Source organism: Nonomuraea sp. NPDC049637, assembly GCF_040675235.1.
In the GTDB taxonomy this organism is placed as follows: Bacteria; Actinomycetota; Actinomycetes; order Streptosporangiales; family Streptosporangiaceae; genus Nonomuraea.
In genome coordinates this window covers 57,495-152,433 of record NZ_JBFAOM010000023.1, presented here as the reverse complement: position 1 = coordinate 152,433, position 94,939 = coordinate 57,495, and the positions used below count along the sequence as shown (strand labels likewise).

Here is a 94,939-nt window from a genome sequence, read left to right as displayed (position 1 = left end):
TTAAGCACGCCGCCAGCGTTCGTCCTGAGCCAGGATCAAACTCTCCAAACAATGCTTGGAAAAGTGGTTGAATCCCAACCAAAAAGGAATCCGTCTTGGTCCGAAGACCTGACGGGGTTATGCATGTGTTTCATGCACTGGCTTTTAACACACTGTTGAGTTCTCAAGAAACGGACGCGTACTTCCTCACCAGAACCCGTTCCCGGATCCCCGCTCGGAGGCGTTCATCTCGTCTTGCGTTCTTTCGTTGTGTCTTAATTCTTTCAGCCGTTCAAGTCTCTGTCAAATTGACCGGACTTGCTCGACCTGCTGGAATTAAGTCGCGCCCCGCTTCCGGGACAACCCCTCTAACTTACTCCCAAGCCCGACTCTTGTCGAATCGACCTTCCGTTGGACGCGAACGTCCGCCGGAGTGGCAGTGTCTGGAGGTGGCCCCCGAGTGAGTCCGGCGATCAACGCCTTCCCCGTGGGACTGGTGAACTCTATGTACGGTCCCCAGAACCGTCAAATCGGCGGCCCGCCACACGCCGGCAAGGCATGGTGGGTAGGTATTCCGCCGTGCGAGATCAATCCGTGCCGAGAGCACTCATCCTCCTGGTGGGCATCGCCGGCGCGGTGATCGCCCTGTTCGGGCTGCGCGAGGTCAATTCCATCGTCGGGCCCGTCGTCCTGGCGCTCGTGCTGGTCATCGCCGTGGCGCCGGTGCGCAGCTGGCTGACGGCGCGGCGGGCGCCCATATGGGTGCAGGTGGCGGTGCCGTTCCTGATCGTGGTGCTGGTGCTGCTCGGCATGGTGGGGATCCTGACGATCTCCGTCACCCAGCTCGCCTCGCTGCTGCCCACGTACGCCAAGCAGTTCGAGGAGCTGCTGGCGGCCTCGCAGCACTGGGCCGCCACCCACGGGCTGGGCAACGACGTGCTGGCCAAGGCGGTGCAGGCGTTCGATCCCGGCCGGATGCTGGGGCTGGCGCAGAGCCTGCTCGGGAGCCTGATCGGCGTGTTGTCGAGCCTGTTCCTGATCGTGGTGCTGTTGCTGGCGATGTGCATCGACGCGCCGGTGACGGCGCGCATCCTCACCACCGGCGAGGGGAACCGGCCGCAGCTGGTGACGGCGCTGGCGACGTTCGCGCACAAGACGCGGCGGTATCTCATCGTCTCGACCGTCTTCGGGCTGATCGACGCGGTTCTCGACGTCATCGTGCTGTCGTTGCTGGACGTGCCGTTGCCGCTGTTGTGGGGGGTGCTGGCGTTGATCGCCAACTACATCCCGAACATCGGGTTCGTCATCGGGCTGCTGCCGCCCGCCCTGCTGGCGCTCCTGCACGGCGGCGTCAAGACGATGGTGCTGGTGGTCGTGGCCTACATCGTCATCAACGTGGTCACGCAGTCGTTCATCATGCCGAAGTTCCTGGGGGACGCGGTGGGGCTCTCGACCACGATGACGTTTCTGTCGCTGATCGTGTGGACGTTCATGCTGGGGCCGCTCGGCGCGATCCTGGCGATCCCGCTCAGCCTGCTGGCGCGGGCGGTGCTGATCGACAGCGACCCGAGCGCGAAGTGGGCGCAGGCGCTGGTGTCAGGCAAGATGCCGGACGGGTGAGAGCAGGCGGCCCAGCGGTACGCCGCTCAGCCGTTTCACGTCGTGGGACAGGTGGGCCTGGTCGGCGTAGCCGGCGCGGGCCGCCGCCTCCGCCGCTGGCACGCCCGCGCGGGCCAGGGTGAGCGCGTGCTGGAAGCGGACGACGCGCTGGAGGGTCTTGGGCGAGTAGCCGAAGGAGGCGACGCTGCGGCGGTGGAGCTGGCGTTCGCTGAGGCCGATGGCCCAGGCGACGTCACGCACGCTGCGGCCCATGCGCAGCGCCCCGGCGATGGCGGGCGCGGCCGGGTCGGGGGCGGGGGTCTCGCGCAGGCGGGTCAGGACGGCGGCGCGCATGGCCGCGAGCCGCGCCGCCGGGTCGGGCGCCATGGCCGCGTCGGCCAGCGGGGGCGGGACGGCGGGGGCGGGCAGGGCGGCGAGCGGGACGCGGCGGTCGCGCAGCTCGTGGACCGGGACGCCGAAGACGGCGCCCGCCGCGCCGGGTTTGAAGCGGATGCCGACGTAGGCGTCGCCCGCCGCCATCGGGGTGGGCACCGGGCCGGTGTCGGGGCCGGCCACGAAGAGGCCGCCGGGCCCCCAGATGAGGTCGACGCAGGCGTCGGGCACCACGAGCTGCGTGGTCTCGCCCTCGCTGACCTGGTGCCACACGCAGGCGACACGGCCGGAGAGAGCGTCGCCCGGGTGCCGTTCCGCGTACATGCCTCCAACGTACGCGACCCGGCCGACACAATCGGCTCAGGCGGGCAGGCGGCCGTACGCGTGCAGGGTGCTCAGGCGCGCCAAGGTCAGGTGGCCCGCCCATTCGTGGGCGGTCAGCGGGGTCCAGGTGTTCCAGTTCGGGTGCCAGCCGCCGTCGGGGGACTGGGCGGCGGCCAGGGCGTCCAGGTGGAGGTCGAGGGTGGCGACGTCGAAGAGGGGCAGGGCCGACGGCGCGGGCGCGAAGTCGAGGGGGTGGTGCACCGCGCCTTCGGCGTGCGGGTCGAAGGCGACCGTGGCCAGGACGGCTTCCCGCAGCCGGGCGAACTCGGCCAGTGCGCGATCCCGGTCGGGGACGTGTTCGAGGAACACGAGCAGGGCGCGGGCCTCGTACGGAGTGGTCTGCGTGAGCCCGGCGATGCGCGACCAGCAGAAGTCGGTGGCCGGCCCGAGCCAGGGGTGGGTGACGCCGTGCTTGTGCAGCAGTCCGGCGAGCGCGGCGGTGGGGTTGAGGTCGCCGGGCGGGTCGTCGGGGGCCTGCCACCAGGGCGCGCGCGGCATGTCGCGGACGGACGGCAGCACGAACGGCACCCCGCCCCCGGCGGCCGTGATGCCCGCCAGGTAGTCGCAGGCGGCGGCGACCATCGGCGAGTCGAAGGCGTCGAGCTCGTCGAGGATCCAGAAGGCGACCTCGACCGGTTGCGGCTGGCTGGCGGCGCCGCGCAGGTCGGGTTCCAGGGCGTTGCCGAAGCCGCCGTCGGCGTTCTGGTAGCAGCGCAGGGCGTCGAGCACGCGGGCGCGGGAGCCGCCCGCGAACAGGGCCTCGAACCTCAGCCTGTCGATGAGCCTGCCGTGGAGTCGCAGGAATTGTGCCGCTCGGTCGAGTGTGTCCATGTCCGCTTCCGTCGAGAGAGCCGTGTCCGGCGACGCTACCGCCGAGGGCGGGGACGGGTCTTGTCGGAATCGGACGCGTCCGCGGGTCACTTCATGAAGAAGACCGGGCCGCGCGGCCGGAAGGGCAGCGGCGCGCCCTGGGGCACCAGGAAGGCGTGCTCGCGGCGGATGCGCAGCACGTCGCACTGCCCGTCGGTGATCAGCAGGATGGGGCCGGCGGGCGGGAAGTCGTCGGCGCGTTCGAGCAGCTTGACGCCGGGCTGGAGGATCGTGCCGCCCCGGCCGCGCACCCTGACCCGGCCGGCGATGTCCTCGACCGGCAGGTAGCCGGCATCGTAGGCGGTGGCGTCGCAGAAGACGACCCTGGCCCGGGGCACGTCGCGGGCGGCGGCGTAGGAGGCGATGGCGCCGAGTGCCTTGCCGAGCAGCTTGACGTCCATGGAGCCGGAGGTGTCGAGGACGACGCCGAACGTCTTCCTGCGGACGACCTCCTCGGGCCGTACCCGGCCGGGGCGCGGGATGCCGGGGCTGGCGGCCTGGCGGCGGGAGGCGCGGGCGTACGAGCGGCGCGACTCCTCGGGCTGGAAGTGCTCGTCGAACCAGCGGGCGAGCTGGGCGTCCCAGGGCAGGGGCGGCTGTTCGAGCGCGCGGATCTCCTGTTCGAGACCTGCGGGCAGCAGGCCGCGCCCGCTGGAGTGGTGGTAGGCCAGGCCGGTACACAGGGCGTTGCGGTAGTAGTCATCGAGGTCGACGTAGCCGCGGGCCTGGCGTGCCGGGCGGTCGAGCACGTCGCCCACGCCGCGGCCGCGCAGGGTGGCCAGCTTGCGCAGGCGTCGCAGGTCGCCGGCGATCCGGTCGTAGACGGCCTCGGCGGACATCGCGCCGAGCGACTGGTCGAACAGCAGCCCTTCGGGCATCTCGCCGACGCCCATCTCGACCAGCCAGCCGTTGATCACGTAGTCGCAGGCGACGTTCCACAGGTACGGGTCGCGCATGCCGGCCCGTTCGCCGTGCCGCAGGGCTGCGTGCAGCATCTCGTGGGCGAGCACGAAACGCCACTCGTGCTCGGTGTGCGTGGCCAGCGGGTTGACGTAGATCTCGGCCGCCTCGGCGCTGACGGCGGCGATCGAGATGTCCCAGGCCCTGGCCAGCTCGGCGTCCGCGACGATCTTCATGCCCGCGGCCAGCGCGCCGAGCAGCGGGTACGACGACATGAACCAGCGAAGAGCGCCGTCCCAGGGGCCTTTGACGTGGCCTTCGACGGGGGTGCGCGGCGCGCCGGCCCGGTCGAGCGCGGACGTCGCGGACCAGGCGACGCCGATCGCGAAGCCGCGCTGGAAGTCGAAGTGCTCGGCGTCCTCCTCGGTGCCGATGTGGAAGTCGGGCGGGCCGAGCGGCTGGAACGGGGGCGGGACGCCGGCCCTGCGCCACCGTTCGGAGAGCGTGACCTCGTCCTCCTCGGGCAGCTCGGCGGGCAGCGGCGCGGGACAGTGTCCGATCTTGACCGTGCGCAGGAAGCGGTCGACCGCCAGGCAGCAGGCGGCGTGGTAGGCGGGGTCGGGCAGGTCGCCGTCGACGTCCTTGGGGGCGCAGGTGCGCGGGTCGGCGTGGCCGAAGCCCAGGTGGAGCAGCAGGTGGGCGAAGACCCATGCCCACTCCGCGGCGGGGGCGCGGCGTTTGGGGTGGAAGGTGACGTCGCCGTCCTCGCTGACGACGGCCCACGTCTCGGGCGGCAGCCGGCCGTCGGCCGCCTCCAGCAGGGTGCCGTGCAGGCCGGCGAACAGCGGGTGGCCCTTGACGGCGGCCCAGCCGTTCATGACCTCGGCCCGCCAGGGGTCGGCCTTGGGCTTGCGGCGGCTCACGAGCGGGCCGCCATGAGCCGGGGCACGTCCCTGCCGATCTCGACGAGGAACCAGGTGGGCAGCGCGGGCGCGCCGTCGGCGTCGTTGGCGATGACGAGCTGGGCGCATTCGAGGGAGATCTCGGCCAGCTCGACGAGCAGTGTTTTGGCGCGGAAGCCGAGGTCGCGGCCGCGGGCGGAGGCACCGCGCTTGTCGGCGGGCAGCTCCTTGATCAGGCGGGCGCGGAAGGTCTCGGCCAGGAAGTAGAGCAGGTCGCGCTCCTCGGGGCGGCGCGGCCAGGGCGCCTCGCCCTTGAGCACGGCGTCGAGGTCGTAGGCGTGCCGGACGGTCCTGACGTAGGCGCGGAAGGCGGAGGCGTGGGCGGTGGTGAGGGTGCCGAAGGCGAGCATCGCGAGGGTCTCGTCGCCGACGTCGTCGCCGTAGGAGGTGAGCACGTCGGAGAGCATGTGCCAGGCGCGCGGCGAGGAGAACGGCTCCTCGGTCTTGGGCGGCGGGCTCCACAGGTGGTCGGGGCGCTGGACGAGGTAGTCGACGATCCAGGGGTGGATGCCGTGGGCCGCCGCCCACTTCAGCCAGTCGTCGGCCGAGGCGCGCAGGTGCACGTGGACCAGGCGGTTGATCAGGGCCGAGGCCATCGGGCGGGCCAGCGCGTTGTCGGTGGCCCGGTTGCCGGCGCCGATCACGACCGAGCCGGCGGGCAACTCGTACGTGCCGATGCGGCGGTCGAGGATCAGCGAGTAGAACGCCTTCTGCACCTCGGGCGCGGAGGCGTTGAGCTCGTCGAGGAACAGGCAGTAGGGCTCGTCGCGGGCGATGGACTCCGGCGGCGCGAACCGGCTGCGCCCGCCGACCAGCTCGGGCACGCCGATCAGGTCTTCGGGGGCGAGCTGGGTGCCGAGCAGGGTGACGCAGTCGAGGCCGAGCGAGCCGGCGAACTCGCGTACCAGCGAGCTCTTGCCGATGCCGGGGGCGCCCCACAGGAAGACCGGGCGGACCACGGCGACGTGCAGCAGCACCTCGGGAAGCTGCGCAGGGGTGACGGTGACCGTTGCCTGCATGCCTCCAAGGGTGACGAACCGGGCGTTCCCCCGCATCACATTTAATCCTTTGCCCTGGTGGCGCCGTCCGGCCTACTGTCGGCGCCATGTGTTCCATGTTCTGCACCGTGTTCATCCGCATCCGCCGCGGCCGGGCTCTGGCCCGCTAGCGGACGGCTGACACCGCGCGTCCGCCGGCGCGCCCGGGGCCCTTCGAGACCTGTTCATCTCGAGGACCCGAAAGGGCAGTGCTGTGGCGCAGAACTTCGCGCACGGAAACTATTCACACACCCAGAAGAACGTCAGGAACGGCGGCGGCGGTCGTACGCCCGCCGACCGGCTCAGGCGTGAGCTCTCGCAGAACTTCCTGGCCGACCGGCATGCCGTGGAGCTGATGATCAAGGCAGCGGCGCCGGAGGGGCTGGTGCTCGAACCCGGCTCCGGGCCGGGCGTGCTCACGCTGGCGCTGGCCGAGGCCGGGGCGCGGGTGATCGGCTGGGAGCTCGATCCCCGGCTCGCCGGGCGGCTGGCCTCGCGTACGCGTGACGATCCGCGGATCGAGGTGGTCAGGGGCGACTTCACGGCCGCGCGGGCGCCGCGTGAGCCGTTCGCGGTCGTGGGCAACATCCCGTACTCGGTCACGTCGAGGATCGTCGACTGGTGCCTGCGGGCGCGCGAGCTGACCTCGGCGACGCTGCTCACCCAGCGGGAGTACGCGCGCAAGCGCACGGGCGACTACGGCCGGTGGAGCCTGGTCACGGTGTCGTCGTGGCCGTGGTTCGACTGGCGGCTCGGCGACACGATCGGCAGGGAGAGCTTCCGTCCGGTGCCGTCGGTGGACTCGGCGATCCTTCGCGTGCAACGGCGGCCCGAGCCGCTGGTGAGCGATCGTGGAAGCTACCTGGAGCTGGTCGAGCTGGGGTTCGGCGGGGTCGGCGGCTCGGTGCGCGCCTCCCTGCGCCCGCGCTACCGGGGGGTGGACGCGGCGCTCGGCGAGGCGGGCGTGGCCCGCGACGCCGTCGTGGGCCACGTGCACCCGGACCAGTGGGTGAGCCTGTGGCGGCGGCTAGAGCGCCGTTGAGGTGATCTTCGCCGGGACGGCGGCGACTCTGTCCTGGGCCGTCGAGACGCGGCGGACCCAGGGCATGGCCAGCAGCAGCACCGGCAGCAGCACGATGGAGGCGCGTGACCAGTCGCGGTGGAGGTACCACCAGTCGTTGACGCCGAACTGCGTCATGTAGAGGTAGCCGTAGGCGGCCCAGAACGAGGTGCCGACGATGGCCGGCCAGGCCCACCTTGTGGGCCTGGCCACCAGGAACGGCATGAACCACAGCAGGTACTGGGCGCCGAGGCGGGGCGTCATGACCATGAAGACCAGCAGGATGGCCGTGGTCAGGTCGATCGGGTCGGCCCGCCGCCACAGCAGCAGGACGGCGACGACGCTGACGTAGATGAGCTTCGTGCCGAACGAGGCCAGCCCCGGCATCAGGGCCCAGTCGCCGCCGGTGAACCACGGGCTGTAGCCCCATTCGCCGACGATCGGGCGGATGTCCTGGATGGTACGGATGACGGCGGGGATCTCGTCGAGCGTGGTGCCCGCGAAGATCGGCGAGGTGAGCAGGAAGAACACCGGGACGATGCCGGTCATGACGAGGGCGGCGATCCTGGCGCGCAGGTGGGGCAGGAGCAGCAGCATGCCGGGGATCAGCCAGATCGGCCAGCTCTTGGCGCACAGCGCGAGGCCCATGAGCAGCCCGGCCAGCATGGCGCGCCGCAGGTCGGCGCGGTCGTCGGAGCCGGGCGTGAGGGCGCGGCGCAGCGTGGCGACAGGGCGGCGCGCCGCGGCGCGAAGGCCGGCGACGTCGACGGTCGCGCCGGGACGGTCGGGCGCGCCGGGCCCGCGGGCAACCACGAACGCGGCCACGCCGAACACCAGCGCGACCGGCTCGACCTGGCCGTGCACGCTGGCGATGAGCACGGCCAGCGGGTTGAGCGCGTACTGGAAGGCGCGCAGGGACGCCTTGGGGCCGCCGGCCAGCTTGCCGACCAGCGGCACCAGCACGATGTCGGCGACGACGGTGACCAGGCGGCCGGCGTACTCCCACGGGATGCCGAGCCACAGCAGGATGCCGTAGACGTAGGGGATGGTGGGCAGGAAGTGCCAGCCGCCCTCGCTGGCCAGCACCGGGTCCTTGCCCTGCAGCACCGCCTCGCCGGCGGGCTTGAAGCTCTCCATGAAGTCGACGGGTTGCCATGAGTCGATCGCGGAGGTGTACATGATCAGCACGCGGACGGCGATGCCGACGAGCACGGCGACGTAGAGTGGCGGCCGCCAGTCGCGCCACTGGGCGACGAGGGCGAGCACGACACCGGTGACGAGGACGACCCCCGTGAGAACTGCGTAATCCATGGCGGCCCCTAGCCTGCCGTAACAATCTGAGTGCCGCCACCTGGGCTTCCAATTCTTATCCCCGACATGCGGACACGTAAGGCGATAGAACATGACTGTCTGTGTTGAACTTTTTCCATGGGGGGATCGCAGGTCAACCAGGCACTGGTCAGGCTCTACTTCGAGGTGAGGGACGGGGTCCGTGACCCGGTCGCGGCCTGGGCGAAACTCACAGGCAACTCTCAGGTCTACCAGGCGCGGCGCGGCGAGCGGCGCGTCCCGCTGGACGACGCCACGGCGGCCGAGCTGGCGGCGGCGGCGATCGTGCACACGGCGGCGGAGCACGGCGCGGACCGGGTCGCGGCGCTGGCGACGTCGCCGCTGGCGGGCGTGGTGGACGGGCTGGGCGGCGCGCTGCTGACCGAGCATCCGTGCGCGTCGGAGCAGGTGCTCGGGCCGCGGTTCACGGGGCCGGGCGCCGATGACTGGGCGCGGGCGGCGTACGTGCTGCTGTGGGGGGAGAACAACCGGCTGGCCCGGACGGCGGACACGCCCTGGGTGATCGCCGGGCGGTACAAGGGCCAGAAGGTGGTGGCGATCGGCACCCACCCGACCCGGTTGTCGGACGAGACGCTGGTCGTGCGGCCGGGCACGGACGGCGCGCTGGCGATGGCGATGGGGCACGTGCTGTTGAAGGAGTTCTTCCTGGACCGGCCGCCGTTCGCCGCGCACGCGATGGAGCGGACGGACCTGCCGTTCCTGGTGCGGCTGCGCGAGCGCGAGGACGCGTACGTGCCGGGCGGGCTGCTCGGCCGGTCCTGCGACCGGCTCAGCGTGTACGGCGGCGAGGCGGTGCAGGTGCTGCTGCCGCGCTTCGACTTCGGGCCGGGCGTGCTGCGGCGCGGCGTGCCGGTCGTCAGGGACGGCGGCGAGCTGGTGACCACGGTGTTCGACCTGCTGCTGGCCGCCTACGGCGTGGCGCGGGACGGGCTGCCCGGGGTGTGGCCGCAGGGGTACGGGGACCGGGAGCCGTACACGCCGGGCTGGCAGGAGATCTACACCGGGGTGGCCGCCTCGCGGACGGTGAAGACGGCGCGGGAGCTGGGCGTGACGGCGGAGAAGACCGGCGGGCGGTGCATGATCGTGCCGGGCCGGCTGGAGACGCCGCACGCCGACACCGCCTACCGGGCGATGCTGGCGCTGCTGGTGCTGACCGGGTGCGGCAGCGGGTGGGCGCAGCCGGCGGGCGGTGCGGGGATCCCGCTGGTGCCGTACCTGTGCCTGCACGCCTGCGGCGAGGACCGCGCCGACGTGGGCGCGCTGAGCTGGGCGCTGTGCGAGGGCCTGTTCGCGCGCCGCACGTCGCGGTCGGTGCTGCTGGAGGCGGTGCGCGACGGGTGGCCGATGGCTCCCTCGCCGCGCGTGCTGGCCATCCCCCGGCCGATCTACCCGCTGCCGCCGGAGGTCGATCTGCTCATCGGCCCCGACGAGCAGTGCGACCTCGCGCCGCCGGACGCGGGCCTGGTGGCCGAGGCGGTGGCCCGGCTGGCCGGGCGGACGTCCCGGGCGGACCCGGACGGCACGCCGGCGGACGGGCGCATGCGCCTGCTGGTCGACCACGCCTGGATGCACGAGTACGGCGAGGCGCTGCCGACCTACCGTCCGCCGGGGTTGGGGGTGCCGCTCAAGCCCACCCAGCTCGTCCGGCCGTTCACAGGCCGTTGAGGTAGGCCCGGTGGCTCCTTGAGAACTCGAAGGCGTTGTACCTGTCCCAGTTGATCGACCAGGTCATCAGGCCGCGCAGGTTCGGGTAGACGCCGCGTGGCCGGTAGGTGCCGCAGTTGCTGCCCTTGGCCAGGCAGTCGAACGCCTTCTGGACCTCGGCGACGGTGGTGAACCCGTTGCCCGCGTTGGGCGAGGCGGGCAGGCCGATGGCCACCTGGTCCTGGCGCAGCGGCGGGAACACGTTGTTCGGGTTGCCCATGATCGGGAAGCCGGCCAGCAGCATGTCCGTCATGGCGACGTGGAAGTCGTGGCCGCCCATCGTGTGGTACTGGTTGTCCAGGCCGGTGATCGGGCCGGAGTTGTAGTCCTGCACGTGCAGCAGGGTCAGGTCGTCGCGCAGGGCGTGGATGACCGGCAGGTAGGAGGCGGCCCTGCTGTCGGCCGAGCCGTTCGGGCCCGGGCCGTAGAACTGGTAGCCGAGCTGCACGAAGAACGTCTCGGGCGCCATGGTGAGCACGAACTTGGCGCCGTAGCGGCTCTTGAGCGCGCGCAGCGCGGAGATCAGGTTGACGACGACGGGCGTGGTGGGGCTGGCCAGGTTGGTGTCGCCCTGGTTGAGGTAGAGGGAGTGGCCCTCGAAGTCCACGTCGAGGCCGTCGAGGCCGTACCGGTCGATGATGGCCGCGACCGACTCGACGAACTTGTCCCTGGCCGCGGTGGTGGTGAGCTGCACCTGGCCGTTCTGGCCGCCGATGGAGATCAGCACCTTCTTGCCCTGGGCCTGCTTGGCCTTGATGGCGGCGACGAAGTCCGCCTCGGGTTCGACGTTCGGGCACTCGGCGACCGGGCACTGGCGGAAGCGGATGTCGCCGGAGGTCACCGAGGTGGGCTCGCCGAAGGCGAGGTTGATGACGTCCCATTCGGCGGGCACGTCGGCCATGCGGATGTATCCGGAGCCGTTGGCGAAGGAGGCGTGCAGGTAGCCGACCAGGACGCGCTTGGGCAGCCCGCCTCCCCCGCCGCCGCCGGCGGTCGTGGTGCCGGTGGCCTCGGCGGTGTAGGGCGAGCAGTTGCCGGCGGCGTCGCAGGCGCGGACCTTGAAGCGGTAGGAGGTGGAGGCGGCCAGGCCGGTGGCGGTGTGGCTGGTGGCGGTCACGGCGGCCGGGGCGCCGCCGTCGCGGGAGACCTCGTACCGGTCCACACCGACGTTGTCGGTGGAGGCCGACCAGGTGGCGGTGAGCGAGCTGCTCGTCGCGCCGCCCACGGTCAGGTTGCCGGGGACGGTGGGGGCCTGGGTGTCGCCGCCGCCTCCGCCGCCGGGCGCGCCGTCCAGGACGACATCGTCGGCGACGTAGGCGCTCTGGCCGTACCAGGAGTTGAGGTAGACGGTCACCGACGTGGTGGTGGCGCCGGTGGTGAACGTGGTGCGCAGCTGCGTCCAGGCCGAGCCGGGCGAGCCCCACGTCTGGGGGTCGGTGCCGCCGGTGCCGGTGGCGCCGAGGAAGACGTACCCGCCCTGCACCCAGGCCGACAGCGTGTACGACGACGACGGCTGCACCTTGATCTGCTGCTGGCAGCGGGCTAGGTCGGCGCCGGCCGGGGTGGCCTTGAGCGCCTTCGTCCCGCCGTGGACGGGCGAGGTGACGGCGGCCGCGCCGGCGGAGGCGCTGCAGGTCCAGCCGGTCAGCCCGTCCTCGAAGCCGGGATTGACGGCGATGTTGGCCGCCAGGGCGGGGGTGGCGGACAGGCCCGCCGTGCCGAGGGCGAGCGCGAGCGCCGCGACGGCGGTGCGCCACCTGAAGATGCCGGTCATCCGGTGAACCCCTTGAAGATGTTCGTGAACTCGTAGCTGGACTGGGAGATCCCGCTGCAGGTCGGGGAGACCTGGCCGTTGGGGCAGCCGCCGTTGTCGCGGGCGGCCGACCAGAAGCCGACGAATCCGATGTGGTTGCTGTTGGCCCAGGTCAGGAGCTTGCGGGCGTCGGCCTGGGTGGTGGTCATGCCGGTGTCGTTCTTGCCGATCATGGGGGTGACGCCGAGCGCGCGCCTCAGCTGGGCGTCGCTCCTGGCCGGCCAGACGCCCTTCATCTGGCCGAGCGTGGCCTGGGCGGCGGCGGTCATCGCGTCGCCCCAGTTGCCGGTGTAGCCGAAGTTCATCAGCATCGGGTTGACGATCACGTCGAGGCCCTTGGCGGCGGCGTCCTGGAGGATCTGCAGCGAGAACGGGTCCACGCCGTAGTCCTGGCCCTGGACGCGCAGCGTGTAGCTGATCACGGTGCCGCGCTCGGTCTGGAGCTGCTTGAGCGCGGTGTTGACCTTGTTCGCGTCGATGCTCGCCTCGACGTCGACGTCCAGGTGGTTGGTGCCGACGGTGTCGAGCACCTTCTTGTAGGCGGCCAGCAGCGCCGCCGAGGTGCCGCAGGCGTGCTCCAGGTACGGTCCGACCGCGCCGCCGCTGGCCACGACGACCTGGCCGCCCTGGGCCTGGAGGGCCTTGACGTCGTTGAGGATCCGGGTGTCGGCGAGCGGGATCGTGCCGCCCCAGGCCGGGTTGCAGCCGCTGCTGTCGCCGAGCACGAACGCCAGCGTGTAGTTCTTCACGCCGGTCGCGGCCGCCGCGCCCACCAGGGACGGGCTGGTCATCGTGATGTCGATGTAGGGGGCGTACCTGATGTCGCCGGCGGGCGGGACGGTGTCCTTGGAGGTGCGGCCGCCGGCCGGGGGCGAGTAGGCCGAGCAGTTGCCGGCGGCGTCGCAGGCCCGCACGCGGAAGGAGTAGGAGGTGTCGGGGGTGAGGCCGGTCGCGGTGTGGCTGGTCGTGGCGACGGCGACGGGGGCGGCCTCGTCCCTGGAGACCTCGTAGCGGGCGACCGAGCCGGAGTCGTCGGTGGAGGCCGACCAGGTCACGGTCAGGCTGGTGCCGGTCGGGCCGCCGACGGCCACGCCGCCGGGGACGGTCGGCGCCTGCGTGTCGGGCGGGCCGCCGGGGCCGTCGAGGACGATGTCGTCGGCGGTGTAGGCGCTCTGGCCGTACCAGCCGTTGACGTAGACGGTCACGGAGGTGGTGTTGGCGCCGGTGGTGAAGGAGGTTCTGAGCTGGCCCCACTGGTTGCCGGGGGCGCCCCACGTGCTGGCGTTGACGCCGGCGCCGGTCGCGCCGAGGAAGACGTAGGAGCCCTGGGCCCAGGCCGAGAGCTGGTAGGCGGTGCCGGGCTTGACGGTGACGGTCTGCTGGCAGCGGGCGAGGTCGGAGCCCTGCGGGGTGGCCTGGAGCGCCTGCGTGCCGCCGTGCGCGGGGGTGGTGACGGCCTGGGCGCCGGCCGGGCAGGTCCAGCCGCTCAGGCCGGACTCGAAGCCGGGGTTGGACAGGATGTTCGCGGCGGCGGCCGGGGTGGCGTGCAGGACGGTGAGTCCCAGTGCGGCCAGGGCCGTGGCCGCCGGTCCGCGCAGTCTCGTGCGGGGTCTCATGCGGGTCCTTTCGGGGGGTGCGGACCGCGCGCCGGTGCGGCCCGCCACCCGGAGGTGGCGGGCCGCCTCAGCGGGTCAGAAGCCAGCGGTGATCTTGGTGAACTCCCAGTTGTCCTGGGCGATGCCGCTGCAGTTCTCCGCGACGCCGCCACCCGGGCAGGGGCGGTCGCGGTTGACCGACCAGAACGCGAGCCTGGTCAGGCCGTGGGAGTTGGCGTAGTCGCGGATCTGGGTCCAGGTGCTCTGGTTGGTGAGCTCCTGCTGGTCGGACAGGCCGTTCATGCCGGAGATGCCCATGTGGGCGTACGCCTGGGCGTCGGTCCAGCCCTGGGCGGTCTTCAGGGCGTTCTTGAGCCCTTCGGCCGCGTTGACGGTGTTCTGGTACATGTTGGCGCCGCCGCCGAAGTCGAACGGCATGATCGTGTAGTTGTCGATCGGCACCGCCAGTTCCTTGGCGCGGTTGATCAGGCGGGTGCCGTAGTAGGTCGGGCCGGTGGTCGCGGTGCCGAAGGTCACGGCGATCTTGACGTTCGGGTTGGCCGCCTTGACGATCTTGAGGGCGTTCAGGATGCGGTCCTGGACGGTGACGTTCTCGAACTCGTCGGTGTTCTCGATGTCGAAGTCCACCACGGCCGGGCCGACGGCGTTGATGACCTTCTGCACCGCGCCGGCGAACAGTTCGGGCGTGGAGCAGTTCGGGCCGAGCTTGTTGCCCTGCCAGCCGCCGAAGGACACCTGCACGCTGCCGCCGGCCGCCTTGATGGCCGAGATGGCCTGCGCGTCCTGGCCGCCGGTGAGCGGGCGCTGCCCGTCCCAGGCCGGGTTGCAGCCGTTGCTGGCCAGGATGAAGGCCATCGTGAACGACTTGATGCCGGTCGCGCTCATCACCGTAGTGGGAGAGGGCGGGTCGCCCCAGCCGGTGTAGAGGTAGGGGGCGCCGGGCATCTTGCCGCCGGTCGGGCAGCCGGTGGTGGTCGCCGAGACGTCACGCCCGGCCGACTCGCCCACCGAGTTGTACGCCTTGACGGTGTAGGTGTGGCTCTGGCAGGCGCTCAGCCCGGAGATCGTCGTGCTGGTCCCGGTGACGTCGGCCTTCTGGGTCGCGCCCTCGTAGACGCGGTAGCCGGTCACCGTGCCGGAGGAGGCGCCCCACGACAGCGCGATGCTGGTGTCGGTCACGGTCGTGGTGACCGTGCCGGGCTGGCCGGGCGCGCCGGTGCCGCCGGGGGTGGTCACGCTGAGCGCGTTGCTGGCGCCGGACAGGTTCCCCGCGGCGTCGCGGGCCCGGACGGTGTAGCTGTAGGTGGTCGAGGCCGTCAGCCCGTTGTCGGTGTACGTCGTGCCGGTCGCGGTGCCGACCTGGGTGCCGCCGCGGTAGACGTTGTAGCCGGTCACGCCGACGTTGTCGGTGGAGGCGTCCCAGGCCAGGCCGGCGCTGGTGGCCGTGACGCTGGTCGAGCGCAGGTTGCCGGGCACCGACGGCGGGGTGGGGTCGCCTCCGCCGCTGCCCTGCTTCCACAGCGCGGGCACGTTCGGCGGCTCCCAGCCGGGCTGGGAGGTGTGACCCTGGAGGGCCACGTAGTCCACGCCGTTGTAGGTGACGGCGGCTCCGGTGGCGTAGGCGGTCCACGGCGCCCAGGCGGCGGCCAGCTGCTGCTGGGCGGCGGCGCCATAAGCGGTGGGGACGCCCGTGGCCAGGCCGGCCCCGGTGAGGGCGATGGCCAGGCCGGCCACCGAGCTGATCAGTCTGGTGCGTAATCTCATGGCATCCCCTGAAGGTGCGGCTTGACGGTCTTGGAGAAGGACCAGTTGTTGCTGGCGTCCCAGTTGATGGACCAGGTCATCGCGCCCCGGATGTCGGGGTAGGCGCGCGGCGGCACGAAGGATCCGCAACTGGTGCGCTTGGCCAGGCAGTCGAGCGCCTGGTTGACGAGGGAGGGCGAGACGACGCCGCCACCCGCGGCGCCGGGCCCGGCCGGCAGGCCCAGTGCCACCTGGTCGGGGCGCAGGCCGTTCTCCAGCTGGATGCAGGCCAGGGCGGTCATGAAGTTGACCGTCCCCTGCGAGTAGGCCGCGGACTGGTCGCAGCCGAGCATGGAGCCCGAGTTGTAGTACTGCATGTTGACGACCGTGAGGATGTCCTTGATGTTCAGGGCGAGCTTGAAGTACTCCATCCCGGTCGACTGCATGTCGATGGTCTGCGGGGCCATCATGATGATCAGGCCGCTGCCCGCCTTCGCGCGCAGCGCCCGCAGGGCCTGGCCCATGTAGGTGGCGTTGAGGCCGTTCTCCAGGTCGATGTCCACGCCGTCGAAGCCGTAGCTCTGCATCAGCGCGTACACCGTGTCGGCGAACTTCGTGGCGGCCGCGCCGCTGGAGACCTGCACCCGGCCGGCCTCGCCGCCGACCGACAGGATGACCTTCTTGCCGCGCTGGTGCAGGGCCTGCACGTCGGCCTTGAACTGGGCGTCGGTGTAGCCGCCGAGCGCGGTGGAAAGGCCCGGGTCGACCGAGAAGACGACCTCGCCGGCGGTGGAGGTGGCCTCGCCGAAGGCGACGGCGACGACGTCGTACTCGTTGGGCACGGCCGACAGCTTCAGCTCGGTCGCGGCGTTGACGAAGTTGTGCCAGTAGCCGGTGAGGAAGTGCTTGGGCAGCGGGTCGGTGGTGCAGCCCGGGGTGGTGAAGGCCGCGGCGTCGCTGGGCGGGCCGTCGCCGGCCGCGTTGGAGGCGGTGACCGTGACCGAGTACGAGGTGCAGGCGGTCAGGCCGGTGAGGGTGTGGGAGGTGCCGGTCACCGTGGCGACCTGCGAGCCGTTGAGGCGGACCCCGTAGCCGGTGGCGCCGTTGACCGCCGGCCAGCTGAGCGTGGCGCCGGTCTGGGACGTGCCGGACACGGTGATCGGGCCGGCCTTGCCGGGCACGCCGGTGCCGCAGCCCGTGGTCGTCGCGGTCACGGCGTCGCCGGCGGCCGACTCGCCCGCCGAGTTGTACGCCTTGACGGTGTAGGTGTGGCTCTGGCAGGTCCCGAGGCCGGAGATCGTCGCCGTGGTGCCGGTGACGGTGGCCTTGACGGCGCCGCCTTCGTAGACGCGGTAGCCGGTCACCGTGCCGGCGGAGGCGCCCCAGGACAGGGTGATGCTGGTGTCGGTGCTGGTCGCGGTGGCCGTGCCGGGCTTGCCGGGGACCTCCACGGTCGTGCCGCCGCACGAGGAGCCGTTCAGGGTGCAGCCGGTGATGCCGGGGAAGTTGCCCGGGGCGCCGTTGAAGCCGAAGCTCGTGCTCGCCCCGGCCGCCAGCGGTCCGGCCCAGCTCGGCGCGGTGAACGTGTAGTGCTGGCCGCTCCTGGTCAGGACCGCGTCCCAGGCGGACGGGATGGAGAACCCGGCCGGCACGTCGAACTGCACGTTCCAGGCCAGGGGGGCGGTGGTGCCGTTGACGACGGTGACCTTGCCCTCGAAGCCGGACCCCCAGTCGGCGACCTTGACGAAAGTCGCGGTGGCGGCGGCGGCGTGGGCGGGCAGGGCCAGGAGACTCAGTGCGAGGGTCGCGAGCGTTAAGAAGATCGCGCGAAATCTCACTGTCGATTTCCGTTCTTCTGGCGTGCCGTACGGCTTGCACCGGGGGGTGAGAGCGCAAGCCGTACGGCACGGCCCGTGGAGATGAGACACGGGCCTTTTCGGGGGGTGTCGGCGCAGGCCGGTGGAAAGGCAGGCGCGCGCGGAGCTTGCAGCGGCAGTCAGGGCCGGTGCGTCCGGCCGGGCCGCGTGACCGCTCCAGCGGCTGGGAAAGGTGGGGGGTGTGCACGCCCGCAGCACCGGGGGCGTGGGAGAAGGGGTCGTTCGGGCGGATGTCTCCGCAGCTCAGCGATGAGTCATGCGGGCGGCGAGCGAGTCATGGGCCATCCGATCCATGATTTCTTTTAGGAAAGTTTCCTAAGAGTTGTCGCGATCGTAGCCTTGACACCCTGTGCTTACAAGACCCAATCACGTGACGGCCCGTGACGTGCCGAAACGCGGGGTGCCGGAGCCGACGGCAGCGCCCCCTCGCCCGGACCGGGGTCCGGACGAGGGGGCGCGACGATCGGGTCAGGGCTGCTGGGTGATCTTGACGTCGTCCACGCCGGCCTCCACCAGGGAGGCCCCGGAGGCGTCGGCCGCGTCGATGAGGATGCGGACCGTCTGGCCCGCGTAGGCGGTCAGGTCGGCCGTCGCCACGGCCCAGGCGCCGTTGCGGTTCGTGGCCGCGCCGGCCTGCTGCAACACGGTGGTCGTGGTGCCGCCGACCACGCGGACCCGGAAGTAGTCCGCGCTGGAGGCGTTCGAGCCGTGCGCCAGGTACCACGACAGCGACAGGCTCAGCGTGCCCGTCGAGGGCAGCGTGATCGGCGGCGACTGGATCGAGCTGACGCCGCCGTCGAGGTCGTAGTCACCGGCCGCGGCGCCCGCCAGGCGGCCGGTCACCAGGTCGTTCGTGCCGCTGACCGTGGTGCCGAGCTGCTTGGCGCCCGAGGAGGTGGTCGCCTCGGGGTCGCCCCGCTCCCACGCGCCCGTGGTGGCGGTGTCGGTGCCGGACGGGTTCACCGTCCAGCCGGTCGCCGTCTCGAACGTGTCGGACCAGACCGTCACCGGCGGCGTGCCGGTGCCGCAGTACTGGGACTCCTTGCCGATGATCCGGTAGACGCAGTCGGAGTACTCCAGGAAGCGCAGCACGGCCTCCTTGTTGCGGGTGGTCTGCGGGACGATCTGCTCGTCCGGCGGGTAGAAGCCGGGGCTCGCGCCGACCGGGTACATCTCGAACGTGAAGCTGAAGATCTTGTACTGGCCCCACATCCAGTCGTCGATCGTGCCGTCGGTGATGTAGAGGTCGCTGGACTGCTCGGGCGTGTAGCCGTTGGTGCCGGCCATGTTCTGGCCGAGGGTGGCGTGGGCGTCCCGGTCGTCCTGGGTCAGGCCGGGCGCGGTGTCGTCGTAGGTGAAGCCGTAGGGCCACAGGACCAGCTCGCTGTAGGTGTGCCAGTCGAGGTTCGTCCTGATCTGCTGCACGCCGCCGACGACCCGGCTGCGCACCCAGTCGGCCGCCGCCTTGACCTCGGGGGCCGACTCGGCGCTCGCGCCGCGGTAGGTCTCGCTGGAGGTCGAGCCCGAGGAGCCGCCGCAGCAGCCCCACTGGTAGGCCCAGTTGCGGTTGAGGTCGGTGCCGACCGAGGAGGAGCCGGAGTTCGGCTGCCGGTTCTTGCGCCAGGAACGGTAGGTGCCGCTGGCGATGTCGTACTCGCCGCCGTCCGGGTTGAGGTCGGGCATGATCCAGATCTCACGGGTGTTGACCAGGTTCGTGATCCTGGCGTCGGTGCCGTAGTTGTCGGTCAGCAGGTGCATGATGTACAGCGCCATCTCGACCGTGAGGTGCTCGCGGGCGTGCTGGTGGGCGGTGAACAGCACCTCGGGCTCGGCCTCGTCCGTGCCCACGTTGTCGCTGATCTTGACCAGGCGCATCGGCCGGCCCTCGTACGAGGTGCCGAACGTGCTCTGGCTCATGATCCCCGGATGCGCCGCGACCAGGGTGTTGATCTCGGCCGTCATCTCCGCGTAGTTGTGGTAGCCGGAGTCCGACGGCGGGAAGTCGAACGTCCCGACGGCGTCCGGCGGCGCCGGGCGCGGGGCCTCCGTCACCCGGTAGCCGAGCCGCCTGATGGCCGCGACCTCGGCCGCCGTGGCGGTGACCAGCACCGAGTTCGGCTGCACGTCCTCGATGGCGGCGCCCGTCGCCGCCACGGCGCTGCGCTGGCGCGCGTCGGCCGGGCCGGCGACCCGGTACTGCTTGTTCGCCGGTGGTTCCGCGCCGGCCCCGGCGCCGGTCATGCCGGTCAGGCTGACCATGCTCAGGACCGCCAGCAGAATGAGTAATCGGCGTTTCACCTCGTCCTCCTCGCCCGCGCGGGACTGGGGGTTTGACCCGCGCCTGAACTGAGAGTGAAGACGATGGGTGCCCTAGGAAAGGCCCAATTTTCCGTCGAACCGGACCAGGGCCTCTTCCAGCGGTTTCCTGGCAAGATCCGGCACCTCGGCGTCGGGGGCGGCGTACCCGACGGGGAACAGGATGTAGGGCCGCTCGTTGGCCGGGCGTCGGCAGATCTCGCTGAGGAAGGCCATCGGGTTGGGGGTGTGGGTGAGCGTGGACAGGCCCATGGCGTGCAGGGCGGTGATGAACAGGCCGCAGGCGATGCCGACGCTCTCGTTGACGTAGTAGTGCTTGACCCTGCGGCCGCCGGGGCGCACGCCGTACTTCTCGGCGAAGCACACCACCAGCCACGGCACGACCTCCAGGTAGCCCTTGTCGGAGGTCGTCTCCAGCGGGGCCAGCGCCTCGCGCCACTCCTGCGGCAGCCTGCCGCCCTCGTAGTTGCGGCGTTCCTCCTCCTCGGCGGCCTCGCGGATGCGCCGCTTGACCTCCGGGTCACCGATCACCACGAACTTCCACGGCTGCTGGTGCGCGCCCGACGGCGCGGTGTTGGCCGCCCGCACGGCCAGCTCGACGCACCGGTACGGCACCGGCTCGTCGCTGAAGAACCGCACGCTGCGCCGCCGGTCGGCCAGCGCGTGGAACTCCTCCCCGCGCTTGATCATCTCGTCGGCGTCGTAACGTTCGGGCCGGTAGGGGACGAACGGAAACTGGTGCTCCATAAGATCCGCAGTCTCGGCACGACCGGCGGGTCTGACAACACCGCTCGCCGTATGCTGCCGATCTGACAGCCGAATCGGCTTTTGGGAGGCGAATATGCCGGCACGTCGCCGCGGGCTCGACGATCTGGATCTGCGCGTCCTGCGACTGGTCGCCGACCGGCCGCGCAGCGGGCTGCTGGAGATCGCCCGGCTGCTCGGGGTGGCGCGGGGGACCGTACAGGCCAGGCTGGACCGGATGGCCGCGGACGGCGTGATCATCGACTACGGCCCGAACCTGTCCCCCGCCGCGCTCGGCTACCCGGTGCAGGCGTTCACCACCCTGGAGGTCGAGCAGGCCGCCCGCGAGCACATCTCCAGGACCCTGGAGTCCATCCCCGAGCTGCTCGAAGCCTGCATCGTGACCGGTCCCGGCGACGTCTGGTGCCGCGTCGCGGGCCGCGACAACGAGCACGTCCAGCGGGTGATCGACCGGATGCTGACGATCCCCGGCGTGCGCCGGAGCACCACCGTCATCGCGCTGTCCACCGTGGTGCCGCACCGGGTGCAGCCGCTGGCGGCGGCTGACAGGCAGCTGCCAGGCGGCTGCCAGCCCCCTCCGCGACCGTAGGGGCATGACTTACGCGATCGAAGCGGAAGGGCTCGTCAAGCGGTACGGCGACAAGACCGCGCTGGACGGCGTCGGCCTGCGGGTCAGGACCGGCACCGTGCTCGGCGTGCTCGGCCCCAACGGCGCGGGCAAGACCACCGCCGTCCGCATCCTGGCCACCCTCGCCGCCCCCGACGCCGGCCACGCCACGGTCGGCGGGCACGACGTCGTCACCCAGGCCCGCCGGGTCCGCGAGCTGATCGGCCTGACCGGCCAGTACGCCTCGGTCGACGAGAAGCTGACCGGCACCCAGAACCTCGTGCTCGTCGGCCGCCTGCTCGGCCTGTCCAGGACGGCCGCCCGGGCCAGGGCCGCCGAGCTGCTGGCCAGGTTCGGCCTGGAGGAGGCGGCGGGCCGGGCGGCGGCCGGCTACTCGGGCGGCATGCGCCGCCGGCTGGACCTGGCGGTCAGCCTGGTCAGCCGGCCCCGGATCCTGTTCCTCGACGAGCCGACGACCGGCCTCGACCCGCGGGCCCGCGGCGAGCTGTGGGACGTGGTCAGGGAACTGGTCGCGGACGGGGTGACGGTCCTGCTGACCACCCAGTACCTGGAGGAGGCCGACCAGCTCGCCGACGACCTGCTGGTCATCGACCGCGGCCGGGTGGCGGCGAGCGGCACGCCGGCCGAGCTCAAGTCGCTGGCCGGCGGCCACCGGCTGGACGTCCGGCCGCTGCACGCCGCCGACCTGGAGAAGGCCGGCTCGATCCTCGGCGCCACGGCCGTGGACGGGCTGCTCAGCGTGCCCGTGCACGACCTGGCCGCGCCGCCCGACCTGCTCAGGCGGCTGGACGACGCCGGGATCGTGCTGGCCGAGCACGCCCTGCGCCTGCCCTCCCTCGACGACGTCTTCCGCACACTCACCGGAGCAAGCTCATGACCACCGCGATCTCCCAAGGGCTGACGCTCGCCTGGCGCAGCCTGATCCCCCTGAAGAACAACCCCGGCCAGCTCGCCGGGCTGCTGCTCCAGCCCGTCTTCATGATCGTCATCTTCGTCTACCTGTTCGGCGGGGCGGCCGGGGGCGACCGGGCGGGCGCGGTGTCGTACATGCTGCCCGGCGTGCTCGTCCAGGTGGCGTTGATGGCGACGATCACGACGGGCATGAACCTGGCCACCGACATCGGCAACGGCGTGTTCGACCGGTTCAGGACCATGCCGATCGCCAGGTCGGCGCCGCTGGCCGGGCGCATCATGGCCGACCTGCTGACCCTGCTGATCACCATCGCCATGTCGCTGGCCGTGGGGTACGCCGTCGGCTTCCGCGTGCGGACCGATCCGCTGAGCGCGCTGGCCGGGATCGGCCTGGTGCTGCTCATGGTGACGGCCCTGAGCTGGGGATCGGCCTGGATCGGGCTGGTGGCCAAGTCGGTCGCCTCGATGCAGGGCATCGCCACCGCCGTGCTGCTGCCGCTCACGTTCGGCAGCAGCGCCTTCGTCCCCGCCACCGACCTGCCGGGCTGGCTGACCTGGTGGATGGGCGTCAACCCGGTCTCGCACCTGGCCGGCGCGCTGCGCGGTCTCCTGGTGGGCGGCCTGGCGGCGTCCGACGTGTGGATCACGCTCGGCTGGGCCGCCGCGCTGCTCGCCCTGTTCGCCCCCTTCGCCCTCCGGGCCTACAACAGGAAAGTACGATGATCGCGCTCTCCTACGTGGTGCTGCCGACCATCGAGTAGAGCTCGGCCGGCGGCAGGGCGGCGCCCTCGGCGAAACGGCGTTCGAAGAGCTCGTCGCCGAGTGCCCTCCTGGCCGCCGCGCGTCCTTCCGTGGTGTCGGGCGAGGTGTCCTGCGGGACGGCCGCCGACGCCGCGCCGAACAGCACCGCCGCCCGTTCCTGGTCGCCCGCGGCCTGCGCCGCCAGCGCGAACCCGGCCAGCGTCATCGACAACAGCGGCCGGTCCGGGCTGACGTCGCCGAGGACGTCGAGCGCCTGGCGGTGCCGGGCCAGCGCGGCGTCCAGGTCGCCGGCGCGGGCCAGCGCCCGGCCGTAGGAGGTCAGGTACACCGCGGTGATCTGCGGCACCCGGGGAGCCGCGGCGACGACGCCGTCCATGTCCCGGTAGATCGCCAGGCTGCCGTCCAGGTCGCCGAGCCGCTCCTGGTAGGCGGCCTCGCCCAGGCCGAGCATCACCAGCGTCCACGGCGAGGTCTCCTCGCCCACCCGGGACCTGGCCATGGCGAGGTCGGCGCCCGCGCCGTCCAGGTCGTCGACCCGCAGGCGCAGCTGGGCCAGCCGGATCAGGGTGGAGATCGACTCGTCGTCGCTGATCCATTCGCTGGTCAGCGACCTGGTCTCGGCGATCAGGTCGTCGGTGCCTGCGCCGCGCTCGGCCCGCAGGTCGGCCAGGCCCAGCAGCGCCTCGCTCAGCCCCCAGCGGTCGCCCAGCCGGCGGAACCCCTCGACCGCCCGTTCCAGCTCCCGCTCTCCCCCCGCCTGCATCCGGCCGCCGATCATCAGGGCGGCGGACGACAACCACAGGTCGTCGCTGCGGGCGTAGTCGCCGATCAGCGCGGCCGCCCGCTCGTCCTGCCCGGCCGCCGCGGCCATGACGACCCTGCTGATCAGCAGCAGCGGGTGCACCGGCCCCTCCTGGACCGCCCGCTCCACCAGCTCCTCCATCCGGGTCGACAGCTCCAGCATGGCCGCCCGGTCGTTGCTGATCGTCCCGAACACGTCGACGCCGTAGGCGAACATGCAGGACGTGTACGCCCCCGCGAGCCCCGGCGGCGGCGTGTCACCCGCCAGGTCGAGCGCCTGCCTGGCCCAGGCCGCGCTCTCGCGGCGGTAGCCGCACATCCACCAGTACCAGTTGAGCGCCCCGCACAGCCGCAGCGCGGGCCCGGCCTCCCGCCGGTCGATCAGCCAGCGCAGCGCCGCCGCGAAGTCGTCGCGTTCCGCCGCCAGCCGTTCGATCCACTCCACCTGCGTGGCGGTGCGCAGCTCGGGCACCGCGCGTTCGGCCAGGTCGAGCAGGTGACGGGCGTGCCGGTCGCGGTACTCGGCGGTCTCGTCCGCCTCGGCCAGCCGTTCCAGGGCGTAGGCGCGGATGGTCTCCAGCATCGAGTACCGGCCTTCGGGCGACAGGCGCACCAGGGACTTGTCCGCCAGCACGCCGAGGACGTCGGCCGTGCCGCCGCACACCTCCTCGACGGCCTCCAGGGTCGCGCCGCCGGCGAACACGCCGAGCCGCCTGGCCAGCACGCGTTCCCGCTCGTCGAGCAGGTCCCAGCTCCACTCCACGACCGCCCGCAGCGTCTGCTGGCGCGGCAGCGCGGTACGGCTGCCGCCGTCGAGCAGCCTGAACCTGTCGTCCAGCCGGTCGGCGAGCTGGCGCGGCGTCATCGTGCGCAGCCGGGCGGCGGCCAGCTCGATGGCCAGCGGCATGCCGTCGAGCCTGCGGCAGAGCGCGACCACGGCCGGCGCGTTGCCCTCGTCCACGGCGAACGACGGACGAGCCGCCGCCGCCCGGTCGACCAGCAGCCGCACCGACGGGTACGCCGCCGCCTCGGCGGGCCCGGCCCCCGACGGCGGCGGTTCGAGCGGCGGGAGGGGCAGCAGCCGCTCGCCCGGCACGTTGAGCGGCTCCCTGCTGGTGGCCAGCACCCGCAGCTCGGGACACTCGTCGAGCAGCCGCTCGACCAGCACGGCCGCGGCCGTCACCACGTGCTCGCAGTTGTCCAGCACGACCAGCGCGGGCCGCTCGCCCAGCGCCGCGGCGACCTGCTCGACCACGTCCTTGGCCGCCTCGGGCGGGCGGTAGCCGGGGCCATCGTCGCGCAGGCCGAGCGCGTCGAGCACGGCTCCCGGCACGCCGGCCGGGTCGCTGACCGAGGCCAGTTCCACCATCCACGCCACGACCGCCCGCCGGTCCCCGGCCTCTGCGGCCGTCAGAGGTGTGGCGGGTTCGGTGGACAGCTGGAGGGCCGCCTCGGTCGCCAGCCTGGTCTTGCCGGCGCCGCCGGGCCCCACGAGCGTGACGAGCCGGTCGTCGCGGAGGAGGCCGGTGAGCCGTGCGAGCTCGGCCTCCCGGCCGATGAAGCTGGTGCGCGGCTTGCGTACGTTGCCCTTCGGCCGGCTCTTCGGCCGGCTCCTCGGCCAGACGACCGGAGGCTGCTCCGCGGACAATACGGCCAGGTGCGCGGCCCGCAGCTCGGCGCCGGGATCGACGCCCAGCTCGTCGGCCAGCCGGTGGCGGGTGCGTTCGAACAGCTCCAGCGCCTCGGCCTGCCGTCCGGACGCGGCCAGCCCGCGCATGGCCAGCCCGACCAGCCGCTCGCGCAACGGGTGGGCCGTCACCTCGACGGCGAGCTCGACCGGCCGCCCGGCCGCCAGCAGGCGCTCGGCCCTGGCCTCGACCGCCGCCAGCCGCTCCTGCTCCAGCGCGGTCGCCGCGTCCGCCAAGTAGGGGACGGACGTGAGATCCGCCAGCGCCGCCCCACGCCACAACGCCAGCGCCCGGTCGGCGTCCTCGCCCGCCAGCCGCCGGAACGCCAGCGCGTCCACCTGCTCGGCGGGGAGCGTGAGGGCGTACCCGCCGGGACGGCTGTCGATCACCTCGTCCGGCCTGAGCGCCGCCCGCAGGCGTCTGACCAGCGTCTGCAGCGCGTTGGCCGCGTTGGCGGGCGGCTCCTGCGGCCAGAGCACGTCGATCAGCCGCTCGGCCGTGACCGTACGGCCCGCTTCGAGCGCCAGCACGGCCAGCAGCGCGCGCAGCCGGAGACCGCCGACCACGACCGGTCCCCCGTCGTTCTCGACCTCCAACGGCCCCAGGATGGATATCCGCACCCACCACATCCTGCCCTGCCTGCGCACATGCTCCGGTAGAGATCTTTCCCCCGCCCGTTTCCTCCCATGGATGAACTCTTTCCACCGTCGCGCACCCGCCGTCCTGTTTTCGCGGACACGGAACGTCATCGGTCGCTAACGTTCCGCCCGTGATCTCCTCCCAGCACGAGGCGCTGCACCGCGTCTTCCGTGACAATCCAGAGCTCTGCACGAGCGTCTTCAAGGTGCTCGACATCCCCTTCCCGTCACCGACCGAGGTCGCGGTGGTGGACACCGACCTGACCGAGATCAAGCCGATCGAGCGGCGCGCCGACACGATCATGATGTTCACGTCCTTGAGGGACGGCACGTGGTCATCAGCGAGTCGCAGTCCAAGCCCGACGACCGCAAGACCGCGGCCTGGGCGCACTACATCAGCCACGTGCACGTCAAGTTCGGCTGCCCGGTGACGCTGCTGGTGATCTGCCAGGACGAGGCGACCGCCAGGTGGGGCCGCCCTCCCGAAGACGATCGGCCTGCCGGACTGGCCGACGCTGTCCGTCCGCGCGGTCGTCGTGGGCCCGCACAACATCCCCGTGATCGACGACCTCGCCGAGGCGGTGAACGACGTGGTGCTCACCATGTTCTCGGCGCTGACCCACGCCCGTTCCAAGGAGGTCACTGCCATACTGGAAGTCCTGGCAGACGCCTTGGACACCACCGACACCACCGACACCACCAGCGCGGGACACATCGCCGAACAAACGGAAGTAGGCCTCGGAAACACCGACGCCCGACGAATCTGGAGAGACTGATGGCGACCAAGACCTACCGCTACCAGTCCGAGTACGCCCAGATGCTGCGCGCCGAAGGCGAAGCCAAGGTGCTGCTGATGATCCTCGACGGCCGTGGAGTGGTGATCCCCGACGAGGTGCGCCGGCGCATCACCTCATGCACGGACACCACCGTCCTGGAAGCCTGGATCGAAAGGGCCGTTCACGCCGACCGGCTCTGTGAGGTGTTCGGGTCAGGCCTGGAGGAGGGTGAGGAGGCCGGCGGCGATCAGGGCGACGGCCCACATGCGGTCCACGTTGAACCAGGCGCGGCGTAGGATCGTCAGGCCGAGCACCTCGTAGACCACCAGGGCCACGACGCCGGCCACCACGAACATGGCCAGCGTGTGCAGGGCCGCCACCGCCAGTCCCCCTGAGACGGCGTGGCCCGCGTGGCCCTCCGCGCGCAGCCCGGTGAGCACGGGCAGCAGCATGAGCCCGGCGCCGTGCGCCGACGACATCAGGAACGACCAGCCGGCGAGCTGGGCGAGCGACAGGCGCATGCCCACCCACCGGAAGTGGCGGGTGGACAGCAGCCGCCACAGCCCGAACGCCACCAGCACCAGCCCGCCGACCACCGGCAGCGCCGCGCCCGTCACCAGGGAGCCGGTGGCGGCCACGACCAGCGCGACCAGGGCCACCGACGCCAGGTGGCCCAGGGCGATCACGGGGATCGACTGGAGCAGCAGGTCGCGGCTGCGCTCCTGCAGGCCGCGGGCCACCGCGAAGAGCCAGCCCATGGCCGGGTTCAGTCCGTGGAAGGCCCCGAGCAGCAGGACCGTCGCGGTGCTCATGGCGGGCATGTGGCGGTGCTCCTGGCGGGCATGGTGGCGGGCACGGTCACGGGCATGGTGGCGGGCATGGTGGCGGGCATGGTGGCGGGCAGGGTGGCGGGCACGGTCACGGGTAGCAGTAGGAGTCGGAGGAGGCGTCGCCGCCCTGGAGGCGTACCTGGTGGGGGCGCAGGCCGCGGAAGGCGTCGCCGTGGGGGAAGAAGGCGGTGTCGAAGGTGAAGGAGTCGGCGTCGACCTTGGCGAGCCAGGCTCCGACGCCCTCGGGGTAGAACTGGTCGTCCCAGGAGCCGTACAGGGAGTTGGTGAGGTAGACGCGGCGGCCGTCGCGGCTCACCTCGACCATCTGGGGGCCGCCGCGCAGCGGGAGGCCGGGCTCGGCGGGGTGCGGGGTGCGCCGGGTGATGCCGCCGATCCGCAGGGATCCCAGCTCGACCGGCTTGTACGGGTCCGACACGTCGTACTGCTTCAGCTCCCCGGTGCCCCAGCACGAGACGTACAGGCGCTGGTCGTCCACGGACAGGGCGATGTCGGTGACCAGCGGCGGCACGGCGGCGAACGGCTGCAGCACGGGCGGCAGCAGGGCGGGGTCGGCCGGTTCGGCGGGGATGGTGATGACCTTCCGCGCCTGCCAGCGGCCGTCCTCGTGGAACCACAGCCAGACGGAGGCCGACAGGTCCTCGACGCTGGTGACCACGCCGACGAAGCCGTACAGGCGGGTGGGGTCGTGGGCGGGGCGCAGCTCCAGCGGCATCTGGTGCTGGTCGCCCAGGTCCACCTCCTGGACGTGCCGGCGCTTGCGCAGGTCCCAGAAGTGCAGCTTGTGGCCGTACTTGCGGCCGAGCAGCAGCTCGCCGACCACGCCGTCCTCGATCATGGACGGCGTGCCCCACTCGGAGGTGATCAGCACGTCGTGGTTGATGTGCCACCAGAAGTCGTAGGCGAGGTACTGCGGCCCGCGGTCCAGCTCCCACCGGCCGAGCACCTCGAAGGAGGTGTGGTCGAGCACGGCGATGCCGCCGGGGCCCTCGGCTCCGTCCGCGCCGCCGAGCGCCGAGACGTACAGGCCCTCGGGGCCGCAGTGGACGGTGTGCGGGCGGGAGTAGCCCGCCCGCCTGGCCAGCGACTCGGCGTCGATCACCTTGACCAGCTCGGGGCTGATCCGGTCCTTGGTGTCGTAGATGTGGATGCGTGAGGAGCGCAGGCCGGGGACCACCAGGTAGCGCCGCTCGACGTGCGGGTGCGGCGCGTTGGGGCACAGGGCGCTGCTGCAGGCGTTCCAGCCGAAGTGGTGCAGCTCGTCGCCGGTGCCGGGCAGGTCGGTCCAGCCGATGACCGTGCCGTAGGCCGGGGAGGCGGGGTCGGTGTCGAGCACGGCCAGCGCGTCCGGACGGTTCGCCGACCGGTCGAAGGCGGCGACGTAGGCCAGCTTCTCCACGGGGGCCTCGACGGCGTCGCGCGGGGAGGGGTAGAACGTGGGGTCGGGGGTCCAGAGAGCCATGACACCAGATATTCACGAGTATCCCTACTGGGTCAATAGGCATCAGCGCCGCAAAGCACAGCCACCGACCGACTGAATCGGCACATATCGCGCGATACCGTTAAGTGTGTTCTTCGGTATCACGGACATCTGGACCTACGTCGTCGGCGCCTTCTTCATCGTGCTGCTGCCGGGCCCGAACTCCCTGTACGTCCTCAGCTTCGCCGCCCAGCACGGCGTCCGGCAGGGCTACCGGGCCGCGGCGGGCGTCTTCCTCGGCGACACCGTCCTGATGGTGCTCGCCGCCGCCGGGGCCGCGTCCCTGCTGCGCGCGACGCCCGCGCTGTTCACCGTCGTCAAGTACGCCGGCGCCGCCTACCTGGCCTGGCTCGGCTTCCAGATGATCCGCGGCGCGGTAAGGGCCTGGCGGGCCCGTCCGGGGGCGGCGGACGAGTCCGGGGCGGCGCCCGCGCGGCAGGCCCGGCCGTTCCGCAAGGCCCTGACGATCAGCCTGCTGAACCCGAAGGCGATCCTGTTCTTCCTGTCGTTCTTCATCCCGTTCGTGGACCCCGGGTACAGCGCCCCCTGGTTGTCGTTCCTCATCCTGGGCGCGGTGATCCAGATCTTCAGCGTGCTCTATCTCACCACGCTGATCTTCTCCGGCACGTTCCTGGCCGGCCAGTTCCGCCGGCACCGGAAGCTGAGCGCGGGCCTGACCTCGGGCGTCGGCGCGCTGTTCCTCGGGTTCGGCGCCAAGCTCGCCACGGCGTCACTCGGCTGAAAGCCAGGTTCAAGGGTGAACTGGTTTCGTATGGAACAGATGGAACGCGGCAAAAGCGGCAGTCCTACTCGCCGGGCTCCGGTACGGTAGGCCACCGGCCTTCGGGGTCGCACCGGGCGGAGTCGCACCCGGCGGTGACGACGACCGGTCCATCCGGCAAGCCTGGACCCCCGAAGCCCGGGTAGACGCTGATCGTCGGCCTATCTGCGGAGCAGCCTTGAACCACCATCCGGTCGCACTCCCCCGTCTGACCGCGCTCGCCCGTCAGGCGGCCCCCCGCCTGCTCGAAGGCGTGGTCGCCCCCCTGCTGGTGTTCTACCTCGCCATGGTCGTGCTGGGCTTCAAGTGGGCCCTGGTGGCCACGGTCTCCTGGGTGTACCTCGGCGTGGCCTGGCGGCTGGCCAGAGGGGTCAAGGTGCCCGCCACCATGTTCCTGGCCGCGTTCGCGGTCACGGTGCGGGCCCTGGTGTCGTTCTGGACGGGCACCTGGATGTGGTTCTTCATCCAGCCGGAGCTGGGCACGATCTGCATCAGCATGGTCTTCCTGGCCTCCGTCCGCTTCAACCGGCCGCTGGTGCAGAAGCTCACCCTCGACTACATCCACCTGCCGTCGGCCGTGCTCAAGCACGAGCGGGTGCGCAGGTTCTTCGCCAGGATCACGCTGCTGTGGGCGTTCGTGCTGCTGGCCAACTCGACGCTGAGCATCTTCCTGGCGGTCTACGAGAAGCTGGAGGGCTCGCTCGGCGCGTTCATGGTGCTGCGCACCTCAGCGGTGGCCGTGATCAGCGGGCTGGCGATCACGTTCTCGATCCTGGCGTTCAAGCGCGTCCTGGCCAGGCTGCACGTGGCCCACGCCTGACCGTTCGGCCAGCAGGAACGCTCCACACATCCCCATCACCAGCCCGGTCAGCATGCCGAACAGCTCGGCGAAGTCCGCGACGCCCGTGCCGCCGTAGGCCAGCGGGCCGCCCGTGGACCTGACGATCATCGAGAACAGCCCCCAGGCGAACAGCGAGCCCGACCCCAGCCAGGCCAGCGCCAGCGGCCGCCAGAACGGGCCGTTCCCGCGCCGCCTGACCAGGGCCACCAGCGCGGCCGCCCCGCCCACCGCGAGCAGCGCCTTCAACCCGTTCTGGACGGCCTGCACGGTCCCGTCGAACGCCATGACGACGCGCAGCACCGCGACGGCGGCCGCCACCACGAGCGCGCCCCACGCCACCACCTCCTGGAACGACCTGGTCGCGCTCGGGAACGGCAGCCTGACCGGGGTGGTGAAGACGGCCGGCCAGCGGTCGCGGGCGTAGAGGGCGAAGGCCGCCATGAGGGCGACGCCCAGGGTGATGAAACCGCCGTAGACGACCAGATAGACCCAGGTCTGGATGGGACCGCCGCTGAAGATCGCCAGGCCGCCGATGAGCACGATCAGCGGGGTCGTGGCGGCCAGCACCGACAGCAGGCCGGTGCCCACCCAGAGCGGCAGCAGCACCAGCCAGGCGGGCAGCCGCATGCCCCAGCGCATGGTGAAGGCCAGCGCCAGCAGCAGCCCGGCGGCCTCCATGGCGAAGGTCAGCGCGTTCATCCCGAGCATCTGCCCGCTGTCCATGAGCGCCGGGTCGGAGACGCCGACGGGGTCGCCGGTCAGCCAGAGCGTCTTGATCGTGAGGTAGGGCAGCGTGGCGGCGACCGCCACGATCGCGGCGGTGAGCCGGCCGATGCCCGCTCGCTGTTCTGTCATGCCCCCGATCGTGCGCCTCAGGCGGGCCGGTCCCCTCCCGAGCGGCGGGGATCCGCCTCCCCCTCGTGGGGGAGCTCGACGGCCAGCTGGAAGCCGTCGCCGTCGGGGCCGGCCGTCAGCGTGGCGCCGGCCAGCCGTACGCGCTCGCGCAGCCCCGCCAGGCCCAGCCCGCCGCGCCGGGCGCTGGGACGCGAGCTCGGCGGGCCGTTGCGCACGACCACCCGGTGCGGCGCGACCGACACGGCGACCGCCGCGCCCGGCGCGTGCTTGGCCGCGTTCGTCAGCCCTTCCTGGACGACGGCGTGCGCCAGCTCCGGCGACGCCCCCGGCGCCACCTCCAGGGTGATCGACATGCCGGAGTCCCTGGCCCGGCCGACCAGCTCGGCGACGTCCTCGCCCACCGGGGACAGCGGGGCCTCCTCGGCGTCCTCGCGCAGCAGGCCGATGATCTGGCGCAGCCGCTCGGTCGCGTCGGCCGCCGCCATGCGCAGCTCGCCGGCCGCCTTGACCTGGGCCGGGCCGAGGCCGGGGGCGAGTTCCAGCCCGCCGGCGCGGACCGCGATCAGCGCAAGGTCGTGGCCGAGCGAGTCGTGCATCTCGCGGGCGATCCTGGCCCGCTCGCGCAGCCGCGCCTGCGCCTCGACCGACAGCCGCGCCTGCCGCCGCTGCTGGAGCACACCCCGCCGGAGCAGCCCCAGCAGGTACGGCAGCACGTACGTGCCGACCAGCCCGGTGCCCATCGACACCCACAGCGCCAGGTCACCGCCCTGGAGCAGCACGGCCCCGCAGCCGATGGCCGTGATCAGGCAGAACACGGCGCCCGCGGGCCACAGCCGGGTCGTGCGCCGGCCGGTGAGGTAGGCGTACCAGATGATGAACGGCGAGGTGGCGAGCAGCGGCAGGATCTTCACGCCGCGCCGGGGCAGCAGCCACGTCAGGTCCACCGTCGCGAAGCCCTCGGTGAAGGTCCACGGGCCGAGCGGCAGCAGCAGCACCAGCGCCGCCAGCGGCCAGGGACGGCCCACGAGCACGGCCAGCGCGGCCAGCCCCACCCTGGGCAGCGTCACCAGCACGAACCCGGCCGGATCGGCGAACGGGTCGGGGCCCATGGCGGTCACGAAGATGCCCAGGACGGCCCACAGCAGCAGGTCGAGGACGACCTGACGGCGGTTCTCACGACGCAGACGGTTCACGCACCGACGTTATCCGCCGCCGGGCGGGGCCGGTCCCGCCCGAAGGTCAGGCGGCGCCCCTGACGAAAGTCAGGGTGGGGCCTGGTCCAGTGATCACGGTGGTGCTACCCCCACCTGAAAGGCGGATACCTCCTCTCCTGTGTCCGGGGCGCGCAACCGGTTTGATCGTGGGTGTCACGCGGAAGTCGCACTCCCGCCCCTGACGAAAGTAGGGGGTGGCGCGGGTCGATGGGCCGATGTGCCATGACCTGCGGAATTTCTACCTTCATGGGGTAGGCGGCCCTGACCCTCCTAGGGGACGGGCCCGCGTTCGACCGGGGGCATCCCCGATGTCCCCGGTCCGCTCACGCCGACAGGCTTGGTGAGTGCCCTGACGATCGGAGTCCACGCATATGTCGCACGCCATTCTCGACCTCGTCCAGCAGGTGATGTCATCGCCATGGCTGTACGTGGCGCTGTTCGCCCTGGCGCTGCTCGACGGGTTCTTCCCCGTCGTGCCCGCCGAGACGTCGGTCATCACCGCGGCGGTGTTCGCCGCCTCCGGCCAGACCAACCTGGCCCTGGTGATCCTGGTCTCGGCGCTCGGCGCGTTCGCCGGGGACCACGTGTCGTACCTGATCGGCAACAGGTCGGCGGGGCGGCTGCGGGGCAAGAAGGCGTTCGTCTGGGCGCGCGGCGCGCTGGCCGAGCGGGGCGGGCTGGTGCTGGTCGTGGCCAGGTACATCCCCGGCGGGCGGACCGCGACGACGCTGACCATGGGCGCCGTGGGGCATCCGCTGCGCTCGTTCACGTTCTTCGACGCCATCGCGGCGAGCTCGTGGGCCGTGTACTCCGGGCTGATCGGCTTCTTCGGCGGCATGGCCTTCGAGAACGACCCGATCAAGGGCCTGCTGCTGGGCCTCGGGATCGCGCTGTCGATCACCGGCCTCGTCGAGCTGGTGCGGTGGGCCAGGAAGCGGCGCGCCACCCAGCCTTCCCCGGAGCGTCTTCCGGTGGACACGTCCGTTTGACCCTGTCGGGCAACCATCCGTCTGAAAGGAGTGCGCATGAGTGTGCTGGCCGCGGCGATCGCGCTGGTCGGTTCGCTGTTCTTCGCGCTCGGGGCCGCGCTGCAACAGTTCGAGGCGGCGGGCTCGGCCAAGCCCGCGCTGCTGACCCTGCTGCGCAGGCCGCGCTGGCTGCTCGGCGGCGTCTCCATCGTGACGGGCGGCGGCCTGCACATCGTCGCCCTCGGGCTCGGCCCGCTGACCGTGGTGCAGCCGATGGGGGTGGCCAGCCTGCTGTTCGCGCTGCCCATCGCCGCCGCGCTGCACGGCCGCCGGCCCTCCCGCAAGGAGCTGGCCGCGGCGGGCGTGGTCGCGGCCGGGCTGATCGGCCTGGTGCTGCTGGTGCCCGAGTCCGACGGGCCGACGTACCTGGCGCCCACGGGGGTGCTCACCCTGCTCGCCGTGGCCGGCGTCGCGGCGGTGCTGCTGTGGGCCGGCTCGAAGGCGGCCTCCCCCGCCGGCCGGGCCGCGCTGCTCGCCACGGGCTCCGGCGTCCTGTACGGCGCGACCGCCACGCTCATGCGCGTGCTCGTGGACGGCGGCTGGAACTGGTGGTACCTGCTGGCCCTGCCGGTCCCGCTGCTGCTGGCGCTGGTGATGCTGCAACGCGCCTACGCCGTCGGGCACTTCGGCGTCTCCTTCGCCTCGCTGCAGATCGCCGACCCGCTCACGGCGGTGGCCTTCGGGGCGCTGCTGCTCGGCGAGCCGCTGCCGTCCGGCCTCGCGCCGATCGCGGCCGCCGCCCTCACCGCGGCCGGCACGTTCGCCCTGGCGCGGACGTCCCCGCTGGAGGCGCGCAACGACCTCGCCTGACCCCCTCCCCTGACCGAAACCCCCTGTTCGTCCCTCGGCCCTCCCCCAGCCGTCCCCCCTTGTGAAAGCGGAGTCACCGTCATGGCCATGCCCCTGCGCAACGTCACCGACCACGCCCAGCTCGCCCCCGCCCCCGAACGTCCCCGCCGCGTCCTGATCTCGACCGACACCTATCCCCCCGACGTGAACGGCGCCGCCTACTTCACCCACCGCCTGGCCACCGGCCTGGCCGCGCGCGGCAACGAGGTGCACGTGGTGTGCCAGTCGGAGGCCGGCCCGGCCAGCGCCGACGTGGTGGACGGCGTGATCGTCCACCGGCTGCGCTCGGCTCCGCTGCTGGTGCACCCGACCATGCGGGTCACCGTGCCGACCAGGCTCGACCGGCTGGTCGCCGACATCGACCCGGACGTCCTGCACACCCAGGGCCACTTCGTGGTCGGCCGGGCCGCCATCGCCGCCGCCCGGCGCCGCGGCGTGCCGGTCGTGGCCACCAACCACTTCATGCCCGACAACCTCTTCCAGTTCGGGCACGTCCCCGAGGCGCTGCGGACCAGGGCGGGCCGGCTGGCCTGGCGGGACTTCAGCCGCGTCTTCAAGCGCGCCGACCACATCACCACGCCGACCCCGCTGGCCGCCAAGCTCCTGGCCGACCAGGGCTTCTCCCGCGACGTCGAGGCCGTCTCGTGCGGCATCGACCTGGCCAGGTTCCACCCGCACGCCGAGCCCAAGTCGTGGGCGCGCCGGCGGTTCGCGCTGCCCGACCGGCCGACCGCCCTGTTCGTGGGCCGCCTGGACGAGGAGAAGCACCTCGACGAGCTGATCCGCGCGCTGCCCCTCGTCCTCAACGAGACCGACGCGCAGGTGGCGTTCGTGGGCCGCGGCAACCAGCGGATGGAGCTGGAGAAGCTGGCCAAGCGCATCGGGGTGGGCGACCGGGTGTTCTTCGTCGGGTTCGTGCCCGACGAGAGCATGCCGCAGGCGTTCGCCGCCGCCGACGTGTTCGCCATGCCGGGCGTCGCCGAGCTGCAGAGCATCGCCACGCTGGAGGCCATGGCGTCCGGCCTGCCCGTCGTGGCCGCCGACGCGATGGCCCTGCCGCACCTGGTGGACGGCAACGGCTACCTCTACCAGCCGGGCGACGTGGTCGCGCTGGCCAGGCACCTGACCGCCGTCCTCACCGACGACGACCTGCGCGCCCGCCTGGGCAACGCCAGCCGGGCGCTGGCGCTCACCCACGACGAGCAGGTGTCGCTGGCCCGCTTCGAGCAGATCTACGACGAGGTGACACGATGACCTGGCGTGCCGTTCTGGCTCCCGTGGCCGGCGCCGTGACCGCAGTGGCCGCACTCGGCTACGCGCAGGTGAGCCTGCCCGAGCAGCCGCTGATCAGCGACTACGCGCTCGTCCCCGGCGGCATGCTGCCGGTGCTGGCCGGGACGCTGGCGCTGGCCGCCGCCTGCCTGTCGCTGGCGTACGGGCTGGCCGCCCGCGAGCCGGGGCGGACCGCCGCGACCCGCGTGCTGCTGCTGGCGGGGGCGGCCGGGCTGATGCTCAGCGCCATCTTCCCCACCGATCCCGGCATGTCGGACATCAGCACGCTCGGCGGGGAGATCCACCGCTGGTCGGCGGCCGTGGTCTTCACCGCGCTGCCGGTCGCCGGCTGGACCCTGGCCAGGGGACGGGCGGCGGCCGCGCGCTGGAGCGCGGTCAAGGCCCTGAGCGTGACCTCCGGGCTGACGCTGGTCGCCTACCTGGCGGCCCACCCGGCCGCCGTCACCTCCTCACTGATCGGCGGCACGGCCTACTACGGGCTGCTCGAACGGGGTCTGGTGCTGGCCGAGATCGTGCTCGTCGTCACCATGGCGCTGGCCTGCGCGCCGGGCCGCGCCGCCGTACGGACGCAGGGCACGCGGGCCACCGGGGCGCCCGCGCAGCCCGAGAGCCCGCAGCGGCTGGCGGCGTGACCGGGCGTGACCGGCGGCGCCGCCACACTTCGTCCGCCGTCGAACGGTCGGCGGCCTAGCGTGGACCCATGCTCATCACCCACCACGCCGAAGCCCGGGCGGTGCTGTCCGACAGCCGGTACGTGCCGCCGCCCGTCCCGCAGGACGGCGAGCCGGGGACGCTCGCCTGGCTGCGGGCCCACGTGTCGCGCTTCAGCACCGGCGAGACGCACGCCGAACGCCGCCGCCTGGTCGTCGAGCGCCTGTCCGCCCTGGACCCGGCCGCGCTGCGGACGGCCGCCAGGGCCGCGACGCGCGACCGCCGCGGCGACAGTGACGGCAACGGTGACGGCAACGGTGACGGCGACTGGCGCGGCGTGCCGACGGCCGTGCTGGGGGCCGCGCTCGGCGTGCCGGACACCTCGGCCGTGCCCGCGGCCGCGAGCGGCTACCTGTCGGGCGAGGGGAGCCCGCAGGCCGACGCCGCCGTCGCCGAACTGCTCGCCCTGACCGACCTGCCGGCCGTCACCCTGCTGCTCCAGGGCCACGCCGCCACCGAGGCGCTCATCGAGAACGCGCTCGCCCACGCCGCGCCGGGCGACGACCCCGAGGCGGTGCTGCGCGAGACGCTCAGGCAGGACCCGCCGCTGAAGGCCAGCCGCAGGCTCGACACCCGCACCGGCGAGGAGGTCACGATCGACCTGGTCGCGGCCAACCGCGACCCCGAGGTGTTCGCCGACCCCGACCGCTTCGACGCCTCCCGGGCCCCCGCCCCCCACCTGACGTTCGGGGACGGCCTGCGCCCGTGCCCCGCTCCCGCCCACGCCCTCGCGCTGGCCGCCGGCGTGCTCGACGAGCTCCTCGAAGGGACCCGCCGATGAACTTCCACGACCTGCACAAGCCGGGCGACCCGCTGCTGCTGCCCAACGCGTGGGACTACGGCTCGGCCGCGATCCTGGCCGCGCACGGCTTCCCCGCGATCGGCACCACCAGCCTCGGCGTGTCCGCCGTGCACGGCAAGCCGGACGCCGCCGGCGCGACCAGGGCCGAGACGATCGAGCTCGCCGAGACGGTCAAGGACCTCGGCGTGCTGGTCACGGTGGACATCGAGGGCGGCTTCAGCGACGACCCGCAGGAGGTGTCGGACCTGGTCGCGAGCCTGGCCGCGCTCGGGGTGGCGGGCGTGAACCTGGAGGACGGCCGTCCCGACGGCACGCTGCGCCCGGTCGAGCTGCACCGGCGGATCATCGAGGCCGCCAAGGGCCACGGCGTGTTCGTCAACGCCCGCACCGACACCCACTGGCTGGGCACCGGCGACTGGCGCGAACGGGTGGACGCCTACGAGCACGCCGACGGCATCTTCGTCCCCGGGCTGTCCGATCCGGCGGAGATCGCCGAGGTCGTCGCGCGTACGCGGCTGCCGCTCAACGTGCTCTACCAGCCGGGCGGTCCGACGCTGGACCGGCTGGCCGATGCGGGGGTGGCCCGGGTGAGCACCGGCTCGCTGCTCTACCGGGCCGCGCTCCAGGGCGCTCTGGCCGCCGTGCTGGGCGCGCAGGGCAAGGACGCCCCGCCGCTGCCGACATACGGAGAAATCGCCGCGCTCCTCCCGCAGACCCGATAATCGGGGCATGCGCTTCGAGATCCTCGGACCCACCAGCGTGCTGGACGAGGACGGCGCGCCGGTGGCGCTCGGCGGGCCGCGGGTGCGCGCCCTGCTCACCCTGCTGGCCCTGAACGCCGGCCGCGTCGTCGGCGCCGGCCAGCTCGTGGACGACCTCTACGGCCCCCACCCGCCGGACGGCGTGGCCAACGCGCTGCAGTCCCAGGTGTCCAGGCTGCGCCGGGCGCTCGGCCGGGACCTGATCGAGTTCCACCCGGCGGGCTACCGGCTGGTCGCCGACCCGCACGACGTGGACGCGCGCCGCTTCGAGCTCCTGGCCCTGGACGGGCGGCGGGCGCTGGCCGCCGGGGACGCCGGGCGGGCGGCGGCGCTGCTGGGCGAGGCGCTGGAGTTGTGGCGCGGCGCGCCGCTCGCCGACGCGCCGCACGCGGTGTCCGCCGCCGCCGGGCTGGAGGAGCTGCGGCTGGCGGCCGTCGAGGACCGCCTCCAGGCCGACCTGGCGCTCGGGCGGCACCGCGACCTGGTCGCCGAGCTGCGCCGGCTCACCGCCGCCCACCCGCTGCGCGAGCGCCTGCGCGCCCAGCTCATGCGCGCCCTGTACGGCAGCGGCCGGCAGGCCGAGGCGCTGGCCGTCTACGACGAGGCGCGGCGGCTGCTCGACCGGGAGCTGGGCATCGAGCCGGGCGCCGAACTGGCCGCCGCGCACCTCGCCGTCCTGCGCGCCGACCCGTCCCTGGCCCCGCAGATCACCCCGCAGATCACCCTGCCGACCACCGCACCGACCACCGCACCGACCATCGCACCGACCATCGTGCCGACCGCGGCGCCGAACCCCGCACCGATCCAGCCGCCGGTTCCCCCGTCCCTTCCCGGGCCAGGAGGGCCCGCCGGGTCGCCGCGCGGCGGGTTCAAGCAGGGGTTGCGGGCGCAGCTGACCAGTTTCGTGGGCCGGGCGGAGGAGCTGGCGCAGGTGGGCGCGCGGCTGCGGGACAGCAGGCTCGTCACGCTGATCGGCCCCGGCGGCGCGGGCAAGACCAGGCTGGCGCAGGAGGCGGCCGCCCAGGAGCCGGGCGACGTGTGCTTCGTGCCCCTCGCCCACGTGGCCGGCGCCGCCGGGGTGCCCGGCGCGGTGCTGGTCGCGCTCGACATCCGCGACGCCCTGCTGCCCGCGCCCCAGCGCGCCGCGGTCGGCCCCGTCACCCGGCTGCTCACCGCGCTGGCCGAGCGCGACCTGCTGCTCGTCCTGGACAACTGCGAGCACCTGGTCGCCGCCGTGGCCGAGCTCGCCGACGCGCTGCTGGCCTCCTGCCCCGGGCTGCGGGTGCTGACCACCAGCCGCGAGGCGCTGGGCATCACCGGGGAGTCGATCCTGCCGGTGTCCCCGCTGCGCCTGCCGCCGCCGGAGCCGGACGACCCGCTGGCGTACGCCGCCGTCCGGCTGTTCGCCGACCGGGCCGCCGCCGTGCGCCCGGGGTTCGCCGTGGACGCCGGGAACACCGCGGACGTGGTGCGCATCTGCCGGGCGCTCGACGGGCTGCCGCTGGCCATCGAGCTGGCCGCGGCCCGCCTCCGTACGCTGTCGGTCGCCGACGTGGCGGCCCGCCTGGACGACCGGTTCCGGCTGCTGACCCGCGGCAGCCGTACGGCGCTGCCCCGGCACCAGACGCTGCGCGCGGTCGTCGCGTGGAGCTGGGACCTGCTCGACGACGCCGAGCAGCGCCTGGCCGCCCGCCTGAGCGTGTTCGTCGGCGGCGCCACCCCCGAGGCGGCCGAGCGGGTGTGCGGGCTGCCGGAGGAGGTGCTGTTCTCGCTGGCGGAGAAGTCGCTGGTGGAGTACGTCGGCGGCCGGTACCGCATGCTCGACACGATCCGGGCGTTCTGCGCCGAACGCCTGGCCGAGTCCGGCGGGACCGCCGCGATCAGGGACGCCCACACCGCCTACTACCTCGACCTCGTCCTGACCGCCGACCCGCTGCTGCGGACCGCCGAGCAGCTCGCCTGGCTGGCCCGCCTCGACCAGGAGAGCGACGACCTCGAAGCCGCCATGCGCTGGACGACCACGTCCGGGCAGCCGGAGACCGGCCTGCGGCTGCTGGCGCACAGCGCCTGCTACTGGTGGATGCGCGGCCACCGCGGCGTCATCGCCGGGCTGGCCGCCGCGCTGCTGGCCAGGATCGGCGACGCGTGCCCCGCGGGCATGGAGGAGGAGTACGTCATGTGCCTGCTCGTCACCGCCTGGACGGGCGTGGCCGACGACGTCGTGCGCGAGCGGCTGGCCGAGGTGCGCGAACTCCTGCCGATCACCCACCTGCCGGAGCGGGTGGAGTTCCTGATGATGATGCGGTCGATGTTCACCGGGCCGCCGGGCGACGTCGAGGAGATCTACCACGAGTTGCAGGCCCACACCGAGGGGCTGCCGCCCTGGCAGCGGGCGTTGTCGTACAGCGGCGCGGGGTTCGTGCTGCAGATCCTGGGGCGGGTCGAGGAGTCGCTGGCCGCCTTCCGGCGCGCCCTGGCCGCCTTCCGGGCCATCGGCGAGCGCTGGGGGGCGGTGCTGGTGCTGTCGGGTCTCGGCGAGCTGGCCTCCCGCGAGGGGGACTACGCGGCCTCGTACGCGCTGTCGGACGAGGCGCTGACGCTGGCCCGCGAGCTCGACGCGCGGGCGGAGATGGCCGAGGCCCTGTGCCGGCGCGGCGACGCGCTGCTCGGCATGGGCGAGCCGCTGGGCGGGCGGGCCGACTACGAGGAGGCGGCCGAGCTGGCCCGTCGCGTGGGTTCCATGGACATGCTGGCCTGGGCGCACCTCGGGATGGCCGAGGTGGCGCTGATCGGCGGCGAGCGGGACGCCGCGCTGTCCCTGCTGGCCCAGGCCCGCGCGGAGTGCCCCGACGACTGGTACAGCACCGAGGACATCCGCAACCGCATCGACGAGGCCCTCGGCCGGGCGGTCAGCGAACGGTAGGCGGCCCGTCAGCCGCCCTCGCCATCGTGGACGGCATGACGCGCAAATGGGCCTGTCTGGCCATCGCCTGCCTGGCGACGCTGCTGCTCTCGGTCGATCTCACCGTGCTGCACCTGGCGCTCCCCCGGCTGGTCGCCGACCTCGGCGCGAGCTCGACGCAACTGCTCTGGATCGGCGACATGTACGGGTTCGCCCTGGCCGGGCTCCTCGTCACCATGGGCAACCTCGGGGATCGCGTGGGCCGCAAGCGGCTGCTGCTGATCGGCGCGGCCGGCTTCGGCGCCGCCTCGGTGGTGACCGCCTACGCCCCGAACCCGGAGCTGCTGATCGCCGCCAGGACGCTGCTGGGCGTGGCGGGCGCGATGATCATGCCGTCCACGCTCTCGATCGTCAGGAACGTCTTCGCCGACCCGCGCGAGCGGACCGCGGCCATCGGGATCTGGAGCGGGATGAGCGCGGCCGGGTTCGCGCTGGGGCCGGTCGTGGGCGGCGTGCTGCTGGACCACTTCTGGTGGGGGTCGGTGTTCCTGATCAACGTGCCGATCATGGCGCTGGTGCTGGTCTGCGGGTTCCTGGTGCTGCCGGAGTCGCGCGGTCCCGCCGGGCGGGTGGACGGGCCCAGCGTGGTGCTGTCCTTCGCCGGTGTCGTGACGGCCGTCTACGCGGTCAAGGAGGCCGCCCACCAGGGCCTGGCGCACGCCGACGTGCTGGGGGCGGCCGTGGTGGGCGCGGTGTGCCTGGTGCTGTTCGTCCGGCGGCAGAGCCGGCTGGCCACGCCGCTGATCGACGTACGGCTGTTCCGGCGGCGGGCCTTCAGCGCGTCCGTGGGCACGAACCTGCTGGCGATCTTCGCGTTGTCGGCCATGAACCTGCTGTTCGCCTGGTACCTGCAGCTCGTCCTGGGGTGGACCCCGCTCCAGGCCGGGCTGGCCCAGCTTCCCGGCGGTCTCAGCGGCGCGGTGGGCGGGGTGCTCGCGGCCCGGCTCATCGGCCGGCTCGGCAGGAACGGCGTGGTCGCGCTCGGCCTGGCGCTGAACGCCGCCGCGTTCGTCCGGTACGCCATGCTCGGCACCGAGCTGGACTATCTCACCCTGCTGCCGGTGATGATGATCGGCGGGCTCGGGGTCGGGCTCACCTTCACCGTGAACAACGACAACGTCCTGGCCACCGCGCCCAAGGAGCGGGCGGGGGCGGCGGCCGCGGTGTCGGAGACGGCGTTCGAGCTGGGCGGGGCGCTGGGCATCGCGGTCCTCGGCACCGTGCTCAACAGCGTCTACCGGGCGAACCTGCTGGTGCCCGCCGGGGTGCCCGGCCAGGCGGCGCGGGAGTCGATCGCCGGGGCCACCGCCACGGCGGCGGAGCTGCCCCCGCAGGCGGCCGGGGAGCTGATGCGCGCGGCGCGCACGGCGTTCGTGTCGGGGATGCAGGTGACGACGCTGGTCACGGCGGTCCTGCTGGCCGTGGTCGCGGTGTTCGCGCTGGCCTGGCTGCGCGGCGTGCCGAAGGTCATCCAGGAAGAGCAGCCGGTCCCTCGGTGAGCGAGCTGGCCTCGCTCGCCGGCCGGGCGGGCAGCGGGCGCAGGCTGCGGATCCTGGCCAGCACGAGCAGCGCGGCCACGCCCGTCGCGACCGGCGCGACGACGAACGCCAGGGAGGCGCCGAAGTGGTCCACGAGCTGCCCGGCGACCGACGACCCGGCCGCGATGCCGAGGGCGATGCCGCCGTTCAGCCAGGTGAACGCCTCGGTACGGACCTCCGCCGCGACCAGTCCCTCCACCAGGGTGTAGCCGGTGATCACCACGGGGGCGATCACCAGGCCGGCCAGGGCGGCGGCGACGTACATGTGGGGGACGGCTGCGGCCAGTGTGAACGCGCTGGTCGCGACCGCGAGCAGGGCCAGCCCGGCGACCAGCCGGGCGCGGGCGGAGGACCGCCAGCGGACCGCGCCGTACAGCAGGCCGCCGAGCATGCTGGCGCCGGAGAAGACGCCGTAGACGGGTCCGGCGGCGGCGGGCGCGTGCAGGGCGGTGGTGAGCGAGGTGACGCCGACCTGGAGGCTGCCGAAGACCGACCCCATGGCCAGGAAGGCGGCGGCCAGCAGCGCCACGCCGCGCCGCCGCAGCACGCCCTTGGAGGCGGCGATCCGCACCGGCACCGGCTCGGGCAGGCTTGTCCGGACGGCGGCGAAGACCACCGTGCCCACCAGGATCAGCACGAGCCCGCCGAGCAGCGCGACCACCGGCGAGTACGCCGTGGACAGCCCCACCAGCAGCACCGGGGCCAGCGTGAAGGTCAGCTCGTCGGTGATCGACTCGACCGCGAACGCCGTGTTCAGCCGGCCGGTGCCGCCGAGCCGGTGCGCCCAGCGGGCCCGGACCATCGAGCCGACCTGCGGTCCCGACGCGCCGACGAGCGCGGCCACGGCGACCAGCAGCGCGAGGTGGGCGTGCGCGGCGGCCAGGGCCAGCAGGCCGCCCATGGCCAGGGCGTGCAGGGCCACCTGCGGGAGCAGCACGCGGGCCTGGCCGTACCGGTCGGCCAGGCGGCCCGTCTGGGGGCCGATGAGGGCCTGGAAGACGGCGGAGGCGGCGGAGGTGATCCCGGCCGCGCCGTAGGAGCCGGTGGACCACTGGACCAGCAGCAGGATGCCCATCTGGGTCATCGCGAACGGCACGCGGGCCAGCAGCGCGGGCACGAGGAAGCGCCAGGCGCCGGGGGTGGCCAGCACGTCGAGGTAGGACTTCAAGGGTCTCCGTCCAGATCATGACGGAGTCCTCCCCCGGGGGAGCGCACCGTCGGAGGTGGGCTTCGACCGGGGTAGATACCGGCGGGTGCCGGCCGCCGAGCGGTCAATCAGTCACTTCAGTCAAACGCGACGAGAGCCGATCCTATTGCAGGAATCGGGCGACTTAATTCATTTGTCGTTGACTTCAACGATGTTGAGATTTACCGTCGGCAGTCTGGAGGCAGTGACATGGATGCGATCCTGAAATTTCCTGACATCGACGGCTCGATGCTCGCGCTGGTGGGCGGCAAGGCGGCCAACCTCGGCGTCCTCACCAGGGCGGGGCTGCCCGTCCCGCCGGGATTCTGCGTCACGACGGAGGCGTACCGCGCGATCACCGCCGGCCTCGGCGACGTGACGCACGCGGCCGCGGCCCGCAAGCACATCCTCGACGCCACGATCCCCGCCGGCCTCGCGCGGGCCGTGCTCGATGCCCTGTCCGAGACCCTGCCCGAGCCCCTGTCCGGCGGCCCGGTGGCGGTGCGCTCGTCGGCCACCGCCGAGGACCTCCCGTACGCCAGCTTCGCCGGCCAGCAGGACACCTTCCTCAACGTGACCGGACCGGAGGCGGTGCTCGACGCGGTACGCCGCTGCTGGGCCTCGCTCTGGACCGATCGCGCGGTCGCCTACCGCGAGTCCAACGGCATCGACCACCGGGCGGTCAGCCTGGCCGTGGTCGTCCAGCGCATGGTGGACGCCCGGACGGCCGGCGTGTTGTTCACCGCCGACCCTGTCACCGGACGCCGCCGGCGGGCGGTCGTCGACGCCGCCCCCGGCCTGGGCGAGTCCGTGGTGTCGGGCGCGGTCAACCCCGACCACTTCCTGATCGACCCGGACAGCGGGCGCGTCCTGGAGCGGCGGATCGGCGACAAACGCCTGGCCGTGCGCCCCCTGCCGGACGGCGGCGTCGTCCACGAGACGGCCGACGCCGGCGCCGAGCCGTGCCTGACCGACGACGAGCTGCGCGAGCTGGCCACGCTCGGCGCCCGGGTCGAAGAGCTCTACGGCGTGCCGCAGGACCTCGAATGGGCCTTCGACCAGGCGGGCACGCTCTGGCTGACCCAGGCCAGGCCCATCACCACGCTGTTCCCGCTGCCCGCCGGGCATCGGGGCGAGGGGCTGCGCGCCTACTTCTGCTTCAGCGTCGCCCAGGGCGTCCTGCGACCGTTCACGCCGATGGGGATGGCGGCGGCGCGGGCCGTGTCCGCCGGGGTGTCCGGCCTGTTCGGCTTCCCCGTGGCCGCGCCGCTGGCCGGCGCCCCGGCCTTCGCCGAGGCGGGCGGGCGGCTGTTCGTCGACCTCACCGGGGTGCTGCGGAGCAGGGTGGGCCGGGCGATCGTGCCGCGCGTGTTCGACGTCATGGAGGCCAGGTCGGCGCGGTTGCTGCGCGGCCTGTTCGACGACCCGCGCCTCGGCGTCACCCGGCGCTCGGTCTGGCCGTTCGTCCGCCGGCTGGCCGCGATCACGGTGCGCCATCGTCTGCCGGTCACGTTCGTCCGGGCGCTGGCCGATCCGGCGGGCGCGGAGCGGCGGGTGCGCCGGCAGGCCGACGCCCACCTGTCCAGGCTCGCCCCGCCGCCCGGCGCGAGCCTGACCGAACGCGTGGACCACGTGGCCAGGACGCTGATCCGCGAGGTCGTGCCGATCGCGCCGCGGGTCTTCCCGGTGGCCTCCGCCACGCTGCCCATGCTGCTGCTGGCCGCGCGGCTGCTGAAGGGCAGGGCCGCCCCGGGCGAGCTGCAGACCGTCCTGCGCGGCGCGCCCAGGAACGTGACCACCGAGATGGACCTGGCATTGTGGGCGCTGGCCCGGCGGCTGCGCGAGGACCCGGAGGTGGCCGCCCGCTTCCTGGCCGAGCCGCCCGAGCTACTGGCCCGCGAGCCGCTGCCGGCCCCCGTCCGCGCCTTCCTCGACGAGTACGGCCACCGCGCGGTCGCCGAGATCGACCTCGGCCTCCCCCGCTGGTCGGAGGACCCCACGCAGGTCATCGGCATGCTCGCCAACTACCTGCGCCTGGAGGATCCGGCCCTGGCCCCCGACGTGCTGTTCGCGAAGGGCGCGGCCGAGGCCGAGGCGATGGTCGAGGAGCTGGCCGGGCGGGTGGGCGGCCTGCGCGGCCGGGTGGTGCGCTTCGCGCTGGGCCGGGCCAGGCAGCTGGTCGGGGTGCGGGAGCTGCCGAAGTTCCTCATCGTGCGGATCTTCGCCGCGCTGCGCGCCCAGTTGCTCGACGTGGGCCGCGAGCTGGCCGGCCGGGGGCTGCTCGACGCGCCCGGCGACGTGTTCTTCCTGACCCTGGCGGAGGCCAAGTCCGGCCGGGACCTGCGCGGGCGGGTCGCCGTCCGGCGCGAGCGCCACGAGCGGGAGCTGCGCCGCCGGCACGTGCCGCGGCTGTTGTTATCGGACGGCACCGAGCCCGAGGCCGTCGCCTCCGGGCAGCCGGCCGAGGGCGCCCTGACCGGCTCGCCCGCCTCGCCCGGCCAGGTGACCGGCGTGGCCAGGGTGGTGCTCGATCCCGTGGGCGCGCGCCTGGAGCCCGGCGAGATCCTGGTCTGCCCGTCCACCGATCCCGGCTGGACGCCGCTGTTCCTGACCGCGGGCGGGCTGGTCATGGAGATGGGCGGGTCGAACTCGCACGGCGCGGTGGTGGCCCGCGAGTACGGCATCCCGGCCGTCGTCGGCGTCGCGCACGCGGTCGAACGCCTCCGTACGGGCCAGACCGTCACGGTGGACGGCACCGCGGGCACGGTCGCCTGAGGAGGCCGGGCCTTCCGGCGGTCCGGGAGGGCGGGAGGGCGCCGTCAGGGACGCGGGTTCCTCGGGCAGGACCGGATCATCGTCGGCGACAGCTCGTCGAGGCGGGAGCCGATCATCCGGGCCACCCCCTCGATGGTCTCGATGCCCGCCCCCTCCCCCGGCTGCTCGTCGGTCTGCACCGCCAGCAGCAGGTCGCGCCCCGGCCCGACGACGCGGCCGTAGCTGGTCACCGCCCAGGTGTTGTGGATGAACGGGCGTGGCGTCCAGCCGTTCTTCAACGCCACCCGGTCCACCGGACGGGCGGCCGCGCTGATCCCCCACGACTGGTCCTTGACCACGCGTCCCATCAGGCCGAGCACGAGGTCGCGGTCCCGGCCGGACAGGCCCTCGGCGCCCTCCACCAGCGCCCGGAGCAGGCGGATGCGGTCGGCGGGGCTGGTGTTGGTGCCGCCCCAGAAGACGCCGGGCCCCGGAACGGTCTCGGTCAGGCCCATACGCCGGTAGAACTCGCCCATCGCGCCGCCGACCCGGCCCCACAACGCGTCGGCCGCGCCATTGTCGCTCTCGGTGATCATGCGCTCGGCCAGGTCGCGTTCCTCCTCGCCCAGGCCGCCGCGGCCGAGCACGAGCGCCGTCAGGATGTCCACCTTGACGCCGCTGGCGGTGATCATGTCGTGCTGATGCTCGCCGCGGCCCAGGGTGATGCCGCTGTCGAGCTCCAGCATGCTGTAGGCGACCCGTCCCGGGCGTCTGGACAGGTACTGCTCGATGTCGTGGGCAAGCCGGTCGCGGGCCGCCCTCCCCGCCCTCTTGTCATGAAATTTCAGGACGCAACGGCCGACCGCCACCGGCGCCTTCCGCACACCGGGCACCTCCGGCAGCCGTCCGGTCGCGCACCCGGCCGCGCCTCCGGCCGCGAGCCCCCAAACCACCACGACAGCCGGCCATCTCCACCACACGCGCAAACCCCCGTGATCGTCACGTCCCGGGGGTTTTGATCACTTTCTGCCCAGTGGCGGCATTGGTCACACCCCGCCCGTCAGGGCAGGAGCACCACCTTGCCGACAGTTCGCCGTCCGGCCAGGTCGGCCACGGCCCGGCCCGCCTCCGCCAGCGGGTACTCGCCGCCCACCAGCGGCCGCAGCCGCCCGGCCGCGGTCAGCGCGAGCAGCTCGCCCAGCGGGGGCCCTACCATCTCCCGCCGCCCCCGCAGCGGACGCAGCCAGAACCCGAGGACGGCGAGGTTGCCCGCGGTGAGCCGGCCGACCTCGACCGGCCGGGCCTGCTCCCCCGACGACGACCCGTAGCTGACCAGCCGCCCGAAGGGGGCGAGCACGGTCAGCGCCGCGTCGAAGACCGCGCCGCCCACGGCGTCGAGCACGACGTCCACCGGCCGGTCGCCGTTGGCCTCGATGACGCGCTCGGCGTACCCGTCGGCCGCGCCGTCCACGGCGGCGTCCGCGCCGAGGTCGAGGGCGAGCGAACGTTTGTCCTCGGTGGAGGCGGTGGCGATCACGCGTCCGGCGCCGAACACCTTGGCGAGCTGCACGGCCAGGCTGCCGACGCCGCCTGCGCCGGAGTGGACGACCACGCTCTCGCCCTCCCTGAGCCGCGCCGACGAGCGCAGCAGGTGCCAGGCGGTGAGCCCCTGGACGAGCAGCGCCAGCGCCTCCCCCGCCCGCAGCGAGCCGGGCACCACCACGACGTCGCCCTCGTCCAGGACGGCCCTGGAGGCGTAGCCGTTGGCGGTGAAGCCCATCACCCGCCGCCCCCGGGGATCGAGCCCGACGACCTCGCTGCCGGGGATGTGCGGCAGGCGGTCGGGGGCGGAGTAGTGGCCGGAGATCTGCCGCACGTCGGCGAAGTTCAGCCCGGCGGCCTCGACGTCGACCAGCACCTGGCCCGGTCCCACGACCGGGTCGGGCACCTCGGCCTCTTCGAGCACCTCCGGGCCGCCGAAGCGGGTGAACTGGATGGCACGCATGAATCCCCCCATTCCGCGCGATACCCCCCAGCGTAGACGTCAGTCTCCGGAGCCGCCCGGCCGGAGGTGCTCGGCGAGGAAGTCCGCGGTGGCGTCCACGGCCTGCGACACGTACGGCTCGCGGTCGTAGAGGTCGATGTGCTGCTTGGCGTCCACCCAGACGAGCCTCTTGGGCTGGTCGAGCCGCTTGAACGCCTCCTCGGCCCCCTCCGGCGGGCAGAACCTGTCGATCACGCCGTGCACGATCAGGGCGGGCTTCGGCGACAGGAAGTCGGCGCCCATCATGTTGTCCATGGTGATCAGCTCGCGCAGCCCGGCCCGGGTCACCGCGTTCCGCCAGGAGGCGGAGGCGCCGCGCTCGGTGCCGTAGTAGGCGAACGGCTCGTCGCCCGGCATCGCGGCCTCGCCCTCCTCGGCCACGGCGGGCAGGTACTCGACCGGGCCGCCCCGGTCCTGCCGTTCCAGCACGCCGGCGAACCCGGCCAGCGCCGCCTGGTAGTCCATGCCGGACCGCATCGTGTACGGGTTGTTGTAGGCCCCGGCGATGCCCGCGAACGCCCGTACGCGCGGGTCGAAGGCGGCGAACCTCAGCGCGTACCCGGCGCCCAGGCAGATGCCGACCGCGCCGATCAGGTCGCCGTCCACCTCGGGGCGCGAGCGCAGCAGCGACACCGCCGCCCGCAGGTCGGCCAGCTTGCCCTGCGGATCCTCGTGCCCGCGCGGCTCGCCGCCGGACTCGCCCCAGTTGCGGTGGTCGAAGGACAGCGTCACGTAGCCGCGCCGGGCCAGCCGTTCGGCGTACAGGCCGGTGACCTGGTCGCGCACCCCGGTGAACGGCCCGGTGAGCACCAGCCCCGGCCAGGGGCCCGTGCCCTCGGGCGTGCGCAGGTCACCGGTCAGGCGCACGCCGTCGGCGGCGAACTCGACTTTCATGGTGACAAGTGTGCGCCAGGCCCGCGGCGGGCGGGCCCGGCGCCCCCTCGGATCACCGGATCAGGAGTCGAACCCGAGGCCCATCCTGTCGAGCGTGCGCAGCCACAGGTTGCGCCTGCCCTGATGCTGGTCGGCCTGGGCGATCGACCACCGGGTGAACTGGATCACCCCCGACCGGACCGGCTCGGGCGGGAACGGGACCGGCTTCTCCTTGACCATCCGCAGCTCGGTCCGCTCGGTGGCCTCCCCCGACAGCAGGTCCAGCATCACGTTCGCGCCGAACCTGGTGGCTCCGACGCCCATGCCGGTGTAGCCCACGGCGTAGGCCAGCCGGCCGCCGTGCGCCGTGCCGTAGAAGGCGCTGAAGCGGCTGCAGGTGTCGATCACGCCGCCCCAGCGGTGCGTGAAGCGCACCTCGGACAGCTGCGGGAACGTGGTGGCGAAGTGCTCGGCGAGCTTGACGAACGTCTCGTCGCGCTGCTCGTACTCCGGCTTGACCAGGCCGCCGTTGTAGTAGACCGCGTCGTAGCCGCCCCACAGGATGCGGTTGTCGTCGGTGAGCCGGTAGTAGTGGAACTGGTTGCCCGAGTCGCCGACGCCCTGCCGGTTGTGCCAGCCCACCTCGGCGAGCTGGGCCGCGGTCAGCGGCTCGGTCATCAGGGCGTAGTCGTACACCGGGACGACGAAGTGCTTGAGCCTGCGCAGCAGGGGCGGGAAGACCCCCGTGCCCAGCGCCACCCGGCGACCCGTCACCGACCCGTACGGGGTGCGCAGGGTGATCGTCGTGCCGTCGTCGCGCAGCGAACGCACCGGACTGCGCTCGAAGACCCGTACGCCGAGCCGCAGGCACGCCTCGCGCAACCCCCAGGCCAGCCGCGCCGGGTCCAGCATGGCGCAACCGCTGCGCTCCCACAGGCCGCCCAGGTAGGTCGGCGAGTTGACCTCGGCCCGCACCTGCCGCTCGTCCATGGGCACGTAGTCGAGCCCGAGCTCGGAGATCAGGTCCAGGTGTTCGCCCAGCGAGTCGAGCTGCCACGGCTCGGTGGCCACGTGCAGCTCTCCGGTGCGCTCGAAGGAGCAGTCGATGCCGTGCCGCTCCAGCGTGCGCTCGATCTCGTCGAGGTTGTCCACGCCCATGCGTTCGAGGCGGCCGATGTCCTCCGGCCACCGTTCCAGGCCGTTGGCCAGGCCATGGGTGAGGGTCGCCATGCAGAACCCGCCGTTGCGGCCGGTCGCCGCCCAGCCGATCCTGCGTCCTTCGAGCAGGACCACGTCCAGCGAAGGGTCACGTTCCTTGGCCATCAGGGCCGTCCAGAGCCCCGAGAAGCCTCCGCCGACGACGACCAGGTCGGCGTCGGTGTTTCCGATGAGCCGCGCGCGCGGCTCGGGTCTGGCCGGGCTGTCCAGCCAGTACGGCTTGCGCTCCGCGTCAGCCAGCGCCTTCAGCGGATCCACAAATCCCACTTCCCTACGAAAGTCTCAGTTGTTCTTTGTTGATTGCGGGATCCAAAAGCATGATGTGATCACGCGCGGGTTCCCCCCGCCGAAATCCGATCTCGCCTCCCTGTTCTTGGTCGGAATACACCAATCCCCCCGCCGGATCGCGGGGGGAAAGCCTGTTGGAGCAGATCCTAGGCGCGGCGTCTTGCGGCCACGGCGTTCGCCACGGCGATCAGCACACCGATCCCGAAGATGAGCGTACCCATCACGTTGACCTGCGGTGGAATGCCGGTCTTCACCGCACCCACGATCCACAGGGGGAAGGTGACGGTCGAGCCGTTGACGAAGCTCGTCACCACGTAGTCGTCGATCGACAGCGCGAAGGAGAGCATCGCGCCCGCGAGCACGCCCGGCATGATCGAGGGCAGCGTCACCTGCCGGAACGTGCCCCAGGCGGTCGCGCCGAGGTCCTTGGCCGCCTCCTCCAGCGACGGGTCGAGCGTGATGACCCGCGCCCTGACCGTCACCACGACGAAGGAGAGCGAGAACAGCACGTGCGCGACGATGATCGTGTTGCCGTCGCGCGGCACGTTGCCGGAGACGAACAGCGACAGCAGCGAGGCCCCCATCACCAGCTCCGGCGTGGAGATGGCGGCGAAGACCAGGAAGTTCGTGGCGCCGAGGCCGCGGAAGCGGTGCCGGCCGACGGCCAGGCCCAGCATCGTCCCGATGACGACCGTGATCACGGTGCTGACCAGGGCGATCACGATGGAGTTGCGCAGCGCCGTGGTCAGGTCGGAGATCTCGAAGAGCTCGCCGTACCACTTGAGGGTGAAGCCCTGCCAGCTCGTGTTCGACTTGCTCTTCTTGTCGTTGAAGCCGAACAGGATCATGACCGCGATCGGCGACGACAGCCACAGGATGATCAGCCAGGTGTAGACGTGCAGCAGGCGGTCGCCGAACCTGCCCCGCGCGCCCCTGCTCATTGCTCGCTCGCCGCTCATCGCGCCGCCGCCTCCAGGACGTTCTCGGTGCCGAGCGCGCGGGCGTAGACGAAGATGCCCACCAGCAGGATCGCCATCAGCGTGAACGACAGCGCCGAGGCGGTCGGGTAGTCGAGGTTGGTCAGGTACTCGGTCTGGATGATGTTGCCGATCATGGTGTTGGCCGTGCCGCCGAGGATCTGCGCGTTGACCGGGTCGGCGGTCGCGGGCACGAACGTCATCAGCACCCCGGCGAAGACGCCGGGCAGCGACAGCGGCAGCACCACCCGGCGGAAGGCCCCGGCGCGGGTGGCGTACAGGTCCTGGGCCGCCTCCACCACCCGCGGGTCCACCCGCTCCAGGGCCACGTAGATCGGCAGGATCATGAACGGCAGGAAGTTGTAGGTGAGCCCGCCCACCACGGCCACGGTCGTGGCCAGCACGTGGAAGCCCTCCGGCAGCAGCCCCCAGCCCTTCAGCGTCCCGAACAGGATGCCGTTGTCGGCCAGCAGGAAGTTCCACGAGATCGTCCGCAGCACGAACGAGACGAAGAACGGCAGCAGCAGCAGGAACAGGTACACCGACTTGCGGCTGCCGCCCTTGAAGGCGATCCAGTACGCCACCGGGTACCCGATCACCAGCATGGCCACCGTGGCCAGGCCGCCGTACAGGAGCGAGCGCAGCAGCTGGTCGCTGTACCTGCCGAGCGCGTCGGCGTAGTTGGAGAAGCTGAACGTCATCGCATAGCCGTCGATGGCGTTGCCCGTCTGGAGCGAGACCGACGCCATCGCCACCATGGGCACGATCAGGAAGATCGCCAGCCACAGCCAGCTCGGCAGGGCGAGCAGGTAGGGGGTGAGCCGTTTCATGGCTATGCCTGGGTGATCGACTGGAAGATGGAGTTGAACACCTGCTCCTGCTGGGTGGTCAGCGTGGTGTAGGTGCGCAGCTTGGCGTAGTCGGCCTCCGAGGGGAACATGAGCGAGCTGTCCACCATGTCCTCCAGGGCCTTCTTGTCCTCGCCCTTGGCCGTCTTGGCCTTCTCGCGCATGAGGTCCTGCACGGCCGGCACCGGGGTGACGAACTGGATGAACTCGTCGAGTTCGGCGGCCACCGCGGGCTGGTACAGGTAGTCCATGAGGGTGAGCGCGTCCACGGGGTTGGCCGCGCCCTTGGGGATGAGCATGTTGTCGGTCCAGATCGTGCCGCCCTCCGCCGGCACCACGAACTTGACCGGCTCGCCGGCGAGCTGCCGCTGGAAGACGTCGCCCGACCAGGCCATGGTCAGCCAGACGTCGCCCTTGGAGACCGCGTCGATGTAGCTCTGGTCGTAATATTTCCGGACGATTCCCGCGTCACGCTGCTGCTTGAGCTTCTCCCCGGCCTTCTTCCAGTCGGCCTCGGTCGACTTCTCCGGATCGACGCCCAGCGCGAACATGCCGAAGTTGCCGATCTCCTGCGCGTCGGCCATCATCCCGACCCGCCCCTTGTACTTGGGGTCGAACAGGGCCTCGATGCTGGTGATGTCGTCCTTGACGTACTTGGTGTTGTACGCGATGCCGGTCACGCCCGAGGAGTAGGGCATCGTGTACTGGTTGCCCGGGTCGTAGGCGCGTTCCTTGTACTTCTCACCGGCGTTGGCCAGGAAGTTCGGCATCCGGCTGTGGTCGAGCGGCACGATGTAGCCGAGCTCGACCATGTGCTGGAGCTGCACGCCGTTGGTCATCACGATGATGTCGTAGCCGAGCGACTGGCCGGCGCGGAGCACGGGGTCGGCCTTGCCGAAGAACTCCGCGTTCTCCTGGATGACCTCCTTGTACTCCACGGAGATCCCGGTGGTCTGGGTGAACTTCTTCAGCGGGGCCTGGTCCTCGGGCATGTACTCGGGCCAGTTGGCGAAGACGAGCTTGCCGTGCTTGCTCTGCTTGGACCAGTAGTCCTGGACGGCGTCGGCCTTCGGAGGGGCGGCCTTCTGGCCCTGGACGCCGCAGGCGGCGAGCGCGAGGCCGGCGGCGGACAGGCCGGTGACACGGAAGAAGTCGCGGCGGGTGCGGGGCTGGGTCATGCCCCTCAGGAGGGCGGGGGTGATCTGGCGGGGGTTCATGGGGTGCTATCAACTTCCAATCACATAAGAGTGCTGCGCCTCCCACGACAGCCACACGGAGTCGCCCCGCTCCGCGGTCGCCGTCGCGTCATGCGCGTTCTGCTCGAACACGGTGATGTCGGCCCCGTCGGCGAGCTTCACCGCGTAGCTGTTGGAGGTGCCCAGGTAGACCATCTCCGTGACGGTCCCGGGGACGGCGCTCAGCCCGGGTCCCGGCTCGTCCGCGCAGATCGTGATCTTCTCGGGGCGGACGGTCACCGTCACGTCGCCCTCGTGGTCCGGCACCAGCACCCGGCCGCCGCCGATCGCCAGCACCCCGCCGGTCACCGTCCCGGTGATCAGGTTGGAGGTGCCGATGAACCCCGCCACGAACGCGGTGGCCGGCCGTTCGTAGATCTCCCGCGGGCTCGCCAGCTGCTCGACCAGCCCGTCGTTCATCACCGCGATCCTGTCGCTCATGGTCAGAGCCTCGTTCTGGTCGTGCGTCACGTACACGAACGTGATGCCGACCTCGCGCTGGATGCGCTTGAGCTCGATCTGCATGGCCTGGCGCAGCTTGAGGTCGAGCGCGCCCAGGGGCTCGTCGAGCAGCAGCGCCCGCGGCCGGTTGACCAGCGCGCGGGCCAGCGCCACGCGCTGCTGCTGGCCGCCGGACATCTCGCGCGGCCGGCGCTTCTCCCGGCCGGTCAGGTCGACGATCTCCAGCATCTCGCCGACCCGCCGCCGGATCTCCTCCGGCGGCGTCTTGCGCTGCTTCAGGCCGAACGCCACGTTGTCCCACACGCTCATGTGCGGGAACAGGGCGTAGGACTGGAAGACCATGTTGACGTCGCGCTTGTTCGGCGGGACGTCGGTGACGTCCTTGCCGTGCAGCCTCACGAGCCCTTTGGTGGGCTCCTCGAAGCCGGCGATCATCCTCATGGTCGTGGTCTTGCCGCATCCGGACGGGCCGAGGAGGGAGAAGAACTCCCCCTCGGCGATGTCCAGCGACACACCCTTGACCGCCTGGACGACCTCGCCGTGCGAGAGGTACTCCTTGACGACGTCCTCAAGCTGAATTGCGGATAGCTCGGTCATGTCCAGGGTTCGTCCTTATTCGCCGATGTAGTGCATGACGTGCTTGACCCTGGTGTAGTCGTGCAGACCGAACACCGACAGGTCCTTGCCGTACCCGGAGTGCTTGAAGCCGCCGTGCGGCATCTCCGAGACGAACGGGATGTGCGTGTTGACCCAGACCACGCCGAAGTCGAGGCGGTTCGACATGCGCATGGCGCGGCCGTGGTCGGAGGTCCACACCGAGCTGGACAGGCCGTACTTCACGTCGTTGGCCTTGGCCAGCGCGTCGGCCTCGTCGGTGAACGTCTGGACGGTGATGACGGGGCCGAAGACCTCGTTCTGCACCATCTCGTCGTCCTGCCGCAGGCCGTCCACGACGGTCGGGGCGAAGAAGTAGCCCTTGTCGCCGACCCGGTTGCCGCCGGTGAGCACCTTGGCGTGGCCGGGGACCCGGTCGATGAAGCCCTGGACCCTGGCGAGCTGGTTCTCGTTGTTGAGCGGGCCGTAGAGCGCTTCCTCGTTGTCCAGGTCGCCGGTCACGGTCGCGGCGGCGGCCTCGGTCAGCGCGGCCACGAACTCGTCGTGCACGCTCTCCTGGACGAGCACGCGGCAGGCCGCGGTGCAGTCCTGGCCGGCGTTGTAGAGACCGGCGCCGGCGATGTCGGCGGCGGCCTTGGCGAGGTCCTTGACGTCCTCGAAGACCACGACCGGCGCCTTGCCGCCGAGCTCCAGGTGCACCCGCTTGAGGTCGTCGGCGGCGCTCTTGGCGACCGCCATGCCCGCGCCGACGGACCCGGTGATCGCCACCATGGCGGCGGTCGGGTGGCCCACGACGAGCGCGCCGGTCTCGCGGTCGCCGGTGACGACGTTGAAGACGCCGGGCGGCAGCACCGAGCCGACGATCTCGGCCAGCTTGAGCGTGGAGGCCGGGGTGGTGTCCGACGGCTTGAGGACGATCGTGTTCCCGGCGGCCAGCGCCGGGGCGATCTTCCACACGGCCATCATCATCGGGTAGTTCCAGGGGGTGACCTGGCCGACGACGCCGATGGGCTCGTGCCTGATGACGCTGGTGTGCTCGGCGAGGAACTCCCCGGCCGTGGGCCCCTCCAGGGTGCGCGCGGCGCCGGCGAAGAAGCGGAAGTGGTCGGCCGCTACCGGCGTCTCGTCCTCGGCCATGCGGGCGCGGGGCTTGCCGGTGTTGAGGCACTCGGCCTCGTTGATCTCGTCGGCCCGGGCGTCGATCGCGTCGGCGACCTTGAGCAGCAGGTTCGCCCGCTCACCGGGGGTGGTCCGACCCCACGACTCGAACGCGGCGGCCGCCGCGGCGTAGGCCGCGTCGACGTCCTCGACGCCGGAGATCGGGGCCTGAAGGTAGGCCTCTCCCGTGCAAGGGTCGATGATGTCGGAGAACCGGCCGCTCTGGGCGTCCACGAACTCACCGTTGATGAAGTTCTGCAGACGGGTGGTCAATGCACGACCTCCTCGTTGAGGTGGCTGAGATGCCGCGACTCTTACAGAGCAGATGCATCTGGACAAGGGATTTCGTGGTGAAGATATCAAATTGCTACGAATTCGCTTGACACACCGCCAAGAACTGACAACATGTCGCACCAGGACGGCAATCGAGCGGGAACGCCCCCGTAACGCCGGACCGCTAGGAGGATTCCTCTGACATGACGACGCCGCCCCGCGTACGACGAAACAACGCCAGTTCCGGGCCCGTCGTGCTCGACGATCTCTCCAAGCAGATCATCGAGCAGCTCCAGTCAGACGGGCGCATGCCCTACGCGGCGATCGGCAAGGCCGTCGGGCTCTCCGAGGCCGCGGTCCGTCAGCGCGTCCAGCGGTTGCAGGACGCCGGGGTGATGCAGATCGTCGCGGTCACCGACCCCCTCACCCTCGGCTTCCCCCGCCAGGCGATGATCGGGGTCAACTGCGAGGGCGACCTGGAGTCGGTGGCCGACGAGCTGTCGGCCATCGAGGAGATCGACTACGTGGTGCTCACGGCGGGCTCCTTCGATGTGATCGTCGAGGTGGTCTGCGAGGGCGACGGGCACCTGCTGGAGATCCTCAGCAAGATCCGGGCCATCCCCGCCGTCCGGGCCACGGAGTCGTTCGTGTACCTGAAGCTGCGCAAGCAGTCGTACTCCTGGGGCACGCGCTAACCGATCCGCGCCACGGCCCGCACGGGCGCGCCGTCGGCGCCGTCGAGCCGCAGCGGCATCATCCAGACCTCGATCGGCCGCCCCCGGGCCTGGGCGTCCAGCAGCCGGTCGAGGCCGGTGAGGTTCTCGGCGATCACGGCGTGCGCCCCGCACAGGACGCGGTGGGCCGGGAAGTCGTCGGCTGGCGTGGGATCGACGCTCAGCGCGTCGATGCCGACCGTGCGCACGCCCCGCTCGACCAGCAGCGTGGCGGCCTCCTCGGTGAGGAAGGGGTGGCCCAGGTACGACTCGCCACCCCAGTGGGCCGACCAGCCGGTCGCGACCAGCACGATCGGCGCCTGGCCGCCGGACGGCCGGGCCGGGCCGTCGAGCAGCCCGGCCCCGATCGGCGACCGGGGCGCGAGCCCCCGGGCGTCGGCCACCACGGCGGGCCCGGCGAAGCGGGACAGCGGCAGGGCGCCGAGCGCCGGCAGCGCGTCGTCGATGTGGAAAGGGGCGTCGACGTGGGTGCCCGACTGCGAGCCGAGGTGCAGGCCCAGCACGTTGACGCCGTCGCGGGCGACGGTGAGCGCCGGGGCGACCGAGACCTCGGGGTCGCCCGGATAGACGGGCATCCCGGTCTCGACGGGCACCGACAGGTCGACGAGTTCCATCACGCCATCGATTCTGCCGCGTCCACGATGGGCAGGATCGGCGTGTCGGCCGAGCGCACCAGGCGCGGGCCGCGCGGGCCGTACACCTCGCGCGGTTCGGGGAAGAGCGCGAGCAACGCCAGGTAGAGCACGGCCGCGACCGCGAGGCCCAGCGGCAGCGAGACGTCCACGCCGCCGGCCAGGTCTCCCAGCGGCCCGACGAACTGGCCGGGCAGGTTCACGAACATCAGCGCCACGGCGGCCGCGAGCAGCCACGCCGTGAGGCCGCGCCAGTTCCAGCCGTGGGTGAACCAGTACCGCCCGCCGCGCTGCCGCCGGTTGAAGACCTGCAGGGCGTCGGGGTCGTACCAGCCTCTGCGGGTCACGTAGCCGAGCATCATGATGACCATCCAGGGGGCGGTGCAGGTGATGATCAGCGTGGCGAACGTGGAGATGCTGGCCGTCAGGTTGGCCGCGAAGCGCCCGACGAAGATGAACACGATCGACAGGGTGCCGATGAAGACGGTCGCCTGCACCCGGGAGAAGCGCGGGAACACGCTGGAGAAGTCGAGCCCGGTCCCGTACAGGGAGGTGGTGCCGGTGGACATGCCGCCGATCAGCGCGATCAGGCAGACCGGGACGAAGTACCAGGCCGGCGAGATCGCCAGCAGCCCGCCCACGTAGTTGGGCGCGGCCGGGTCGACGTACTCGGCGGCCTTGGCGGCGATGATCGAGGCGGTGGCCAGCCCGAAGAAGAACGGCAGGATGGTGGCGATCTGCGACAGGAAGGCCGCCGCCATCACGCGGGAGCGCGGGGTGGCGGCCGGGATGTAGCGGGACCAGTCGCCCAGGAAGGCGCCGAAGGACACGGGGTTCGACAACACGATCAGCGCCGCGCCGATGAACGACGGCCAGAACAGCGGGTCGCCGGCCGCCAGCGTCCCGGGATAGGACGGGTCGAAGTCCCCGGCGAAGGCGAACAGCCCGAGCACGAACAGCAGCGACGCCGCCGCGACCGCGATCTTGTTGACGAACAGCATGAAGCGGAAGCCGTACACGCAGACCACGAGGACGAGCAGGGCGAAGACGGCGTAGGCCACCCCGTAGGACAGGTCGGTGTCGGGCAGCCCGACGAGCCGGTGCGCGCCGCCCACCAGCGCGTCGCCGGACGACCACACCGAGATCGAGAAGAACGCGATGGCGGTCAGCAGCGACAGGAACGAGCCGACCACCCGGCCGTGCACGCCCAGGTGGGCCGAGGAGGAGACGGCGTTGTTGGTGCCGTTGAGCGGCCCGAACAGCGACAGCGGGGCCAGGATCAGCGCCCCGACCACCAGGCCGAGCACGGTGGCCGCGAGCCCCTGCCAGAACGACAGGCCGAACAGGATGGGGAAGGCGCCCAGCACGCAGGTGGCGAACGTGTTCGCGCCCCCGAAGGCGACCCGGAACAGGTCGAACGGCCCGGCGGTGCGGTCGGCGTCGGGGATGCGCTCGACGCCGTAGGTCTCGATCTCGGTGATGCTCATGTCTTCTCCTGCATCGCCAGCAGGCTGACGAGGTCGTAGGCCACGTGGGAGGCGGCGACCGAGGTGATCTCGGCGTGGTCGTAGGCGGGGGCCACCTCGACCACGTCGGCCCCGATCAGGCGGCAGCCGGCCAGACCGCGGAGGATCTCCAGCAGCTCCCGGCTGGTGAGCCCGCCGGCCTCCGGCGTGCCGGTGCCGGGGGCGTGGGCGGGGTCGAGCACGTCGATGTCGACGGAGACGTAGAGCGGGCGGTCGCCGACGCGCTGCCGCAGCACGTCGATGACCTCGTCCAGGCCGCGGCGCAGCACGTCGGCGGCGGTCAGGATGCCGAAGCCGAGCCGCCGGTCGTCCTCCAGGTCCTTCTTGCCGTACAGCGGGCCCCGGATGCCGACGTGGCTCAGCGCCTCGGTGTCGAGCAGGCCCTCCTCGACCGCCCGGCGGAAGGGGGTGCCGTGGGTGTACTCGGCGCCGAAGTAGGTGTCCCAGGTGTCGAGGTGCGCGTCGAAGTGCAGCAGCGCCACCGGGCCGTGCTTCCTGGCCGCCGAGCGCAGCAGCGGCAGCGCGATCGTGTGGTCGCCGCCGATGGTGACCAGCCGGGCGTCCAGCTCGTCGGCCGCGGCCTCGATGGTCTCGACGGCCTCGCCGATGTCGAACGGGTTCGCCGCGATGTCACCGGCGTCGGCGACCTGGACACGCTCGAACGGCGAGACGTCCAGCCCCGGATGGTAGGGCCGCAGCAACCGGCTGGCCTCCCGTACGGCGGCGGGGCCGAACCGGGCGCCCGGACGGTAGGACACGCCCGCGTCGAAGGGCACGCCCACGACGGCCACGTCCGCCCGCTCGACCTGGTCGAGCCGGGGCAGCCGGGCGAAGGTGGCGGGCCCGGCGAAACGCGGGACCCGAGAGGAGTCAACGGGACCGATGTGCATGCTCGTCAGTGTTCGTCACGCCTCTGACCTGCGGCAATTGTTACTCCCACAAAGTAATACGGTGTGTGTTGTGGCTGACCACAAGCTGACGGTCGAAGACCTTCTCCGCTCCCCCGCTCTCCAGCTCCGCGTGCTCGCCGGCGAGGCCGGGCTGTCCCGCTCGGTCTCGTGGGCGCACGTCAGCGAGCTGGCCGATCCGACGCCCTGGCTGCTCGGCGCCGAGGTCATCATGACGACCGGGCTCGCGCTGCCGCGCCCGGCCGCCCGGCAGCGCGCCTACCTCGAACGCCTCGACGACGCGGGGGTCTCGGCGCTCGCCCTGTCGGCCCAGTTGCACGTCCCGCCGCTGCACCAGGCGTTCTTCGAGGCCGCCGAGGAGCGCGGCATGCCGGTGCTGGAGGTGCCGCTCGCGGTGCCGTTCATCGCCGTCTCGCAGGAGGTGGCGGCGGCGCTCCAGGAGGACGCCAGCCACCGGCTGGGCGCCCAGCTCCAGGTGTTCGGCGCGCTGCGCTGGCTGGCCGCCGAAGACCTCGACACCGTCACCCTGTTCAAGCGCCTGGAACGGCTGTCCGGCTACGACGTCTACCTGTGCACGCCGCAGGGCCGGCCGTTGCTGCCCGGCGTGCCGGTGCCGGCGCTCGACGTGCTGCCCGCCGAGCCCGACGCGCCGCCCACGATCCCGGGTGGCTTCGCGCTGCCGGTGCCGGCGCCCGGCGGCCCCGCCGGGTTCCTGGTGGCCTTCGAGCGGGAGGGCGCGCGGCCCGCCGGGCTGGCCGTGGTCCAGCACATCGCCACCGTGGCCGCCCTCCAGGTCGCCATGGCCAGGCACGAGCGCGAGACGCTGCGCCGCGAGGGCGCCGAGACGCTGGCCGAGCTGCTCCAGGACGTGCTCGACCCGCCCGCGGCCCGGCGCCGGCTGGCCAGGATGGGCCTGCCCCTGGAGACCGGGTCGGTGCTGCTGGTCGTGCGGCACGCGCCCGACGACGCGCTGCGCCGGGCGGTGGGCGAGCTGCCGCACCTGCTGCTGCGGCGCGGCGACGACCACTACCTGCTGGGGCCGCCCGAGCTGGGGCCGGCGGTGGCCGCCGTGCCCGGGGTCAGCGCGGGGGTGAGCCGGCCGTTCCCGCCGGGCGAGTCGTTGCGGGTCGCCCAGCGCGAGGCCGTGTGGGCGGCCGCGCACGCCGCCGAGTCGGGCAAGGCGCTGGTCCACTACGGCGACGACACCACCGGCCGCTGGCTGCCCGACGACCCCTCGACGCTGTCGGCCCTGGTCGACCACGTGCTGGGCGAGGTGCTGGCCTACGACGAGGCCCACGACTCGCGGCTGCTGCTGTCGGTGCGCACGTGGATGGAGCGCAACCGCCACGTCGAGGACGCGGCGGCGGCGCTGCACGTCCACCCCAACACGCTGGCCTACCGGCTGCGCCGGTTCGCCGCGCTGAGCGGGCGCGACCTGTCGTCCAGCGCGGCGTTCGCGGAGGTCTGGCTGGCCGTGCGCGCGGCCCGCCAGCTCGGCCTGTGCTAGGGCCGTGGGGTCAGCGGAGCTGGACGGTGGCGATCTCCCACGGCCTCAGCGGCAGCCTGAGGGTGCCGTCCGCCGTCTCCAGCGGCTCGCCGGGGCTGCCGGTCAGGCCGGCCCGCCTGGCCCGGGTGAAGGCCCCCCGCACCACGGCCTCGGTGCCGGACGCGGTGAGCGCCACCAGGCGCAGCTCGTGCCAGTCGTCGCGGCGGCGCAGCGAGCTCATCGTCACGCCCTGACCGGACACCGACAAGCCGTGCGCCGCCGGCGGCGGGGTCAGGTCGCGGTCGCCGCCGCCCGGCACCACCAGCAGGTCGTGCCGGTACAGCTCCGCCTGCGGCGGCACGTCCCGCCAGTCCAGGTACGGCATCAGCGCCAGCGACACGGTGTGCGGCCCGCGTGACTGCGCGGCGGGGGTCGGCAGTTGCGGGCCGGCGGGCTCGGGGCGCAGCCTGTTGTGGTTGCGCGACAGGTAGCCGACCGAGCGCAGCAGCGTGAGGGCCAGCTCGTACCCGTCGTCCAGCAGCTCGTACTCGGTGACGTGCTCCAGCAGCGCGGCGACGCCGCCGGCGGCCACCCAGCCGGAGGCGGGGAAGGTGGGCAGCGGGGTCTCGCCGCAGCCGCCCTCCGCCTCCAGCTCCCGCCGCACGATCGCGAACTGCCCCTCGGCCAGCGAATGGTCGGCCCGCCTGGGCAGCGGCACGTGCAGCCGCACCCGGTGGTCCGCGCACCGGTTGTCGAACGACACCCGCAGCCGGACGAACGGCTCGCCCGCCCGCAGCTCGACCCGCATGGTGACCACGACGTCCTCGGTCGCGCCGGTGCGCGCGGGCGGCGGCAGCTCCGGCGTGTTCGGGACGGCCTCGCCCGCCGCCGGCCACAGGTAGACCCGGGTGATCTCCACGGCGGCGACGAGCGGGCCGCCTTCGATGATCTCCGCCTCGATCGAGATCGGCTCGGACACGACCAGGTCGTCGGCGGGGGGCGCGTGGTTGTAGGTGTCGCCGGAGTCGCCGCCGTCCTCGATGCGGCCCACGCCGGTGATCGTCCGGCCGTCCTCGCCGAACAGGCCGAGGGTGCCGTCGGGCTCGATCTCGACCCGCAGCAGCCCGTTGTCCATCACCGTGGAGCTGACCTTGATGGGCAGGACGCCGGTGTCGGAGGAGAGCCAGCAGTCCTGGTGGTGGCCGTTGTTGCGGACCTCCGCCAGCGGAGCGGGGTACGTGGGCTCGGGCGGGCCTGGGCGCAGGCTCGTGTGGCCGAGCGCGGGCACCTCGACGAAGGCGGCGACCGTGCTCCGGACCTCGGCCTCGACGCGGACGTAGGTCACGCCGTCGAGCGCGCGGCGCACCTCGGCCTGGTCGAACGGCCCGCGCGGCTCCCTGCCCACGGTGATGAGGAGGGTGTCGTCGAACACCTGCCAGCCGACGACGTGCTGGCCGTACAGCTCGGTGCCGTGCACGAAGCCCAGCACGGTGAGGGGGTCGATGCGCTCGTCCAGCAGCAGCACCGGCGCGCAGTCGAGGGGCTGGGTGGGCACCGCCGCGCCGGAGGGGTCCACCAGCGGCCCGCTGCCGCCGGCCACGTCGGCGATCACCACGCCGCTGCGCACGGCCGGCGTCGGGTTGACGACGAGCACGCCGTCGGCCGGCACCGCCGCCGCCAGCCGCGTGGTCACCATGTCGCGGACGGCCTGCCCGAGCTGCTCGGCCTCGGCGATGCGGGCGGCGACCTGCTGGGCGGTCTCGTCCACGCCGCAGCCGGTGACCGAGTCGTGGCCGCTGGCCTCCACCAGCCGCCGCCAGGCCATGTCGAGGAACCGGCCGGGCCACGGGCCGCCCCAGAGCGTGGCCAGGGGCTCGGCGTAGCGCTCGACCATGCGCTCGGCCCGGCTCATGGCCTGCTTGACGGCGGCGCGGACGGAGATGACGCCGGGCAGGATGTTGGCGCGGGCGTGCGAGCGCAGCTCGCCGACGACCTGCGGCAGCCCCGCGGTGTCACCCGAGAATTTCTCGATATATCCAGACAAGGTGTCCATGCGGGCGCCGACGGCCGCCACCATCTCCGGCAACCCGCGCACGGGAGCCGAGTGGTCGGCGCCGTACATGGCCAGCAGCTCGCCCTCGGGGCCGTGCCAGGCGCGCATGGCGGCGACGAACTCCGCCGCCCGCTCCTCCAGCCCCTTGGCGTCGGAGAACAGGTGGGCGCCGTTGCCGTAGCCGCCCTCGGGCAGGTACTGGGTGCGGATCGCGGTGCCGTCGGGGGCCACCCAGGCGAAGGCGTCGGTCGTCACCGACGCCGGCACCCCGCGGTAGACGCAGGCGTGCTCCAGACCGGCCAGCCGCAGGATCTGCGGCATCTGGGCGGTGTGACCGAACATGTCCGGCAGGTAGCCCACCCGCATCGCGCCGCCGAGCTCGTCCGCGCCGGCCAGCCCGAGTTCGAGGTTGCGCACGATGTTCTCGCCCGAGCACAGGAACTCGTCGAGCAGGATCTGCCACGGCCCGACCGCCAGCCGCCCGGACGCGACGAGCCCCGCGACGCGGTGCCGGTTCTCCGGGCGCACCTCCAGGTAGTCGTCCACGCAGGCGAGCTGGCCGTCGAGGGTGAAGTGGTAGGCGGGCTCGCGTTCCATGGTGTCGAGCACCTCGTCGAGGAGGTCCACCAGCCGCAGCCTGAAGCGCTGGAACGGCTCGTACCACTCCCTGTCCCAGTGCGTGTGCGGTACGACCACTATGTCCATGCCGCCGCCTCCCCTCCGATGGGCAGCCGATGCTGGACGGCGTAGCGGGCGGCGATCCGCTGAGCCGTCACGATGTCCTCCAGTGCGCCGGCCGCGTCGGTGAGCGGCGGGCTGCCATCGTTCACATAAGCATGGAAGGCCGTCAGTTGTACCTCGAACGCCTCGGTCACCTGGCGGTGTTCGGCGCGGGTCTCGGCCCCGGAGACCACGGTCAGGGTGGTGGGCGCGTTCATCAGGTAGGGCGTGGGGAAGACCAGTTCCAGCGTGCCCCCGTCGTGGTGGATCGCGACGGTCTCGCGGTAGGCGGGGTAGCCGTCCAGGTAGTGCCAGCGGATGTGGAACCGGCCCGCCACGGGCAGCGGACCGGAGATCTCCACGGAGCCGGGCGCCGGCCCCCAGCTGTCCACGTGCGCGATCTCCCGCGGCGCTCCGGTGAAGCGCCGCAGCAGGGACAGGTCGTGGCAGATCGAGCCCAGGGAGACCGCGTACACGTTGCGCAGCGACTCCGGGGCGGCCTGGCCCAGCGCCCGGGAGACGAGCGCGTCCTCGGTCTCGCGCAACGCGCCGAGCACGCCGGGGTCGACGTCGCCGGCCCGCGCCAGGTTCGCGAACGCCAGCTGCGACTCCCCGCTGGGATGCAGCACGGTCACCTCGACCGACCGGACGGCCGCCGGGCCACCCAGCTCCTCCAGCAGCGCGACGGCCCGGCGCACGGCCGGGTCGTACTGCTTCATGTAGCCGACCATCAGCCGCCCCTCGGGCAACGCCGCCACCTCCGCCCTGGTCAGCGCGAGCGGCTTCTCGCACAACACGGCGTACCCGGCGGCCAGCGCCCGGCGCACGGTCTCGCCGTGGGAGCCGGAGGCCAGCACCACCACGGCCTCGAACCCGCCGTCGGCCAGCATCTTCGCCAGGGAGGTGTAGCGCCGGGGCGCGCCCAGCCGGTCGCCCACGACGTCGGCCAGCGTGCGCGACAGGTCGCAGACGGCGCTCACCTGGAACAGGTCCCGCCGCCTGGACAACAGCGGCACGTAGACCGCCTGGGTGACGGCCCCGCACCCGACCAGCGCGATCCTCACAGGCCCAGCTCCCTCAGCCGCTCGCGGTTGGCCGCCTGGTCGGCGATGTTCCGCCCGACCGGGCGGCGGCCCGGCATGGTGTCCTGCTCGACCACGATCCAGCCCTCGTAGCCGATGGCGTCGAGCGCCGCCACGACCCCGGGCAGGTCGAGCTCGCCGTCGCCCAGACGGGTGAAGCCGCCCCTGGCCATCAGCTCGCGCAGGTCGGCGCCGTCGTCCAGGGCGGCGGCCAGGATCCCGGTGTCGCCGTCCTTGACGTGCACGTGCCCGACGCGGCCGGCCCACGCGCGCAGCGCCGCGACCGGGTCTCCGCCGGCCAGCAGCAGGTGGCCGGTGTCCAGGCAGAGCTGGACGTCGGTCAGCTCCAGAAGGCGCTCGACGTCGTCGGGGGTCTCGACGTAGGTGCCGAGGTGGTGGTGGAAGGCGGGTTCCAGGCCGCGTTCGCGGCAGCGGTCGGCGGCGTCCTGGACGCGGGCGGCGTATCCGGGCCAGTCGGCGGCGGGCAGCCCGGGGACGCTCCCGCCGGGCCTGGCGAACCTCTCGGGCGAGCCCGAGCAGGCCAGCGTGGGCCGCGGCGCGAAGAGGGCGGGCGCCTGCGGCGCGGCGGCGAACACGTCGAGCGCCGCCTCCAGCGCGGGCAGCCCCCGCCGGTACGCCTCGGCGTCGCCGTAACGCAGGTCGACCCAGCCGCCGGCGAGCAGCAGGCCGTGCGCCGACAGCCGGGCGGCCAGGCCGGGGCCGGTGCCGAGATAGCCGATGGGCCCGGAGTCGATGCCCGCGTAACCGGCCTCGGCCAGCGCGCGGGCCATGTCGTCGGGGCCCAGGGGCGGCGGCGCGTCGCTGAGCTCGAACACGCCGAAGCTCACCGGCGCGTTCGCGACTCTCCTCACTCGCATAGGGCGATCACCTCGTTCTCGTGGGTCTCCAGGCGGTGGCGTCCCTCGGTCGCGGGAAGCAGCGCCCGCTCGCCGCGTACGACCTGGCGGGCGCCGCCGGGGCGGACCAGCACCAGGCCGTCGGCGTCGAGCGCGAGCAGCTCGTCGCCCAGCCGCAGCAGCAGCGGCGCGTCCGGTGCCGCCGAGACCGCGGTGCGCCCGGCGCGGACGCCGTCGAGCACCGCGCCCGGCTCCTCGGCCAGCACCCACGTGGTCGGCGCGCCCGGGAGGCCGTCGCTGCCGGGCCGGTGGAAGTCACTGCCGCCGATCGCCACCACGTCGTCGCGCCAGGCGTCGGCCCAGGCCAGCGGCGCGCCCCAGCGGCGGTCCCACCACCCGGAGCTCCACACCTCGGCCACCCTCGGGCGCTCGCCGACCGGCAGCAGCCAGGCGCAGTCGCCGCCCAGCGGGTGGTTGATCGAGATCAGGCCGCCGGCGCGCCCGGCGTGCTCGGTCCAGGAGTCGGCGGGCCGCCGGAAGTCCACCCAGCCGACCTCGCCGAACACGTTGGCGTGGCCGCGGTCGGTGGTGACCTCCTGGCCGGGGATGAGCGTGACGCCGCGGTCGGTCGCGCGCAGCCAGGGGTGGTGGCTGACGGTGTTGTGGTCGGTGACCGCCAGGAAGTCGAGCCCCCGGCCGCGGGCCAGCTCGGCCAGCTCGGCGACGGTGAGCGCGCCGTCGCTGTGGACGGTGTGCGCGTGGAAGTCACCGGCGAACCAGCGCAACCCGCCGACGTCGGGCACGTCCCTGCGCGGCGGCCGTTCGCCGGGCGGCGGCTCGGCGGCGACCGGCTCCGGCGGGGCCGTGCGCGCGGCCGAGAGCTCCAGGCTGAAGTCGAGCCCCTGCGGCGGCACGCGGTGCAGCCCGAGCCACACGTGCCAGGCGCCGGGCTCGGGGACGCCGGGCAGGTAGCCGGGGGTGGCCCAGCCGCGGGTGATCGTGAACTCCGAGCGCGCACCTCCCGACCAGCCGCGGAAGCCGCCCGGCGAGCCGCAGCCGAGGTCGAGCACGCCCTGCGACCGGTCGTAGTCGAGCCGCACGGTGACGGACTCCGACCCGGCGGGCACCTCGAAGGGCACCTCGCGCAACGACCGCTCCAGCCGGTCGTCCAGGCTCCAGTGGCCTTTCACGCCGGTCCGCCCTTGCCTGAGGCGGGGCGGAAAGAGAGCTTGGTGATGTGCTGTTCGTGATGGACGCCGTTGGGGACGAACATGAGCGAACCTCCTCACCGCCCGACACTACAGAAGTGAGGTGACGGTGGCCCGTCCTGAAGGATCATCAACAACATAGCGGACATCCTTATGTCATGACAATATGCCATAGTGTCGAGGTAGGGTGCGTCCTCTGGAGGTGCGTTGTACGACCTGATCACGATCGGCCGCTGCGGCGTCGACGTCTATCCGCTGCAGACCGGCGTCGGGCTGGCCGACGTCGAGACCTTCGGCAAGTTCCTCGGCGGCAGCCCGACCAACGTCGCCGTCGCGGCGGCGCGTCACGGGCTGCGCTCGGCGGTGATCACCGCGGTGGGCGCCGACCCCTTCGGCGCGTACGTCCGACGGGCCATCCGCGACTTCGGCGTGGACGACGCCTACGTGAGCGTCATCGAGGGCCCGGCCACCCCGGTCACGTTCTGCGAGATCTTCCCGCCCGACCACTTCCCCATCTGGTTCTACCGCGGCGAGCACCCGCCCGACCTGCGCCTCACCCCCGGCCACCTCGACCTCGACGCCATCCGCTCGACCGGCCTGTTCTGGTTCTCCCTCACCGGCCTGAGCAAGGAGCCGAGCCGCGCCGCCCACGCCGCCGCCCTGTCGGCCCGCACCTCCGGCTGGACCGTGTTCGACCTCGATCACCGTCCGGCGCTGTGGGAGTCCCGCGCGGCCGCCCGCGCGGCGGCGCGCGAGGCGCTGCCGCACGCGAACGTGGCCGTCGGCAACCTGGACGAGGTGGAGACCGCCATGGGCGTGCGCGAGCCGGAGGCGGCGGCGCAGGCCCTGCTCGACGCCGGGGTCGAGGTGGCGATCGTCAAGATGGGCCCCGACGGCGTCCTGGCCCGCACCGCCACCGGGACCGTCGTGGCCGAGCCGGTCGAGGTGAAGGTGGTCAACGGCATCGGCGCCGGGGACGCGTTCGGCGGCGCCGTCTGTCTCGGGCTGCTGCGCGGCTGGCCGCTGGAGCGCACGATCCGCTTCGCCGGCGCCGCCGGCGCGTTCGTGGCCGCCCGGCTGGCCTGCGCCGACGCCATGCCCACCACCGACGAGGTGCACGAGCTGCTGAACGAGGTGCCCAGGTGAGCGACCTCACGCTGCCCGTGACCGCCCGCTACGAGTGGCTCACGCGGATCCGCGCGACCCGCCCCGAGGAGATCGCCGCGGCCGCCGCACGCCGGCAGCGCCGCCGGATGCCGGGACCCGACGAGCGGCTGCTGATCATCGCCGCCGACCATCCGGCCAGGGGCGCCCTGTCCGTACGCGACCGCCCGCTGGCCATGGGCAGCCGCCACGACCTGCTCGACCGCCTCCAGGCGGCCCTGGCCCGGCCCGGCGTGGACGGCATCCTCGCCTCCCCCGACGTCCTGGAGGACCTGCTGCTGCTGGGCGCGCTGGAGGGCAAGCTGGCCTTCGGCTCGATGAACCGGGGCGGCCTGCAGGGCTCGGTGTTCGAGCTGGACGACCGGTTCACCGGCTTCGACCCCGAGGCCATCGACACGATGCGCCTCGACGGCGGCAAGATGTTGTGCCGCATCGACCCCGGCGACCACGCGACGGCCGCCACCCTGGAGTCGTGCGCCCACGCGGTGACCGGGCTGGCCCGCAGGCGGCTGGTGGCCATGGTGGAGCCGTTCTGGGCGGCGCGCTCGGAGTCCGGCGTGCTGCGCAACGACCTGTCCCCCGACGCGGTGATCCGCTCGATCAGCGTCGCCCAGGCGCTCGGCGCCACCTCGGCCCACACCTGGCTGAAGATCCCCGTGGTGGCCGAGATGGAGCGGGTGATGGCCGCGACCACGCTGCCCACCCTGCTCCTCGGCGGCGACCCGCCCGACATCGGCACGGCCTACGCCGACTGGCACCGCGCGCTGGCCCTGCCCGGCGTGCTCGGCCTGGTCGTCGGCCGCGCCCTGCTCTACCCATCCGACGACGACGTGGCGACGGCGGTGGACGGCGCCGCCGCCCTGGTACGAGAGGCACACACATGACCTACCTGCCCTACGGCAAGGCCGCCGGCGGCCCCTGGTCGGTGGAGATCACCCCCTCGCTGGCCGGCTGGACCTACTCCGGGCTGCGCGTGGCGGACCTGACCGGCACGCCGCTGTCGTTCGGCACCGGAGAGGAGGAGATGATCGTCCTTCCGCTGTCGGGGTCGTGCACGGTCGAGGTCGGCGGTGAGACGTTCGTGCTGGCCGGGCGCGGGTCGGTGTTCGAGGGGCCGAGCGACTTCGCGTACCTGCCGATCGGCGTCCAGGTCACGCTGAGCGGCGCGGGACGCGTCGCGCTGCCGTCGGCCCGCGCGACCCGGTCGCTGCCACCGCGCCACGTGCCCGCGTCCCGGGTGCCGGTGGAGATCAGGGGCGCGGGGCAGGCCAGCCGGCAGGTGAACAACTTCTGCGCCCCAGGCGTGTTCGACTGCGACAAGCTCATGGCCGTCGAGGTGCTGACCCCGGGCGGCAACTGGTCGTCCTACCCGCCGCACAAGCACGACACCCCGAACCCGGGCGAGGCCGTGCTGGAGGAGGTCTACTACTTCGAGGTCGCCGGCGACGGGCCCGGCTACCAGCGTGTCTACTCCTCCGAGCGGGGGCAGGTGGACACGCTGGCCGAGGTCTCCTCCGGCGACGTCGTGCTGGTGCCCTACGGCTACCACGGGCCGTCCATGGCCGCCCCCGGCTACGACCTGTACTACCTCAACGTGCTGGCGGGGCCGGCGGAGGAGCGTTCGATGGCGTTCTGCGACGATCCCCGTCACGCCTGGATCCGCTCCTCCTGGACGGGCCAGGACGTCGACCCGAGACTGCCGTTCGGAGGGCACGCATGATCCGGTTGACCGTCGCGCAGGCCGTCGTGCGCTTCCTGGCCGCCCAGTGGAGCGAGCGCGACGGCGAGGAGCGCCGCTTCTTCGGCGGCTGCTTCGGCATCTTCGGCCACGGCAACGTCGCCGGGCTCGGCCAGGCGCTGGCCACCGCGGGCGACGACCTGCCCTACTACCTGGCCCGCAACGAGCAGGCCATGGTGCACACGGCCGCCGCCTACGCCCGGGCCGCCGACCGGCTGGCCACGCTGGCCTGCACGACGTCGATCGGCCCCGGCGCGACCAACATGATCACCGGTGCGGCCGGCGCGACGATCAACCGGCTGCCCGTGCTGCTGCTGCCCGGCGACGTCTTCTCCACCCGTGCCGCCAACCCGGTGCTCCAGGAGCTGGAGGACCCTCGTTCGTACGACATCTCGGTCAACGACTGCTTCAAGCCGGTCTCGCGGTACTGGGACCGGATCAACCGCCCCGAACAGCTCCCGTCCGCGCTGACGGCGGCCATGCGGGTGCTCACCGACCCGGTCGAGACCGGCGCGGTGACGCTGGCGCTGCCGCAGGACGTGCAGGCCGAGGCGTACGACTGGCCCGAGGAGCTGTTCGCCCGCCGGGTGTGGCACGTGCCGCGCCCGCGCCCCGAACGCGCCGCGCTGGCCAGGGCGGCCGAGGTGATCAGGACGGCGGCCCGCCCGCTGATCGTCTCGGGCGGCGGGACGATCTACAGCCGGGCCACCGCCGAACTGGCCGCCTTCGCCGAAGCGCACGGCATCCCGGTCGCCGAGACCCAGGCCGGCAAGGGATCGCTGCCGCACGGCCATCCGCTGGCGGTGGGCGCGGTGGGCGCGACCGGCACCACCGCCGCCAACACGCTGGCCCGCGAGGCCGACGTGATCATCGGGGTCGGCACCCGCTACAGCGACTTCACCACGGCGTCGAGGTCGCTCTTCGCCGCGGACGCCAGGTTCGTCAACGTCAACGTCGCCGCCTTCGACGCCGCCAAGCTGTCGGGCCTGCAACTGGTCGCCGACGCCCGCGAATGCCTGACCGACCTGGTCGCGGCCGTCGCCGGCCGGCGCTCCGACGACGCCTGGACGGCCAGGGCCGCCGCGCTCTCCCGGGAGTGGGACGCGCAGGTGGACCGGGCGTACGCGCTCGACGGCTCCCCGCTGTCGCAGGCGGCGATCATCGGCGCCGTGAACGCGGCGGCGGGCCGGGACGGCGTCGTGGTGTGCGCGGCCGGTTCCATGCCGGGCGACCTGCACAAGTTGTGGCGGCCGAGCGGCCCCGGCGGCTACCACGTCGAGTACGGCAACTCCTGCATGGGCTACGAGATCGCGGGCGGCGTCGGCGTCAAGCTGGCCGCGCCGGAGCGCGAGGTGTTCGTCCTGGTGGGCGACGGGTCGTACCTGATGATGGCGCAGGAGCTGGTCACGGCGGTCGCCGAGGGCGTCAAGCTGGTCGTCGTCCTGGTGGACAACTCGGGTTTCGCCTCCATCGGGCGGTTGTCGGAGAGCGTGGGGGCGCGCCGCCTGGGCACGTCCTACGTCTCCCGTACGGGCGGCCCGCTGCCGGTGGACCTGGCCGCCAACGCCGCCAGCCTGGGCGCGGCCGTGCTGCGTCCGGAATCGCTGGCCGACCTGCGCAAGGCCCTGGAGGAGGCGCGCTCGTCCGGCGAGACGACCGTCGTGCACGTGCGCACCGACCCCATGGCCGACGACGTCCCCTCCTCGCAGGCGTGGTGGGACGTGCCCGTGGCCGGGGTGGGCGCGCCGGCCGAGCGGGCGGCGTACGAGGAGGCCAAGCGGTCGCAGCGCGCGCACCTGAGCCCGCCGTCCTGACCAGGGTTGCCCTCGATCACCGCCGGGAAGGCCACTGACCAGGCACGATCGGGGGGTGGACATGAGGCCGTGGCGGGTGCTGGGGTGGATCGCGATCATCGCGGTCGCCTTCTTCTGCCTCTATCACCTGCGCACGGTCGTCATGTCCGTGATCATCGGCGTCTTCCTCACGGCGCTGCTGCATCCACCGGCCCGCTGGCTCACCTCCCGCGGGCTCGGCCCGGCGCTGGCCACCACGATCGTCTTCGTCGGCGGCCTGCTGCTGGCCGGCGCGCTGATCGCGCTGCTGGTGCCGCCCACGGTCGACAGCCTGAGCGAGATGCGCACCAGCCTGGGCAAGGCGCTCGGCGACCTGCACGGCCTGGCCGCCCGGTTCGGGCTCGACGACCAGCGGCTGCTCGCCCAGGCCAGGGACTACGTGTCCAAGCAGGGCAAACAGATCACCAGCGGCGCCATCGCCGGGGTCAGGACGGCCGGCGAGATCGTCGTCGGCGCGGTGCTGGCGGTCATCCTGTCGGTGTACTTCGTGCACGGCGGCGAGCGGCTGTTCGCCTGGATAGTCGATCTGATGCCCGACGCGGCGAAGACGCGCTGCCACGACACCGGCGTGCTGATCTTCGGCGTGATCGGGCGCTACATCCGCGGCGTGGCGATCGTCGGCGTGGTCGACGGCTTCTTCATCGGGCTCGCGTTGTGGATCCTCGGCGTGCCGATCGCGCTGCCGCTGGCCGTGCTGACGTTCGTGGGGGCGTTCCTGCCGGTGGTGGGGGCGTTCATGGCCGGGCTGCTGGCCGCGGTGGTGGCGCTCGTGGCCAAGGGGTGGCTGGTGGCGCTGATCGTGGTCGCGGTGACGGTGGCGGTGCAGCAGCTCGAAGGGCACGTGCTGGCGCCACAGGTCTACGGCAAGGCGCTCGACCTGCCGGGAGCGGTCATCCTGATCGCGATCACGGTGGGCAGCGTGATCGCCGGCATCACCGGGGCGTTCCTGGCCGCGCCGGTGACCTCGGTGCTCGTCGCGCTGCTGCGGCGGCCGCGCCCGCACCTGATCACTCCCGGGCCGAGCTGACCGCCTCCAGCTCCTCGCGCGACCACTGGATGCGGCCTTCCCGCAGGTCGGCGATGACGGCGCGGAGCCAGCGGGCCTCGGCCGCCGTCACCTCGCGCAGGTACTCGGACTCCAGCATCGTGATGCGCGGCAGGTCCTGCTCGGCCGACAGGCTCGACTCCAGCTCGGCCAGCGTCTGCTCCACGGCCGTCGCCCGCCGCTCCAGCGCGTCGGCCAGCACGCCGGGCGGGAGCAGCATCGCGTTCGACAGCGCGGCCGGGAACTGCGGGAACTCCTGTCTGGGACGGCTGAGCATGTCGTCGAGCCACACGTCGAGCCGCTCGCGCCCGGCGTCGGTGAGCTCGTAGACCGTGCGCTCGGGGTACTGCTGGTCGCGGCCGGTCTCCCTGACCCTGAGCAGCCCGGCCTCCCCCAGCCGCTCGATCGTGCGGTAGAGCCCGGCCCGCTGGCCGACGTTGACGACCTGGTCCTTGCCCCACTGCTTGAGCAGGCGCTGCATGCCGTACGCGTGCAGGGGCCGGGACCGCAGCAGGGCCAGCACGGTGAGGGCGAGCGGCGAGCCGCGGTCGAGAGCCATGACCCTCATCATAGCCGCACGACAACTAGTTGACTTGAGACTAGTTGCAATGCAACTATCTCCTCATGACCACAGCAGACCGCCCAGAGGGCGTCATGACCGAGATCCCCGTGCTGATCGTCGGCGGCGGCTACGCCGGGCTCACCGCCGCCCTGTTCCTGTCCCACCACGGGGTGCCCTGCGTGCTCGTCGACCGCCACCCCGGCGTGTCGCTCCTGGGCAGGGCACGCGGCATCACCCCGCGCACGATGGAGATCTACCGGCCGCTCGGCCTGGAGCAGGCCGTCAAGGAGGCCGGGCGGCCCTTCGACGAGGAAGGGGGCGTGGCCCGCTGCGCGACGCTGGCCGGCGAATGGCAGTGGATCTTCGAGGGCGGCTCCTCCCGGGCGATGCCCGAGCTGACCGCGGGCGAGTACGGCATGGCCGACCAGAGCACGGTCGAGCCGATCCTCGCCGAGGCCGCTCGCGCCCGCGGCGCCGACCTGCGCTTCGACACCATATGCAGGTCGATCGAGCCCGACGCGGACGGCGTCACGGTGGCGACCGAGGACGCCCGCACCGGCGAGCGCCGGACCCTGCGCGCCCGCTACCTGATCGCCGCCGACGGCTACCGCGGCACGATCAGGGAGCGGCTGGGCATCGCCCGCGAAGGGCTCGGCGTCCTGCGCGCCTACCAGTCCTTCGTCTTCAGGGCCGACCTGTCGGAGCTGATCACCAAGCGGGCGCTGTTCTGGATCCTCGGCGCGCCCGGCGGGACGGCCTCGGGCGCGATGGTCTCCCACGCGCTGCCGGACCACTGGGGCATGGCCCTGACGTACGACCCCGCCACCGAGTCGCCGGACGACTTCACCGACGAGCGGCTGGCCGCCTCGGCCAAGGAGCTGATCGGCCGCGACGTGCCCCTGGAGATCGTCAGCAAGGCCGCGTGGGAAGAGGCGGTGGGCGTCGCCACCCGCTACCGCGAGGGCCGGGTCTTCCTGGTCGGCGACGCGGCGCATGTCTGGCCGCCGGCCGGCGGGCTGGGCGCCAACTCGGCCGTCCAGGACACGCACAACCTGGCCTGGAAGCTGGCCGCCGTGCTGGCCGGCCGGGCCTCCGACGCGCTGCTCGACACCTACGAGGCCGAGCGCCGCCCGGTGGCCCTGGAACTGGCCGACCTGACCGTGCGCAGCCAGGCGGCCAGGTTCGGCCCCAACCCCGAGGACGACCCGCTGGACCACGTCCTGGCGATCCTGGGGCAGCGCTACCGCTCGTCGGCCATGGTCGGCGCCGCCCACGAGACGGTGTTCGGCGACTCGGCAGCCCAGGGCGCCCGTCCCGGCACCCGCGCCCCGCACCTGTGGCTCGACCGCGACGGCGTGCGCATCGGCGTCCACGACCTGTTCCACGACGCCTTCGTCCTGCTGTGCGGCCCCGGCGGCGCGGACTGGGCGCGGGCCGCCGGGCCCGGCGTGCGGGTGCACCAGGTGGGCGGCGACGTGCTCGACGTCGAGGACGCCTGGGCCGAACGCTACGGCGAGGCCACCGCCGTCCTGGTCCGCCCCGACGGCTACGTGGCCTGGCGGACCGAAGGACCGGCGGTCGAGGGCGAGGTCGGCCGGGCGCTCGACCAGGTGCTCGGAAGGGTCATCATGTGAGCCATGCGATGGATCACGTTCGACTGCTTCGGCACCCTCGTCGACTGGCGGCACGGCATCGGCACCAGCCTTGAGCTGATCGCGCCCGGCAGGAAGGAGGAGCTGCTGACGGCGTACCTGCGGCACGAGAGCGCCGTCGAGGCCGAGACGCCACGGGCCCGCTACCGGGACGTCATGGCCGAGGCGCTGCGCCGCGCCTGCGCCGGAGCCGGAGTCCCGCTGCACGACGACGACGCCTCGGTGCTGGCCGCCACGCTGCCCTACTGGCCGGTGTACGCCGAGGTCGGGGAGGAGCTGTCGGCCCTGCGCGCGGCGGGCCGGCGGCTGGCGCTGCTGACCAACTGCGACCGCGACCTGATCGCCCAGACGCTGCGGCGGCTGCCCGTGCCGTTCGACGCGGTGGTGACCGCCGAGGACGCCGGGGCCTACAAACCGGACGAGGCGCACTTCGAGCACTTCAGGAGGGCGCACGAGCCGGCCGAGTGGGTGCACGTGGCGCAGAGCCACTTCCACGACATGATCCCGGCCGAGCGGCTGGGCGTGCGCCGGGTGTGGATCAACCGGCACGGCGAGCGGCCCGCCGGGCGCGAGGTCGTCCGGGTGGTCCTGCCCGACCTCCGCGGCCTGCTCGCGGCCGTCGAACGGGCGTGACGGCGGCGCCGGGGCCGTACCGCGGCGGGCCTAGCGGGGTTTCTCCAGGATCTCGGCGACGCCTTCGAGGAAGGAGTCGACGTCGGCGATCAGGTAGCCGGCGCGCAGCAGCACGGTCGAGAACCGGGCCTCGCGCACCTCCTGGGCGGTCACCGCGAACTCGGTCGTGCCGCGCAGGGTGGCCACGATGCGGTCGAGGAAGGCGTCGACCTCGTCCTCGTTGTAGCCGGTGCCCATGCGGCCGGGGCGGAAGGCCACCCGTTCGACGCGGGCCGCCTGGGTCTCGAACCACTCCTCGCGCAGCAGCTCCCCGGTCGGCTCGGCCATGGCGAGCCGTACCGGGCGCTTGGCCTGGGTCTCCAGGGCCACGACGAACGCCTCCAGCGCGAAGTCCACCGCCGTCTCGTGGTAGCCGCCGCGCTTGGCGCGGAAGGTCGCGGTGCGGACCTCGTCGGCGGTGACGGGCTCGACCGCGTGCGGGCCCCTGCCCAGGGTCGACTCGATGCGCGTGATCAGGGCGTCGACTTCCACGGGGTCATAGCCTGAACGCATACCCATGACGCGCGGAAAGCGGTTCAAGCCCACTCCTCCTGAGATGTGCCGGGGGCTTCTCCATTGTGAGGCCCTTTTTCACGGTGAGGCCCCTTTCAGCGGTGAGGCTCTTTATCACGGCCCTGCGCCCTGACATATACCGTTACAGCACCATGCGACTGTTACAGGTCTCTTTTCGCTACCGAAGACGTCAGCCCTTCGTCCTGGAAGAGGCCGACGCGCAGCTCGCGCCGGGCGACGCGATCGAGCTAACCGGGGTCAACGGGGCAGGGAAGTCCACGCTGCTGCGGCTCCTCGCGGGGCTCGCGCGGCCGACGCGGGGCCGCATCGCCGACCGTCCCGGCGTCGTGGGCTTCGCCCCCGACCGCTTCCCGACGGCCCAGCCGTTCACGGTGACGTCCTACCTGACGCGCATGGCGTCCGTACGCGGCGGCGCCCGATGGCGGCCCTGGGCCGAACGCCTGAACATGGGTCATCTCCTCGGCCTGCCGCTCGGCGAGCTGTCCAAGGGCAGCGCGCACAAGGTCGGCCTGGTCCAGGCCCTGATGGCCGCCCCCGGCCTGCTGATCCTGGACGAGCCCTTCGCCGGCCTGGACGCCGACGCCCGCGAGACGCTGCCGGCCATCGTCACCGAGGTCGCCGGACGCGGGGGCATCGTCGTCGCCAGCGACCACCAGGGCGGCCTGCGCGGCCTTCCCGGGCTGCGCTCGTGGTCGCTCGTGGACGGCCGCCTCAAGGAGGCCATCCCCGCGACCCCCGTGGCCCCCGCGTCGTCTGTGCCTCCCGCGACGCACGCTTCGGAACGCCCGCTGGCCACCGTGGCGGTCACGCTGCCCGCCGACGAGCTCCCGCGCTTCCTGACCAGGATGCGCGACCAGGGCTACCGGACCTCCGCCCTCGACCACCCCCATACGCCCGAGGAGCCCGGATGATCGCCCTGGCCGTCTTCCGGCTGGCCGCCTATGTGCGGTCGCACCGCGTTCATCAGGCGCTCCTGCTCACCCTCGCCATGCTGGCGATCGTCTACGGCAGCCGCGCCCCCAAGGGCACGGAGGCCGCCGTGCTGGCCGACGGCGCCGTCCTGATCATCCCCATCCTGGCCTGGGCCACGCGGAGCCTCCTGGACACCGAGCCCGACCGGCAGCGCGAGCTGTCGGCGGTCACCGCGGGCGGGCGCGGCAAGGAGGTGGCCGCGGGGCTCGTGGCGAGCCTGGTCGCCTGCGCGGTGCTGGCCGCCGTCGGCCTGGCGTGGGCCGTCCTGCTCGGCCTGAGCGAGCGCCCCGGCCGGGACGTGCTCGGCGCGGCCCTCGTCCTGCACGCCCTGGCGGTGCTCGCCGGGACGGCGCTCGGCGCGCTCACCAGCCGGGCCGTGCTGCGCTCACCCGCGGTCTCGATCATGTCGCTGGTGCTCGGGTACCTGGTGATGCTGCTGCTCAGCGCGTCCCCCGCGTACTGGCTGACGGTTCCGCTGGTGGTCTGGATGCGTGCGGCCGGCGGCGGCGAGCTGCTCGACCAGCTGCCCCAACTGTCCGCGATCTCCCTGGTGTGGTGCCTGGCGGGACTCGCCTTGTATGCCTGGAGGCGCCGTAGGGTAGGTTAGTAAGCGTTCACTCACCTCTGAGGAGGCACGGTGAAGGTGATCTGCCTGGGTGACAGCATCACCCGCGGACAGGTGAGCGTCGACTATGTGGCCATGCTGCGCGACCGGCTGCCCGGCGCGACGGTGATCAACGCGGGCGTCAACTACGAGCCGTCGTCCGAGCTGCTCAAGCGTCTCGACGACGTCGTGCGGCAGGATCCGGACGTGGTCACCGTGCTCGTCGGCACCAACGACGCCAACGCCACCTTGAGCGAGAAGCGGGCCAGGGCCCTGCGCAGGCGCTGGAAGCTCGCCGAGACCCCCACGGCGGCCGCGTACGCCGCCGATCTGACGGCCATCGCCGCCCGCCTGCAGAACGAGACCATGGCCCGCGTGGCGCTGCTGTCCCCGCCGGTCATCGGCGAGGACCTGGACTCCGTCCCGGTGCGCCGCACCCAGGAGTTCGCCGAGATCGTCAGGACGGTCGCCGCCGAGCAAGGCGTGACCTACCTGCCGCTCAACGAGCGCATGACCGCCGACCTGAAGGGCACCTCGCCCCGCACCCACTACCGCCCCGAGAGCAACCAGGCGCAGACCGCCGCGATGCAGCACTTCCTGCTCGGCCGCAGCCTGGACGCCATCTCCAGCAGCCGCGGCCTGCGGCTCACCACCGACACCGTGCACCTCAACAGCCGGGGCGCGGCCATGATCGCTGACCTGGTCGAGACCTTCGCCGCCCGCTCGACCGCCACGAGATAGACCGGAGCCGCCCCGAGCCAGGGCGGGCGCCGTCACGAGATAGACCGGCGGCGCCACGAGACAGGGCGGGCGCCGTCACGAGACAGGCCCGCAGCACCCCAAGACAGTCCGGCGGCGACCGCCACCTTGCTCGGCGGTCGCCGGTGCTCGGCGGTCGCCGGTTACTCGGCCGCGGCGAGCTGGCCGCAGGCGCCGTCGATCTCGCGGCCCCGGGTGTCGCGCACGGTCACCGGCACCCCGTGGAACTCCAGCCGGCGCACGAACGCCCGCTCGTCCTCCGGCCGGGACGCCGTCCACTTGGAGCCGGGCGTGGGGTTGAGCGGGATCAGGTTGACGTGCACGAGCTTGTTCCTGACCAGCTTGCCGAGCAGGTCGGCCCGCCACTCCTGGTCGTTGACGTCCTTGATCAGGGCGTACTCGATGGAGATGCGGCGCTTGGTCTTGGCCGCGTACGACCAGGCCGCGTCGAGGACCTCGGCCACCTTCCAGCGCGTGTTGATCGGGACGAGGGTGTCGCGCAGTTCGTCGTCGGGCGCGTGCAGGGACAGCGCGAGCGTGACCGGCAGCCCCTCCTCGGCGAGCTTGCCGATGGCGGGCACCAGCCCCACGGTGGAGACCGTGACCCCGCGCGCGGAGATGCCGAGACCGTGCGGCGCGGGCTCGACCATGCGGCGCACGGCGCCGATCACCTGCTTGTAGTTGGCCAGCGGCTCGCCCATGCCCATGAAGACGATGTTGCTGACCCGGCCGGGCCCGCCCGGCACCTCGCCCGCCGCCAGCGCGCGGGCGCCGGCGACCACCTGCTCGACGATCTCGGCGGTGGACATGTTCCGGGTCAGGCCCGCCTGGCCGGTGGCGCAGAACGGGCAGTTCATGCCACAGCCGGCCTGCGACGACACGCACATCGTGACCCGCTCGGGATAGCGCATGAGCACCGACTCGACCAGCGCGCCGTCGAACAGCCGCCACAGGGTCTTGCGGGTCGTGCCGCCGTCGGTGGTCAGCTCCTTGACCGGCGTGAGCAGCGTCGGCAGCAGCGCCGACAGCTTGTCGCGGGCCGCCGCGGACAGATCGGTCATCTCGGCGACGTCGGCGGTGTGGCGCTCGAAGTAGTGGCGCGAGAGCTGGTCGGCGCGGAACGCCTTCTCCCCCAGCTCGGTGACCGCGGCCCGGCGCTCGGCCATGGACAGGTCCGCCAGGTGCCGCGCGGGCTTGGCCCGTCGCGGTGCGACGAAGGTGAGCTGGCCTGGCTGCTGGGACACGTTCCTGCCTTTGCTTGGGGGGACTTCCTGGGACTCTGCTCGGACTTCCGGGATTTCTCACCGGCCAGGTTAGTGAACGCCTGCCGCGAAGGAGGCATTCCTGATCACGGTACGGCTCGCGTCAGGGTCACCGCCCGATCTACAGTCATCTCGTATGGCGATTTTCCGGTCGGCATCTGGCGAGGGTGGCACCGAGGTCGTCCTCGCCGCGGGTAACCCCTACGGCAGCCGCACGCTCGTGGTCGAGCGGGACGAGGACTCCTCGGTAGCTTACCTGTGCTCGCCCGAGGGCGCCGTCCACGGAGCCGTCTGGCTGGCCAACCATCGGCCGGCCCCGGCCGTGGTCGACCTGGCCCGGATCAACTCCGGCCTGCCCCCGCTGATGCCCAGGGCCAACACCACGCACCCCGAGGGCCGCAGGCCGCTCGGCCAGTTGTCCGCCCTGTGGTTCGAGGAGGGCGACGGCGTCGCCCTCTACGAGGACGACGACCTGCTCGCGGTCATCCCCGGCTGGGCCGACATGAGCAGGGGCATGCCCGGCTACGCGCGTGACGCCGTGGGCGAGTCGCCGTTCGCGTGGGCGCTGTCGGAGGCGCTGGAAGGGCTGCGGCCGCGCATCTCCAACGCCACGTCCTACTGGCGCTGGCGGCACGGCGAGGGGTCGTGGCCGTCGTTCCAGCAGTTCGTCATGGGCCATCTCGACCGGGTGCTCGGCCCGGCCGGCCGCTACTGGGACGCCAGCGGCGAGCGCCTGCCCACCGTCGGCATCACCGAACGGCCCCCGTACGAGGGCCGCGAGCCGACCGTGCTGTCCACGGTGGGGATGAGCTGCCAGCGCATGCCCACGGTCGAGCAGTGGATCGACCGCCCCGACGCCTACGCCCGCATCGAGCTGGCCGTGGCCACCCACGACGACCCCAGGGACGCGGCGCTGCTGCTGGTGTGGCTGGCCCAGTATCCGTGGCACTCGGTGACCTGGCTCGGCCACGGGCACACGGCGAAGTGGTACCACGAGCCCTCGACGTTCCCGCTGGGGTCGCAGTACTCGGGGGTGCTCATGCGGGCCGACCCGCCCGACATGCCGGACATGTCGGGGTTCGCGTTCGGCGGGGAGGCCGTCCGGTGGTTGTGGCTCACCCCCGTCACGACGGAGGCGCTAGAGGAACAGCGTCAGTAGCAGCCAGACCGGCACCAGCGTGGTCACCAGCGAGTCGAGGCGGTCCATCAGGCCGCCGTGCCCCGGCAGGATCGTGCCGAGGTCCTTGATGCCGAGATCCCGCTTGATCATCGACTCGATGAGGTCGCCCACGGTCGCCAGCAGCGCCGCCAGCGCCCCGATCAGCGCGCCCAGCCAGAGCGGGCCGTCCAGCAGCCACGTCACCAGCCAGCCGCCGACCAGCGTGCAGGCGATCACCGACCCGGCGAAGCCCTCCCAGGTCTTCTTCGGGCTGATGACCGTCATCTTGTGCCTGCCGAACAGCACACCCGCGACGTATCCGCCGATGTCGCTGGCCACCGTCACCGCGATGAAGATCAGCACCCGGTCGCGGCCGTCGTGCGGCGCCAGCAGCAACGCCGCGAACGCCGCCAGCATCGCCGGGTAGAACAACGTGAACACCGAGGCCGTGCCGTCGCGCACGTAGCCGTCGGTGCCGTCGCTGAACATCCGCCAGACCAGCAGCACGAACGCGAACACCGCGAACGTCCCCAGCAACCAGAACGGCCCGCCCCAGTACGCCCCGGCCTGCATCGCCACCAGCCCCGCGAGCACCGGGACGGCCGGGACCTTGATCCCGCGCGTGGCGAACGCCTTGGTCAGCTCCAGCACGCCCACGCCGACGCACACCACGATCACCAGGAGGAAGAGCTCCTTGATCGTGTAGAGGGTACCGAGGACCAGCGCACCCAGCCCCACACCCACCGCGATCGCGGCCGGCAGGTTCCTTCCGGTACGGCTGCCGCCGTCGGGGCCGGTGCCGGCCGTACGTTCTTCCACAGACACTCTCCATAGCCACGGCCCCCGCCTTCCGGCGAGGGCCGCGAGGCGTGCCGCTCAGACTTCGAGCAGCTCGGCTTCCTTGTGCTTGAGCAGCTCGTCGATCTTGGCGACGTGCTTCTGGGTGAGGTCGTCGAGTTCCTTCTCCGCGCGACGGACCTCGTCCTCGCCCGCGTCGCCGTCCTTGATCATCTTGTCGAGGGCCTCCTTGGCCGTACGACGGATGTTGCGGATCGACACCTTGGCGTGCTCGCCCTTGTTCTTGGCGACCTTGATGTACTCCTTGCGGCGCTCCTCGGACAGCTCCGGGAACGTCACGCGGATCACGTCGCCGGTGTTGGTCGGGTTGACGCCGAGGTCGGAGTCGCGGATGGCCTTCTCGATCGCGCCCATCGCGCTCTTGTCGAAGGGCTGGATGATGACCATGCGCGCCTCGGGCAGGTGGAACGAGGCCAACTGCTGGACCGGCGTCGGAGTGCCGTAGTACTCCGCATTGATCTTGTTGAACATCGCGGGGGTGACCCGGCCGGTCCGGATGGTCGCGAAGTCTTCCTTCGCGACCGAGACGGCCTTGTCCATCTTTTCCTCGGCTTCGAGGAGGGTTTCGTCGATCACAGCGGCTCCCTGTCTACTAGCTGGCGGTGTCGGGCTAGCTCCCTCATTTGCCTGCGGGACTCACCAGCGTGCCGATTTTCTCACCGCGTACCGCTCGCAGGATGTTGCCCTCGCCCATCAGGTCGAAGACCACGATCGGCAGATCGTTGTCCTTGCACAGGCTGATCGCGGTCGCGTCCATGACCGCGAGGTCGCGCAGCAGCACCTCGCCGTAGTCAAGATGGTCGAACCGGACCGCGTCGGGGTTCTTGCGCGGGTCGGAGTCGTAGATCCCGTCGACCTGCGTGCCCTTGAGCAGCGCCTCGGCGCCGATCTCCAGGGCCCGCTGCGACGCCGCGGTGTCGGTGGAGAAGTACGGCGAGCCGAGACCCGCCCCGAAGATGACCACGCGGCCCTTCTCCAGGTGCCTGATCGCGCGGCGCGGCAGGAAGGGCTCGGCGACCTGCTGCATGGTGATGGCGGTCTGGACGCGGGTCTCGACGCCGCGCCTCTCCAGGAAGTCCTGGAGCGCCAGGCAGTTGATCACCGTGCCGAGCATGCCCATGTAGTCGGCCCTGGCACGGTCGATGCCGCCCTGGGACAGGGTGGCGCCGCGGAACATGTTCCCCCCGCCGACCACGACCGCGACCTGCACGCCCTCGCGCACGGCCTCGGTGATCGAGTCGGCCAGGTGGTCGACGACGGCCGGGTCGATGCCCAGCGGGTCGTCTCCGGCGAACGCCTCGCCTGACAGCTTCAACATCACCCGCTTCCACCTCAGTGGACCCTGCGGGCTGGGTGATGAGGAAGCCGCCGTCCGTGTGGATTCGTGGGCTGACTCCCGGTGGTCCTGCACGGCGGCGGCCTCCTTCATTGGGTGGAACTCTGGGCAGGCAGTTCGCTCAAGCCTAAGCCTGGCCGACCTTGAATCGGACGAAGGCGAGCACCTCGACGCCGTTCTCCTCGGCGTACTTGCCCACGCTCTTCTTGTTGTCCTTCACGAAGGCCTGCTGGACCAGGGTGAAGTCCTTGTACCAGCCGTTGACGCGACCCTCGACGATCTTGCCGATGGCGGCCTCGGGCTTGCCCTCCTCGCGGGTCATCTCCTCGAAGAGCTTGCGCTCCTTCTCGACGACCTCGGCGGGGACGGACTCGGCCTTGAGGTACTGCGGGGCCATCGCCGCGGCGTGCTGGGCGATGTCCTTGGCGACCTCGGCGTTCGGCTTGTCGAGCTGCACGAGCACGCCGACCGCCGGCGGCAGCGCCGGGTCCGTCTTGTGCATGTACGAGCCGATGTAGCCGCCCTCAAGCACGGCGAAGCGGCGGATCTCGATCTTCTCACCGAGCGCGGCGTTGGCCTCGTCCAGGTGCTCCTTGACGGTCTTGCCGTCGAAGGAGGAGTCGAGCAGCGTCGCCACGTCGGCGGGCTTGCTGGCCAGGATGTGCGCGACCACACCGGCGGCCAGCTCCTGGAAGCGCTCGCCCTTGGCCACGAAGTCGGTCTCGCAGTTGAGCTCGAGAAGAGCGGCGGAGGAGTCGCTGTCCTGCTGGAGCGCGACGAGGCCGTTGGAGGCCGTACGGGCCTCGCGCTTGCCCACGTCCTTGGCGCCCTTGAGGCGAAGGAGCTCGATGGCGCGGTCGAAGTCGCCTTCGGACTCCTCAAGCGCCTTCTTGCAGTCCATCATGCCGGCAGCGGTGATCTCGCGAAGCCGCTTGACGTCGGCCATGTTCACGGAAGCCATTGCTCTTATTCCTTGTGGGATTTCGTCGTCGTCGTGGATCGGAGTGGACGCCCTGGGCGCCCGCCCCTGGTCGGTACGGCTGGCGCGTGCCGCACCAGGGCCTTGTCGTGCGCGGGTCGTGCGTTCTGCCTCGGTCTTGCGCGGTGTTGCCTGGTCTTGCGCGGTGTTGCGCGGTCCCAAGCGGTGGTGCCGGTCGTGCCAGGTTGTGCCGGGACGGTCATGCCTGGGTCAGGTGCGGAGAGCACCCTTGCACCGGGCTCCCACCCGACCAGCCGAGCACCTATCCGTTTCACCTGACTGGCCCGGCCTTCGCCTGGCCCGTCCAGCCCTTTCGGCTTCCGCCTGACCGGCCCGGCATTCGCCTGGCCTGCCCGGCTTCCGCCAGGACCTTCGCTCGTACCTGGGCTTGGTCTGGGCTCGGGTTTCGTCCGGCCTGGGCTCGGACTCCGCTCGGGCCCGGGCTTTCGCCCAGGTCTCCGCTCAGCAGGACGGGCTCCGCCGGTGGAGCTCCGCTCCGCCTCGCTCGGCATACTGCCCAGCCAGGCTCGGCTTATCGCTCCGGCCCGATGGTCATCCACCTCGGCTCACCGCCTCGGTTTCCGATGCCCGGCCCTGGCTCACCGCCCGAACCTGATCGCCACCCTGCCTTGACTTATCGCCTCGGCGGGGTGCCGTCCTGTCCGGCTTGCCGTCCCGGCTCGGCCGTTTGCTCAGTCGAGACGCGTACCTTGCCCAACCAAGCCTCAGCCCGCACAGGACCTCGGCCTTGCCCTTCACAACCTCGGCCCGCGCAGGACCTCGGTTCCGCTCACCCTCGATCGGCCGGCTGCCCGCCCCGCACCGCGGTCGATGACGACCTGCGGCGCGGAGCCGGCGCCTGTGCCGTGCCCGGCCTCACGACCGGACCCGGCGGCCGTGTCTCAGGCCTGCGGCTCGGACTCGGGGGTCGCGTCGGCAGCCGGAGCGGCCTCGGCGGCGGGCGCCTCCTCGGCCGGAGCCTCGGCAGCGGGGGCCTCCTCGGCGGCGGCCTCGGGCGCAGCCTCAGGGGCGGCCTCGGCAGCCTGGCCCTGGCCCTGCTCGATGAGCTCGCGCTCCCACTCGGCCAGCGGCTCGGCGGCGGCCGGCTTCTCGTCACCGCGGGCGGCGCCGGAGCGAGCCATCAGACCGGCGGCGACACCGTCGGCGACGACCCTGGTGAGCAGGCCGACGGCGCGGATGGCGTCGTCGTTGCCCGGGATCGGGTAGTCGACCTCGTCGGGGTCGCAGTTGGTGTCGAGGATCGCGACGACCGGGATGCCAAGCTTCTTGGCCTCGCTGATCGCGATGTGCTCCTTCTTCGTGTCCACGACCCACACCGCGCTGGGCACGCGGCCCATGTCACGGATGCCGCCGAGCGTGCGCTCGAGCTTGTCCTTCTCGCGACGGCGCATGAGGAGCTCCTTCTTGGTGAGCCCCGAGCCGGCGACGTTGTCGAAGTCGAGCTCCTCGAGCTCCTTCAGACGCTGAAGCCTCTTGTGCACGGTGGAGAAGTTGGTGAGCATGCCGCCCAGCCAGCGCTGGTTCACGTACGGCATGCCGACCCGCGCGGCCTGCTCGGAGATGGCCTCCTGAGCCTGCTTCTTGGTGCCGATGAACAGGATCGTGCCGCCGTGGGCGACGGTCTCCTTGACGAAGTCGTAGGCACGGTCGATGTACGACAGCGACTTCTGCAGGTCGATGATGTAGATGCCGTTGCGCTCGGTGAAGATGAAGCGCTTCATCTTCGGGTTCCACCGGCGGGTCTGGTGGCCGAAGTGAACGCCGCTCTCGAGCAGCTGTCGCATGGTGACGACGGGGGCCATGTGATGGTCCTCCAGGTCTGGGCGCCCTGCGGATGGGCGCAGTTCTCGGTTGTGCCGCGGCAGCGCGTTGTCTACCGCCCTGATGCCCCAAAACCGCTCCAGCCGGGCCGAGGCCCGGACCGAGGGTGCGGTCCGCAACGGGGCATGCGAAGTCGGCCTGTTGCCACAGGCCATCGAAAAGTCTACCTCCCACACCGCCCCAGGCTGACCGTCGGAGGTCAAACCGACATACCGGGTACGGCTCACCCCACATCGTGGTCCTCCGTGGGCAACCCGGGCGACGTCCTGGGGGCCACCGGGAAGAGGTTGATCTGCGCCTCCGCGATCCTGGCCCCGCTCGGCGCGTCCTCCTGGCTGCGCTGGCGAGCGATGTACGGCTCCAGGAGCTTCTCGATCTCCTGGCTCAGCCGTCCCAGCTCGCTCGCGTCGACCCTGATCCGGGTGCGGCTGAAGCGCGTCGCGTCGCGCCATTCGTCCGTGTCGTGCTCGATGCTGGCCAGGGCCCGGTCGGCCTCGTCACCGGCCTCCTTGCGGAACGCCTTGATCAACAGGGTCTTGGCGTCACGGACCTCCGGCTGGTCGTCCGGAAGCACTCCCACGCTGAACGGCTTGTGCGTCGATCTCCACAGCCGTTCGCGCCCGTCCCCTCTGGGCGGGGCGTCCTCGACGAAGCCGTACTTGGCCAGCATGCGCAGGTGATAGCTGGCGGCGCTGGGTGTGATCCCCGCGATCTCGGCCACCTCGGTCGCGGTGGCACTGCCCTCCACGCCGAGCCGGTTGAGGATCAACAGCCTCGCCGGGTGAGCCAGCGCCCGCATCATCTTGGGATCGCTGAGCCCCTCCATGTCCTGCGTCATGTGCCAAAGGTACCCGGCGAGAGATGTGAAGCATTCCCTTTACAACTCCGAAGGGATCCCTTCATACTTATGAAGTCTTCCTTTCACATCTCCCGTCCCGCCGCTATCCGTCCCTTCCGAACCACCACCCGCACCGCTCTCGGTGCCCTCCGAACCCACCACCCGCACCGCTATCCCTCCCCTCCGAACCACCACCCGCACCGCTCTTCGTCTCCTCCGAAGCCACCACCTGCACCGGCTGGTAACCGCCCGCCATCACCAGCGCTCCTCCCGAGCCGCGCCCGGCCGGCGCCCCTGCAAGCCCCGCCCCCACCCGAACTCGCCACCGGAGACCTCCAGCATGGAGACGACGCCCCCACTCCCCCTTCGCAAACAGCGCGACTACCGCCTGCTGTGGAGCGCCCGCACGATCTCGATCACCGGCTCGGAGGTCTCCAAGCTGGCCGTCCCGCTGACCGCCATCACGCTGCTGACCGCCTCACCCGTCGAGATGGGGCTGCTGACCGCCGCCGCCCCGCTGCCCGCCCTGCTGTTCGGCCTCCAGTCGGGCGCCATCGCCGACCGCCTCACCCGGCACCGCCCGCTGATGATCGCCTGCGAACTCGTCTCCTGCGCCGCCGCCGCCACCGTCCCGCTGGCCTGGCTGCTCGGTGTCCTCACCGTGCCCTGGCTGATCATCGTGGCCCTGGTCATCGGTACGGCCGGCGTCATCTTCAAATCCGCCAACTTCCCCTACACAGCCGCGGTCGTGGCCCCGTCGCAGCGCACCGAGGCCATGGCCGGTTTCCAAGCCTCGTACTCGGTGGCCTCCGTGAGCGGCCCCGGCCTGGCCGGCATCCTGGTCCAGACGCTCACCGCGCCGTTCGCCGTACTGGCCGAGGCGCTGTCCTTCCTCGCCTCCGCCCTCCTGCTCCGCTCGATCCGCACTCCGGAGCACAACGAGCCCACCCTCTCGTCCGGCATGTGGCGCGACATCGTCGAGGGCCTGCGAACCAGCCTCACCCACCCGACGCTCCGAGCCGTCCTGGGCGCCGGCGTGACGATCAACTTCTTCGCCATGGCGTACATCGCCGTCTACATGCTCTACATGGTCAACACGCTCGACATCCCCAAGGGAATGATCGGCTTCCTCACGGCACTGAGCGGCGCGGGCGGGCTCCTGGGCGCCTGGCTCACCTCCCGCCTGTCCAAGCGCTACGGCGAGAACCGCATCCTGCTCGTCTCGGTCCTGTTCTTCCCGCTGGACATCCTCGCCGTCGGCCTCCTGACCGGCCCGCTCTGGGTGAAGCTCACCGTCCTGGGCCTGACGGGCGTCATGACCGGCGTCATCGTGGTCGCCTTCGCCACCTGCATGGGCGTGATCACCCTCCGCGACGCCCCCACCGCCCTCCGCGGCCGCGTGAACGCCACCATGACCTTCGCCGTACAGGGCGTCCTGGCCGTCGGGGGCCTGACAGGCGGCGTACTGGCCGAGTTCATGGGCCTGCGTCCGGTGATCCTTCTGAGCGCGGCGGGCATCGCCCTGAGCAGCCTTTGGATCTGGCTCTCCCCCCTACGCCCCAACCGCCCTCAGATCTCCCACACCCCGCCCCCTCCCCCGTACGACCCCACTCCCCAGACACTGAAGAACCTGATCGAATCCAAGCGCCACTCAGCCATCTAGCCACTCCCACTCCCCCAGATCCCGCACCGCGCCCGCCCAACGCCTCGCTCCCGCCACCACCACCATCCCGCGTCCCGCTCCCGCCACCGCTACGAGCCCGCGTCCCGCTCCCGCCACCACCGCGACCCCAGCCCCCACCGCTCACGGCCCCTAGGCATCGCGCGAGTTGTCCACAGGAGGCTCCCCACCGCTTCCTCCGTCCACAGAATCCCGCTCGCCTCGACCTCCGCGGGTCGCTCCCGGCAAGACTCCCCGCCATGCCCCCTCGTCCACGCCTCCCCGCCCTGTCCCCTCGCTCAGCACCACCACCGCCGCGACCATGCACGCAGAACGTGGCCCGCCGTGCCGTGATCTCCCTGGTGGTGCTCGCGACGGCGATCATGCTCATGACCATCGCCACCCCGGCTCCACTGCTGGCGAAGGCCGCACCACCTGCCTGGCGCTGGCCACTCGACGGCAACCCCCGCATCCTGCGCCGCTTCGCCCCGCCCGCCGCACCGTGGCTGGCCGGACACCGCGGCATGGACCTGGCCGCCTCCGCGGACACGCCCGTCCTGGCCGCAGGCTCAGGCACCGTCCGCTACGCAGGTCCAGTAGGCGGAAGAGGAGTCGTCACGATCGACCACCCAGGCGGCCTCCGAACGACGTACCTGCCGATCAGCGCATCGGTGAAGCGGGGTGAGCCGGTCACGATGGGCAGCCGTCTGGGGGTCGTACAAGCCGTACACGGCCACTGCCAGGAGTCATGCCTGCACTGGGGCCTGATCCAAAGCGCCCGCTACCTGGACCCACTCCTCCTCCTGGGCCACGCCCCCATCCGCCTCCTCCCCATCTGGCCTACGACGGCCCCGCCCCCGATCACCCCACCCCTACTCCCCCCGGCCTCCAAACCACCCACCGAAGCACTTCTGGCCAATCCCCCCGTACCTTCCGAAGCGCTCTCCGCCGTCCCCCTCGAACCCTCCGAAGCGCCCCACGCCGTCCCCGTCGAACGCTCCGAGGCCCCGCTTGATGTTCCCCTCAATCTCTCGCAAGGCTTTGCACTCATCACCTCGCCCCCATCCGCCCTCCCTCGGCTCACCAGCCTGTCCGCCGCCCTCTACCGCCCGTCTCCGCCACTGAACCCGCCTCCCCCGCTGGCACGGAACCTGCTCCTCAATGCCCCCGTGCCTCCTCCGCCCCCGCTTCTCGTCCCACTCCCCGCGCCCCTGCTCACAGCCCTCGCACCCCAGGACTCATCCTCGGACGCACGGAAGGCGCTCCCATCCCCCTACTCCACAGTCCTGCAGGCAATTGCCCTCGCCTCAGAGCCGAACCCCGAGCCCCCGCTCACCACCCCTGAAGTCACCCCCTCCCACCCGGAGATTCGCTCCAGCGACCTTCCCGTCCGCAACGAATCAGCCAGAGCTCGCGAGCAGCGCCATGAGCCAACTCGCGGCCCCGCCAGGCCCCTAGCAACCGTCCTCCGGCTCCTGACACATGCGGCTTCGCTGTCAGCAGCCCCAGCGATCGGACTGGGCACCCTCCTCGGCGTCGCCCTCCTGATCACAGCCCTACGCCGCCGCCGACGCCCCCACAAGCACTACGGCTCAAGAACCGGCCAACACCGCAAACCCCCAACGGAAGGGGTGCACAGACGTCCCAACCCACCCTCACGACGCTCCTGATGCCCTCGAAACCGCCTCCAAAGACTCACTCTTCAATCCCCCAAACCCACACGACAACCGAAGAGCTGCAAGCTCCCGACGAGAGCCCCACAACGACCCCCCGTATCAATCCATAAATTCCTTCAAGGCAACCAAGATGCCCATTCACCACCGCTGGATGAAACACGACCGGCAACGCCGTAGGTCAGCCCAGTCGCCGCATGGCCATCGTTCCCCTGTAGCGAGACGCTTCTCTCCACCGCAAGAGGAAGCTCGTCCAGCAGGGGGCGCACCAAGCAGGAACTCACTCGAGCGAGGGCTGGCCCCTCGCCGGGCTCGCTCGGGCGAGGCTGTCCCCTCGCCGGAGCCGAGCATTCCCCGGTGGAGCGCGAGACTCGCCCTGGTAGTGGCTAGATCTGCGCCAGATCCTGCACCCCCTGGTGGGGCGGGAGACTCCCGGGCGGCGGCTGGGCCCTGGCGGGAAACCACGCCCGCGAGTACGCCCTCCAAGACTGGAGTGGCTTCTTCCTCTACCGTCCGCGCCGCTTCCGTACCCGGTCCTTCGTTCCCGGCTCCTCCTCAAAGCGGGCCGGCTGCAAAGGCGTCCTGCTGTGGGATACCGTCCGCGCCCCTCCCGTGCGCGGTCCTTCGTGCCCCGCTCCTCCGCGAAGCGGGCCGGCTACAGAGGCGTCCTGCTGTGGGATGACGGCAGGTGATCCGGAACGTCCGGCGAACCAGCGCCAGCCAGCAGTTCCAGACCCTCAACCAAGCCGCTGTTCGTCACCCACGTCCCCGCGCGCCCGTCTCCCGCGCGCCTCTGTCCGGTAGAGCAACCATCGGTTAGGTGGGTCGCCGCCGCTCTCGCTCCACCGTGGATCCATCACGGCCCGCGCGGCAGGAACATGCTCGTCGCATCATTGCCTCTCGCCTCTCCACATGCCTCGCGCATCGACGCCGTTCCCGTGTCGTCGCGCCATCGGGTGCTCAGGACGACGTGGCCTTCAAGTCTTGGGCCGTTGGCGTCGGTACGAGAACTGCTCAGCACGCAAATGCGCAGCACGCCCGAACGCGTCGTGCTGCGTCGCCTGGGGGCTCTGCCGGGCCGTCTGCCCTTGTAGGCGCTGGTTCGACGGCTTGTGCCCCTTGCTCTCAGCGGGACAGCGAGGGATTGGTGAGGGGGAGCTGATGGGCCGCACGAAATTCCGGGTCAGGCTGCCTTGCGCTCAGCAGGGCAGCAAGGGGTTGGTGAGGGGAGGCAATGGCATCTGGTGTCTGTGTCAGGCGCGGGGGTGGGCTTGGCGGTATGCGGTGCGGAGGCGGTCGATCGAGACGTGGGTGTAGATCTGGGTCGTGTTGAGGGAGGCGTGACCGAGTAGTTCCTGGACGCTGCGCAGGTCCGCGCCCCCTTCGAGCAGGTGGGTTGCCGCGGTGTGCCGCAGTCCGTGTGGGCCCATGTCCGGGGCGCCCTCGGTCTGGGCCAGCCGCGCGTGCACCACCCGTCGTACGGTGCCGGCGTCGATCCGGCCGCCACGGACTCCGAGGAAGAGGGCCGGCCCGGAGCGTTCCCGAACCCAGATGGGACGCCCGTTGATGCACCACCGGTCCAGAGCTCGAAGCGCCGGCAGCCCGAACGGCACGGAACGCTCCTTTCGTCCCTTGCCCAGGACCCTGATGACATGCCGGTCCCGGTCCACGTCATCGACATCGAGCGCGCAGAGCTCACCCACGCGCACACCTGTGGCGTACAGAAGCTCAAGGATGGCCTGGTCTCGAAGGTCCTTGGGATCGCCGGTGGACTGCGGCGCGCTCAGGACGGTCTGCGCCTGTTCCTGGTCGAGCACGGCAGGCAAGGGACGTGGCGCCTTGGCGCTGCCCAACAACAAGCCGGGGTCGGCCGCCAGCCAACCCCGGCGGTGGCAGTACGCGGTGAAGGTACGGACGCAGGCCGTTCTGCGGGCCAGCGTGGCTCTTGCCTTGCCCGCACTGTGCTGGTCGGCCAGCCAGCCTCGCAGCTCGCTGATGTCCAGGCCGTCAAGCCGTCCACGGAGGTGGTCGAGCAGGGCGGTGATGTCGGAGAGGTAGGCGCGCACCGTATGTGAGGAAAGGTCTCGCTCGAACCGCAAATATCTCTCGAACTCGGCAAGCACTTCGTCGGCATCCAAGTCACGGTTCAGATCAGGGTTCAGAGCACGATTCAGGCCGGCGTTCACATCCGGGTTCAGGTCGAGGTTCAGATCGTGATTCGGGTCGCTGCTCAGGCTGTCATTCACGTCGCGGTTCAGGTTGTCGTTCAGGTCGTTGTTCAAGGCTTCACCCACTGTCCCCACGAACGTTCGCCATTACTTGTCACTGCTGTGCCGCCCGATGCCTCGGGCTCGCTATGGGGCCGTGTGCAGCTCAACCTCCCGAGCGTCCGTCCGAGCGGCCTGGCACGGCACGGCACGTACGGCGGCTACGGCGCGCGGTTGAGCATCGCATTACCCACATGTCAGTCATTTTCGGTCGCTTCCATGCCCCCGTCCCCCACCATCTCACCCCATGAACTCTCCGCCTGGGTCTTGGTGGCCATCACATCGGTGGTGCCGCATGCCCCTACGTCGCAAGGGTTGGTCAGCTAGGGGAGTGCGAGTTCTTCGGGATGGGGCGGGGGTGGGGTGTCGTCTTCCGCAGGTGGCGGGAGGTCTGTGGCTGGGGCTTCGTTGGCCGGGGGTGGGGCCAGGGCCATGGTTTCTGGGGCTTTCGAGTAGCTCGATGTGGTTTTGCGTAGGCGCCAACCGCCGCCAGCTCGTTCTATGTATCCGGCCGCGGCCAAACCGCCCAGGGCGCTCAGCGTGATGTCCATGCTGACGCCCGCTGAGACCGCTATCGACGCCGGGCCGGCGCCTCCGCGGGTGGGGATGGCGTCCAGGACTCTCTTGGTGGATTCGTTCAGACCGTCGCGGGGGACGACGGGCGTCCGGGTCTGGGGGGCCAGGTCGTCGCCGATGACGCCGACGAGTTCGATCATTTCCTCCGGAGTGGTGACACAGACCGCCTTGCGTTCGCGCAGGAGCTTGTGACAGCCGGCCGACAACGCGGACGTGGTGGGCCCGGGCACGGCGCCCAGGTGCCGGTTGAGAGTGAGCGCGTGGCCGGCGGTGTTCAGGGCACCGCTGCGCAGGGCTGCCTCCACGACGGCCGTGCCCCTGGTCAGGGCGGCGATGAGGCGGTTCCTGATCAGGAAGCGGGCACGGGTGGGGTGGACGCCGGGCGGGCATTCGCTCATCACGACGCCCTGCTCGCGGGCTTGGGCGAAGAGCTCCTGGTGGCCGCTCGGGTAGCAGATGTCCACTCCGCAGGCGAGAACGACCACCGTGGGCGAGCCGCCCAGCAGGGCGCCCTTGTGGGCCGCGCCGTCCACCCCGTAGGCGCCGCCGGAGACGACGGACCAGCCCGCTTCGCTGAGGCCGATGCCGAAGTTGGCCGCGATGTGCAGGCCGTACTGGGTGGCGGCCCGGGCTCCTACGACGGCCACGGACTGCAGGCAGGCGAAACGGAGGTCTGCCGTGCCGTGCAACCAGAGGCCGAGGGGGCGGCTCGGGCCGAGATCGTCCAGTTGCGTGGGCCATTCGGGATCGCCGGGGACGATCAGCCTGGCTCCGTGCTTCTCACCGGCCTCCAGATCGGCGGCGGGCTTCGACGCCGCCAGCCTAAGGAACCAGGCGTTCAGCCGCCCCGACAGGTCACACGGACGTTCCTGCCGGGACTCCCGGGCGGTGAAGGCCGGTGGAAGTGCGCGCTCGCGGATCGCCTCCACCGCTCCGGAGGCACCGAGGTGCGCCACCAGACGGCCCATGGCCGTGTCGCCCACGTCGGCGGCTCGCATGAGGGCCGCACGTGCCTCATGCTCTGGACTGGTCACAGGGGCCTCCTGGTGATTTCATGGGCGGGTTCGTGGGCAAGCGGTTGGCCGGGGTCACGGTCGTACTCCGAGCCAGAAGCCGAGGGCTGCGGTGGTCTCGTCCTCTTCTGGGCGGTCCTTGCCGGCGAGGTCGGCGAGGGTCCAGGCGACGCGCAGCGTGCGGTCGAGGCCGCGGGCGGTGAGTGAGCCCGAGTCGAGGCAGGAGGTCATGGGCTTCATCGCCGCAT

80 protein-coding genes (1 of these 80 running past the window's edge) are annotated in these 94,939 nt (G+C 72.1%); 35 read left to right on the top strand and 45 right to left on the bottom strand.

Going from position 1 to position 94,939, the window contains the following annotated elements; all coding sequences use genetic code 11:
- The first annotated feature begins 573 nt into the window (after positions 1 to 573).
- Complete coding sequence (locus AB0J71_RS29185) at positions 574 to 1,599, top strand: AI-2E family transporter (protein WP_352326083.1); 1,026 nt, start codon at positions 574 to 576, stop codon at positions 1,597 to 1,599.
- On the opposite strand, the gene AB0J71_RS29180 is transcribed toward AB0J71_RS29185, so the two are convergent.
- The 4 genes from AB0J71_RS29180 to AB0J71_RS29165 all read right to left on the bottom strand — a co-directional run bounded on the left by AB0J71_RS29180 (position 1,576) and on the right by AB0J71_RS29165 (position 6,106).
- On the bottom strand, positions 1,576 to 2,295 hold the full coding sequence (locus tag AB0J71_RS29180) for a DUF6597 domain-containing transcriptional factor (RefSeq protein ID WP_364416964.1): 720 nt from the start codon (positions 2,293 to 2,295) through the stop codon (positions 1,576 to 1,578). The two genes, AB0J71_RS29185 and AB0J71_RS29180, sit on opposite strands and share 24 nt — an antisense overlap.
- A 36-nt stretch (positions 2,296 to 2,331) precedes the next feature.
- Positions 2,332 to 3,186, bottom strand: coding sequence for a hypothetical protein (locus AB0J71_RS29175; protein ID WP_364416962.1), 855 nt, complete (start codon positions 3,184 to 3,186; stop codon positions 2,332 to 2,334).
- A gap of 86 nt (positions 3,187 to 3,272) precedes the next feature.
- Positions 3,273 to 5,048 carry a hypothetical protein gene (locus AB0J71_RS29170; protein ID WP_364416960.1) on the bottom strand — a complete coding sequence of 592 codons (1,776 nt, stop codon included), beginning with the start codon at positions 5,046 to 5,048 and terminating at the stop codon, positions 3,273 to 3,275.
- The gene (locus AB0J71_RS29165; protein ID WP_364416958.1) at positions 5,045 to 6,106 is read right to left on the bottom strand and encodes a MoxR family ATPase; all 1,062 of its coding nucleotides are present in this window, start codon (positions 6,104 to 6,106) and stop codon (positions 5,045 to 5,047) included. Before AB0J71_RS29165 ends, AB0J71_RS29170 begins: the two co-directional genes overlap by 4 nt.
- A 232-nt stretch (positions 6,107 to 6,338) precedes the next feature.
- On the opposite strand from AB0J71_RS29165, the gene erm reads away from it, so the two are divergent.
- Positions 6,339 to 7,166 carry an ErmE/ErmH/ErmO/ErmR family 23S rRNA (adenine(2058)-N(6))-methyltransferase gene (gene erm, locus AB0J71_RS29160; RefSeq protein WP_364416956.1) on the top strand — a complete coding sequence of 276 codons (828 nt, stop codon included), beginning with the start codon at positions 6,339 to 6,341 and terminating at the stop codon, positions 7,164 to 7,166.
- On the opposite strand, the gene AB0J71_RS29155 is transcribed toward erm, so the two are convergent.
- Positions 7,152 to 8,495, bottom strand: coding sequence for a hypothetical protein (locus AB0J71_RS29155; RefSeq protein ID WP_364416954.1), 1,344 nt, complete (start codon positions 8,493 to 8,495; stop codon positions 7,152 to 7,154). The genes erm and AB0J71_RS29155 overlap by 15 nt on opposite strands.
- A gap of 117 nt (positions 8,496 to 8,612) precedes the next feature.
- Between AB0J71_RS29155 and AB0J71_RS29150 the strand changes: the two genes are divergently transcribed.
- Positions 8,613 to 10,199 (top strand): molybdopterin-dependent oxidoreductase, encoded by a 1,587-nt coding sequence (locus tag AB0J71_RS29150; protein ID WP_352326092.1) that lies wholly within the window; start codon positions 8,613 to 8,615, stop codon positions 10,197 to 10,199.
- On the opposite strand, the gene AB0J71_RS29145 is transcribed toward AB0J71_RS29150, so the two are convergent.
- The 6 genes from AB0J71_RS29145 to AB0J71_RS29120 all read right to left on the bottom strand — a co-directional run bounded on the left by AB0J71_RS29145 (position 10,186) and on the right by AB0J71_RS29120 (position 20,350).
- The gene (locus tag AB0J71_RS29145) at positions 10,186 to 12,012 is read right to left on the bottom strand and encodes a glycoside hydrolase family 18 protein (RefSeq protein WP_364416952.1); all 1,827 of its coding nucleotides are present in this window, start codon (positions 12,010 to 12,012) and stop codon (positions 10,186 to 10,188) included. The genes AB0J71_RS29150 and AB0J71_RS29145 overlap by 14 nt on opposite strands.
- Positions 12,009 to 13,667 (bottom strand): carbohydrate binding domain-containing protein, encoded by a 1,659-nt coding sequence (locus tag AB0J71_RS29140; protein WP_364416950.1) that lies wholly within the window; start codon positions 13,665 to 13,667, stop codon positions 12,009 to 12,011. Before AB0J71_RS29140 ends, AB0J71_RS29145 begins: the two co-directional genes overlap by 4 nt.
- 75 nt (positions 13,668 to 13,742) lie before the next feature.
- Positions 13,743 to 15,431: a carbohydrate-binding protein gene (locus AB0J71_RS29135; protein ID WP_352326095.1), complete on the bottom strand. Its 1,689-nt coding sequence runs from the start codon at positions 15,429 to 15,431 to the stop codon at positions 13,743 to 13,745.
- Positions 15,428 to 17,248: a glycosyl hydrolase family 18 protein gene (locus AB0J71_RS29130; RefSeq protein WP_364416948.1), complete on the bottom strand. Its 1,821-nt coding sequence runs from the start codon at positions 17,246 to 17,248 to the stop codon at positions 15,428 to 15,430. The genes AB0J71_RS29135 and AB0J71_RS29130 overlap by 4 nt, the downstream gene beginning before the upstream one ends.
- A 507-nt stretch (positions 17,249 to 17,755) precedes the next feature.
- Positions 17,756 to 19,585, bottom strand: a complete 1,830-nt coding sequence (locus tag AB0J71_RS29125; protein WP_364416946.1) for a M14 family zinc carboxypeptidase — start codon at positions 19,583 to 19,585, stop codon at positions 17,756 to 17,758.
- Between the two features lie 72 nt (positions 19,586 to 19,657).
- On the bottom strand, positions 19,658 to 20,350 hold the full coding sequence (locus AB0J71_RS29120) for a nitroreductase family protein (protein ID WP_352327563.1): 693 nt from the start codon (positions 20,348 to 20,350) through the stop codon (positions 19,658 to 19,660).
- A 94-nt stretch (positions 20,351 to 20,444) separates the two neighbouring features.
- On the opposite strand from AB0J71_RS29120, the gene AB0J71_RS29115 reads away from it, so the two are divergent.
- Genes AB0J71_RS29115 through AB0J71_RS29105 form a run of 3 tightly spaced genes read left to right on the top strand, consistent with a single transcriptional unit; the run spans position 20,445 to position 22,631 of the window.
- The gene (locus tag AB0J71_RS29115) at positions 20,445 to 20,957 is read left to right on the top strand and encodes an Lrp/AsnC family transcriptional regulator (protein ID WP_352327564.1); all 513 of its coding nucleotides are present in this window, start codon (positions 20,445 to 20,447) and stop codon (positions 20,955 to 20,957) included.
- Between the two features lie 4 nt (positions 20,958 to 20,961).
- Positions 20,962 to 21,873: an ATP-binding cassette domain-containing protein gene (locus AB0J71_RS29110; protein WP_364416944.1), complete on the top strand. Its 912-nt coding sequence runs from the start codon at positions 20,962 to 20,964 to the stop codon at positions 21,871 to 21,873.
- On the top strand, positions 21,870 to 22,631 hold the full coding sequence (locus AB0J71_RS29105; RefSeq protein WP_352327566.1) for an ABC transporter permease: 762 nt from the start codon (positions 21,870 to 21,872) through the stop codon (positions 22,629 to 22,631). Before AB0J71_RS29110 ends, AB0J71_RS29105 begins: the two co-directional genes overlap by 4 nt.
- Positions 22,632 to 22,641: 10 nt before the next feature.
- On the opposite strand, the gene AB0J71_RS29100 is transcribed toward AB0J71_RS29105, so the two are convergent.
- Complete coding sequence (locus AB0J71_RS29100) at positions 22,642 to 25,779, bottom strand: BTAD domain-containing putative transcriptional regulator (RefSeq protein ID WP_364416942.1); 3,138 nt, start codon at positions 25,777 to 25,779, stop codon at positions 22,642 to 22,644.
- 149 nt (positions 25,780 to 25,928) lie between these two features.
- Here AB0J71_RS29100 and AB0J71_RS29095 point away from each other — a divergent pair, with 149 nt between their 5' ends.
- From AB0J71_RS29095 to AB0J71_RS29085, 3 genes are all read left to right on the top strand, one after another.
- Positions 25,929 to 26,228: a hypothetical protein gene (locus tag AB0J71_RS29095; protein WP_364416940.1), complete on the top strand. Its 300-nt coding sequence runs from the start codon at positions 25,929 to 25,931 to the stop codon at positions 26,226 to 26,228.
- A gap of 126 nt (positions 26,229 to 26,354) precedes the next feature.
- Complete coding sequence (locus tag AB0J71_RS29090) at positions 26,355 to 26,573, top strand: hypothetical protein (RefSeq protein WP_364416938.1); 219 nt, start codon at positions 26,355 to 26,357, stop codon at positions 26,571 to 26,573.
- Complete coding sequence (locus AB0J71_RS29085; RefSeq protein ID WP_364416936.1) at positions 26,573 to 26,869, top strand: hypothetical protein; 297 nt, start codon at positions 26,573 to 26,575, stop codon at positions 26,867 to 26,869. Before AB0J71_RS29090 ends, AB0J71_RS29085 begins: the two co-directional genes overlap by 1 nt.
- Here AB0J71_RS29085 and AB0J71_RS29080 read toward each other — a convergent pair.
- On the bottom strand, positions 26,786 to 27,394 hold the full coding sequence (locus tag AB0J71_RS29080; RefSeq protein ID WP_352327570.1) for a hypothetical protein: 609 nt from the start codon (positions 27,392 to 27,394) through the stop codon (positions 26,786 to 26,788). The genes AB0J71_RS29085 and AB0J71_RS29080 overlap by 84 nt on opposite strands.
- 97 nt (positions 27,395 to 27,491) lie before the next feature.
- On the bottom strand, positions 27,492 to 28,883 hold the full coding sequence (locus AB0J71_RS29075) for a selenium-binding protein SBP56-related protein (protein WP_352327571.1): 1,392 nt from the start codon (positions 28,881 to 28,883) through the stop codon (positions 27,492 to 27,494).
- 106 nt (positions 28,884 to 28,989) lie between these two features.
- Here AB0J71_RS29075 and leuE point away from each other — a divergent pair, with 106 nt between their 5' ends.
- Together leuE and AB0J71_RS29065 are read left to right on the top strand one after the other, a co-directional pair.
- Complete coding sequence (gene leuE / locus AB0J71_RS29070) at positions 28,990 to 29,643, top strand: leucine efflux protein LeuE (RefSeq protein ID WP_364388986.1); 654 nt, start codon at positions 28,990 to 28,992, stop codon at positions 29,641 to 29,643.
- A gap of 217 nt (positions 29,644 to 29,860) precedes the next feature.
- Positions 29,861 to 30,502, top strand: coding sequence for a VC0807 family protein (locus AB0J71_RS29065; protein WP_352322688.1), 642 nt, complete (start codon positions 29,861 to 29,863; stop codon positions 30,500 to 30,502).
- Here the strand turns inward: AB0J71_RS29065 and AB0J71_RS29060 are convergent.
- Positions 30,410 to 31,378 (bottom strand): hypothetical protein, encoded by a 969-nt coding sequence (locus tag AB0J71_RS29060; RefSeq protein WP_352322689.1) that lies wholly within the window; start codon positions 31,376 to 31,378, stop codon positions 30,410 to 30,412. The two genes, AB0J71_RS29065 and AB0J71_RS29060, sit on opposite strands and share 93 nt — an antisense overlap.
- 17 nt (positions 31,379 to 31,395) lie before the next feature.
- On the bottom strand, positions 31,396 to 32,571 hold the full coding sequence (locus tag AB0J71_RS29055) for a histidine kinase (RefSeq protein WP_352322690.1): 1,176 nt from the start codon (positions 32,569 to 32,571) through the stop codon (positions 31,396 to 31,398).
- A gap of 392 nt (positions 32,572 to 32,963) precedes the next feature.
- Here AB0J71_RS29055 and AB0J71_RS29050 point away from each other — a divergent pair, with 392 nt between their 5' ends.
- From AB0J71_RS29050 to AB0J71_RS29015, 8 genes are all read left to right on the top strand, one after another.
- The gene (locus AB0J71_RS29050; RefSeq protein WP_352322691.1) at positions 32,964 to 33,581 is read left to right on the top strand and encodes a DedA family protein; all 618 of its coding nucleotides are present in this window, start codon (positions 32,964 to 32,966) and stop codon (positions 33,579 to 33,581) included.
- A gap of 36 nt (positions 33,582 to 33,617) precedes the next feature.
- On the top strand, positions 33,618 to 34,430 hold the full coding sequence (locus AB0J71_RS29045) for a DMT family transporter (protein WP_352322692.1): 813 nt from the start codon (positions 33,618 to 33,620) through the stop codon (positions 34,428 to 34,430).
- 87 nt (positions 34,431 to 34,517) lie between these two features.
- Positions 34,518 to 35,723, top strand: coding sequence for a glycosyltransferase (locus tag AB0J71_RS29040; RefSeq protein ID WP_364416934.1), 1,206 nt, complete (start codon positions 34,518 to 34,520; stop codon positions 35,721 to 35,723).
- A complete protein-coding gene (locus AB0J71_RS29035) occupies positions 35,720 to 36,394 on the top strand; it encodes a DUF998 domain-containing protein (RefSeq protein ID WP_364416932.1) in 675 nt (224 codons plus the stop codon). Before AB0J71_RS29040 ends, AB0J71_RS29035 begins: the two co-directional genes overlap by 4 nt.
- Positions 36,395 to 36,462: 68 nt before the next feature.
- Complete coding sequence (locus AB0J71_RS29030) at positions 36,463 to 37,254, top strand: hypothetical protein (protein WP_364416930.1); 792 nt, start codon at positions 36,463 to 36,465, stop codon at positions 37,252 to 37,254.
- Positions 37,251 to 37,997, top strand: coding sequence for an isocitrate lyase/phosphoenolpyruvate mutase family protein (locus AB0J71_RS29025; RefSeq protein WP_352322696.1), 747 nt, complete (start codon positions 37,251 to 37,253; stop codon positions 37,995 to 37,997). The genes AB0J71_RS29030 and AB0J71_RS29025 overlap by 4 nt, the downstream gene beginning before the upstream one ends.
- Before the next feature lie 7 nt (positions 37,998 to 38,004).
- Positions 38,005 to 40,959: a BTAD domain-containing putative transcriptional regulator gene (locus AB0J71_RS29020; RefSeq protein ID WP_364416928.1), complete on the top strand. Its 2,955-nt coding sequence runs from the start codon at positions 38,005 to 38,007 to the stop codon at positions 40,957 to 40,959.
- A gap of 35 nt (positions 40,960 to 40,994) precedes the next feature.
- On the top strand, positions 40,995 to 42,497 hold the full coding sequence (locus AB0J71_RS29015; RefSeq protein ID WP_364416926.1) for an MFS transporter: 1,503 nt from the start codon (positions 40,995 to 40,997) through the stop codon (positions 42,495 to 42,497).
- On the opposite strand, the gene AB0J71_RS29010 is transcribed toward AB0J71_RS29015, so the two are convergent.
- Positions 42,466 to 43,704: an MFS transporter gene (locus AB0J71_RS29010; RefSeq protein ID WP_364416924.1), complete on the bottom strand. Its 1,239-nt coding sequence runs from the start codon at positions 43,702 to 43,704 to the stop codon at positions 42,466 to 42,468. The two genes, AB0J71_RS29015 and AB0J71_RS29010, sit on opposite strands and share 32 nt — an antisense overlap.
- A 228-nt stretch (positions 43,705 to 43,932) precedes the next feature.
- Here AB0J71_RS29010 and AB0J71_RS29005 point away from each other — a divergent pair, with 228 nt between their 5' ends.
- Positions 43,933 to 46,497 (top strand): PEP/pyruvate-binding domain-containing protein, encoded by a 2,565-nt coding sequence (locus tag AB0J71_RS29005; protein ID WP_364416922.1) that lies wholly within the window; start codon positions 43,933 to 43,935, stop codon positions 46,495 to 46,497.
- Positions 46,498 to 46,541: 44 nt separating this feature from the next.
- Here AB0J71_RS29005 and AB0J71_RS29000 read toward each other — a convergent pair whose 3' ends face one another.
- The 9 genes from AB0J71_RS29000 to AB0J71_RS28960 all read right to left on the bottom strand — a co-directional run bounded on the left by AB0J71_RS29000 (position 46,542) and on the right by AB0J71_RS28960 (position 56,467).
- Complete coding sequence (locus AB0J71_RS29000) at positions 46,542 to 47,432, bottom strand: serine hydrolase (protein ID WP_364416920.1); 891 nt, start codon at positions 47,430 to 47,432, stop codon at positions 46,542 to 46,544.
- A gap of 104 nt (positions 47,433 to 47,536) precedes the next feature.
- Positions 47,537 to 48,481, bottom strand: coding sequence for a zinc-binding dehydrogenase (locus AB0J71_RS28995; protein ID WP_352322702.1), 945 nt, complete (start codon positions 48,479 to 48,481; stop codon positions 47,537 to 47,539).
- 39 nt (positions 48,482 to 48,520) lie between these two features.
- Positions 48,521 to 49,414: an alpha/beta hydrolase gene (locus AB0J71_RS28990; protein ID WP_364416918.1), complete on the bottom strand. Its 894-nt coding sequence runs from the start codon at positions 49,412 to 49,414 to the stop codon at positions 48,521 to 48,523.
- Positions 49,415 to 49,474: 60 nt separating this feature from the next.
- Positions 49,475 to 50,869, bottom strand: a complete 1,395-nt coding sequence (locus tag AB0J71_RS28985) for an FAD-dependent oxidoreductase (RefSeq protein WP_352322718.1) — start codon at positions 50,867 to 50,869, stop codon at positions 49,475 to 49,477.
- A gap of 176 nt (positions 50,870 to 51,045) precedes the next feature.
- Positions 51,046 to 51,840: an ABC transporter permease gene (locus AB0J71_RS28980; RefSeq protein ID WP_352322704.1), complete on the bottom strand. Its 795-nt coding sequence runs from the start codon at positions 51,838 to 51,840 to the stop codon at positions 51,046 to 51,048.
- Positions 51,841 to 51,854: 14 nt separating this feature from the next.
- A complete protein-coding gene (locus tag AB0J71_RS28975; RefSeq protein ID WP_352322705.1) occupies positions 51,855 to 52,706 on the bottom strand; it encodes an ABC transporter permease in 852 nt (283 codons plus the stop codon).
- Between the two features lie 2 nt (positions 52,707 to 52,708).
- Positions 52,709 to 53,902: a spermidine/putrescine ABC transporter substrate-binding protein gene (locus AB0J71_RS28970; protein ID WP_364416916.1), complete on the bottom strand. Its 1,194-nt coding sequence runs from the start codon at positions 53,900 to 53,902 to the stop codon at positions 52,709 to 52,711.
- A 48-nt stretch (positions 53,903 to 53,950) separates the two neighbouring features.
- On the bottom strand, positions 53,951 to 55,018 hold the full coding sequence (locus tag AB0J71_RS28965) for an ABC transporter ATP-binding protein (RefSeq protein WP_352322707.1): 1,068 nt from the start codon (positions 55,016 to 55,018) through the stop codon (positions 53,951 to 53,953).
- Positions 55,019 to 55,033: 15 nt separating this feature from the next.
- Positions 55,034 to 56,467: a gamma-aminobutyraldehyde dehydrogenase gene (locus AB0J71_RS28960; RefSeq protein ID WP_352322708.1), complete on the bottom strand. Its 1,434-nt coding sequence runs from the start codon at positions 56,465 to 56,467 to the stop codon at positions 55,034 to 55,036.
- 203 nt (positions 56,468 to 56,670) lie between these two features.
- Between AB0J71_RS28960 and AB0J71_RS28955 the strand changes: the two genes are divergently transcribed.
- Positions 56,671 to 57,162: an Lrp/AsnC family transcriptional regulator gene (locus AB0J71_RS28955; RefSeq protein ID WP_352322709.1), complete on the top strand. Its 492-nt coding sequence runs from the start codon at positions 56,671 to 56,673 to the stop codon at positions 57,160 to 57,162.
- Here AB0J71_RS28955 and AB0J71_RS28950 read toward each other — a convergent pair.
- From AB0J71_RS28950 to speB, 3 genes are read right to left on the bottom strand one after another with little or no spacing between them, the layout of a single operon-like run.
- A complete protein-coding gene (locus AB0J71_RS28950) occupies positions 57,159 to 57,815 on the bottom strand; it encodes a cyclase family protein (protein ID WP_352322719.1) in 657 nt (218 codons plus the stop codon). The genes AB0J71_RS28955 and AB0J71_RS28950 overlap by 4 nt on opposite strands.
- A complete protein-coding gene (locus AB0J71_RS28945; RefSeq protein ID WP_352322710.1) occupies positions 57,815 to 59,320 on the bottom strand; it encodes a cytosine permease in 1,506 nt (501 codons plus the stop codon). The genes AB0J71_RS28950 and AB0J71_RS28945 overlap by 1 nt, the downstream gene beginning before the upstream one ends.
- Complete coding sequence (speB, locus tag AB0J71_RS28940; protein ID WP_352322711.1) at positions 59,317 to 60,249, bottom strand: agmatinase; 933 nt, start codon at positions 60,247 to 60,249, stop codon at positions 59,317 to 59,319. The genes AB0J71_RS28945 and speB overlap by 4 nt, the downstream gene beginning before the upstream one ends.
- 70 nt (positions 60,250 to 60,319) lie before the next feature.
- Between speB and AB0J71_RS28935 the strand changes: the two genes are divergently transcribed.
- Positions 60,320 to 61,774 (top strand): PucR family transcriptional regulator, encoded by a 1,455-nt coding sequence (locus tag AB0J71_RS28935; RefSeq protein WP_352322712.1) that lies wholly within the window; start codon positions 60,320 to 60,322, stop codon positions 61,772 to 61,774.
- 10 nt (positions 61,775 to 61,784) lie between these two features.
- On the opposite strand, the gene AB0J71_RS28930 is transcribed toward AB0J71_RS28935, so the two are convergent.
- From AB0J71_RS28930 to AB0J71_RS28915, 4 genes are read right to left on the bottom strand one after another with little or no spacing between them, the layout of a single operon-like run.
- The gene (locus AB0J71_RS28930) at positions 61,785 to 64,511 is read right to left on the bottom strand and encodes an alpha-mannosidase (RefSeq protein WP_364416914.1); all 2,727 of its coding nucleotides are present in this window, start codon (positions 64,509 to 64,511) and stop codon (positions 61,785 to 61,787) included.
- The gene (locus AB0J71_RS28925) at positions 64,502 to 65,590 is read right to left on the bottom strand and encodes a Gfo/Idh/MocA family oxidoreductase (RefSeq protein WP_352322714.1); all 1,089 of its coding nucleotides are present in this window, start codon (positions 65,588 to 65,590) and stop codon (positions 64,502 to 64,504) included. The genes AB0J71_RS28930 and AB0J71_RS28925 overlap by 10 nt, the downstream gene beginning before the upstream one ends.
- Positions 65,587 to 66,486 carry a TIM barrel protein gene (locus AB0J71_RS28920; protein ID WP_364416912.1) on the bottom strand — a complete coding sequence of 300 codons (900 nt, stop codon included), beginning with the start codon at positions 66,484 to 66,486 and terminating at the stop codon, positions 65,587 to 65,589. The genes AB0J71_RS28925 and AB0J71_RS28920 overlap by 4 nt, the downstream gene beginning before the upstream one ends.
- Positions 66,477 to 67,655: a CehA/McbA family metallohydrolase gene (locus AB0J71_RS28915; RefSeq protein ID WP_364416910.1), complete on the bottom strand. Its 1,179-nt coding sequence runs from the start codon at positions 67,653 to 67,655 to the stop codon at positions 66,477 to 66,479. Before AB0J71_RS28915 ends, AB0J71_RS28920 begins: the two co-directional genes overlap by 10 nt.
- A gap of 225 nt (positions 67,656 to 67,880) precedes the next feature.
- On the opposite strand from AB0J71_RS28915, the gene iolC reads away from it, so the two are divergent.
- The 5 genes from iolC to AB0J71_RS28890 all read left to right on the top strand — a co-directional run bounded on the left by iolC (position 67,881) and on the right by AB0J71_RS28890 (position 73,455).
- Entirely contained in the window at positions 67,881 to 68,819 is a 939-nt protein-coding gene (iolC, locus tag AB0J71_RS28910; RefSeq protein ID WP_364416908.1) for a 5-dehydro-2-deoxygluconokinase, read from the top strand.
- Between the two features lie 17 nt (positions 68,820 to 68,836).
- A complete protein-coding gene (locus AB0J71_RS28905) occupies positions 68,837 to 69,721 on the top strand; it encodes a deoxyribose-phosphate aldolase (RefSeq protein ID WP_352323816.1) in 885 nt (294 codons plus the stop codon).
- On the top strand, positions 69,718 to 70,557 hold the full coding sequence (iolB, locus tag AB0J71_RS28900) for a 5-deoxy-glucuronate isomerase (RefSeq protein WP_352323812.1): 840 nt from the start codon (positions 69,718 to 69,720) through the stop codon (positions 70,555 to 70,557). The genes AB0J71_RS28905 and iolB overlap by 4 nt, the downstream gene beginning before the upstream one ends.
- Positions 70,554 to 72,389 (top strand): 3D-(3,5/4)-trihydroxycyclohexane-1,2-dione acylhydrolase (decyclizing), encoded by a 1,836-nt coding sequence (iolD, locus tag AB0J71_RS28895; RefSeq protein ID WP_364416906.1) that lies wholly within the window; start codon positions 70,554 to 70,556, stop codon positions 72,387 to 72,389. Before iolB ends, iolD begins: the two co-directional genes overlap by 4 nt.
- 61 nt (positions 72,390 to 72,450) lie before the next feature.
- Entirely contained in the window at positions 72,451 to 73,455 is a 1,005-nt protein-coding gene (locus tag AB0J71_RS28890) for an AI-2E family transporter (RefSeq protein ID WP_352323815.1), read from the top strand.
- On the opposite strand, the gene AB0J71_RS28885 is transcribed toward AB0J71_RS28890, so the two are convergent.
- Positions 73,436 to 74,032: a PadR family transcriptional regulator gene (locus AB0J71_RS28885; protein ID WP_352323810.1), complete on the bottom strand. Its 597-nt coding sequence runs from the start codon at positions 74,030 to 74,032 to the stop codon at positions 73,436 to 73,438. The two genes, AB0J71_RS28890 and AB0J71_RS28885, sit on opposite strands and share 20 nt — an antisense overlap.
- 65 nt (positions 74,033 to 74,097) lie before the next feature.
- On the opposite strand from AB0J71_RS28885, the gene AB0J71_RS28880 reads away from it, so the two are divergent.
- Entirely contained in the window at positions 74,098 to 75,669 is a 1,572-nt protein-coding gene (locus tag AB0J71_RS28880; protein ID WP_364416904.1) for an FAD-dependent monooxygenase, read from the top strand.
- A 3-nt stretch (positions 75,670 to 75,672) separates the two neighbouring features.
- Complete coding sequence (locus AB0J71_RS28875; RefSeq protein WP_352323808.1) at positions 75,673 to 76,320, top strand: HAD-IA family hydrolase; 648 nt, start codon at positions 75,673 to 75,675, stop codon at positions 76,318 to 76,320.
- 30 nt (positions 76,321 to 76,350) lie between these two features.
- Here AB0J71_RS28875 and AB0J71_RS28870 read toward each other — a convergent pair whose 3' ends face one another.
- Entirely contained in the window at positions 76,351 to 76,851 is a 501-nt protein-coding gene (locus AB0J71_RS28870) for a DivIVA domain-containing protein (protein WP_352323807.1), read from the bottom strand.
- Between the two features lie 173 nt (positions 76,852 to 77,024).
- Between AB0J71_RS28870 and AB0J71_RS28865 the strand changes: the two genes are divergently transcribed.
- The 3 genes from AB0J71_RS28865 to AB0J71_RS28855 are packed head-to-tail and all read left to right on the top strand — an operon-like array spanning position 77,025 to position 79,210.
- Positions 77,025 to 77,804, top strand: a complete 780-nt coding sequence (locus tag AB0J71_RS28865; protein ID WP_364416901.1) for an ATP-binding cassette domain-containing protein — start codon at positions 77,025 to 77,027, stop codon at positions 77,802 to 77,804.
- Positions 77,801 to 78,472 (top strand): hypothetical protein, encoded by a 672-nt coding sequence (locus tag AB0J71_RS28860; RefSeq protein ID WP_364416899.1) that lies wholly within the window; start codon positions 77,801 to 77,803, stop codon positions 78,470 to 78,472. The genes AB0J71_RS28865 and AB0J71_RS28860 overlap by 4 nt, the downstream gene beginning before the upstream one ends.
- Before the next feature lie 30 nt (positions 78,473 to 78,502).
- Positions 78,503 to 79,210: an SGNH/GDSL hydrolase family protein gene (locus AB0J71_RS28855; RefSeq protein WP_364416897.1), complete on the top strand. Its 708-nt coding sequence runs from the start codon at positions 78,503 to 78,505 to the stop codon at positions 79,208 to 79,210.
- Positions 79,211 to 79,371: 161 nt separating this feature from the next.
- Here the strand turns inward: AB0J71_RS28855 and rlmN are convergent, their stop codons facing one another.
- Positions 79,372 to 80,472: a 23S rRNA (adenine(2503)-C(2))-methyltransferase RlmN gene (rlmN, locus tag AB0J71_RS28850; protein WP_352323804.1), complete on the bottom strand. Its 1,101-nt coding sequence runs from the start codon at positions 80,470 to 80,472 to the stop codon at positions 79,372 to 79,374.
- 154 nt (positions 80,473 to 80,626) lie between these two features.
- Here rlmN and AB0J71_RS28845 point away from each other — a divergent pair, with 154 nt between their 5' ends.
- Entirely contained in the window at positions 80,627 to 81,649 is a 1,023-nt protein-coding gene (locus tag AB0J71_RS28845; protein WP_352323803.1) for a suppressor of fused domain protein, read from the top strand.
- On the opposite strand, the gene AB0J71_RS28840 is transcribed toward AB0J71_RS28845, so the two are convergent.
- The 6 genes from AB0J71_RS28840 to AB0J71_RS28815 all read right to left on the bottom strand — a co-directional run bounded on the left by AB0J71_RS28840 (position 81,629) and on the right by AB0J71_RS28815 (position 87,502).
- Positions 81,629 to 82,468: a phosphatidate cytidylyltransferase gene (locus tag AB0J71_RS28840; protein ID WP_352323802.1), complete on the bottom strand. Its 840-nt coding sequence runs from the start codon at positions 82,466 to 82,468 to the stop codon at positions 81,629 to 81,631. The genes AB0J71_RS28845 and AB0J71_RS28840 overlap by 21 nt on opposite strands.
- 57 nt (positions 82,469 to 82,525) lie before the next feature.
- Positions 82,526 to 83,083 carry a ribosome recycling factor gene (gene frr / locus AB0J71_RS28835; RefSeq protein WP_352323801.1) on the bottom strand — a complete coding sequence of 186 codons (558 nt, stop codon included), beginning with the start codon at positions 83,081 to 83,083 and terminating at the stop codon, positions 82,526 to 82,528.
- Between the two features lie 43 nt (positions 83,084 to 83,126).
- Positions 83,127 to 83,825, bottom strand: a complete 699-nt coding sequence (gene pyrH / locus AB0J71_RS28830; protein ID WP_352323800.1) for a UMP kinase — start codon at positions 83,823 to 83,825, stop codon at positions 83,127 to 83,129.
- A 145-nt stretch (positions 83,826 to 83,970) separates the two neighbouring features.
- The gene (gene tsf / locus AB0J71_RS28825) at positions 83,971 to 84,804 is read right to left on the bottom strand and encodes a translation elongation factor Ts (RefSeq protein WP_352323799.1); all 834 of its coding nucleotides are present in this window, start codon (positions 84,802 to 84,804) and stop codon (positions 83,971 to 83,973) included.
- A gap of 920 nt (positions 84,805 to 85,724) precedes the next feature.
- Positions 85,725 to 86,645, bottom strand: coding sequence for a 30S ribosomal protein S2 (rpsB, locus tag AB0J71_RS28820; protein ID WP_352323798.1), 921 nt, complete (start codon positions 86,643 to 86,645; stop codon positions 85,725 to 85,727).
- 242 nt (positions 86,646 to 86,887) lie between these two features.
- On the bottom strand, positions 86,888 to 87,502 hold the full coding sequence (locus tag AB0J71_RS28815) for a helix-turn-helix domain-containing protein (protein WP_352323797.1): 615 nt from the start codon (positions 87,500 to 87,502) through the stop codon (positions 86,888 to 86,890).
- A 340-nt stretch (positions 87,503 to 87,842) separates the two neighbouring features.
- On the opposite strand from AB0J71_RS28815, the gene AB0J71_RS28810 reads away from it, so the two are divergent.
- Together AB0J71_RS28810 and AB0J71_RS28805 are read left to right on the top strand one after the other, a co-directional pair.
- On the top strand, positions 87,843 to 89,165 hold the full coding sequence (locus AB0J71_RS28810; protein WP_352323796.1) for an MFS transporter: 1,323 nt from the start codon (positions 87,843 to 87,845) through the stop codon (positions 89,163 to 89,165).
- Between the two features lie 257 nt (positions 89,166 to 89,422).
- Entirely contained in the window at positions 89,423 to 90,832 is a 1,410-nt protein-coding gene (locus AB0J71_RS28805; RefSeq protein ID WP_352323795.1) for a peptidoglycan DD-metalloendopeptidase family protein, read from the top strand.
- A 1,256-nt stretch (positions 90,833 to 92,088) separates the two neighbouring features.
- Here AB0J71_RS28805 and AB0J71_RS28800 read toward each other — a convergent pair.
- The 3 genes from AB0J71_RS28800 to AB0J71_RS28790 form a co-directional block, all read right to left on the bottom strand.
- Positions 92,089 to 92,973: a tyrosine recombinase XerC gene (locus AB0J71_RS28800; RefSeq protein ID WP_352323814.1), complete on the bottom strand. Its 885-nt coding sequence runs from the start codon at positions 92,971 to 92,973 to the stop codon at positions 92,089 to 92,091.
- Positions 92,974 to 93,425: 452 nt separating this feature from the next.
- Positions 93,426 to 94,676, bottom strand: a complete 1,251-nt coding sequence (dprA, locus tag AB0J71_RS28795) for a DNA-processing protein DprA (protein WP_364416895.1) — start codon at positions 94,674 to 94,676, stop codon at positions 93,426 to 93,428.
- Positions 94,677 to 94,766: 90 nt separating this feature from the next.
- Positions 94,767 to 94,939, bottom strand: the end of a protein-coding gene (locus AB0J71_RS28790; RefSeq protein WP_352323793.1) for a YifB family Mg chelatase-like AAA ATPase. Its footprint extends 1,369 nt past the window's final position; only the last 173 of its 1,542 coding nucleotides appear in the window; the start codon falls outside the window, past its right edge — the gene reads right to left on this strand; the stop codon is at positions 94,767 to 94,769.

What these genes read in the sequence shown, in the direction of transcription:
- AB0J71_RS29180 (WP_364416964.1), bottom strand. Translation starts at nt 2,295, where the DNA reads ATGTACGCGGAACGGCACCCGGGCGACGCTCTCTCCGGCCGTGTCGCC.
- AB0J71_RS29175 (WP_364416962.1), bottom strand. Translation starts at nt 3,186, where the DNA reads ATGGACACACTCGACCGAGCGGCACAATTCCTGCGACTCCACGGCAGG.
- AB0J71_RS29165 (WP_364416958.1), bottom strand. Translation starts at nt 6,106, where the DNA reads ATGCAGGCAACGGTCACCGTCACCCCTGCGCAGCTTCCCGAGGTGCTG.
- AB0J71_RS29155 (WP_364416954.1), bottom strand. Translation starts at nt 8,495, where the DNA reads ATGGATTACGCAGTTCTCACGGGGGTCGTCCTCGTCACCGGTGTCGTG.
- AB0J71_RS29150 (WP_352326092.1), top strand. Translation starts at nt 8,613, where the DNA reads ATGGGGGGATCGCAGGTCAACCAGGCACTGGTCAGGCTCTACTTCGAG.
- AB0J71_RS29145 (WP_364416952.1), bottom strand. Translation starts at nt 12,012, where the DNA reads ATGACCGGCATCTTCAGGTGGCGCACCGCCGTCGCGGCGCTCGCGCTC.
- AB0J71_RS29140 (WP_364416950.1), bottom strand. Translation starts at nt 13,667, where the DNA reads ATGAGACCCCGCACGAGACTGCGCGGACCGGCGGCCACGGCCCTGGCC.
- AB0J71_RS29135 (WP_352326095.1), bottom strand. Translation starts at nt 15,431, where the DNA reads ATGAGATTACGCACCAGACTGATCAGCTCGGTGGCCGGCCTGGCCATC.
- AB0J71_RS29120 (WP_352327563.1), bottom strand. Translation starts at nt 20,350, where the DNA reads ATGGAGCACCAGTTTCCGTTCGTCCCCTACCGGCCCGAACGTTACGAC.
- AB0J71_RS29115 (WP_352327564.1), top strand. Translation starts at nt 20,445, where the DNA reads ATGCCGGCACGTCGCCGCGGGCTCGACGATCTGGATCTGCGCGTCCTG.
- AB0J71_RS29110 (WP_364416944.1), top strand. Translation starts at nt 20,962, where the DNA reads ATGACTTACGCGATCGAAGCGGAAGGGCTCGTCAAGCGGTACGGCGAC.
- AB0J71_RS29105 (WP_352327566.1), top strand. Translation starts at nt 21,870, where the DNA reads ATGACCACCGCGATCTCCCAAGGGCTGACGCTCGCCTGGCGCAGCCTG.
- AB0J71_RS29085 (WP_364416936.1), top strand. Translation starts at nt 26,573, where the DNA reads ATGGCGACCAAGACCTACCGCTACCAGTCCGAGTACGCCCAGATGCTG.
- AB0J71_RS29080 (WP_352327570.1), bottom strand. Translation starts at nt 27,394, where the DNA reads ATGCCCGCCATGAGCACCGCGACGGTCCTGCTGCTCGGGGCCTTCCAC.
- AB0J71_RS29075 (WP_352327571.1), bottom strand. Translation starts at nt 28,883, where the DNA reads ATGGCTCTCTGGACCCCCGACCCCACGTTCTACCCCTCCCCGCGCGAC.
- AB0J71_RS29060 (WP_352322689.1), bottom strand. Translation starts at nt 31,378, where the DNA reads ATGACAGAACAGCGAGCGGGCATCGGCCGGCTCACCGCCGCGATCGTG.
- AB0J71_RS29050 (WP_352322691.1), top strand. Translation starts at nt 32,964, where the DNA reads ATGTCGCACGCCATTCTCGACCTCGTCCAGCAGGTGATGTCATCGCCA.
- AB0J71_RS29045 (WP_352322692.1), top strand. Translation starts at nt 33,618, where the DNA reads ATGAGTGTGCTGGCCGCGGCGATCGCGCTGGTCGGTTCGCTGTTCTTC.
- AB0J71_RS29040 (WP_364416934.1), top strand. Translation starts at nt 34,518, where the DNA reads ATGCCCCTGCGCAACGTCACCGACCACGCCCAGCTCGCCCCCGCCCCC.
- AB0J71_RS29035 (WP_364416932.1), top strand. Translation starts at nt 35,720, where the DNA reads ATGACCTGGCGTGCCGTTCTGGCTCCCGTGGCCGGCGCCGTGACCGCA.
- AB0J71_RS29030 (WP_364416930.1), top strand. Translation starts at nt 36,463, where the DNA reads ATGCTCATCACCCACCACGCCGAAGCCCGGGCGGTGCTGTCCGACAGC.
- AB0J71_RS29025 (WP_352322696.1), top strand. Translation starts at nt 37,251, where the DNA reads ATGAACTTCCACGACCTGCACAAGCCGGGCGACCCGCTGCTGCTGCCC.
- AB0J71_RS29020 (WP_364416928.1), top strand. Translation starts at nt 38,005, where the DNA reads ATGCGCTTCGAGATCCTCGGACCCACCAGCGTGCTGGACGAGGACGGC.
- AB0J71_RS29015 (WP_364416926.1), top strand. Translation starts at nt 40,995, where the DNA reads ATGACGCGCAAATGGGCCTGTCTGGCCATCGCCTGCCTGGCGACGCTG.
- AB0J71_RS29005 (WP_364416922.1), top strand. Translation starts at nt 43,933, where the DNA reads ATGGATGCGATCCTGAAATTTCCTGACATCGACGGCTCGATGCTCGCG.
- AB0J71_RS28995 (WP_352322702.1), bottom strand. Translation starts at nt 48,481, where the DNA reads ATGCGTGCCATCCAGTTCACCCGCTTCGGCGGCCCGGAGGTGCTCGAA.
- AB0J71_RS28990 (WP_364416918.1), bottom strand. Translation starts at nt 49,414, where the DNA reads ATGAAAGTCGAGTTCGCCGCCGACGGCGTGCGCCTGACCGGTGACCTG.
- AB0J71_RS28980 (WP_352322704.1), bottom strand. Translation starts at nt 51,840, where the DNA reads ATGAGCAGGGGCGCGCGGGGCAGGTTCGGCGACCGCCTGCTGCACGTC.
- AB0J71_RS28975 (WP_352322705.1), bottom strand. Translation starts at nt 52,706, where the DNA reads ATGAAACGGCTCACCCCCTACCTGCTCGCCCTGCCGAGCTGGCTGTGG.
- AB0J71_RS28970 (WP_364416916.1), bottom strand. Translation starts at nt 53,902, where the DNA reads ATGACCCAGCCCCGCACCCGCCGCGACTTCTTCCGTGTCACCGGCCTG.
- AB0J71_RS28965 (WP_352322707.1), bottom strand. Translation starts at nt 55,018, where the DNA reads ATGACCGAGCTATCCGCAATTCAGCTTGAGGACGTCGTCAAGGAGTAC.
- AB0J71_RS28955 (WP_352322709.1), top strand. Translation starts at nt 56,671, where the DNA reads ATGACGACGCCGCCCCGCGTACGACGAAACAACGCCAGTTCCGGGCCC.
- AB0J71_RS28950 (WP_352322719.1), bottom strand. Translation starts at nt 57,815, where the DNA reads ATGGAACTCGTCGACCTGTCGGTGCCCGTCGAGACCGGGATGCCCGTC.
- AB0J71_RS28945 (WP_352322710.1), bottom strand. Translation starts at nt 59,320, where the DNA reads ATGAGCATCACCGAGATCGAGACCTACGGCGTCGAGCGCATCCCCGAC.
- speB (WP_352322711.1), bottom strand. Translation starts at nt 60,249, where the DNA reads ATGCACATCGGTCCCGTTGACTCCTCTCGGGTCCCGCGTTTCGCCGGG.
- AB0J71_RS28930 (WP_364416914.1), bottom strand. Translation starts at nt 64,511, where the DNA reads ATGGACATAGTGGTCGTACCGCACACGCACTGGGACAGGGAGTGGTAC.
- AB0J71_RS28920 (WP_364416912.1), bottom strand. Translation starts at nt 66,486, where the DNA reads ATGCGAGTGAGGAGAGTCGCGAACGCGCCGGTGAGCTTCGGCGTGTTC.
- iolB (WP_352323812.1), top strand. Translation starts at nt 69,718, where the DNA reads ATGACCTACCTGCCCTACGGCAAGGCCGCCGGCGGCCCCTGGTCGGTG.
- iolD (WP_364416906.1), top strand. Translation starts at nt 70,554, where the DNA reads ATGATCCGGTTGACCGTCGCGCAGGCCGTCGTGCGCTTCCTGGCCGCC.
- AB0J71_RS28890 (WP_352323815.1), top strand. Translation starts at nt 72,451, where the DNA reads ATGAGGCCGTGGCGGGTGCTGGGGTGGATCGCGATCATCGCGGTCGCC.
- AB0J71_RS28885 (WP_352323810.1), bottom strand. Translation starts at nt 74,032, where the DNA reads ATGGCTCTCGACCGCGGCTCGCCGCTCGCCCTCACCGTGCTGGCCCTG.
- AB0J71_RS28880 (WP_364416904.1), top strand. Translation starts at nt 74,098, where the DNA reads ATGACCACAGCAGACCGCCCAGAGGGCGTCATGACCGAGATCCCCGTG.
- AB0J71_RS28875 (WP_352323808.1), top strand. Translation starts at nt 75,673, where the DNA reads ATGCGATGGATCACGTTCGACTGCTTCGGCACCCTCGTCGACTGGCGG.
- AB0J71_RS28865 (WP_364416901.1), top strand. Translation starts at nt 77,025, where the DNA reads ATGCGACTGTTACAGGTCTCTTTTCGCTACCGAAGACGTCAGCCCTTC.
- AB0J71_RS28860 (WP_364416899.1), top strand. Translation starts at nt 77,801, where the DNA reads ATGATCGCCCTGGCCGTCTTCCGGCTGGCCGCCTATGTGCGGTCGCAC.
- AB0J71_RS28845 (WP_352323803.1), top strand. Translation starts at nt 80,627, where the DNA reads ATGGCGATTTTCCGGTCGGCATCTGGCGAGGGTGGCACCGAGGTCGTC.
- pyrH (WP_352323800.1), bottom strand. Translation starts at nt 83,825, where the DNA reads ATGTTGAAGCTGTCAGGCGAGGCGTTCGCCGGAGACGACCCGCTGGGC.
- tsf (WP_352323799.1), bottom strand. Translation starts at nt 84,804, where the DNA reads ATGGCTTCCGTGAACATGGCCGACGTCAAGCGGCTTCGCGAGATCACC.
- rpsB (WP_352323798.1), bottom strand. Translation starts at nt 86,645, where the DNA reads ATGGCCCCCGTCGTCACCATGCGACAGCTGCTCGAGAGCGGCGTTCAC.
- AB0J71_RS28815 (WP_352323797.1), bottom strand. Translation starts at nt 87,502, where the DNA reads ATGACGCAGGACATGGAGGGGCTCAGCGATCCCAAGATGATGCGGGCG.
- AB0J71_RS28810 (WP_352323796.1), top strand. Translation starts at nt 87,843, where the DNA reads ATGGAGACGACGCCCCCACTCCCCCTTCGCAAACAGCGCGACTACCGC.
- AB0J71_RS28805 (WP_352323795.1), top strand. Translation starts at nt 89,423, where the DNA reads ATGCCCCCTCGTCCACGCCTCCCCGCCCTGTCCCCTCGCTCAGCACCA.
- dprA (WP_364416895.1), bottom strand. Translation starts at nt 94,676, where the DNA reads ATGCGAGCCGCCGACGTGGGCGACACGGCCATGGGCCGTCTGGTGGCG.